The sequence below is a fragment of the Stutzerimonas stutzeri genome (assembly GCF_002890895.1).
GTDB lineage: Bacteria > Pseudomonadota > Gammaproteobacteria > Pseudomonadales > Pseudomonadaceae > Stutzerimonas > Stutzerimonas stutzeri_AB.
The window spans coordinates 1-112,030 of the sequence record NZ_POUL01000010.1 but is presented as its reverse complement, the minus strand read 5'-3'; the positions used below and the strand labels follow the sequence as shown (position 1 = coordinate 112,030).

Annotated in this window: 110 protein-coding genes, 1 tRNA gene and 2 pseudogenes (1 of these 113 cut by a window edge); 63 read left to right on the top strand and 50 right to left on the bottom strand. The window is 59.4% G+C overall.

What is annotated here, in order from left to right; genetic code table 11:
* The 4 genes in view from gyrB to dnaA are tightly spaced (at most 37 nt apart) and all read right to left on the bottom strand, a layout consistent with a single transcriptional unit that may run on beyond the window.
* Nucleotides 1-1,763, bottom strand: partial view of a DNA topoisomerase (ATP-hydrolyzing) subunit B gene (gene gyrB / locus CXK96_RS17240; protein WP_102837663.1) — the 5' portion only. 652 nt of this gene lie to the left of the window's left edge; only the first 1,763 of its 2,415 coding nucleotides appear in the window; the start codon lies at nt 1,761-1,763; its stop codon lies beyond the left edge, outside the window.
* Nucleotides 1,760-2,872: a DNA replication/repair protein RecF gene (gene recF / locus CXK96_RS17235; protein WP_102837662.1), complete on the bottom strand. Its 1,113-nt coding sequence runs from the start codon at nt 2,870-2,872 to the stop codon at nt 1,760-1,762. Before recF ends, gyrB begins: the two co-directional genes overlap by 4 nt.
* A gap of 12 nt (nt 2,873-2,884) precedes the next feature.
* Complete coding sequence (gene dnaN, locus CXK96_RS17230; RefSeq protein WP_102837661.1) at nt 2,885-3,988, bottom strand: DNA polymerase III subunit beta; 1,104 nt, start codon at nt 3,986-3,988, stop codon at nt 2,885-2,887.
* 37 nt (nt 3,989-4,025) lie between these two features.
* Complete coding sequence (gene dnaA, locus CXK96_RS17225; RefSeq protein WP_102837660.1) at nt 4,026-5,486, bottom strand: chromosomal replication initiator protein DnaA; 1,461 nt, start codon at nt 5,484-5,486, stop codon at nt 4,026-4,028.
* 512 nt (nt 5,487-5,998) lie between these two features.
* On the opposite strand from dnaA, the gene rpmH reads away from it, so the two are divergent.
* The 21 genes from rpmH (at nt 5,999) to glmS (ending at nt 26,331) form a co-directional block, all read left to right on the top strand.
* Complete coding sequence (gene rpmH, locus CXK96_RS17220; protein ID WP_019340723.1) at nt 5,999-6,133, top strand: 50S ribosomal protein L34; 135 nt, start codon at nt 5,999-6,001, stop codon at nt 6,131-6,133.
* Nucleotides 6,134-6,150: 17 nt separating this feature from the next.
* Nucleotides 6,151-6,543 (top strand): ribonuclease P protein component, encoded by a 393-nt coding sequence (gene rnpA, locus CXK96_RS17215; protein ID WP_102837659.1) that lies wholly within the window; start codon nt 6,151-6,153, stop codon nt 6,541-6,543.
* Nucleotides 6,536-6,781, top strand: coding sequence for a membrane protein insertion efficiency factor YidD (gene yidD / locus CXK96_RS17210; RefSeq protein ID WP_102837658.1), 246 nt, complete (start codon nt 6,536-6,538; stop codon nt 6,779-6,781). The genes rnpA and yidD overlap by 8 nt, the downstream gene beginning before the upstream one ends.
* A 2-nt stretch (nt 6,782-6,783) precedes the next feature.
* The gene (gene yidC / locus CXK96_RS17205) at nt 6,784-8,457 is read left to right on the top strand and encodes a membrane protein insertase YidC (protein WP_102837657.1); all 1,674 of its coding nucleotides are present in this window, start codon (nt 6,784-6,786) and stop codon (nt 8,455-8,457) included.
* A gap of 68 nt (nt 8,458-8,525) precedes the next feature.
* Complete coding sequence (gene mnmE / locus CXK96_RS17200) at nt 8,526-9,896, top strand: tRNA uridine-5-carboxymethylaminomethyl(34) synthesis GTPase MnmE (RefSeq protein WP_102837656.1); 1,371 nt, start codon at nt 8,526-8,528, stop codon at nt 9,894-9,896.
* A gap of 599 nt (nt 9,897-10,495) precedes the next feature.
* Entirely contained in the window at nt 10,496-12,388 is a 1,893-nt protein-coding gene (gene mnmG, locus CXK96_RS17195) for a tRNA uridine-5-carboxymethylaminomethyl(34) synthesis enzyme MnmG (RefSeq protein ID WP_102837655.1), read from the top strand.
* A 5-nt stretch (nt 12,389-12,393) separates the two neighbouring features.
* Nucleotides 12,394-13,035 carry a 16S rRNA (guanine(527)-N(7))-methyltransferase RsmG gene (rsmG, locus tag CXK96_RS17190; RefSeq protein ID WP_423835194.1) on the top strand — a complete coding sequence of 214 codons (642 nt, stop codon included), beginning with the start codon at nt 12,394-12,396 and terminating at the stop codon, nt 13,033-13,035.
* A gap of 18 nt (nt 13,036-13,053) precedes the next feature.
* Nucleotides 13,054-13,842, top strand: coding sequence for a ParA family protein (locus CXK96_RS17185; RefSeq protein WP_102837653.1), 789 nt, complete (start codon nt 13,054-13,056; stop codon nt 13,840-13,842).
* Between the two features lie 9 nt (nt 13,843-13,851).
* Nucleotides 13,852-14,724, top strand: a complete 873-nt coding sequence (locus tag CXK96_RS17180) for a ParB/RepB/Spo0J family partition protein (RefSeq protein WP_102837652.1) — start codon at nt 13,852-13,854, stop codon at nt 14,722-14,724.
* Nucleotides 14,725-14,857: 133 nt separating this feature from the next.
* Nucleotides 14,858-15,256: a F0F1 ATP synthase subunit I gene (locus tag CXK96_RS17175; RefSeq protein WP_178114610.1), complete on the top strand. Its 399-nt coding sequence runs from the start codon at nt 14,858-14,860 to the stop codon at nt 15,254-15,256.
* A gap of 14 nt (nt 15,257-15,270) precedes the next feature.
* Nucleotides 15,271-16,143 carry a F0F1 ATP synthase subunit A gene (gene atpB, locus CXK96_RS17170; RefSeq protein WP_102837651.1) on the top strand — a complete coding sequence of 291 codons (873 nt, stop codon included), beginning with the start codon at nt 15,271-15,273 and terminating at the stop codon, nt 16,141-16,143.
* A 69-nt stretch (nt 16,144-16,212) separates the two neighbouring features.
* Nucleotides 16,213-16,440: a F0F1 ATP synthase subunit C gene (gene atpE, locus CXK96_RS17165; RefSeq protein ID WP_102837650.1), complete on the top strand. Its 228-nt coding sequence runs from the start codon at nt 16,213-16,215 to the stop codon at nt 16,438-16,440.
* Nucleotides 16,441-16,533: 93 nt separating this feature from the next.
* Entirely contained in the window at nt 16,534-17,004 is a 471-nt protein-coding gene (locus CXK96_RS17160; protein ID WP_102837649.1) for a F0F1 ATP synthase subunit B, read from the top strand.
* 12 nt (nt 17,005-17,016) lie between these two features.
* Nucleotides 17,017-17,553: a F0F1 ATP synthase subunit delta gene (locus tag CXK96_RS17155; RefSeq protein WP_102837648.1), complete on the top strand. Its 537-nt coding sequence runs from the start codon at nt 17,017-17,019 to the stop codon at nt 17,551-17,553.
* Nucleotides 17,554-17,568: 15 nt separating this feature from the next.
* The gene (gene atpA, locus CXK96_RS17150; protein WP_045422988.1) at nt 17,569-19,113 is read left to right on the top strand and encodes a F0F1 ATP synthase subunit alpha; all 1,545 of its coding nucleotides are present in this window, start codon (nt 17,569-17,571) and stop codon (nt 19,111-19,113) included.
* 50 nt (nt 19,114-19,163) lie between these two features.
* Nucleotides 19,164-20,027, top strand: coding sequence for a F0F1 ATP synthase subunit gamma (gene atpG / locus CXK96_RS17145; RefSeq protein WP_102837647.1), 864 nt, complete (start codon nt 19,164-19,166; stop codon nt 20,025-20,027).
* A 30-nt stretch (nt 20,028-20,057) separates the two neighbouring features.
* On the top strand, nt 20,058-21,434 hold the full coding sequence (gene atpD, locus CXK96_RS17140; RefSeq protein WP_102837646.1) for a F0F1 ATP synthase subunit beta: 1,377 nt from the start codon (nt 20,058-20,060) through the stop codon (nt 21,432-21,434).
* 79 nt (nt 21,435-21,513) lie between these two features.
* Entirely contained in the window at nt 21,514-21,942 is a 429-nt protein-coding gene (locus tag CXK96_RS17135) for a F0F1 ATP synthase subunit epsilon (RefSeq protein WP_046163281.1), read from the top strand.
* A 119-nt stretch (nt 21,943-22,061) separates the two neighbouring features.
* On the top strand, nt 22,062-23,426 hold the full coding sequence (gene glmU / locus CXK96_RS17130; RefSeq protein ID WP_102837645.1) for a bifunctional UDP-N-acetylglucosamine diphosphorylase/glucosamine-1-phosphate N-acetyltransferase GlmU: 1,365 nt from the start codon (nt 22,062-22,064) through the stop codon (nt 23,424-23,426).
* A gap of 269 nt (nt 23,427-23,695) precedes the next feature.
* A complete protein-coding gene (locus CXK96_RS17125) occupies nt 23,696-24,478 on the top strand; it encodes a DeoR/GlpR family DNA-binding transcription regulator (protein WP_102837644.1) in 783 nt (260 codons plus the stop codon).
* A 2-nt stretch (nt 24,479-24,480) separates the two neighbouring features.
* Nucleotides 24,481-26,331 carry a glutamine--fructose-6-phosphate transaminase (isomerizing) gene (glmS, locus tag CXK96_RS17120; RefSeq protein WP_102837643.1) on the top strand — a complete coding sequence of 617 codons (1,851 nt, stop codon included), beginning with the start codon at nt 24,481-24,483 and terminating at the stop codon, nt 26,329-26,331.
* A 65-nt stretch (nt 26,332-26,396) separates the two neighbouring features.
* Here the strand turns inward: glmS and CXK96_RS17115 are convergent, their stop codons facing one another.
* From CXK96_RS17115 to CXK96_RS17100, 4 genes are all read right to left on the bottom strand, one after another.
* Entirely contained in the window at nt 26,397-26,939 is a 543-nt protein-coding gene (locus CXK96_RS17115) for a biliverdin-producing heme oxygenase (protein WP_102837642.1), read from the bottom strand.
* On the bottom strand, nt 26,939-29,341 hold the full coding sequence (locus tag CXK96_RS17110) for a response regulator (protein ID WP_102837641.1): 2,403 nt from the start codon (nt 29,339-29,341) through the stop codon (nt 26,939-26,941). Before CXK96_RS17110 ends, CXK96_RS17115 begins: the two co-directional genes overlap by 1 nt.
* Before the next feature lie 67 nt (nt 29,342-29,408).
* Nucleotides 29,409-29,894, bottom strand: a complete 486-nt coding sequence (locus CXK96_RS17105; RefSeq protein ID WP_102837640.1) for a response regulator — start codon at nt 29,892-29,894, stop codon at nt 29,409-29,411.
* Between the two features lie 13 nt (nt 29,895-29,907).
* A complete protein-coding gene (locus CXK96_RS17100; RefSeq protein ID WP_102837639.1) occupies nt 29,908-32,163 on the bottom strand; it encodes an ATP-binding protein in 2,256 nt (751 codons plus the stop codon).
* Between the two features lie 225 nt (nt 32,164-32,388).
* Here CXK96_RS17100 and CXK96_RS17095 point away from each other — a divergent pair, with 225 nt between their 5' ends.
* Complete coding sequence (locus tag CXK96_RS17095) at nt 32,389-32,796, top strand: SMI1/KNR4 family protein (protein ID WP_102837638.1); 408 nt, start codon at nt 32,389-32,391, stop codon at nt 32,794-32,796.
* 76 nt (nt 32,797-32,872) lie between these two features.
* On the top strand, nt 32,873-33,247 hold the full coding sequence (locus tag CXK96_RS17090) for a DUF3301 domain-containing protein (protein WP_102837637.1): 375 nt from the start codon (nt 32,873-32,875) through the stop codon (nt 33,245-33,247).
* Between the two features lie 9 nt (nt 33,248-33,256).
* On the opposite strand, the gene CXK96_RS17085 is transcribed toward CXK96_RS17090, so the two are convergent.
* Complete coding sequence (locus tag CXK96_RS17085; protein WP_102837636.1) at nt 33,257-34,222, bottom strand: CobW family GTP-binding protein; 966 nt, start codon at nt 34,220-34,222, stop codon at nt 33,257-33,259.
* A 90-nt stretch (nt 34,223-34,312) separates the two neighbouring features.
* On the opposite strand from CXK96_RS17085, the gene CXK96_RS17080 reads away from it, so the two are divergent.
* Nucleotides 34,313-34,669 (top strand): NADH:ubiquinone oxidoreductase, encoded by a 357-nt coding sequence (locus tag CXK96_RS17080; protein WP_102837708.1) that lies wholly within the window; start codon nt 34,313-34,315, stop codon nt 34,667-34,669.
* Nucleotides 34,670-34,711: 42 nt separating this feature from the next.
* Here CXK96_RS17080 and CXK96_RS17075 read toward each other — a convergent pair whose 3' ends face one another.
* On the bottom strand, nt 34,712-35,236 hold the full coding sequence (locus tag CXK96_RS17075) for a DUF3617 domain-containing protein (protein ID WP_102837635.1): 525 nt from the start codon (nt 35,234-35,236) through the stop codon (nt 34,712-34,714).
* 146 nt (nt 35,237-35,382) lie between these two features.
* Here CXK96_RS17075 and CXK96_RS17070 point away from each other — a divergent pair, with 146 nt between their 5' ends.
* From CXK96_RS17070 to CXK96_RS17055, 4 genes are all read left to right on the top strand, one after another.
* On the top strand, nt 35,383-35,898 hold the full coding sequence (locus CXK96_RS17070; RefSeq protein ID WP_102837634.1) for a sigma-70 family RNA polymerase sigma factor: 516 nt from the start codon (nt 35,383-35,385) through the stop codon (nt 35,896-35,898).
* Complete coding sequence (locus CXK96_RS17065) at nt 35,899-36,849, top strand: FecR domain-containing protein (RefSeq protein WP_102837633.1); 951 nt, start codon at nt 35,899-35,901, stop codon at nt 36,847-36,849. It abuts the gene before it with no gap.
* Nucleotides 36,850-36,953: 104 nt separating this feature from the next.
* Nucleotides 36,954-39,443, top strand: coding sequence for a TonB-dependent siderophore receptor (locus CXK96_RS17060; RefSeq protein ID WP_102837632.1), 2,490 nt, complete (start codon nt 36,954-36,956; stop codon nt 39,441-39,443).
* A gap of 70 nt (nt 39,444-39,513) precedes the next feature.
* Nucleotides 39,514-40,698 carry a PepSY-associated TM helix domain-containing protein gene (locus CXK96_RS17055; protein ID WP_102837631.1) on the top strand — a complete coding sequence of 395 codons (1,185 nt, stop codon included), beginning with the start codon at nt 39,514-39,516 and terminating at the stop codon, nt 40,696-40,698.
* 103 nt (nt 40,699-40,801) lie between these two features.
* Here CXK96_RS17055 and CXK96_RS17050 read toward each other — a convergent pair whose 3' ends face one another.
* The 3 genes from CXK96_RS17050 to CXK96_RS17040 form a co-directional block, all read right to left on the bottom strand.
* Nucleotides 40,802-41,200 (bottom strand): DUF1850 domain-containing protein, encoded by a 399-nt coding sequence (locus tag CXK96_RS17050; protein ID WP_102837630.1) that lies wholly within the window; start codon nt 41,198-41,200, stop codon nt 40,802-40,804.
* Nucleotides 41,197-43,230 (bottom strand): TRAP transporter permease, encoded by a 2,034-nt coding sequence (locus tag CXK96_RS17045; protein ID WP_102837629.1) that lies wholly within the window; start codon nt 43,228-43,230, stop codon nt 41,197-41,199. Before CXK96_RS17045 ends, CXK96_RS17050 begins: the two co-directional genes overlap by 4 nt.
* A gap of 172 nt (nt 43,231-43,402) precedes the next feature.
* Nucleotides 43,403-44,356 (bottom strand): TAXI family TRAP transporter solute-binding subunit, encoded by a 954-nt coding sequence (locus tag CXK96_RS17040; protein WP_102837628.1) that lies wholly within the window; start codon nt 44,354-44,356, stop codon nt 43,403-43,405.
* Between the two features lie 381 nt (nt 44,357-44,737).
* Between CXK96_RS17040 and CXK96_RS17035 the strand changes: the two genes are divergently transcribed.
* Together CXK96_RS17035 and CXK96_RS17030 are read left to right on the top strand one after the other, a co-directional pair.
* Nucleotides 44,738-45,166: a DNA methylase gene (locus CXK96_RS17035; protein ID WP_102837627.1), complete on the top strand. Its 429-nt coding sequence runs from the start codon at nt 44,738-44,740 to the stop codon at nt 45,164-45,166.
* Nucleotides 45,167-45,243: 77 nt separating this feature from the next.
* A complete protein-coding gene (locus tag CXK96_RS17030; protein WP_102837626.1) occupies nt 45,244-45,486 on the top strand; it encodes a hypothetical protein in 243 nt (80 codons plus the stop codon).
* A 6-nt stretch (nt 45,487-45,492) separates the two neighbouring features.
* Here CXK96_RS17030 and phnN read toward each other — a convergent pair whose 3' ends face one another.
* A complete protein-coding gene (phnN, locus tag CXK96_RS17025) occupies nt 45,493-46,032 on the bottom strand; it encodes a phosphonate metabolism protein/1,5-bisphosphokinase (PRPP-forming) PhnN (protein WP_102837625.1) in 540 nt (179 codons plus the stop codon).
* Between the two features lie 116 nt (nt 46,033-46,148).
* Here phnN and CXK96_RS17020 point away from each other — a divergent pair, with 116 nt between their 5' ends.
* The 3 genes and pseudogenes from CXK96_RS17020 to CXK96_RS17010 all read left to right on the top strand — a co-directional run bounded on the left by CXK96_RS17020 (nt 46,149) and on the right by CXK96_RS17010 (nt 47,472).
* Entirely contained in the window at nt 46,149-46,586 is a 438-nt protein-coding gene (locus tag CXK96_RS17020; protein ID WP_102837624.1) for a YqaA family protein, read from the top strand.
* Between the two features lie 118 nt (nt 46,587-46,704).
* A pseudogene (locus CXK96_RS17015) lies at nt 46,705-46,983 on the top strand (malonate decarboxylase subunit alpha); the annotation flags it as partial.
* 294 nt (nt 46,984-47,277) lie between these two features.
* On the top strand, nt 47,278-47,472 hold the full coding sequence (locus tag CXK96_RS17010; protein WP_102837623.1) for a hypothetical protein: 195 nt from the start codon (nt 47,278-47,280) through the stop codon (nt 47,470-47,472).
* Nucleotides 47,473-47,637: 165 nt separating this feature from the next.
* On the opposite strand, the gene CXK96_RS17005 is transcribed toward CXK96_RS17010, so the two are convergent.
* Nucleotides 47,638-48,006: a PH domain-containing protein gene (locus tag CXK96_RS17005; protein WP_102837622.1), complete on the bottom strand. Its 369-nt coding sequence runs from the start codon at nt 48,004-48,006 to the stop codon at nt 47,638-47,640.
* Nucleotides 48,007-48,206: 200 nt separating this feature from the next.
* Here CXK96_RS17005 and CXK96_RS17000 point away from each other — a divergent pair, with 200 nt between their 5' ends.
* From CXK96_RS17000 to CXK96_RS16970, 6 genes are all read left to right on the top strand, one after another.
* The gene (locus tag CXK96_RS17000; RefSeq protein WP_102837621.1) at nt 48,207-50,264 is read left to right on the top strand and encodes a TonB-dependent siderophore receptor; all 2,058 of its coding nucleotides are present in this window, start codon (nt 48,207-48,209) and stop codon (nt 50,262-50,264) included.
* Between the two features lie 59 nt (nt 50,265-50,323).
* Nucleotides 50,324-51,049 carry a DUF4198 domain-containing protein gene (locus CXK96_RS16995; protein WP_102837620.1) on the top strand — a complete coding sequence of 242 codons (726 nt, stop codon included), beginning with the start codon at nt 50,324-50,326 and terminating at the stop codon, nt 51,047-51,049.
* Nucleotides 51,050-51,530: 481 nt separating this feature from the next.
* Nucleotides 51,531-51,734 (top strand): carbon storage regulator, encoded by a 204-nt coding sequence (locus CXK96_RS16990; RefSeq protein WP_102837619.1) that lies wholly within the window; start codon nt 51,531-51,533, stop codon nt 51,732-51,734.
* 539 nt (nt 51,735-52,273) lie between these two features.
* Nucleotides 52,274-52,750: a hypothetical protein gene (locus CXK96_RS16980; RefSeq protein ID WP_102837617.1), complete on the top strand. Its 477-nt coding sequence runs from the start codon at nt 52,274-52,276 to the stop codon at nt 52,748-52,750.
* A 62-nt stretch (nt 52,751-52,812) separates the two neighbouring features.
* Nucleotides 52,813-53,031 (top strand): hypothetical protein, encoded by a 219-nt coding sequence (locus CXK96_RS21015; RefSeq protein WP_102837616.1) that lies wholly within the window; start codon nt 52,813-52,815, stop codon nt 53,029-53,031.
* A gap of 495 nt (nt 53,032-53,526) precedes the next feature.
* The gene (locus CXK96_RS16970) at nt 53,527-54,489 is read left to right on the top strand and encodes a DUF4760 domain-containing protein (protein WP_180981549.1); all 963 of its coding nucleotides are present in this window, start codon (nt 53,527-53,529) and stop codon (nt 54,487-54,489) included.
* Nucleotides 54,490-54,632: 143 nt separating this feature from the next.
* On the opposite strand, the gene CXK96_RS16965 is transcribed toward CXK96_RS16970, so the two are convergent.
* The 8 genes from CXK96_RS16965 to CXK96_RS16930 form a co-directional block, all read right to left on the bottom strand.
* Nucleotides 54,633-54,896, bottom strand: a complete 264-nt coding sequence (locus CXK96_RS16965) for a hypothetical protein (protein ID WP_102837615.1) — start codon at nt 54,894-54,896, stop codon at nt 54,633-54,635.
* A gap of 232 nt (nt 54,897-55,128) precedes the next feature.
* Entirely contained in the window at nt 55,129-55,272 is a 144-nt protein-coding gene (locus tag CXK96_RS20770) for a hypothetical protein (protein WP_180981552.1), read from the bottom strand.
* A gap of 352 nt (nt 55,273-55,624) precedes the next feature.
* Nucleotides 55,625-55,855, bottom strand: a complete 231-nt coding sequence (locus tag CXK96_RS16955) for a DUF4224 domain-containing protein (protein ID WP_102837614.1) — start codon at nt 55,853-55,855, stop codon at nt 55,625-55,627.
* A gap of 13 nt (nt 55,856-55,868) precedes the next feature.
* Complete coding sequence (locus tag CXK96_RS16950; protein WP_102837613.1) at nt 55,869-56,123, bottom strand: excisionase; 255 nt, start codon at nt 56,121-56,123, stop codon at nt 55,869-55,871.
* A gap of 217 nt (nt 56,124-56,340) precedes the next feature.
* Entirely contained in the window at nt 56,341-56,538 is a 198-nt protein-coding gene (locus CXK96_RS16945) for a hypothetical protein (protein ID WP_102837612.1), read from the bottom strand.
* Between the two features lie 346 nt (nt 56,539-56,884).
* Entirely contained in the window at nt 56,885-57,589 is a 705-nt protein-coding gene (locus CXK96_RS16940; RefSeq protein ID WP_102837611.1) for a hypothetical protein, read from the bottom strand.
* 6 nt (nt 57,590-57,595) lie between these two features.
* Entirely contained in the window at nt 57,596-58,048 is a 453-nt protein-coding gene (locus tag CXK96_RS16935; protein WP_102837610.1) for a hypothetical protein, read from the bottom strand.
* Nucleotides 58,049-58,083: 35 nt separating this feature from the next.
* Nucleotides 58,084-60,426 carry a tape measure protein gene (locus CXK96_RS16930; protein ID WP_256061671.1) on the bottom strand — a complete coding sequence of 781 codons (2,343 nt, stop codon included), beginning with the start codon at nt 60,424-60,426 and terminating at the stop codon, nt 58,084-58,086.
* Here CXK96_RS16930 and CXK96_RS20765 point away from each other — a divergent pair.
* Nucleotides 60,337-60,777: a hypothetical protein gene (locus CXK96_RS20765; RefSeq protein ID WP_180981547.1), complete on the top strand. Its 441-nt coding sequence runs from the start codon at nt 60,337-60,339 to the stop codon at nt 60,775-60,777. The two genes, CXK96_RS16930 and CXK96_RS20765, sit on opposite strands and share 90 nt — an antisense overlap.
* Before the next feature lie 447 nt (nt 60,778-61,224).
* Here the strand turns inward: CXK96_RS20765 and CXK96_RS16925 are convergent, their stop codons facing one another.
* The 17 genes from CXK96_RS16925 to CXK96_RS16845 all read right to left on the bottom strand — a co-directional run bounded on the left by CXK96_RS16925 (nt 61,225) and on the right by CXK96_RS16845 (nt 71,363).
* Nucleotides 61,225-61,548, bottom strand: a complete 324-nt coding sequence (locus CXK96_RS16925; protein ID WP_102837608.1) for a hypothetical protein — start codon at nt 61,546-61,548, stop codon at nt 61,225-61,227.
* A 179-nt stretch (nt 61,549-61,727) separates the two neighbouring features.
* On the bottom strand, nt 61,728-62,585 hold the full coding sequence (locus CXK96_RS16920; protein ID WP_102837607.1) for a hypothetical protein: 858 nt from the start codon (nt 62,583-62,585) through the stop codon (nt 61,728-61,730).
* 221 nt (nt 62,586-62,806) lie between these two features.
* A complete protein-coding gene (locus tag CXK96_RS16910) occupies nt 62,807-62,992 on the bottom strand; it encodes a hypothetical protein (protein ID WP_102837605.1) in 186 nt (61 codons plus the stop codon).
* 489 nt (nt 62,993-63,481) lie between these two features.
* On the bottom strand, nt 63,482-63,766 hold the full coding sequence (locus CXK96_RS16905; RefSeq protein WP_102837604.1) for a hypothetical protein: 285 nt from the start codon (nt 63,764-63,766) through the stop codon (nt 63,482-63,484).
* Complete coding sequence (locus CXK96_RS16900; protein WP_102837603.1) at nt 63,763-64,059, bottom strand: DUF3077 domain-containing protein; 297 nt, start codon at nt 64,057-64,059, stop codon at nt 63,763-63,765. Before CXK96_RS16900 ends, CXK96_RS16905 begins: the two co-directional genes overlap by 4 nt.
* A 119-nt stretch (nt 64,060-64,178) precedes the next feature.
* On the bottom strand, nt 64,179-64,478 hold the full coding sequence (locus CXK96_RS16895; RefSeq protein ID WP_102837602.1) for a hypothetical protein: 300 nt from the start codon (nt 64,476-64,478) through the stop codon (nt 64,179-64,181).
* On the bottom strand, nt 64,478-66,001 hold the full coding sequence (locus CXK96_RS16890; RefSeq protein WP_102837601.1) for a DUF3631 domain-containing protein: 1,524 nt from the start codon (nt 65,999-66,001) through the stop codon (nt 64,478-64,480). Before CXK96_RS16890 ends, CXK96_RS16895 begins: the two co-directional genes overlap by 1 nt.
* The gene (locus tag CXK96_RS16885; protein ID WP_102837600.1) at nt 65,994-66,878 is read right to left on the bottom strand and encodes a toprim domain-containing protein; all 885 of its coding nucleotides are present in this window, start codon (nt 66,876-66,878) and stop codon (nt 65,994-65,996) included. Before CXK96_RS16885 ends, CXK96_RS16890 begins: the two co-directional genes overlap by 8 nt.
* Nucleotides 66,875-67,099 carry a hypothetical protein gene (locus CXK96_RS16880; RefSeq protein ID WP_102837599.1) on the bottom strand — a complete coding sequence of 75 codons (225 nt, stop codon included), beginning with the start codon at nt 67,097-67,099 and terminating at the stop codon, nt 66,875-66,877. Before CXK96_RS16880 ends, CXK96_RS16885 begins: the two co-directional genes overlap by 4 nt.
* A complete protein-coding gene (locus CXK96_RS16875; protein WP_102837598.1) occupies nt 67,092-67,340 on the bottom strand; it encodes a hypothetical protein in 249 nt (82 codons plus the stop codon). The genes CXK96_RS16880 and CXK96_RS16875 overlap by 8 nt, the downstream gene beginning before the upstream one ends.
* Nucleotides 67,341-67,346: 6 nt before the next feature.
* Nucleotides 67,347-67,649 (bottom strand): DUF3077 domain-containing protein, encoded by a 303-nt coding sequence (locus tag CXK96_RS16870; protein ID WP_102837597.1) that lies wholly within the window; start codon nt 67,647-67,649, stop codon nt 67,347-67,349.
* Entirely contained in the window at nt 67,646-67,870 is a 225-nt protein-coding gene (locus tag CXK96_RS16865; RefSeq protein WP_102837596.1) for a hypothetical protein, read from the bottom strand. The genes CXK96_RS16870 and CXK96_RS16865 overlap by 4 nt, the downstream gene beginning before the upstream one ends.
* Nucleotides 67,867-68,034, bottom strand: coding sequence for a hypothetical protein (locus CXK96_RS20760; RefSeq protein ID WP_180981546.1), 168 nt, complete (start codon nt 68,032-68,034; stop codon nt 67,867-67,869). The genes CXK96_RS16865 and CXK96_RS20760 overlap by 4 nt, the downstream gene beginning before the upstream one ends.
* A gap of 281 nt (nt 68,035-68,315) precedes the next feature.
* Entirely contained in the window at nt 68,316-68,600 is a 285-nt protein-coding gene (locus CXK96_RS16860) for a hypothetical protein (RefSeq protein ID WP_180981545.1), read from the bottom strand.
* Nucleotides 68,597-68,869, bottom strand: coding sequence for a helix-turn-helix transcriptional regulator (locus CXK96_RS16855; RefSeq protein ID WP_102837595.1), 273 nt, complete (start codon nt 68,867-68,869; stop codon nt 68,597-68,599). The genes CXK96_RS16860 and CXK96_RS16855 overlap by 4 nt, the downstream gene beginning before the upstream one ends.
* 167 nt (nt 68,870-69,036) lie before the next feature.
* Complete coding sequence (locus CXK96_RS16850) at nt 69,037-70,011, bottom strand: hypothetical protein (protein ID WP_102837594.1); 975 nt, start codon at nt 70,009-70,011, stop codon at nt 69,037-69,039.
* A gap of 125 nt (nt 70,012-70,136) precedes the next feature.
* A complete protein-coding gene (locus tag CXK96_RS16845; protein WP_102837593.1) occupies nt 70,137-71,363 on the bottom strand; it encodes a tyrosine-type recombinase/integrase in 1,227 nt (408 codons plus the stop codon).
* Nucleotides 71,364-72,465: 1,102 nt separating this feature from the next.
* On the opposite strand from CXK96_RS16845, the gene CXK96_RS16840 reads away from it, so the two are divergent.
* From CXK96_RS16840 to CXK96_RS16825, 4 genes are all read left to right on the top strand, one after another.
* Nucleotides 72,466-73,572 (top strand): hypothetical protein, encoded by a 1,107-nt coding sequence (locus CXK96_RS16840; protein ID WP_180981544.1) that lies wholly within the window; start codon nt 72,466-72,468, stop codon nt 73,570-73,572.
* A gap of 677 nt (nt 73,573-74,249) precedes the next feature.
* The gene (locus tag CXK96_RS16835) at nt 74,250-75,020 is read left to right on the top strand and encodes an SDR family oxidoreductase (RefSeq protein WP_102837591.1); all 771 of its coding nucleotides are present in this window, start codon (nt 74,250-74,252) and stop codon (nt 75,018-75,020) included.
* Between the two features lie 441 nt (nt 75,021-75,461).
* Complete coding sequence (locus CXK96_RS16830) at nt 75,462-76,505, top strand: 2-hydroxyacid dehydrogenase (protein ID WP_256061670.1); 1,044 nt, start codon at nt 75,462-75,464, stop codon at nt 76,503-76,505.
* A gap of 109 nt (nt 76,506-76,614) precedes the next feature.
* On the top strand, nt 76,615-77,589 hold the full coding sequence (locus CXK96_RS16825) for a GntR family transcriptional regulator (protein ID WP_102837589.1): 975 nt from the start codon (nt 76,615-76,617) through the stop codon (nt 77,587-77,589).
* 1 nt (nt 77,590) lies between these two features.
* Here CXK96_RS16825 and CXK96_RS16820 read toward each other — a convergent pair whose 3' ends face one another.
* The gene (locus CXK96_RS16820) at nt 77,591-79,126 is read right to left on the bottom strand and encodes a UxaA family hydrolase (protein ID WP_102837588.1); all 1,536 of its coding nucleotides are present in this window, start codon (nt 79,124-79,126) and stop codon (nt 77,591-77,593) included.
* Between the two features lie 297 nt (nt 79,127-79,423).
* Here CXK96_RS16820 and CXK96_RS16815 point away from each other — a divergent pair, with 297 nt between their 5' ends.
* The 6 genes from CXK96_RS16815 to CXK96_RS16790 all read left to right on the top strand — a co-directional run bounded on the left by CXK96_RS16815 (nt 79,424) and on the right by CXK96_RS16790 (nt 85,606).
* Entirely contained in the window at nt 79,424-79,930 is a 507-nt protein-coding gene (locus CXK96_RS16815; protein ID WP_102837587.1) for a TRAP transporter small permease, read from the top strand.
* Nucleotides 79,931-80,013: 83 nt separating this feature from the next.
* Entirely contained in the window at nt 80,014-81,297 is a 1,284-nt protein-coding gene (locus CXK96_RS16810; protein WP_102837586.1) for a TRAP transporter large permease subunit, read from the top strand.
* Nucleotides 81,298-81,393: 96 nt separating this feature from the next.
* Nucleotides 81,394-82,413, top strand: coding sequence for a TRAP transporter substrate-binding protein (locus tag CXK96_RS16805; RefSeq protein WP_102837585.1), 1,020 nt, complete (start codon nt 81,394-81,396; stop codon nt 82,411-82,413).
* Entirely contained in the window at nt 82,350-83,411 is a 1,062-nt protein-coding gene (locus tag CXK96_RS16800) for an NAD(P)-dependent oxidoreductase (protein ID WP_336442444.1), read from the top strand. Before CXK96_RS16805 ends, CXK96_RS16800 begins: the two co-directional genes overlap by 64 nt.
* Nucleotides 83,408-84,256 (top strand): fumarylacetoacetate hydrolase family protein, encoded by an 849-nt coding sequence (locus CXK96_RS16795; RefSeq protein ID WP_102837583.1) that lies wholly within the window; start codon nt 83,408-83,410, stop codon nt 84,254-84,256. Before CXK96_RS16800 ends, CXK96_RS16795 begins: the two co-directional genes overlap by 4 nt.
* Before the next feature lie 108 nt (nt 84,257-84,364).
* Nucleotides 84,365-85,606, top strand: coding sequence for an alpha-hydroxy acid oxidase (locus CXK96_RS16790; RefSeq protein ID WP_102837706.1), 1,242 nt, complete (start codon nt 84,365-84,367; stop codon nt 85,604-85,606).
* A gap of 30 nt (nt 85,607-85,636) precedes the next feature.
* On the opposite strand, the gene CXK96_RS16785 is transcribed toward CXK96_RS16790, so the two are convergent.
* From CXK96_RS16785 to CXK96_RS16765, 5 genes are all read right to left on the bottom strand, one after another.
* Entirely contained in the window at nt 85,637-86,680 is a 1,044-nt protein-coding gene (locus tag CXK96_RS16785) for an Ldh family oxidoreductase (RefSeq protein WP_102837582.1), read from the bottom strand.
* Nucleotides 86,677-88,212 (bottom strand): tripartite tricarboxylate transporter permease, encoded by a 1,536-nt coding sequence (locus tag CXK96_RS16780; protein ID WP_102837581.1) that lies wholly within the window; start codon nt 88,210-88,212, stop codon nt 86,677-86,679. Before CXK96_RS16780 ends, CXK96_RS16785 begins: the two co-directional genes overlap by 4 nt.
* Before the next feature lie 10 nt (nt 88,213-88,222).
* Nucleotides 88,223-88,687: a tripartite tricarboxylate transporter TctB family protein gene (locus CXK96_RS16775; RefSeq protein WP_102837580.1), complete on the bottom strand. Its 465-nt coding sequence runs from the start codon at nt 88,685-88,687 to the stop codon at nt 88,223-88,225.
* Between the two features lie 92 nt (nt 88,688-88,779).
* A complete protein-coding gene (locus tag CXK96_RS16770) occupies nt 88,780-89,775 on the bottom strand; it encodes a tripartite tricarboxylate transporter substrate binding protein (protein ID WP_256061669.1) in 996 nt (331 codons plus the stop codon).
* Between the two features lie 277 nt (nt 89,776-90,052).
* On the bottom strand, nt 90,053-91,000 hold the full coding sequence (locus tag CXK96_RS16765) for a LysR family transcriptional regulator (RefSeq protein WP_102837579.1): 948 nt from the start codon (nt 90,998-91,000) through the stop codon (nt 90,053-90,055).
* A 210-nt stretch (nt 91,001-91,210) separates the two neighbouring features.
* Between CXK96_RS16765 and CXK96_RS16760 the strand changes: the two genes are divergently transcribed.
* Nucleotides 91,211-92,392 (top strand): fumarylacetoacetate hydrolase family protein, encoded by a 1,182-nt coding sequence (locus CXK96_RS16760; RefSeq protein ID WP_102837578.1) that lies wholly within the window; start codon nt 91,211-91,213, stop codon nt 92,390-92,392.
* On the opposite strand, the gene CXK96_RS16755 is transcribed toward CXK96_RS16760, so the two are convergent.
* Nucleotides 92,389-93,330, bottom strand: a complete 942-nt coding sequence (locus CXK96_RS16755; RefSeq protein ID WP_102837577.1) for a LysR family transcriptional regulator — start codon at nt 93,328-93,330, stop codon at nt 92,389-92,391. The two genes, CXK96_RS16760 and CXK96_RS16755, sit on opposite strands and share 4 nt — an antisense overlap.
* A gap of 122 nt (nt 93,331-93,452) precedes the next feature.
* Here CXK96_RS16755 and araD1 point away from each other — a divergent pair, with 122 nt between their 5' ends.
* From araD1 to CXK96_RS16735, 4 genes are all read left to right on the top strand, one after another.
* On the top strand, nt 93,453-94,445 hold the full coding sequence (gene araD1 / locus CXK96_RS16750) for an AraD1 family protein (RefSeq protein ID WP_102837576.1): 993 nt from the start codon (nt 93,453-93,455) through the stop codon (nt 94,443-94,445).
* 131 nt (nt 94,446-94,576) lie between these two features.
* Nucleotides 94,577-96,157, top strand: a complete 1,581-nt coding sequence (locus tag CXK96_RS16745) for an aldehyde dehydrogenase (NADP(+)) (protein WP_102837575.1) — start codon at nt 94,577-94,579, stop codon at nt 96,155-96,157.
* A gap of 344 nt (nt 96,158-96,501) precedes the next feature.
* Entirely contained in the window at nt 96,502-97,641 is a 1,140-nt protein-coding gene (locus tag CXK96_RS16740) for an iron-containing alcohol dehydrogenase (protein WP_102837574.1), read from the top strand.
* Nucleotides 97,642-97,710: 69 nt separating this feature from the next.
* Complete coding sequence (locus CXK96_RS16735; RefSeq protein WP_102837573.1) at nt 97,711-98,499, top strand: SDR family oxidoreductase; 789 nt, start codon at nt 97,711-97,713, stop codon at nt 98,497-98,499.
* Here the strand turns inward: CXK96_RS16735 and CXK96_RS16730 are convergent.
* Nucleotides 98,481-99,464: a LysR family transcriptional regulator gene (locus CXK96_RS16730; RefSeq protein WP_180981543.1), complete on the bottom strand. Its 984-nt coding sequence runs from the start codon at nt 99,462-99,464 to the stop codon at nt 98,481-98,483. The two genes, CXK96_RS16735 and CXK96_RS16730, sit on opposite strands and share 19 nt — an antisense overlap.
* A gap of 153 nt (nt 99,465-99,617) precedes the next feature.
* On the opposite strand from CXK96_RS16730, the gene CXK96_RS16725 reads away from it, so the two are divergent.
* From CXK96_RS16725 to CXK96_RS16710, 4 genes are all read left to right on the top strand, one after another.
* Nucleotides 99,618-100,637, top strand: coding sequence for a TRAP transporter substrate-binding protein (locus CXK96_RS16725; protein ID WP_102837572.1), 1,020 nt, complete (start codon nt 99,618-99,620; stop codon nt 100,635-100,637).
* Nucleotides 100,638-100,715: 78 nt separating this feature from the next.
* Nucleotides 100,716-101,288 (top strand): TRAP transporter small permease subunit, encoded by a 573-nt coding sequence (locus tag CXK96_RS16720; protein ID WP_256061668.1) that lies wholly within the window; start codon nt 100,716-100,718, stop codon nt 101,286-101,288.
* Complete coding sequence (locus CXK96_RS16715) at nt 101,285-102,586, top strand: TRAP transporter large permease (protein WP_102837571.1); 1,302 nt, start codon at nt 101,285-101,287, stop codon at nt 102,584-102,586. The genes CXK96_RS16720 and CXK96_RS16715 overlap by 4 nt, the downstream gene beginning before the upstream one ends.
* Before the next feature lie 62 nt (nt 102,587-102,648).
* Nucleotides 102,649-104,385, top strand: coding sequence for an IlvD/Edd family dehydratase (locus tag CXK96_RS16710; RefSeq protein ID WP_102837570.1), 1,737 nt, complete (start codon nt 102,649-102,651; stop codon nt 104,383-104,385).
* A gap of 640 nt (nt 104,386-105,025) precedes the next feature.
* Here CXK96_RS16710 and CXK96_RS16705 read toward each other — a convergent pair.
* Nucleotides 105,026-105,102: transfer RNA gene (locus CXK96_RS16705), tRNA-Arg, on the bottom strand.
* 330 nt (nt 105,103-105,432) lie between these two features.
* Between CXK96_RS16705 and gabD the strand changes: the two genes are divergently transcribed.
* The 4 genes from gabD (at nt 105,433) to CXK96_RS16685 (ending at nt 111,821) form a co-directional block, all read left to right on the top strand.
* Nucleotides 105,433-106,881 (top strand): NADP-dependent succinate-semialdehyde dehydrogenase, encoded by a 1,449-nt coding sequence (gene gabD / locus CXK96_RS16700; RefSeq protein WP_102837569.1) that lies wholly within the window; start codon nt 105,433-105,435, stop codon nt 106,879-106,881.
* Between the two features lie 439 nt (nt 106,882-107,320).
* On the top strand, nt 107,321-109,426 hold the full coding sequence (locus tag CXK96_RS16695) for a 3-hydroxyacyl-CoA dehydrogenase NAD-binding domain-containing protein (protein ID WP_102837568.1): 2,106 nt from the start codon (nt 107,321-107,323) through the stop codon (nt 109,424-109,426).
* A gap of 43 nt (nt 109,427-109,469) precedes the next feature.
* Nucleotides 109,470-110,666, top strand: a complete 1,197-nt coding sequence (locus tag CXK96_RS16690; protein ID WP_102837567.1) for an acyl-CoA dehydrogenase family protein — start codon at nt 109,470-109,472, stop codon at nt 110,664-110,666.
* A gap of 12 nt (nt 110,667-110,678) precedes the next feature.
* Complete coding sequence (locus tag CXK96_RS16685; RefSeq protein ID WP_102837566.1) at nt 110,679-111,821, top strand: acyl-CoA dehydrogenase family protein; 1,143 nt, start codon at nt 110,679-110,681, stop codon at nt 111,819-111,821.
* Between the two features lie 101 nt (nt 111,822-111,922).
* Here CXK96_RS16685 and CXK96_RS21010 read toward each other — a convergent pair.
* Nucleotides 111,923-112,030, bottom strand: a pseudogene (locus CXK96_RS21010) (IS110 family transposase); the annotation flags it as partial.

The window sequence follows — 112,030 nt, the reverse complement described above, 5'->3', positions numbered from 1 at the left end:
CGGTAGTCGTTGACCAGACGCTCTAGCGCCTCACCGGACAAGCCGGGCGCGTGCTCGTTGACGTGCAGGCTGGCGTCTTCCAGAGCCGACTGGGTCAGGTATTCGTCCATCGCCTCGTCGTCTTTGATGTACTGTTCCTGCTTACCGCGCTTGACCTTGTAGAGCGGCGGCTGCGCGATATAGACGTAACCACGTTCAATCAGCTCGGGCAGCTGGCGGAAGAAGAACGTCAGTAGCAACGTCCGGATGTGAGAACCGTCAACGTCGGCATCGGTCATGATGATGATGTTGTGGTAGCGCAACTTGTCGATGTTGTACTCATCGCGACCGATACCACAGCCGAGCGCGGTGATCAGGGTGCCCACTTCCTGCGATGAAATCATCTTGTCGAAACGAGCTTTCTCGACGTTGAGGATCTTGCCCTTGAGCGGCAGGATGGCCTGGGTCCTGCGGTTGCGGCCCTGCTTGGCAGAACCGCCCGCGGAGTCACCCTCCACGATGTAAAGTTCGGAAAGGGCAGGGTCCTTTTCCTGGCAGTCGGCTAGCTTGCCGGGGAGGCCCGCGATGTCCAAGGCACCCTTGCGTCGAGTCATCTCGCGCGCTTTGCGTGCTGCTTCACGTGCTCGCGCAGCATCGATCATCTTGCCAACTACGGCCTTCGCCTCGTTGGGATGCTCGAGTAGAAAATCTCCGAAGTGCTTACCCATCTCCTGTTCTACGGCGGTCTTTACTTCGGACGAAACCAGCTTGTCCTTGGTCTGCGAGCTGAACTTCGGGTCCGGCACCTTGACCGAAATGATCGCGGTCAATCCTTCGCGCGCATCGTCACCTGTCGTAGCAACCTTGTGCTTCTTGGCCAAACCTTCCTGTTCAATGTAATTGTTCAGGTTGCGCGTTAACGCCGATCTAAAGCCGGCCAGATGCGTTCCACCGTCGCGCTGAGGGATGTTATTGGTGAAGCACAGTAGGTTTTCATTGAAGCTGTCATTCCACTGCAGCGCTACTTCGACACCGACACCATCGTCACGCTGTACATTGAAGTGAAACACTTCATTGACCGGCGTCTTGTTGGTATTGAGATAGGCCACGAAGGCACTGAGCCCACCTTCGTACTTGAACAACTCTTCCTTGGCGTTGCGCTCGTCGCGCAGGATGATTCCGACACCGGAATTCAGGAATGACAGCTCACGCAGCCGTTTGGCGAGAATATCCCAGCTGAAGTGAATATTCTGAAAGGTTTCAGCCGAGGGCTTGAAGTGGATTTCAGTCCCCGAATCTTCGGTTTCTCCGACTGCGGCGAGCGGGGCTTGCGGTACACCGTGGCGGTAGGTTTGTTCCCAAACCTTACCTTCCCGGCGAATTGTCAGGATGAGCTCCTCGGACAGGGCGTTCACTACCGAAACACCCACACCGTGAAGGCCGCCGGAAACTTTGTAGGAGTTGTCGTCGAACTTACCGCCTGCGTGCAGAACAGTCATGATGACCTCCGCTGCAGACACGCCTTCTTCGTGAATGTCTACCGGAATGCCACGACCATTATCGCGAACGCTGATCGATTCATCGACATGGATAGTGATCGAAATATCGCTGCAGTGACCTGCCAAAGCCTCATCGATCGAGTTGTCGACGACTTCAAAGACCATATGGTGCAGACCAGTTCCATCGTCCGTGTCGCCGATATACATGCCGGGGCGCTTACGTACGGCATCAAGGCCCTTGAGCACCTTAATACTGGACGAATCGTACGTGTGGTTTTCGCTCATGCCTTCACTCCCGAGGGGCCGTGGTCCTGGGCTATCGCTCCATGTTCCACGTGAAACATTGAGACTGGCGTGTCGCAACGCCAGCCTTCTCGCAATATGTTCGAATCAACACAGGTGATAAATACCTGGCAATTCAACTGTTCAAGCAACCTGCACAACGCAAGCCGGTGCTGATCGTCCAGTTCGGACGGTAGGTCGTCGACCAGGTAGATACACTGGCCGCGCTTGGCTTCGCTTACCAGATGACCTTGAGCAATCCGCAACGCGCACACCACCAGCTTCTGCTGGCCGCGGGATAGGGTCTCCGCGGCATTGTGGTTAGCAATTCGCAATCGAAGGTCAGCCCGCTGGGGACCCGCCTGAGTGTGTCCCATGAGCCTGTCTCGCTCGATTGAAGCCGCAAGCACTTCACTCAGAGAACGTCCTTTGTCCCAGCCACGGTAGTAGCTGAGCTGAAAACCCTCGAGGTCCAAAAGCGCCGCCAGAGTGGCCTCGAAAATCGGCTTCAGCGCCTGAATATAAGCCCGTCTGTATCCATCGATTTCATCGCTCGCGGCGCTTAATTCGCGGCTCCAGGCCACCTGAGAAGCGGGGTCAAGTGTACCATGTCGCAGCCACGAGTTACGTTGCCTCAGAGCCTGCTGGAGACGCTGCCAGGCCTGAATAAAGCGGGGTTCCACGTGAAACACGCCCCAATCTAAAAACTGGCGACGGAGCTTGGGGGCACCCTCAAGCAAGCGGAAACTGTCCGGATTGATCAGCTGCAACGGTAAGGCTTCAGCCAATTCCGCTGCGCTTCGAACGGTCTGCCCATTAATCCGGATGCGCGCTTCACCGCTGCGATCTCGGGAGATTCCCAGGGCGCTCGACTGACCATCAGCCATTTCGACCTGTCCAAAAACCGTGCAGCTGGAATGCTCATGACTAATGACAGGTGTTAGACGTGTACTGCGGAAAGAACGGGCCATTCCAAGAAGATGAATCGCCTCGAGGAGACTGGTTTTCCCGCTACCGTTATCACCGTAGAGAATATTGACACGAGGGGAGGGGTTTAGCGTCACCGGCTGCAGATTGCGAATGCCGGTGACGGAGATGCGGCTAAGTGACATCCAATGAATGGGTTACAGGCGCATCGGCATAACAACGTAGGCCGAGTCGTCGTTGTCGTACTCCTGAACCAGAGCACTGCTGTTCGCATCGGAAAGAATCAACCGGACCTGATCAGTCGTCATGACACTAAGCACATCGAGCAGATAGCTGACGTTGAAACCGATTTCCAAAGCCCCACCGGTATAGTCCACTGCGACTTCTTCTTCAGCTTCTTCCTGCTCGGGGTTGTTCGCCTGTATTTTCAACAGACCAGATTCCAGCTGCAGCCGGATACCACGGTATTTCTCGTTGGAAAGAATGGCCGTACGGCTGAACGCTTCGCGCAGGGTCTGGCGTTCACCCACCACCAACTTGTCACCGCCGCGGGGGAGCACACGCTCATAGTCAGGGAATTTCCCATCAACAAGCTTGGAGGTAAAAGTAAATTCACCTGTGGTAGCCCGAATGTGATGTTGGCCCAGGACGATACTGACATCACCGTCCTGATCTGTAAGAAGCCTGGCCAACTCGAGGATGCCCTTACGCGGAACGATCACTTGATGTCGGTCGGGCTGTTCGATGCCAGCTTGCATGGAGCACATGGCCAAACGATGTCCGTCAGTTGCGACCGCGCGCAGCATTCCACTTGAAACCTCGATCAGCATACCGTTCAGGTAGTAACGCACATCCTGCTGTGCCATGGCGAAGCTGCTGCGCTCGATTAGACGGCGCATCTTGCCTTGGTTAACGCTGAAGTTCAGCGAGCCAGGCCCTTCCTCTACAGTGGGAAAATCATTGGCTGGCAAGGTTGAAAGCGAAAAGCGGCTGCGCCCGGATTTAATAACAATCTTCTGATCATCCAGCCGGATATCGATAAGCGCATCAGGCTGCAAGCTTTTGCAGATATCCATCAGTTTGCGCGCGGGCACCGTGATCTCGCCTGGCTCGGATGCATCCTCCAAGGCGACACGACCAACCAACTCGACTTCAAGATCAGTGCCGGTAAGCGAAAGCTGATGGTCCTGGACCACCAGCAAGACGTTCGACAACACCGGCAGGGTCTGTCGACGCTCGACGACGCCGGCCACCAGCTGCAGAGGTTTCAACAAGGCTTCGCGCTGAATAGTGAAATGCATGGTCTGGTCCCTTGCCTATTAAATGGCCGCAGTCTGTTCAGGTTGTCAAAGTGCGCAGCAAATTCTTGTAATCTTCGCGAATATCCGCATCCAATTCACGAAGTTCGGCAATCTTACGACAAGCGTGTAGCACCGTCGTGTGATCGCGCCCACCGAAGGCGTCGCCGATTTCCGGCAAGCTGTGATTGGTGAGCTCTTTGGACAATGCCATCGCGACCTGCCGAGGCCTCGCGACCGAACGCGAGCGTCGTTTCGAGAGGAGATCCGATATCTTGATCTTGTAGTATTCAGCGACGGTGCGCTGAATGTTATCAACACTTACCAGCTTGTCTTGCAGTGCAAGCAGGTCTTTCAACGACTCGCGAATCAGCTCGATGGTAATGTCACGCCCCATGAAATGAGCATGGGCGATTACACGTTTCAATGCTCCTTCCAGTTCGCGAACATTCGAACGAATGCGCTGCGCAATGAAAAACGCAGCATCATGTGGAAGCTCGACGTTGGCCTGATCAGCCTTCTTCATCAGGATCGCCACACGGGTCTCAAGCTCCGGCGGCTCGACGGCCACAGTCAGCCCCCAGCCGAAGCGGGACTTCAAGCGCTCTTCGAGCCCGTCAATTTCTTTCGGGTAACGGTCACTGGTGAGGATCACCTGCTGGCCACCTTCAAGCAAGGCGTTGAACGTGTGGAAAAACTCTTCCTGCGACCGTTCTTTCTTGGCGAAGAACTGGATGTCGTCAATCAACAACGCATCCACCGATCGATAGAAGCGCTTGAACTCATTGATCGCGTTGAGCTGCAGAGCCTTGACCATATCCGCAACGAACCGCTCGGAATGCAGATAGACCACCTTGGCGTTAGGGTTCTTCTTCAGCAGATGATTGCCAACCGCGTGCATCAAGTGCGTCTTGCCAAGTCCTACGCCGCCATACAGAAACAACGGGTTGTAGCCATGCTTGGGATTGTCGGCCACCTGCCAGGCAGCTGCCCGTGCCAGTTGGTTGGACTTACCTTCAACAAAATTCTCAAAGGTGAACGTGCGGTTGAGATAACTGGTGTGCTTGAGCCCACCCTCGACCTGAACGTTGCGTTCCGCGGGCCGCGAAGGTGCGCTAGGCGCAGGCACTGCCATTGGTTCGGCAGATGGGGTCGGCTCGTTGAACGATGCAGGCGGCGGCGCAGCGGCGGCAGGTGCGCCAACCTGCGCCTGAGAACGAGGAACGGAGCCGACAGCTGGTCGTGAAGAAGCCACTCGCCGGCTGCCTATCAGCAGAGAGAGTGAAGGCACGGCTCCAGTGGCACGTTCCGACAGCAGCTCCATCAAGCGCGAAAGATACTTCTCGTTAACCCAATCGAGCACAAACCGGTTCGGGGCATAGACCCGCAACTCATCTCCATCAGCTTCAATCTGAAGCGGACGAATCCAAGTGTTGAATTGCTGGGCCGGCAGCTCATCTCTCAAGAGGTCAATACACTGCTGCCAAAGTTCCACCGACACGGACTCTCCTAGACGCTGCAACGCTCAAAACGGAGCTTATTGTAGCCCTGAGCCCATCAGTTATCCACAGTCCAAGGGCAGTTATATAGGAAGCAGACGATCAACCATGCTTGGTGATCATTGAAACCAGCCTCCTAAGGTTTGTTGATAACCATGCTCCAGCCCATTGGAAAAGCCTGTGTACAGCTAGCGGTGGTTCGGGCCTGTGTATAAGTTCTGCTTCCATCCACAGGAAACGCAGTGGCTTTGCACTGCAAACGCACCGTTTCCACAGAAGGTTTAAGAGCGCTGTACGCCTTGCGCTGCGTGGGCTACAGGCACCTGTCCACAGAAAATGGCTCCCCCATCTATAAGCACTGCATTAAGAAGAGCTTTATCTTCTTTCTCTATCTATTAATTTCTGAATGAATGGCGCTGGTTGGAAATTGACCTCACCGCGCGGCTTCTCTACAATCGCCGGTCTCTTAAAAGGGGGCCATTCCGGCCCGCAACGAATCACCAGGTAACGCATCATGAAACGCACTTTCCAACCCAGCACCCTCAAGCGCGCTCGCACCCACGGTTTTCGTGCCCGTATGGCCACCAAAAACGGTCGTGCCGTCCTGTCGCGTCGTCGCGCCAAAGGTCGTAAGCGTCTGGCAGTCTGAAGACGTCGGAACAGGTAGTGAGTCGAGACTTCGGTCGGGAAAAGCGTCTGCTGACCCCGAGCCAGTTCAAGGCTGTCTTCGACTCCCCCGACGGTAAGTTACCGGGCAGGAATGTCCTGCTACTGGTGCGCGAAAATCAGTTGCCACACCCGCGAATCGGATTGGTAATTGGCAAGAAGAGCGTCAAGCTCTCGGTAGAGCGCAATCGCATCAAGCGGCAACTGCGTGAAACCTTTCGTCTCCACCAGATGGAGTTGACGGGGTGGGACATCGTGGTCATCGCACGCAAGGGCCTCGCGGAACTGGATAATCCAGAACTGGCAAAGCAGTTTGCCAAACTCTGGCGACGCTTGGCTCGTACGCCGGCGCCGGATACCAAGCAGGTCCAGAGCAACGCCGCTGATGCGTAAGCTCGCACTCGTCCCCATCAAATTCTACCGGTACGCCATCAGTCCGATGATGGCCAGCCACTGTCGCTTCTACCCAAGTTGCTCCTGCTACGCACAAGAGGCCATTGAAACTCATGGCTTGCTGCGCGGTGGCTGGCTGAGCCTATGCAGGCTTGGCCGTTGCCATCCATGGAATCCGGGCGGCTATGATCCCGTGCCTTCCAACACCCCCTCCAATTCATCTTCGATGACCGAGTAACCATGGATATCAAACGCTCGATCCTGCTTGTCGCCCTGGCAGTCGTTGCTTACCTGATGGTTTTGCAGTGGAACCAGGACTACGGTCAGACCGCTATCCCTGACGAAACACGCCAGGAGCAGTCTTCGGCTGCGCAGCTTCCCGCTGTCCCGACCAACAGTGATGTGAATGCGCAGGGGGATATCCCTGCCGTAAGTACTGAACCGTCGGCCAACGCGGTAGCCGACGGTCAGGCCAGTTCTGAATTGATCCACGTACGCACTGACGTACTGGACGTCGCGATCGATCCCCGCGGTGGCGACATTGTCGACCTGCGCTTGCCAGAGTTTCCTCGTCGGCAAGATCGTCCAGACGTGCCGTTCCAGTTGTTCGAACGTAGCGGCGAGAGGACCTATGAAGCCCAGAGCGGCTTGATTGGGGACGGTCCGGACAAAGCAACTGGTCGTCCGCTATACAGCAGCGAGCAACAGCAATACCAATTGGGTGAGAATCAGGACCAGCTGGTCGTTGATCTGCAATACAGCGAAGACGGCGTCAACTACACCAAGCGCTTTACCTTCAAACGAGGCGACTACGATCTTGGCGTGCGCTATCTGATCGACAACCAAAGCGATCAAGCGTGGACCGGTCATATGTTCGGTCAGCTGAAACGTGATGACAGCAAGGATCCGTCCTCGAGTACCGCAACTGGCACAGCAACCTACCTGGGCGCGGCGCTCTGGACCAAAGACGAGCCCTACACCAAGGTTTCCATGGGGGACATGGACGACAAGAGTCTGAAGAAGACCGTCGAAGGTGGCTGGATAGCATGGTTGCAGCACTACTTTGTGACCGCGTGGATTCCAGCGCCTGACCAGACCAATCTGGTACAGACACGCAAGGACAGCCAGGGCAACTACATCATCGGTTTCACCGGTCCCGCTGTTTCGGTTGCACCGGGCAGTCAGGGTGAGACCTACGCTACCCTGTATGCCGGTCCGAAAAGTCAGGACCAGCTGGAAGAGCTGTCACCCGGCCTCCGTCTGACCGTTGATTACGGCATTCTCTGGTTCATCGCCCAGCCGATATTCTGGCTACTTCAGAATATCCATGCACTGCTGGGTAATTGGGGCTGGTCGATCATCGCGCTGACTATCGTGATCAAATTGGCGTTCTTCCCGCTCTCGGCTGCAAGTTACAGGTCGATGGCCCGCATGCGTGCGGTTTCGCCGAAAATGCAGGCGCTCAAAGAGCAGTTCGGCGACGACCGCCAGAAGATGTCTCAGGCGATGATGGAGCTGTACAAGAAAGAGAAGATCAATCCACTCGGAGGCTGTCTGCCGATCCTGGTGCAGATGCCCGTCTTCCTCGCGTTGTACTGGGTTCTGCTGGAGAGCGTCGAAATGCGCCAGGCGCCCTGGATGTTCTGGATCACAGACCTGTCGATCAAAGACCCTTTCTTCATTCTGCCGATCATCATGGGCCTGACCATGTTTATTCAGCAGCAATTGAACCCTACGCCACCGGACCCTATGCAAGCCAAGGTGATGAAGCTGCTGCCAATTATCTTTACCTTCTTCTTCCTCTGGTTCCCGGCAGGCCTGGTGCTGTACTGGGTCGTTAACAACTGCTTGTCGATCGCGCAGCAGTGGTACATTACCCGCAAGATCACCGGACAGACTGCCAGCGCAACCTGATCCGTCGAAGTGAACAGAACGCTCCTTAATTGGGGCGTTTTGCATTATCGATACCTGGGAGAGTTTTGATGAGCCAAGATCGCGAAACCATCGCTGCCGTCGCCACTGCACCGGGTCGTGGTGGGATCGGCGTAGTGCGCGTTTCCGGCCCGCGAGCCAAAGCCGTCGCGATCACGCTTAGCGGTCGCGAGCCGGTTCCAAGACATGCCCACTACGGCCCCTTCCATGCCGATGATGGTGAAGTGATCGATGAGGGATTGATGCTGTTCTTCCCCGGCCCCCACTCGTTTACCGGCGAAGATGTTCTGGAACTTCAAGGTCATGGCGGCCCCGTCGTGATGGACATGTTGTTGCAGCGTTGCATAGAGCTCGGCATCCGGCCTGCTCGCCCCGGTGAGTTCAGCGAGCGAGCGTTCCTCAACGACAAGCTGGACCTGGCCCAGGCAGAGGCGATCGCGGACCTTATCGAAGCGAGCTCGGCGCAAGCAGCGCGCAATGCCGTACGCTCCCTTCAGGGTGATTTCTCCCGGCGCGTGCATCACTTGACCGAAAGCCTGGTGCAGCTGCGCATCTACGTCGAAGCGGCGATCGATTTTCCGGAGGAGGAAATCGATTTCCTCGCCGACGGCCGAGTGCTCGGGTTGCTGGAGCAGCTTCGCGCAGAGTTATCCACAGTCCTCCGTGAGGCAGGGCAGGGCGCATTGCTGCGTGAGGGCATGAACGTGGTCATTGCAGGCCGACCCAACGCCGGCAAATCGAGCCTGCTCAATGCTCTGGCAGGGCGTGAGGCGGCAATCGTGACCGACATTGCCGGGACCACGAGAGATCTGCTCAAGGAGCATATCCAGATTGATGGAATGCCCTTGCACATCGTCGATACAGCCGGGCTGCGTGATACGAAGGACCAGGTGGAACGAATCGGCGTGGATCGGGCCATCAAAGCCATAGAGGACGCCGACCGTGTATTGCTGGTGGTCGATGCGAGTGCGGCGTCTGTTGCTGATGATGATGATGTCCTGTGGCCGGGTCTGCTGCTGACCAGACCAGACCCAGCGAAGACCACGGTGATTCGCAATAAGGCCGACATTACGGGTGACGCCGTCAGTATCTCAGTCGCCCCAGATGGACATACCACGCTCAGCCTGTCGGCCCGTTCAGGTGAGGGGCTTGAATTGCTCCGAGGGCATCTCAAGCACTGTATGGGCTATGACCAAACAGCGGAGAGCGCATTTAGCGCAAGACGCAGGCACCTGGACGCGCTGCGCAAGGCTGCCGAGCACCTTGACCATGGTCATGCTCAGTTAACGCTGGCAGGCGCAGGTGAGCTCCTGGCTGAAGACCTTCGTCAAGCACAGCAGGCACTTGGCGAGATCACCGGGGCATTCAGTTCCGACGATCTGCTTGGCCGAATCTTCTCCAGCTTCTGCATCGGCAAATAGTCGGTCTCTAGCCACGCTGTGGCGTTCAAACCTTTCCTGAACGCTATCCGTTCCTGAGGGGGCGACCTCCCACAGCCACCCCAGCATTCCAGTTCGACATCAGCCCTTCAGTTGGAGGGCCTGTCCACCTGCTCGCCTAAATTATCCTCCATGCCTGCCATTTTGTTGTTTTCAGCGCAGCGTGCCCGGCAGTTTTGCATAAAGAGAGGACGCTTAAGCTCTGTGGAAAACCCTGCCTAAGCTCGGTCAATAAGCAGTGCGCAAAGCGACTTCTGCAAGCGGCTGTGGATAAGGTCTTATTCCATACACAGGGTGTTAACCGGGCTTCCACCGCTTGTACGGCTCCTGAACACAGCGTTTCTTCCGGCTGCAACCAGCGTTAAATAAGCGTTTCAGCGTTCTATCCACAGATATGCGCTGCGTATTTATAAACATAAAAATAAGCTTTAAATCATTTCTCTTTTTTATCTATTAAGGCCTTCTCTTGAGCCAGAGCGCTGCAGCTGATCATTTTTTGTTCAGAGGCCTTCTTTCGCGCTCTCCTAGTGCCTATACTGGCGAGCTTCCTGAGACTCAACCAAACAGGCACGAGGTGCGTGGTGGATTTCCCTTCCCGTTTTGACGTCATCGTTATCGGCGGCGGCCATGCCGGTACCGAAGCTGCCCTCGCAGCCGCTCGAATCGGCGTAAAAACACTCTTGCTGACCCACAATGTCGAAACGCTGGGACAGATGAGCTGCAATCCAGCCATTGGTGGCATCGGCAAGAGTCATTTGGTGAAGGAAATCGATGCTCTCGGTGGCGTCATGGCAACTGCAACCGACCTGAGCGGCATTCAATTCCGGGTGCTCAACAGCCGCAAAGGGCCAGCCGTACGGGCGACGCGCGCTCAGGCTGATAGGGTGTTGTACAAGGCTGCTGTCCGTGAAGGGTTGGAAAACCAGCCGAACCTGTGGATATTTCAACAGGCAGCCGACGACCTGATTGTTGAGTCCGATCAGGTCAAGGGTGTCGTTACCCAGATGGGACTGCGCTTCCTAGCTGAATCGGTTGTCCTCACAACCGGCACCTTCCTTGGTGGACTTATCCACATTGGTTTGCAGAATTACTCTGGTGGTAGGGCCGGCGATCCCCCATCGATAGCGTTGGCCAAACGTTTACGCGAGCTACCCCTGCGGGTTGGCCGTCTGAAGACCGGAACGCCTCCTCGAATCGATGGCCGCAGCGTCGATTTTTCAGTAATGACCGAGCAACCAGGCGATACGCCGATTCCTCCCATGTCGTTTCTGGGTGAGGCAGCGCAGCATCCGCGGCAGGTGAGTTGCTGGATCACGCACACCAACGCCCGCACTCACGAAATCATCGCCGCCAACCTTGATCGATCACCGATGTATTCTGGCCTTATCGAGGGTGTCGGCCCGCGCTACTGCCCGTCGATTGAGGACAAGATTCATCGTTTTGCCGACAAGGACAGCCATCAGGTCTTTATCGAGCCGGAAGGCCTGACGACCCATGAGCTCTACCCAAACGGTATATCGACGTCGTTGCCTTTTGACGTGCAGTTGCAGATCGTTCAAAGCATTCGTGGCATGGAGCAGGCGCACATCGTGCGGCCCGGCTACGCCATCGAATACGACTATTTCGATCCACGTGATTTGAAATACAGCCTGGAAACCAAAGTGATTGGTGGGCTGTTTTTCGCCGGGCAGATCAACGGCACTACCGGTTACGAAGAGGCGGGAGCCCAGGGGCTACTCGCTGGTGCCAACGCTGCGCTGCGCGCCAAAGGGTTGGACAGCTGGTGTCCTCGTCGGGACGAAGCGTATCTCGGCGTGCTGGTCGATGACCTGATCACGCTCGGGACGCAGGAGCCGTATCGGATGTTCACCTCGCGCGCCGAATATCGGCTGATTCTGCGTGAGGACAACGCTGATTTGCGATTGACCGAAAAAGGCCGCGAGTTGGGCTTGGTCGACCACGTGCGTTGGGCTGCATTCGAACGCAAGCGCGAGAGTATCGTGCAGGAAGAACAACGGTTGAAGGGCACCTGGGTTCGCCCGGGAACCGAGCAGGGCGATGCGATTGCCGAGCGATTCGGGACCCCGCTTACCCATGAGTACAACCTGCTGAACCTCTTGGCGCGGCCGGAAATCGATTATCGGGGCCTCATGCAGCTCACCGGCGGCGGATCCGAAGATCCTCAAGTCGCCGAACAGGTTGAGATCAAGACCAAGTACGCCGGCTACATCGACCGCCAGCAGGAGGAGATTCTCCGCTTACGGGCCAGCGAATCCATCGCGCTGCCAGCTGAGCTGGATTACTCAGGTATTTCCGGACTTTCCAAAGAGATCCAGCACAAGCTTTCGCAGGCACGGCCTGAAACCCTTGGGCAAGCCTCTCGGATTCCTGGCGTCACGCCGGCAGCGGTGTCGCTACTCATGATTCATCTGAAAAAGCGCAGCGCTGGGCAAAAGCTGGAGCAGAGCGCTTGATGGCTATGGAACTGGTTGATCATGCCGATGAGCTCAGACTAGGGGCGTTTCAGCTGGGGCTCGACCTGAGCAGCGCTCAGCAACAGCAGCTAATGGCTTATCTGGCACTGCTGAACAAGTGGAACAAAGCTTACAACCTCACCGCAGTGCGCGACCCGGCCGAGATGGTCTCTCGCCACCTGCTCGACAGCCTGAGCGCTGTGCCGCACGCCGAACAGGGCGGCGCCCGCTGGCTCGATGTCGGAAGTGGGGGCGGTATGCCTGGAATTCCTCTGGCGATCATGTTTCCCGAGCGCAACTTCACCCTGCTTGACTCCAACGGCAAGAAGACCCGCTTTCTCACCCAGGTGAAGCTGGAGTTGAAACTCGCCAATGTCGATGTTGTCCACAGCCGCGTCGAGCAGTTCAGACCGCCGCAGCCGTTCACTGATATCACCTCGCGGGCGTTCAGCTCCCTAGAGGATTTTGCCAACTGGACTCGCCATCTCGGCGATAAAGATTCCCGCTGGCTCGCCATGAAAGGCGTGCAACCGGACAATGAGCTGCAGGCGCTTCCGACGGACTTCCAGCTGCAGAGCTGTGTAGTACTCAAGGTTCCAGGTTGCCAAGGGCAACGCCATCTGCTGATACTGCGGCGCACTTCATGACCCGGACAGACGCTGACCATGGCTAAAGTATTTGCCATCGCCAATCAGAAAGGCGGTGTCGCCAAGACCACCACTTGCATCAACCTGGCGGCTTCGCTCGTTGCAACGCGTCGTCGCGTGCTGCTGATCGATCTTGATCCACAAGGCAACGCCACCACCGGCAGCGGTGTGGATAAGTTGGCGTTGGAATTTTCGATTTACGACGTGCTGATTGGTGAGTGCAGCTTGGTCGATGCCATGCAGTTCTCAGAGCACGGCGGTTATCAGCTGTTACCAGCCAACCGCGACCTGACGGCTGCTGAAGTTGCCTTGCTGAATCTCCCGGCCAAAGAGAACCGCTTGCGCGAAGCGCTGGCCCCGGTGCGCGAGAATTACGACTACATCCTCATCGATTGCCCACCCTCGCTCTCGATGCTGACGATCAACGCGCTGACGGCCGCCGATGGCGTGATCATTCCCATGCAATGCGAGTACTACGCGCTCGAAGGCCTGTCAGATCTGGTCAATTCGATTCAACGTATTGGTCAGGCGCTGAACCCATCGTTGAAGATCGAGGGTTTGCTCCGCACCATGTATGACCCGCGCAGCAGCCTGACCAACGATGTCACTGAGCAGCTGAAAGCGCACTTCGGTGAGAAGCTCTATGACACCGTGATTCCACGCAATGTACGCCTGGCAGAAGCCCCCAGCCATGGCATGCCGGCGCTGGTCTATGACAAGCAATCCAAGGGCGCCTTGGCTTACCTGGCTCTGGCGGGCGAGTTGTCGCGCCGTCAGCGTCGAGCCGCCCGCAGCGCAACCGCATAAGGAAACTTCATGGCGACCAAAAAACGAGGCCTAGGACGGGGGCTGGATGCCCTGCTCGGCGGCGCCAATGTGGCGGCCATACAAGAGGATGCTGCTCAAGCTGATGTGCATGAGCTGCAACAGTTGCCGCTCGACGTTATCCAGCGGGGCAAGTATCAGCCTCGCCGCGACATCGACCCGGTCACCCTCGACGAACTGGCGAACTCGATCCGTACCCAGGGTGTGATGCAACCCATCGTGGTTCGCTCGATTGGCTCTGGCCGCTACGAAATTATCGCTGGAGAACGGCGCTGGCGTGCGAGTCAGCAGGCTGGCCTGGACAAAATACCTGCCATGGTTCGGGAAGTCTCCGACGAAGCAGCCATCGCCATGGCACTGATCGAGAACATTCAGCGCGAGGACCTCAGCCCTATCGAGGAAGCCGTTGCGCTTCAGCGACTGCAGCAGGAGTTCCAGCTGACACAGCAGCAGGTCGCGGACGCGGTGGGTAAATCCCGTGTGACCATTAGCAACCTGCTGCGTCTGATTGCACTGCCGGAGGAGATCAAGACGCTTCTCTCGCATGGCGATCTGGAAATGGGCCATGCCCGGGCTTTGCTTGGACTGCCTGCCGATCAGCAGGTTGAAGGCGCGCGGCATGTTGTCGCACGCGGTCTGACCGTACGCCAGACCGAAGCGCTGGTAAGGCAATGGCTGAGCAAGCCGGAAAGCACCAAAACCGAGCCAAAAAGCGATCCCGATATCGTCCGTCTTGAACAGCGCCTGGCTGAACGTCTGGGCTCACCGGTGCAAATCAAGCACGGTGAGAAGGGCAAAGGGCAGCTGGTAATCCGTTACAGTTCGCTGGATGAGTTGCAGGGCGTACTTGCGCACATTCGCTGATACAAAGTTTATGTAGTGCCGGTCAGAAAGTGCTACCTGAAGGTTGAACGCAGGATGGGCTGCTCCTATACTCGCGGCGCTTTTTTGACCGCGGTCGAGCTGAACAGCTAACGATCTTTTCGATGGATGCACGGTGAATATACGCAACAAGACACCTCTCCATCGGTTGCCTGTAGTACGTGTGTTAGCCGTACAGGCGTTCGTTGCGTTAGGCGCAGGCGTAGCATGCGGTTTGTTTTTTGGTATGGTTGCCGGCTATTCGGGATTGTTGGGTGGCCTGATTGCATTAGTGGCCAACCTGTACTTTGCGTTTAAGGCGTTTCGCTATTTTGGCGCGCGCTCGACCACAGCCATTGTTCAGTCCCTGTGGGCTGGAGAAATGGGTAAGCAGATTCTGGCAGCAGCGCTGTTTGCGCTGGTGTTTGTAGGAGTGAAACCGCTGCAACCGGGGGCGTTGTTCGTCGGTTACCTGATGGTTCTGGGCGCCGGAGCGAGCGCCCTCCTGCTGATGAAAAATAATCCGAAGCATTGAGCACTGAGGCGTTTATGGCGAGTACCCCGGCGGAATACATCCAGCATCACCTGCAGAATCTGACCTACGGAAAACTGCCGGAAGGTTACGTACGCGCAGACGGCTCGGTCGTCGACCAGGCTACCTGGACCATTGCTCATTCGGGCGTGGAAGCGCGTGACATGGGCTTCATGGCCGTCCATCTCGATACACTCGGATGGTCGCTGTTCATGGGACTCATCTTCGTGCTGGTGTTTCGCATGGCGGCCAAGGGCGCTACTGCGGGTACCCCAGGCCGTTTGCAGAACTTCGTCGAGATGTGCGTCGAGTTTGTCGAAGGCGTGGTGAAAGACACCTTCCATGGTCGCAACGCGCTGATCGCGCCGCTGGCCCTGACGATTTTCGTTTGGGTGTTCCTGATGAACAGCCTGAAATGGATTCCGGTCGACTACATTCCAGGTCTAGCGAGCATGTTGGGCCTGCCATACTTCAAGATCGTACCGACTGCGGACCCGAACGGAACCTTCGGTCTGTCGCTTGGCGTGTTCATTCTGATTCTGTTCTACAGCTTCAAGGTCAAGGGCTTCGGTGGCTTTACCAAAGAACTGGCTTTCACGCCGTTCAATCACTGGTCGCTTGTGCCGTTCAACCTGTTCCTCGAAATCCTCGGTCTGCTGACCAAGCCGTTGAGCCTGGCTCTACGACTGTTCGGCAACATGTATGCCGGTGAGGTGGTATTCATCCTCATCGCGCTGCTGCCGTTCTACGTGCAGTGGACCCTGAATGTACCCTGGGCGATCTTCCATATCCTGGTGATCCCGCTGCAGGCGTTCATCTTCATGGTTCTGACCGTGGTGTATCTGAGCTCTGCGCATGAAGACCACAGTCATGCCGAACTCACGCCGTAACAGTTAAAACCGGTTCAACACGTTTCGTTTTACCAAGAAAACCTTAACCCTTAGCTTCAGGAGCTTTACATGGAACTCGTCTACATCGCCGCCTCTCTCATGATCGGTCTGGGTGCCCTGGGCACTGGCATTGGCTTCGCTCTGCTGGGCGGTAAGCTGCTGGAATCCACTGCTCGCCAACCCGAGCTGGCTCCTCAGCTGCAAACCAAGACCTTCCTGATGGCTGGTCTGCTCGACGCCGTACCGATGATCGGTGTTGGTATCGCGATGTACCTCATCTTCGTTGTCGCTGCTTAAGACTTTTCCGGTTCCTGATGGGGTTCGCATGGCGAGCCCCGTTGCCGTGGAATTGACAACCGCGTCGAACGAGATAGCACGAGGTATATCGCTGTGAACATTAACTTGACGCTGTTCGGTCAAACGTTCGCCTTCGCTATTTTCGTCTGGTTTTGCATGAAGTACGTATGGCCGCCGATCACCAAGGCCATGCAAGAACGCCAGAAGAAAATCGCCGAAGGACTGGACGCCGCAGGCCGTGCGCAGCAAGACCTAAAGTTGGCTCAGGAAAAGGTTTCCAACACTCTCCGTGAGACCAAAGGGCAAGCTGCCCAGATTCTTGAGCAAGCCAATAAGCAAGCCAACGCCATCGTTGAGGATGCCAAGCAACAGGCGCGCGCCGAAGGCGAGCGACTGGTAGCCGGCGCCCGCGCCGAGATCGAGCAGGAAGTGAATCGTGCCAAGGAGCAACTGCGTAACCAGGTAGCCGTGTTGGCTGTCATGGGTGCGGAGAAGATTCTGGAGTCCCAGGTGGACGCCAAGGCACACAACGATCTGGTCGAAAAACTGGCCTCCCAACTCTAAGCGAGGCAAGCGATGATCAATACCCAGACGCTTGCTCGGCCCTATGCAAAGGCCGCTTTCGAGTTTGCCAGCGCGGCTGGCCGGATTGATGCCTGGTCGGGCATGTTGAGCCTGGCTGCGGTCGCTGTTGACGTTCCCCAAGTTACCGAACTGCTTAAGAACCCGCGTCTGACCAGCGAAAGCAAGGTCCAGACATTGGTTCAGCTGTTCGGTAGCGACATCGATGAAGCATTCCGAAACTTCGTCTCCACTTTGGGCGATAACGATCGTCTGGATGTGTTGCCGACTATTCGGGAGCTGTTCGAGGAACTCAAGGCTGAGGCCGAAAAGACACTCGACGTTGAAGTGCAGACGGCCTTCGAGCTGACCTCTGTGCAACTCCAAACTTTGGCTGCCGCCTTGTCGAAGCGGCTAGATCGTACCGTCAACCCCCAGCAGGTCGTGAACCCTGCGCTGATCGGCGGCGTTGTTATCCGCGCCGGCGATGTGGTTGTCGACGGTTCGGTCCGCGGCAAACTGAGCCAGTTGGCCGAATCGTTGAAATCCTGATTTGAGGGTCGTGGCATGCAGCAACTGAATCCTTCCGAGATTAGTGAAATCATAAAGCAGCGCATCGGCAGCTCCGATGTGTCTGCTCAAGCGCGCAATGAGGGTACCGTCGTCAGCGTTTCCGACGGTATCGTGCGCATTTACGGCCTGGCCGACGTGATGTACGGGGAGATGATCGAATTCCCCGGTGGCGTCTTCGGCATGGCCCTGAACCTGGAGCAGGACTCTGTAGGTGCCGTTGTATTGGGCGCGTACCAGAGCCTGACCGAAGGCATGAGTGCCAAGTGCACCGGTCGCGTACTGGAAGTTCCGGTTGGTCCGGAACTGCTGGGTCGCGTCGTTGACGCTCTGGGCAACCCCGTTGACGGCAAGGGCCCAGTCAATGCTCAGGCAACTGACGCTGTCGAGAAAGTCGCACCGGGCGTGATCTGGCGTAAGTCGGTCGACCAGCCGGTTCAAACCGGCTACAAGTCGGTCGATGCGATGATCCCGGTCGGTCGTGGTCAGCGCGAGCTGATCATCGGCGACCGTCAGATCGGTAAAACCGCTCTGGCCATCGACGCGATCATCAACCAGCGCAACAGCGGCATCAAGTGCGTCTACGTGGCCATCGGTCAGAAGCAGTCGACCATCGCTAACGTGGTGCGCAAGCTGGAACAGCACGGTGCACTGGCCAACACCATCATCGTTGCCGCTTCGGCTTCCGAATCCGCTGCGCTGCAGTTCCTGGCACCTTACGCTGGCTGCACCATGGGCGAATACTTCCGTGATCGCGGCGAAGACGCACTGATCGTTTATGACGATCTGTCCAAGCAGGCTGTCGCCTATCGTCAGATCTCCCTGCTGCTGCGCCGTCCGCCAGGACGCGAAGCCTATCCAGGTGACGTTTTCTATCTCCACAGCCGTCTGCTGGAGCGTGCATCGCGCGTTTCCGAAGAGTACGTCGAGAAGTTCACCAATGGTGCCGTGACTGGCAAGACCGGTTCCTTGACCGCTCTGCCTATCATCGAAACCCAGGCTGGTGACGTATCTGCGTTCGTTCCGACCAACGTGATTTCGATCACCGACGGCCAGATCTTCCTTGAGTCGTCGATGTTCAACGCCGGTATCCGTCCGGCCGTTAACGCCGGTATCTCGGTATCCCGCGTCGGTGGCGCCGCTCAGACCAAGATCATCAAGAAGCTTTCCGGTGGCATTCGTACCGCACTGGCTCAGTACCGTGAACTGGCGGCCTTCGCCCAGTTTGCCTCTGACCTGGACGAAGCGACCCGCAAGCAGCTGGAGCATGGTCAGCGTGTCACCGAGCTGATGAAGCAAAAGCAGTACGCGCCGATGTCCATTGCCGACATGGCGGTGTCCCTGTACGCAGCCGAGCGCGGCTTCCTGCAGGACATCGAAGTAGCCAAGGTTGGTGCCTTCGAGCAGGCGTTGATTGCCTATTTCCATCATGAGCATGCTGCTCTGCTGGACAAGATCAACGTGAAGGGCGACTTCAACGACGAAATCGACGCAGGCATCAAAGCCGGTATCGAGTCGTTCAAGGCCACCCAATCCTGGTAAGCCGCAGCGGGAGCCGCGAGGCTCCCGCTTGCTAACCCGATAGGTGTCAAATGGCAGGCGCAAAAGAGATTCGCAGCAAGATTGCGAGCATCAAAAGCACGCAGAAGATCACCAGCGCCATGGAAAAGGTGGCGGTCAGCAAGATGCGCAAGGCACAGATGCGCATGGCTGCCAGCCGTCCCTATGCGGAGCGGATCCAGCAAGTTATTGGTCACCTGGCCAATACCAACCCTGAATACCGTCATCCGTTCATGGTTGAGCGCCCGGTCAAGCGTGTCGGCTACATCGTCGTGTCGTCCGATCGTGGCCTGTGCGGCGGCTTGAACACAAACCTGTTCAAGGCGCTGATCAAGAACATGAAGGAATGGCACGACAGTAAAGTCGAAGCTGACCTGTGCGTGATCGGTAACAAGGGTGCGAGCTTCTTCCGCAGCTTTGGCGGCAATGTGGTCGCGGCAGTCAACGGACTTGGCGAGGAGCCGTCGATCAATGATCTGATCGGCAGCGTCAAAGTCATGTTGGATGCTTTCGATCAAGGCCGTCTGGACCGTCTCTACCTGGTGTCGAACAAGTTCATCAACACCATGACGCAGAAGCCGACCGTAGCTCAGTTGCTGCCGTTGGCCGCGAGCGACGATCAGACCGCGCCGAAAGGTAAGTGGGACTATCTGTACGAACCCGACGCTCGCCTGTTGCTGGACGCGCTGCTGGTTCGCTATGTCGAATCCCAGGTCTACCAGGCCGTGGTCGAAAACGGCGCCGCCGAACAGGCAGCCCGGATGATCGCCATGAAGAACGCAACCGACAACGCCGGTGAGCTGATCAGCGACCTGCAACTGGTCTACAACAAGGCCCGTCAGGCTGCGATCACGCAAGAAATTTCGGAAATCGTCGGCGGCGCTGCCGCGGTTTAAGAACGGTTCAAATATTCAGAGGAACCAAACATGAGTAGCGGACGTATCGTTCAAATCATCGGCGCCGTTATCGACGTGGAATTTCCGCGCGATCTGGTACCGAACATCTATGACGCGCTGAAAGTGACCGGCGCCGAAACGACCCTGGAAGTTCAGCAGCAGCTGGGCGACGGCATTGTCCGTACCATCGCCATGGGTTCGACCGAAGGCCTCAAGCGTGGCCTGGACGTCAGCAACACTGGCGCAGCCATCTCCGTACCGGTGGGCACTGCCACACTGGGCCGGATCATGGACGTGCTGGGCAACCCCATCGACGAAGCCGGTCCGATCGGTGAAGAAGAGCGCTGGGGTATCCATCGCGCGGCGCCGAGCTATGCCGAGCAGGCTGGCGGCAACGAGTTGCTGGAGACTGGCATCAAGGTTATCGACCTGGTTTGCCCGTTCGCCAAAGGCGGTAAGGTCGGTCTGTTCGGTGGTGCCGGTGTGGGCAAGACCGTAAACATGATGGAACTGATCCGTAACATCGCGATGGAGCACAGCGGTTATTCCGTGTTCGCCGGTGTGGGTGAGCGTACTCGTGAAGGTAACGACTTCTATCACGAGATGAAGGACTCCAACGTTCTCGACAAGGTTGCACTGGTCTACGGCCAGATGAACGAGCCACCAGGAAACCGTCTGCGCGTGGCACTGACCGGCCTGACCATGGCCGAGAAGTTCCGTGACGAAGGCAAGGACGTTCTGCTGTTCGTCGACAACATCTACCGTTACACCCTGGCCGGTACCGAAGTGTCCGCCCTGCTGGGTCGTATGCCGTCCGCGGTGGGTTACCAGCCGACACTGGCCGAGGAGATGGGCGTTCTGCAAGAGCGCATCACCTCCACCAAGAGCGGTTCGATCACCTCCGTTCAGGCCGTTTACGTACCTGCGGATGACTTGACCGACCCGTCCCCGGCGACCACCTTCGCCCACTTGGACGCCACCGTGGTTCTGTCGCGTGACATCGCTTCCCTGGGTATCTACCCGGCGGTCGATCCGCTCGACTCCACGTCGCGCCAGCTGGATGCCAACGTGATTGGCCAGGAGCACTACGACACCGCTCGCGGCGTTCAGTACGTGCTGCAGCGCTACAAGGAGCTGAAGGACATCATCGCGATTCTCGGTATGGACGAACTGTCCGAAGCCGACAAGCAGCTGGTATCCCGTGCTCGTAAGATCCAGCGCTTCCTGTCCCAGCCGTTCTTCGTTGCCGAAGTCTTCACCGGTTCGCCAGGCAAGTACGTTTCGCTGAAAGAAACCATCCGTGGCTTCGCCGGCATCCTCAACGGTGACTACGATCACCTGCCGGAGCAGGCGTTCTACATGGTTGGCGGTATCGACGAAGCCATCGAGAAAGCCAAGAAACTGTAACTGGCGCGCCCGCTTGCGGGCGCCAATAAGCTCTGCTGGCGGCGAAGTTTCCAGCAGAGCTCATTACCGAGGCATAAGTATGGCTATGACAGTCCACTGTGACATCGTCAGCGCGGAAGAAGAGCTGTTCTCGGGGCTGGTAGAGATGGTCATCGCCCATGGTCACCTGGGTGACCTGGGTATTCTGCCGGGCCACGCTCCCTTGCTGACTGATCTCAAGCCCGGTCCGGTGCGTGTGATCAAGCAGGGCGGCGAAGAAGACATCTTCTACATTTCTGGCGGCTTCATTGAAGTACAGCCGAACATGGTGAAGGTGCTTGCCGATACTGCTACTCGCGCCAAGGATCTGGACGAAGCGGCGGCGAAAGCTGCAGTTACAGCCGCTGAAAAAGCGTTGCACGAGAAGGGTGCCGAGTTTGACTACGGCTCCGCTGCTGCGCGTCTCGCCGAGGCTGCAGCCCAGCTGCGGACGATCGAGGCGATGCGCAAGAAGTACGGTCGCGGTTGATCCGCTAACGGCTTCATCGCGAACGAGTAAAAGGGTAGCCTTGGCTACCCTTTTTCTTTTTCTGCCACTTGGAAATAACCACCGCGTCGGCCTGCGGCTACGTTTGTTCAGGATCTGCCATGTCTCTCGATATCGTCATTCTCGCGGCTGGTCAGGGTACGCGCATGCGCTCGGCCCTACCGAAAGTTCTCCATCCCGTAGCGGGTCGTTCCATGCTTGGGCATGTCATCGATACCGCTCGCGCACTCGCGCCAAAGGCCATCCACGTGGTCATCGGCCACGGCGCCGAGCAGGTTCGCGAACAGCTGGCTGCGGATGATCTTAATTTTGTGGTGCAGGCCGAGCAACTGGGGACAGGGCATGCAGTGGCCCAAGCGCTCCCGGCACTTTCGGCCGAACGTGTGCTGATCCTTTATGGTGATGTGCCGCTGATCGAGGCGGCGACGCTGGAACGTCTCCTGCAGCAGGTCACCCCACAACAGCTCGCACTTCTCACTGTGAACCTGGCCGATCCCAGCGGCTATGGACGGATCGTTCGCGACGGGCAAGGGGTGGTGCGGGCGATCGTCGAACACAAGGATGCATCTGCGGCTCAAAGGCTCATCACTGAAGGCAATACCGGTATCTTGGCCGTGCCGGGTGAAAGGCTTGCCGACTGGCTGGGCCGGCTATCGAACAGCAACGCCCAAGGCGAGTACTACCTGACCGATGTGATCGCCATGGCGGTCGCCGATGGGCTGGTGGTCGCCACCGAGCAGCCGCTGCATGCAATGGAAGTTCAGGGCGCCAATGACCGCATTCAACTGGCTGAGCTTGAGCGACATTATCAGCAGCGTGCCGCTCGCCATTTAATGGCACAGGGCGTGACGTTGAGAGATCCGGCGCGTTTTGATCTGCGCGGCGAAGTTACTGCCGGTCGCGATGTGCTGATTGATGTAAACGTGATTCTCGAAGGCAAGGTCGTGATCGAGGACGGTGTGGAGATCGGCCCGAATTGCGTGATCCGCAACAGCACGCTACGCCGCGGTTCGGTGGTCAAGGCCAACAGTCATCTCGAAGGCGCGGAATTGGGTGAAGGCGCTGATTGCGGGCCATTTGCCCGTTTGCGCCCCGGCGCGGTATTAGGCGCCAAAGCGCATGTTGGCAATTTCGTCGAGGTGAAGAACGCCAGCTTGGGCGAGGGCGCCAAGGCCGGGCACCTGGCCTATCTGGGCGATGCGGATATAGGTGCACGGACCAACATCGGGGCCGGCACCATCACCTGCAATTACGATGGTGCAAACAAGTTCCGCACGGTCATGGGCGAGGACGTCTTCATTGGCTCCAACAGCTCGTTGGTAGCTCCGGTGACCCTGGGCGATGGCGCAACCACCGGCGCGGGCTCGGTGATCACCGCTGACGTCCCGGCTGAAACTCTGGCCCTGGGACGAGCGCGACAAGCAGTGATCACAGGCTGGCTGCGGCCTCAGAAAGGCCAGAAGTAGCAGCGAGTGCGTTCATCGTTGGGTTGCAGGTCTGGCTCTTCTTTACCAATGACGTCAGACCGTCGCGCTGGTGAGTTGCTCAATCACGACCCGGTGCCGCGATTGGGATCGAAAGGTCAAGCGGCACTGTTAAGCCAGGCGCTAGACAGCTGACCAATCAGCCCTTACGGCCTGATGTGCTATTTACGCGTTGAAGCGTCTCCGCAGTTGACCGTTGCGCAAATATAGGTTTTGATTCGCCAGTTTTTCTTTCGAATCGAAACTTAAGCATGTCGAAACGCAACACTCCGCAACGCCGTCACGCGATACTAGCCTTGCTCAACGAGCAGAGCGAGGTCAGCGTCGACGAGCTGTCCAGGCGTTTCGAGACCTCTGAGGTGACCATCCGTAAGGACCTCGCCGCGCTGGAGAAAAACGGTCTACTGTTGCGTCGCTACGGCGGTGCGGTGCTCTTGCCGCAGGAGCTGATTGGTGACAGTGCGCAGCCGGTATCGCTTTGCAAGCAAGCCATCGCCCGAGCCGCTGTGGCATGCATTCGTGAACATGCGCGAATCATCATCGACAGCGGCACCACTACGGCAGCCATGATCCCGCAACTGGGCCACAAGCATGGTCTGTTGGTCATGACCAATTCGCTGAGTGTGGCCAATGCGTTGCGCGAGCTGGAACACGAGCCAACACTGTTGATGACTGGCGGTACCTGGGATCCACATTCCGAGTCGTTCCAGGGACAGGTGGCCGAACAGGTGCTGCGTTCTTATGACTTCGACCAGCTGTTCATTGGTGCAGACGGTATCGATCTGCAGCGTGGCACCACCACTTTCAACGAGTTGCTCGGCTTGTCGCGGGTCATGGCCGAAGTCGCACGCGAAGTTATCGTGCTGGCCGAGTCCGACAAGATCGGCCGGCGCATACCCAATCTAGAGTTGCCCTGGGGCGACATCCATAACCTTATCACGGACGACCGCCTCACCCCCGAGGCGCGTTCAAGCATTCAGGCCCGCGGTATCAAGTTGATCTGCGCGGCCGTCGAAACCCATCAGGAGTCCTGACCATGTGTGGCATCGTTGGCGCCGTCGCTGAACGTAACATCACCGCAATCTTGCTCGAAGGGCTCAAGCGCCTGGAGTACCGTGGCTACGACAGCGCCGGTGTCGCCGTGCTGGATGCCAGCGGAAGCCTGCATCGTCTGCGCCGTTCCGGCAAGGTCGCCGAGCTGGAGCAGGCGCAACAGGACGAGCAACTTACCGGTCGCCTGGGCATTGCGCACACCCGCTGGGCCACTCACGGAGCACCTTGCGAGCGCAACGCTCATCCACATTTTTCGGGTGATGACCTGGCCGTGGTGCACAACGGCATCATCGAAAACCACGAAGCGCTGCGCCAGCAGCTGAGAGGGATGGGCTACGTTTTCGTGTCCGATACCGACACCGAAGTCATTGTTCATCTGTTGCATCACAAGCTCGGTGAGGTTGGCGACCTGACCGTCGCGCTCAAGGAGGCCGTCAAAGAGCTGCACGGCGCCTATGGTCTGGCGGTGGTCAGCGCGAAACAGCCAGATCGCTTGCTTGCCGCCCGCAGCGGTAGCCCGCTGGTGATCGGCCTGGGCCTGGGTGAGAACTTCCTCGCCTCCGATCAGCTGGCACTGCGTCAGGTCACTGACCGCTTCATGTACCTAGAAGAAGGTGACATTGCCGAGATCCGCCGCGACAGCGTGCAGATCTGGAATGTCGATGGCCAGCCTGTCGAGCGCGAAAGCGTGCAATACCATGAGGGTGCCGAAGCTGCGGACAAGGGCGAGTATCGCCATTTCATGCTCAAGGAAATTCATGAGCAGCCCAAGGTCGTGCAACGTACCCTCGAAGGTCGTCTTGGCGACCAGCAGGTACTGGTGCAGGCGTTCGGCCCGCAGGCGGCTGAGCTGTTCGCCAAGGTGCGTAACGTGCAGATCGTCGCCTGCGGCACCAGCTACCATGCCGGAATGGTCGCTCGTTACTGGCTCGAAGAGCTGGCCGGCATTCCCTGTCAGGTAGAAGTGGCCAGCGAGTTTCGCTACCGCAAGGTGGTGGTGCAGCCGGATACGCTGTTCGTCACCATTTCCCAGTCTGGCGAAACGGCCGATTCTCTGGCCGCGCTGCGCAACGCCAAGGCGCGGACGGAAGGGGAAGGTCGTTATCTTGCCAGCCTGGCTATCTGCAACGTCGGCATCAGCTCCCTGGTGCGCGAATCCGATTTGACCCTACTGACGCAGGCCGGCCCTGAAATCGGGGTGGCTTCGACCAAGGCCTTCACCACGCAACTGGTCGGCCTGTTGCTGCTGACCCTGTCACTGGGACAGGTACGCGGCACCCTGGCGCCAGCACTGGAAGCGGAGCTGATCGACGAACTACGTCGTCTGCCTACACGCCTTGGCGAAGCGCTGGCCATGGACACCACGGTGGAAAAGATTTCCGAACATTTCGCTGAGAAGCACCACACATTGTTCCTCGGCCGTGGCGCGCAATACCCGGTGGCCATGGAAGGGGCGCTGAAGCTAAAGGAAATTTCCTACATTCACGCCGAGGCTTATCCGGCCGGTGAGCTCAAGCATGGTCCGTTGGCGCTGGTCGACGCTGACATGCCGGTGGTCACCGTGGCGCCCAACAACGAATTGCTGGAAAAGCTCAAATCCAACCTGCAGGAAGTACGCGCGCGCGGCGGCGAGCTGATCGTCTTTGCTGATCGTGAAGCGGGCATCGAGAACGGGGAGGGCACCTTTATCGTCAGCATGCCGCACATCCACGATGTACTGGCGCCGATCCTCTACACGATTCCCCTGCAGCTGCTTTCCTATTACGTTGCGGTGCTGCGCGGTACCGACGTGGACCAGCCACGTAACCTGGCTAAATCAGTAACCGTCGAGTAGGCCGTCCGATCTTCCTAAGCGCGTGTGTTGAGCACAGCAAAAAAGCCCGTCAGGGCTTTTTTGCTTTATGGCCTGTTCGACCGGGCTGCGCTCAGAAAACGGTCGAATGTGGCATTCGCTCCGGTAAGCACCTCGGACCAGTCACACGCCGAGCCCTGCTGTTCGAGCTTCTGCAGAAAACTCGGCCATAGTGGCGTCGAGCTGCCGTGGTTCAGATAGCGTAGCGGGGCAGACGGGTAGGCTTCGGCAACGCGCCGCGACAGCACACGACCACCCAGGCGCGAGCCCTCGATCACATAAGCCGCGCCCCAGCTCCAACCGAATGAGGGTGCCATGCCCGGCGGCGTCAACGGCGGCTCTGCGCAGCCCAGGGCCTGGAGGTCTGCGAGCAATGCGTGGCGTCTGCTACGCAGGGGCCAGTCATCAAGCATCGATTCGATACCGGCCCGCTCCAGCTCGATTTCCAGCGGAATGAGCACCTGTGCATGGGCCTGTAGAAAAGCGCGGTAGCCTTCGGGCTGATCCAGTCGATAGGCCGAAAAAGCCGTGTCGACGTGTTGGTGTTGCGGCGCGGTGGCTGCGCGCAGCTGATTTCGCAAGCTGTCCATCACGCCGGGTTGCTTTCCTTCAGCACCATACTCAGCTTTCGCACCAACTGTTCCTCGCGAAACGGCTTCTGAATGATGGTCGCACTGCCCATTCCCAGTTCCCCAAGCTCGGCGTAGCCGGTAATGAACACTACGGGCAACGTGGGGTAGCGAGACGAGATAGCCCGAGCGAGCTCACCTCCGTTCATGCCCGGCATGGCGAAATCGGCAAGTACCAGATCCACCACCGCGCCCTGTTCGAGCATATCCAAGGCCATACGACCACCGTCGGCCTGAACCACTGCGTAACCCAGATTGCTCAGCATTTGTGCGGTCACTTCGCGCACGGCGGGGTCGTCGTCCACCAGCAGTACCTTGTGCGAGGCCTCGTCGATGGGCATGTCCTGCTCATGGTCCGCGACGCCGAGACTGCGTTCTGGGGCGGTCACCCGAGGCAGGTAGACCATCACAGTGGTGCCTGCACCCAGCTTGGTCTCGATGCGCGCCCCGCCACCGGATTGCTTGGCAAAGCCGAACACCTGGGCCAAGCCGAGCCCAGAACCCTTGCCGACTTCCTTGGTGGTGAAGAAGGGTTCGAAGGCTTTCTGCAGCACCTCGTCTGTCATGCCGGAGCCGGTGTCCTTGACCGACAGCACCACGTATTCACCCGGCCCAGGTTCTTCAGCGCGTTCTGCCGGGGCGCTAATCACCGCGTTGTCGGTACGCAGGGTCAGGCAACCACCGGAGCCCATCGCATCTCGCGCGTTGATGGCGAGATTGAGGATGATCATCTCGATTTGCGTAGGGTCGACCAGCGCGTGCCAGAGCCCGGCACGGGTATCGGTTTCGATGGTGACGGAGCCGCCCAAGGTGCTGTGCAACAGACTCAACAGGCCGACCAGCGTGTCGTTGAGATCAACGGCTTTAGGGGCAAGTTGCTGGCGGCGAGCAAACGCAAGCAGCTGACTGGTCAAGGTTGCACCGCGCTCGCCGGATTCCTGAATGTACTGCAGGCGGCTGAGTGATTTGGCCAGTGGTGCGCCGCGTTCCAGGTCATTCTTGAGAAAGCTGGCGCTGGTGAGGATCACCGTCAACAGGTTGTTGAAGTCATGCGCGACACCAGCCGTAAGCTGGCCGACGGCCTCGAGCCGTTGCATCTGTTGCAGCGTGGCTTCGATGCGCTCGCGTTCGGTGATCTGCTCGGTGAGCTCGCGGTTGGCGGCGGCGAGCTTGTCTACCGCCGCTATTTCGCTGGTGATGTCACGCGCCGCCGCATACATCATTCCGGCCTCGGGTACGGCAGTCCAGGACAGCCAGCGGTAGCTGCCGTCACGATGCTGCATGCGGTTGACGAAGCGATCGGTGACGTTACCGCAGCGAATGCGTTCGGTCTCCGCTTGGGTCGCGATGAGATCATCGGCGTGGACCAGTGACCATAACGGTGTGTTGATCAGTTCTTCACGCGGCCAGCCAAGCGCTTCTTCCCAGGCGGGGTTGAGTGCAACCACGGTGGTGTCGAAACGCATCACAGCGAGCAAATCCCGTGACAGTTCCCAGGTCCGGTCTCGTTCTCGGGTACGTTCTTCTACGCGTTCACCCAGGGTCACATTCATGCGCTTGAGCGCTTCGGTCGCCAGTCGCTGCTCGGTAACGTCCATCACCACACCGATGAAACGCTTGCACAGGCCTTCATCGAAAAACGCCTGGCCACGGGTTTCAAACCAGCGAACCTGACCGCTTTCGAGCATGATCCGGTAGTCGGTGGTGTACTCCTTGTCGCCCTTGTCGATGCTGATCGCTTCCCAGACGTGTTCGCGCATGCGCTGCAGGTCTTCTGGGTGGCACAGCGACTCGAAGACATGGATATCCACAGGCGCACGGTCGGCCAAGCCGAACATGGCGCGGCAGCGACGGTCGAGAACCAGCCTGCCGTGCTGTGGGTCGTAGTCCCACATCCCGAGCCTCGCAGCGTCGATAGCCAAACGCGCCCGGACCTCCACTTCGCGCAGCGCTTCCTCTGCGCGCAACCGGCCGCGCCGCTCCTGCACCTCGCTCAATGCCCGCTCGACGGCTTTCGGAAGGAAACCTAAGTTTTGCTTGAGCACATAGTCCACGGCGCCGGAGCGCATCATGTTTACCGCATGCTCCTCACCAAAGACGCCGGAGAGAAAGATGAACGGCGTTTCGGGTGCGAGCTGCCTGGCGTCCTGCAGGGCCAGGCTGCCGGAATAACCGGGAAGAATGAAGTCGGACAGAATCAGATCGAAGCTTCGACGTTGCAGGGCTTCGGCAACACCTGCCTGGTCGAAGACCACTTCGCTATCGAGGCTGTAGCCGCTTCTTTCGAGCGTGACGAGCGCGAGTTCAGCGTCGTGCGGGCTGTCTTCAACAAACAGGACGCTGATAGGTGTTGTCGCCGGCATAACCATCCTGTCGCGGATACCGCACTACATGAAAGGAGTTCTGCTTTGGAGCCTTAAGCATGAGCGGTTAGCTCGGCTCCTCACTGTTCTTGCGATCCCGAAGGGGGCGCTGCAACCGCAGCGATCCAGGTGGCGGCTCATTCAGCACGGCCCAGAAAATCCCCAGATCGGAGATGGCGGCGACGAAATCTCGAAATTCGACCGGCTTGACCACGTAAGCGTTCACTCCGAGCTCGTATGCTCGGACCAGGTCGGGCTCTTCACGGGACGAGGTGAGCATTACCACAGGAATGCTGCGCAATTCTGGGGTGTCCCGAACGGTCTTCAGCACTTCCAGGCCGTCGACCTTTGGCAGCTTCAGGTCCAGCAGGAGCACGGCTGGATTGCCGTCGGCGCGGTCGGCGTGGTCGCCGCGGCGGTGCAGGTAATCCAGGGCCTCGGCGCCGTCGCGCATGACAATAACGTCATTGGCCAGCTGGCTGCGCTCGAGCGCCACCAACGTCAGCTCGAGATCGTGTGGATTGTCCTCGACCAGCAAAATCGGTTTGAGCATTTAGAGTCCCGTACTAAATGGGTGACGCATAGGTAAGTCTGGGGAGTGAAAAGAAGAAGGTTGCACCCTGGTTGACCTCGCCGTTGGCCCAGACCTGACCATCGTGGCGTTCGATGATCCGGCGCACGCTGGCCAGACCAATCCCGGTGCCTTCGAATTCTTCCATGCGATGCAGCCGCTGGAAGACGCCGAACAATTTGTTGGCGTACTGCATGTTGAAGCCCACGCCGTTATCGCGGACGTAGACGATGATTTCCTCGGTGCGCTGTTCGGCACCGATCTCAATAGTGGCGTGCTCGCGTTTGCGGCTGTATTTGATCGCGTTCGAGATCAGATTGCGCAACGCCATGTGGATGAAAGCAGCGTCGGCGACCACGATCGGCATAGGATGGACCTGCCATTCTATTTCGCGACCTTCACAGTCGGGTGCCATTTCCTGACGAATGGATTCAACCAGCGCGGAAAGATTCACATCGGACAAGCGCAACGCGGCGCGACCCATCTGGGAAAAGCTCAACAGATTGTCGACCAGGGTTCCGGCAAAGCGGGCCGCGTCGCCGATGTTGTCGAGAAAGCGCAGGCCGCGTTCGCTGAGCTTGCTGCCCTCGAGCTCTCCGAGCAGCTCGGCATACCCCGCAATGTGCCGCAACGGCGCACGCAGGTCGTGTGAAACGCTGTAAGAGAAGGACTCCAGCTCCTTGTTGCTTTCGCGCAGTTCGCCGGCCAGCTGGGCCATCTCTTCGGCCTTGCGCAGGACGATACCGAGCACTGCTGTGCGCAACTCCAGTGCGCCCTCCAGCTCAACCTGCTGCCAAGGCGTCGCATAGCCGCGTACCGTCTCTTGCCAGCTTTCAAAGCTGTGGCGTGGCGAGAGGCTGCCCTGGCTGTTGATGCGCTTCTCTGGCTGGCCGGCCCAGTTGACTGTCTTGATCTGTTCGCGTCGAAACCAGATCAAGTAATGCGGGTGCAGGCGGGAAATGGAGATCGCCAGCAAACCGGCACAGTGCTCGGCCAATTCAGGTATCGAGGGTACGTCGCGGCTGACGCAGTCGGTGCTGAACACCAGTTGCTCGCGTTGCTTCGACAGCCACTGGGTCAAGCGGACAAGCAAGGCGCCTGGCGGCGTCTCGCCAATCGGTTCGGAATGCTCGCCGGAGACAATGGCGCTGCCGACCGCACCGGCGAATTCCAGTACCACCTGTGGCAAACACTTGAAGCCTTCAATGACGCTGTCGCGGTCAGCCATGGACGACAGCATCTCGACGATCTGCCGTCGCAGTTCGAGTTTGCGCTGCGCCAGGGTCGCAGCTTCCTTGGCTTCGATTTGCAGCGACATGATGCGCCCCAGCAGCTCGCAGGCTGTACGGGTCTGGTAGTTGACCTGGCGAGGCTGGGCGTCGTGGCAGGAAATAAGTCCCCAGAGGCGCCCCTGGATGACGATGGAAATCGACATCGACGCCAGAGTGCCCATGTTGCGCATGTATTGCAGATGAACAGGCGACACGCTGCGCAGCGAGGCGAAGCTCAAGTCCAGCGGCTCTCCGTCAGGTGTGAGCGTGGGCACGACCGGAGAGGGTTGGTAATTGGCGTCCTGGATTACGCGGATCAGGTTGTTGCAGTAGAGCTGACGCGCTTGCGGCGGGATATCCGAGGCGGGAAAACACAGCCCCAGATAACGCGGATAGCCTTCGTCAGCCTGCTCTGCCAATACATGGCCATTGCCCTGGGCATCGAATCGATAGGCTTTGACCCTCCCGAAGCCGGTGATGCGCTTGACCTCGTGAACAGCCAGCTGACAGATGTACTGAAGGTCTTGCGCCTCCTGCAGCTGCACGACGAAGGTGCGCATCAGAGGATATAGCTTGTCGTATGCCGCGCCTGGGCTGCCGGCCGATTCGAACTCGACGATCAGCTTGCCCTTGTAACGGTGCGCCATCAGGGCTAGCGGCGGATGGTTGCTGCGGCCTGGCAGGTTGAAATTGATGTCCCGCAGGTGAAAAGGGTTGTGATCATCGTCGGCCAATGAAGCCAACCCTTCAGCAAAACCGCATTCACCAATGAGTTCGGTCAGCGGCTGTCCCAGCAGCGCCTGCACATCAACGCCGAGCCATTCACGCACGTTTTCGCTGGCCTGGGTAATGGTCAGCTGGGGCTCGCTGAGTACCAGCAGAAAGCCATGAGGCTGAATGCTGCCGGGGATATGGATCGGCTCGTCACCGCACTGGGCGATCGCCTTGGCGAGCGTATCTAGATCTTCAATGGATGCCACAATTTCTCCTGTTCACCCCGTTACGGGCTGATGGCGACGAGCAGGCACCAATTGCGGTTGCTACCTAATGTCTGAGACTGCAAGGCGGACCGTTCATTACCCGCGAAACCCTAGCGGCGCGCCAATTTTTTCCAAACGGCAAATACTTTAGCGCGACTGGTACTGGCTAGCCAATGCGTGGGCTTGTATAAACGCGCATTCTCAAGACCGTCGAAGGGGGCCGTCATGGAAGAAGTAATCGAGCAGCTGCGAGAGCTAAACGAACCGGTGCCGGTACCACTGGAGCTGCCAGACGATGACCGGTTGGTCGAGGTTGAAGAGGAGTTGCTGATCAATCTGCCGTTCGGCCTGCGCGAGTTTCTGCTGACGGTCAGCGACGTAGTCTATGGACGTCTGGAACCGGTCACCGCGGCTGATCCGCAAGCGCACACCTATCTGCCCGAAGTGGCCGCGAACGCGTGGGACGCTGGCGTGGAGCGCGACCTGCTGCCCATCTGCCAGGACGGACCTGATTTCTACGTGGTGGATCTTGAAGGCGAGGTCATGTTGTTCGACGGCAGCGAGCATGAGATGACTGACGAAAGCTGGGAATCGGTCTGGCATTGGGTACGCGACGTTTGGCTGGAGAGCTGATGCGCCGGGTCACCGTTGCGCCGCGCGCAGGGCATGATGCCTATCGCTGCTTGTGGGGTTGCCGGCAGTGTCACCTATGGTGACCCTCGGCAATCTGTTTATCGTCCTGGTGCTGCTCAGCATTGGCGCCTGGCTGTGGCATTCCTATGGAATACGTGAGCGGGCGCTGAGGGCGGTGCGGCAGCACTGCAAGAAGATGGATGTGGAACTGCTCGACGGCAACGTAGCCTTTCGCCGACTCGGGTTGATCCGTGATACGCGTGGCCAGCGCCGCTTCGCGCGGGTCTACGGCTTCGAGTTCACCGTGACCGGGGAGCAGCGGCACCAGGGCAGCATCGTGATGTTTGGCGCCCGTTCGGGCCCGATCGAAATGGAAGCCCATCCGTTTCCTGCTCGTCAGGATTCTGGCCAGGTGATTCAGATGGACGCCTGGCGCCGCCGCGACGATTGAGCTGCTAGGTCATAGTCGACAGGCGACCAGCGCGTCGTTCAGGTGCTGTTCATCCTGAGGCTCGGCGAAGATCAATTCGAGGCGGGAATCCTTGCGCCATTCGCTGGGCCCGAATGCCAAGGTCTGGCCATTCAGCGCGTTGAGTGACTGCCAGCCCTGCGGACCCAGCATGACCAGCTTCGCGCGGCGCCAGTCCATCGATTCCAACCAGCCCTTGACGCGCTCCAGATCGAAGCGCTGACTCGGGTGCCAGCGCCAGCCGATGCTCCAGCCATCTGCGCTACCCTGGCTCTGGCACAGTGGTTGACGCGGGTCCAGCCAGACATGGCCAAGGCTTGCCGCTGAAGAGGGCAGCGATGAGGGGGCCGTTTCAACATGACCTGCGTGCTGGTCGATGCCGGGCAACTCCCTGAGCGGCAGCTGTCCATGTTGCGTCCAGCGGACCGGTATAGGCGGCAGCAGCGTTTTAATTGAATGCCGTTCGGTTTGGCTCAGGCCTTCGCTCTTGTTTATCACCAACAGACCACAGTGGTTCAGTGACTGCCGCTGGCTCTCCGGAAGCGGTTCGCCCTGTAGCAGCCCCGGCCCGTCGATGACCGCCACGCAGGGCTGCACAGCAAGCACGCCGTGCCAAGGTGCGCGAGTGAGTTGATCAAGCAACTCGGCAGGATGACCCAGGCCGGAGGGTTCGATGAACAGCCGGTCCGGCTTAGCCTTGCGCAACAATCGGCTCAGGCCCACCTGGAAGGGCACACCATTTACGCAACACAGGCAGCCGCCGGCGACTTCCGTCAGGCTTACGCCTGAGTCGTCGGTGCTCAGTAGCGCAGCATCGAGCCCGATCTGGCCGAATTCATTGATTAGCACCGCCCAGCGCTCGCTGGCAGGGCGTTGCGCCAGCAGCGCACGTATCAGGCTGGTTTTGCCCGCGCCGAGTGAGCCGCTGATGAGGTGTGTCGGGATATTGGAAAGCATGGCGTTATGGTGCGCATTCTGCCGATCGGAGGAAAGCGGTTTTCAGACCTGCGTGCTAGAGTCGCCGCGTTCGATCGGGAGGGACTGGTGATGCGTTCGCTGTATGTGCTGCTGTTGATGGTCGGGCTTTGCGCCGAGGCGCTTGCAGAAGGCTGCATCGTTCATAGTCAGGATGATCGGATCGAAGTGAAGATCTGCCAGGAAAATCGCAGCATTCCCGGCGAGCTCTTTCGCAGCGGATTCTGCCAGCCAGCCCTCAAGGACCAAGAGGTCAAAGTGACCTTTGTTGAGCAGTGTCCGACTGGCGCCTTCGGCATTTGCCGCAACGCCCAGGTTTCGAACATGCCGTATCGCCAGGACATCCACTACTACGGCGTCGCCAGCGATGCCCGTTACCTGCAGCCTGCATGCGAACAGAACAGTGCGGGTGATTGGGTCACGGAATAATCGCAAGTCTTGCTTCGCGTTCCACGTGAAACGTTTCGCTGGTTAGCGCTGAGGCTTCAATGCGCCGCAGTCCTCGCCAATCCACTGGCCGCGTGACTGCATTTGACTGGTGCCCTGTTGTTCGCCCGTGGTGTAGGTCGTCTCGATGGTGCTTGCCACTTCCCGCTCGCTGATCACCTTCGTCTCGCCCCGACCCTTTGCGTCCGGGCACTCGAAACGGAATCGCCACAGGCTTTCCGTTTGTTCAAGGACCTCTTGCTTGCAACCGGGCTCGTCCTGAAAGGGCAGCTTGCGTGACTTGACCTGTGCTTCGCTCAGACAGATGCGGACGCCCCCGGAACCCAGCTCGACACCCTGTTCGGCAAGCATGCTCTCCATCATTTTGCGCTGCTCGGGAGGCAGCTGGTTCATCTGCGCCAACATCTCGGACATGCCAGGCATCTGCATGCCGTCGACGACCAGTTTCTCACTGGTGAACTCCCATAGGCCGGGGAGTAGCTGCGCTGCTTGGACGGGGAGGGCTGCGGCAAGCAGCGCAGCCAGGCTGAGCCGGGCGAAGTGGGTCATGAGGTTCTCCTGCAATCAGTTGTTGAACAGCCTAGTCCAGCCGCCGGAAAGTCCCCAGCAAAAAGATCAGAGGCAAGACAACCTCATGGTCTTTTGTTGATGAGAAGCGTTAGCATTACCGTCTTGACGATGAAAGGCGGCGAGACATGGCAGCAGAGGGGGTGGTCCGGCAACAACTGGTGCATCGACTTTACGTCGACCACCAGGGCTGGCTGAACGGTTGGTTACGGCGACAGCTTGGTTGCAGCCAGAGGGCAGCCGACCTTGCCCAGGACACCTTCGTGCGGGTGCTAAGCAAGGACCAGGGGCTGGATGCGATACGTGAGCCGCGTGCGTACTTGCACATCATTGCCCGTGGCCTGTTGATCAACCATTGGCGTCGGCGGCAGATCGAGCAGGCTTACCTGGAAGCGATTGCGCTGCAACCGGAGGCGGTGGCTCCTTCGCCGGAATCTCAGGTGCTGGTGGTCGAAACACTGATGCAGGTCGACGCCATGCTCGCTCGACTGCCGGAAAACGTGCGGCATGCGTTTGTCCTGTCACAACTGCAGGGCCTGACCTACGCCGCCATCGGGTTGGAACTGGGCGTGTCCGAACGGATGGTCAAAAAGTACATGGCGCAGGCCATGCTGCACTGCCTTACCCTGATCGAGGACGACTGAGTGAAGCTGGACTATCAGGTGCTGCAGGCCGCTGCACAGTGGTTCGCCGTGCTGCAGTCGGACAGCGTCAGCGATGACGACCGTGAGGCCTGGCGACGCTGGCTAAACGATCCCGAGCACGCGCGCGCGTGGCAGCGCGTCGAACAGATCAGTGGACGCTTCGAGCCGCTCGCCCGCGATCCGTTTGGTGCCAGGGCGAGCAGTTTGATGCAGCGCCGTCAGCCGACGCGGCGACAGGCACTGAAAGCCCTGTCCGTTATTTTTGGGGGTGGTGTTCTGGCCTTGGCGGGCGGCGCCATGCCTTGGCGCAGCTGGACGGCCGACCAACGCACGGCCGTGGGTGAGGTGCGCGATTGGCGATTGCCTGACGGCTCGCACCTGTGGCTTAACACCGACAGCGCGGTCGACGTCGCGCTCGATGATCAGGTGCGCCAGCTGTCGCTCTACCGTGGCGAGCTGTTGGTGCAGGCAAGCAATGAACAGCGTCCGTTGTTGCTGCGGACCGCCGAAGGCAGCTTGAAAACCCATGAGGCCGCACGTTTTTCGGTCCTGCAGCGCGACGGTCGCACGCAGCTCAGTGTGTTCGACGGCGCTGTTGAGGTCCGACCTGCCAATGGTCGAGCGCGTACGGCACTGCAGGGCCAGCAAATCAGCTTCGACCAGCGCTACGCCGAAGCCGAACGTCCGGTACAAATGGGGCGCCAGGCCTGGGTTCGTGGCGTGCTGGTGGCAGACAACCTGCGGTTGGATGAATTCCTGGCCGAACTGAGCCGATACCGCCAGGGCTATCTCGGTTGTGATCCCCGCATCGCTGGCCTTCGCGTGGTGGGCGCCTATCCACTGGCCGATACCGAGCGTGTCCTGGACGTTCTGGCGAGCACACTGTCGGTGCGCGTCAATCGGCCCCTGCCGTGGTGGGTCAGTCTCGAGCCGGTGCAATCCGAAGCCTGAAAAGCACCCGATGAAAATAATTTGAGTTGGCGGTTCCCTTTTGGGACGAGTCGCTGGGCATAACCGCAACGATCACGAATTTGCCCCCGCAAAAAGGATGAATCATGCGCTCCACTGCCTTGCCCGTTCGCCTTCCACGTCCGCTTTCCCAGGCCATTCGTGCCGCCATGATCTGCCTGCCATTGGCCACCGTTGCCGTCGCGCCGGCGGCGCTGGCGCAATCGGTACAGCAGCAGACTGAACGCAGCTATGACATTCCGCCCGGTTCACTTTCCTCCGCCCTGAGCCGCTTCGCGGGAGAGGCCGGCGTGATGCTGTCGGTCGATGGCCGTCTGGTCGACAATCGCCAGTCGAGCGGCCTGCACGGTCAATATGGCGTTGAAGAAGGCTTCGACACTTTGCTGGACGGCAGCGGTCTGCAGGCCGTGCGTGACGAACGTGGTGCCTATTCGCTGGTGCCCGCGCCGTCTCGCGGACAGGCCCAAGCCGTCGAGCTGAAGCCGATGGTGGTGGAAGGCTTCGCGCTGGGCAATGCGCTGGGCGAGATGGAAGGCTACAACGCCACACACAGCAGCGTGGCGACCAAGACGAGCATGCCGTTGGCCGAGACCTCGCAAACCGTTTCCGTGGTCACTCGCCAGCAGATCGAAGACCAGGGCTCACGCTCCATTGCCCAAGCCGTACGCTATACGCCGGGCCTGATGAGCACTCCCTATGGTGCCACTACCCGTTACGACTACGTCGCCATGCGCGGTATCACTGACGGGTCGGTGGATAACCTCTACCTCGATGGCCAGAAGCTGCTGGGCGATAGCGGCACCTACAGCAGCCTGCAGGTCGATCCCTATTTCATCGAGCGTATCGACATCCTCAAAGGCCCATCCTCGGTGCTCTACGGCCGCAGCCTGCCCGGTGGCCTGGTGGCGATGACCAGCAAGAAGCCGCAATACGAGGCGAGTCGGCAGATAAGGCTGTCCTACGGCAGCGAGGACAACAAGCAGGCCCCGTTCGACTTCACCGGCCCGCTGGATGACGAGCGCATCGCCTATCGTCTGGTCGGCGTCGCGAAGGATGCCGACAACCAGGTCGATGGCATTGAAGAGAAGCGCTACGCCGTCATGCCTTCGCTGAGCATCGACTTCACCGAGGACACCCGGCTGACGCTCCAGGCCATGCTCCAGCATGACCCCGAAAGCGGCTATCACGGCGGCCTGCCAGCTGACGGCACCGTAACCTCGCACAACGGCCAGCGCATCTCACGCAGCTTCTTCGAAGGCGATGAGGATTACGAAAAGTTCGAGCGCGACCAGCAGATGATTGGCTATCAGCTGGAACACCGTTTCAACGAAACGGTGTCGGCGCGGCAGAACTTTCAGTATCTCGATTCGACGGTCGAGTCCGGCCAGGTCTACCAGTACGGCTACGCCACGCAGGACGAGCTGGTGCGCTATTACACCGGCGCGGATGAGGCGTTGCATGCCTGGACCATCGACAACCAGCTTCAATTTCTCTTCGATACCGGTGCGCTCAGCCACACGCTGGTGACCGGCCTCGATTATCAACGGCGCAAGGCGAAGGTCGACTATGACGCGGCGTACGGCCTTTCGGTGATCAACCCCTACACCGGCAGCGTTGGTGCGGCTAACCCGACGTTCTACCACCAGTACGACGAAACGCGGGAGCTGGAGCAGACCGGCCTGTACGTGCAGGACCTTATCAGTCTTGGCAACTGGCGGTTCTCGCTGGGCGCACGCCAGGACTGGGTGGACGTCTCGTTCGATCACACCCAGGACGCGTCGAACGGTGATCAGACCGATGCTGCCACGCTGGAGCAGTTCACCGGTCGCGTCGGCGTGCTCTACGCCTTCGACAATGGCCTGTCGCCTTATGCCAGTTACTCCGAATCGTTCAACCCCAACGCCACCGCAGCCTACAACGCCAACGGCAGTGGCGGCTTCGACATCACGCTGCTCGACCCGACCGAGGGTGAACAGTACGAGCTGGGCCTGAAATACCAGCCGCTGGGCACCGACGATCTGTACACCATCTCCTACTTCGACCTGAAACAGTCGAATCTGGCGAACAAGGATTCCAACGAGAACTTCTATCGCGCCGTCGGCGAACTCACCTCCAAAGGCGTGGAAGTGGAGGCGCGCTTGCGTCCGCGAGACAACCTCAACGTGATCGCCAGCTACACCTACATGGATGTGGAGTACTCCAAGGACTTCACCGGCGCTGCTGGGGTCAACAACCGCGGCAATACGCCTAATGCGGTGGCCCGCAACATGGCGTCGCTGTGGACCGACTACACATTCGAGCAAGGCCTGATCGCCGGCTTGCAGGTCGGCGGCGGCGTGCGCTACTTCGGCAAGAGCTGGGCGGATGCGGAGAATACGCTACGTATCCCGTCCTACACGCTGTACGACGCCATGCTCGGTTACGACTTGTCGCGTGTCGGGCTGGACGGTTTGAGCGCACAGCTGAACCTGAACAACCTGACCGACGAAAAATACGTCGCCGCCTGCAACAGCCTCAGCCAGTGCTATTACGGCGAAGCGCGAAATGTCATGGCCACGTTGACCTACGACTTCTAAGCACCCTGCGAAAGCCGCTGGCCTGTGATGGGCCGGCGGCTTTGTGCGTTCTGCAAGACGGACACCGACCATGCGTTCGATCCTCGTACTGCTGCACCGCTACATTGGACTGGCGACGGCGCTGTTTCTGTTTCTCGCCGGTATCACTGGCAATGTGTTGGCCTTCCATCATGAGCTGGATGAATGGCTGAATCCCGAGTTCTATCACACCGCCAGCGAAGGTCCGGTGCTGGCGCCGGGGGCGCTGGTCGACCGGGTAGAGCAGGCCAATCCGCGCATGCAAGTCTGGTACATGAAGTTTCCGGACGAGCCGGGGCATGCCGCGCTGATGGCGTTGGTACCGCGCAATGATCCTGCAACCGGCAAGCCTTATGAAGAACAGCCGGTGGTGCATTACCTCGATGCGGTGACGGGCGATCTGGTTGGCACACGCTATTGGGGCGAGTGTTGTTTTTCGCGCAAGAACTTCGTGCCCTTCATGCTGGAGTTTCACTACAACCTGACGCTGCCGGGCAATTGGGGCCTCTGGCTGATGGGCGTCGTCGCAATCCTCTGGACCCTCGACTGTGTCGTCTCGCTGCTGCTGACCTTTCCGCGTGGGCGGCCGTTCTTTGGCAAGTGGAGAACCGCCTGGAAGATCAAGCGCCAGCGGCTCAACCACGACGTGCATCGCGCCGGCGGGCTGTGGCTTTGGTTGCTGCTCACCCCGGTCGCCATCAGCAGCATCGCCATGAACCTGCCTGAGCAGGTCTTCAAACCGGTGGTGTCGTTGGTATCAACGGTGGAGCCGAGCGTCTACGCGGCGCGCGGAAAGCTGCCAAAGGACGAGTTGGGTGTGACGCAGTACGACTTCCATCGGGCCTATGACTTCGCCATGCAGCACGCCGCCGACCTGGGTCTGAGCGAACCCATCGGTGAGCTGTATTACAGCTTCGAGTACAACTTCTACGGTGCCGGATTCGGTGACCACGACAGCAACCAGGGCAATGCCTGGCTGTTTTTTCACGGCAGCGACGGCACGCAATTGCTGGGACAGGAGATACCGGGGCAGGGCACCTTGGGTGAGCAGTTCCACATGCTGCAACCCGCGATACACGGCGGCCGGATCCTGGGTATGCCTGGGCGCATTCTGATCGCGGTATTAGGGTTGGCAATTGCCGTGCTGTCGGTGACTGGCGTGGTGATCTGGTGGCGCAAGTTGCGCGCCAGACAGCTTGCAGCAAGCAAGCGCAGAGCGACGTTGCAGGCCACCTGATAACCGCCGTAGGCGATGAGCCAACGTAGGGTGGATCACGCTTCACCGATCCACCAGGCGGTGTGTGCAACCTACATGACCGCGAGGCCATGCAGGCCGTACGTTAGGAGCCCACCACCTGCGCGGCGCAGCTCCAGAGTTCCAGCGCGGGCTGGGCCGCTTTTGGCGGGCCCAGCCATTCGCTCAAGGCGTGGCAACGCTGGTCGAAACACAATTGGTAATCCCCTGCTTCGGGGGTTCGCCCCACTCGCAGCGGTTGCAACGGCGGCATCTGGCGCTGGTAGTGCCAGGCCCCGTCACGCAGTTCGGCGCCATCCGGGATTTCCATCCCGGCGCCTGAACCCTTGACCCGCGCTTCGCCGAGCAGCAGCCCGTCCTGCGTCACGCGGTAATCCTCTTCCCAGCGGATCTTCTCGATGGTGTGGTTCCAGGCCAAGGTGAAGTCGGCGATGGGTACCTCCGCCCACACCACCCCGGCCAGCCCCAGACAGAGTCCGATCACGCCAGTACCGGCCCGGCACGACGGGCACGCACGATGTGCTGTGCAAGCAACAGAAGGCCAATACCGAAGCCGATTTCATCGGTGATCGGCATGGCCATGATCAGCGTCGCGCCAGCGGCGAAACCAAGCACACGCTCCCACCAGGCCAGCGGGCGCTGCAGGTAACCAATCGTGGCGACGCCCCAGAGTCCAATCGCGAAAGCGGCCTTGAGAACCATGTAAGCGGTCATCCACAGGCTGTCGCCTTGCATCATCAGCGAGGGGTTGTAGACCGCCATGAACGGCACCACGAAGCCGGCGATGGCGATGCGCACTGCCCACATGCTGATCTTCAGTCCGGTTTCCTTGGCGATCGGTGCCGCCGCGAAGCAGGCCAGCGCCACCGGCGGCGTGAGGTCGGCGAGGATGCCGAAATAGAACACGAACATGTGCGAGACGAGCAGCGGGACCCCGAGGTCCAGCAGCGCCGGTGCGGCGATCGAGCTGGTGATGATGTAGTTGGGGATAGTCGGAATGCCCATGCCCAACACCAGGCAGGTCAGCATCGTCAGGATCAGCGAGAGGAACAGATTGTTCTCACCGACCGCGAGGATATAGCCGGCAAAGGTCGAGGCCACACCGGTCAACGACACCACACCGATGATCACGCCGACCAGGGCGCAGGCAATGCCCACCGGTACCGCATGGCGTGCGCCTTCGACCAGCGCGTGCAGGCAGACCACCAGGGTGTCGCGTCCGCCTTTGATGAACCAGCAGATCACCACCAGCACCGCGATGACCGCGAAGATGACCCCGATACCGAGTTGGAAGAATCCGGCACAGAGCACGCCCAGTGCGATCCAGAAGGCAATGCGCAGGCCGAATGACGAGACTTTGAGGATGATTGCCGAGCCAAGGATGACGATCGCTGTCAGCGCCAGGCCGACCATTCCGGAGAACAGCGGCGTGCGTCCGGAAAACAGCAGATAGACCAGTACACCCAGCGGAATCAGCAGGTACCAGCGCTGCTTGACCGCGGCCATTGCGCTGGGGCACTCCTCTTTCGGCAGGCCTTTGAGGTTAGCGCGCTTGGCTTCGAGGTGAACCATCCAGAACACCGAGCCGAAGTACAGCAGGGCCGGAATCAGCGCGGCCTTGGCGACTTCGATGAAGGGCACGTTGATGGTTTCAGCCATGATGAACGCCACGGCGCCCATCACTGGCGGCATCATCTGGCTGCCCATCGAGGATGTCGCTTCGACACCGCCCGCAAAAGCGGCCTTGTAGCCGAAGCGTTTCATCAGGGGGATGGTGAATTGGCCGGTGGTCACCACGTTGGCGACGCCGGAACCGGTGATGGTGCCCATCAATGCCGAAGACACCACCGAGACCTTGGCCGGACCGCCCAGCTTGTGGCCGAACAGGCCCATGGCGAAGTCGGTGAACAGCTTGATCATCCCGGCCTGCTCAAGAAAGGCGCCGAAGAGGATGAACAGAAAGATGTAGGTTGCCGAGACGTAGGTCGGCGTGCCGTACAGGCCTTCGGTGCCAAAGGCGAGCTGGTTGACCATCTGGTCGATGCCGTAGCCACGGTGCGCGAGATCCCCGGGCAGATACTGACCGAGTAGCCCATAGGCGAGGAATATGGCGCAGATGATCGGCAAGGCGATGCCCATGACCCGGCGAGCGGCTTCGAACACCAGCGCGATCAGCAGGACGCCGACAGCGAAGTCCAGGGTGGTGAGGTCACCGGAGCGCTGGATCAGGTCGGCTTCGAAATACCACTGATAGAACGCCGTGCCCATGCCGGCCAGGGCCAGCACCCAGGCCAGCGGCTGCCAGGGGCGACCATTGCCCCCGGCGGGAAAATACAGAAAAACGACCATCAGCAGAAAGCCGACATGCCCCGCTCGCAGTACCTGGCTCGATACCGGGTGAAACGCCGCCATGACAATCTGGTAGATGGAAAACAGCAGGGCCACATAAAACAAAGCTTTTGGCCAATCGGCTGCGCTACCTGCCAGGCCTTCCTCTTGTTGTAGTTCGCTCATGAATTGCCTCGAGCCGATAAAGCGTGGTCGCGTAGAGCCGCTAACAAAACCTGCCGTGATTTCACGCTGGTTTTACTAGCGCCTCTTCAGATTCGGATTGGGCGAGCCGCAAGCGTCAGGACCGACGCCTGCGGTTCAGGTTGGGCAGCGCACGGGCTGCCCAGGGGCGTGATCAGAGTACGCCGGCTTCCTTGTAGTAACGCTCGGCACCCGGATGCAGCGGGATCGGCAGCGCCTTGGTCGCGTTTTCCAGCTTGATGTCCTTGGCAGCGGAGTGCGCGTTGCCCAGCTGATCAAGGTTCTCGAACAGCAGTTTGGTCATCTGATAGGCAATATCGTCCGGCACGTCCGAATGGGTCACGAGGATGTTGGTGATGGCCACGGTCGGCACATCGGCTTCCTGGCCGTCATAGGTGCCTGCCGGGATCTTGGCTGCCTGGTAGGCATCGTTGCCAATCTTGGCGACCACATCCTGCGGAATTTCCACGTAGTTCAGCGGCATGGTCGAAGCCAGGTCGCGAATCGCAGCCATGCCCAGGCCGGCCGACTGCAGGGTGGCATCCAACTGGCGGTTCTTGATCAGCTCGACCGATTCTGCAAACGGAAGGTATTCGACCTTGCCCATGTCTTCGTAGCTCAGGCCGGCAGCCTTGAGGATGGCGCGGGCGTTCAGTTCGGTGCCGGACTTCGGCGCGCCGACGGATAGCGACTTGCCCTTCAGGTCGGCCAGCGTCTTGATGCCGGATTCCTTGCTGGCAACGATCTGGATGTAGTTCGGGTAGCTGCCGCCGATGGCGCGCAGTTTCTTCAGGGGCGCCTTGAAGCCGGCGTCCTCGACGCCATTCCAGCCGTCAGCCACGGAATCGCCGAGAGCAAAGCCCAGCTCGCCACGGCCGGCTTGCAGCAGATTAAGGTTTTCGACCGAAGCCTTGGTTGCCTGCACGGAGGTTTTCGCGCCGTCGATGCCTTTGCTGTACAGCTGGGAGATGCCCACCCCGATCGGGTAGTACACACCGCTGGTGCCGCCCGTGAGGATGTTGATGAAGGTCGGGGCAGCGACTGCGGCGGTGCTGGCTGTGAAGGCCGCTGCGGCAGCGAGCAGGCTGAAGCGTTTGGTCAATCTCATGGTGTCTCTCCGTTTCGTTGTTATTGGTCTTGCAGAACTGACGATAGACGATCAGCTACAGCGCCAGGGCTGCATGCAAAGACAAGAAAAGGGAGACGGCGTCGGACGTGCTTTCACGGAGGAGAGCAGAAGCGCTGTGCGGCTTTTCTTGTCATTGGTCGTCGCATCGGGCAGTTCAGACGTAGCACGAGCTGTGCCACAAGCGCTGAAGGCTCTGTTCCAGCCCATCCGAGCCGGCAACAAACCACCATTGGCAAGAAGTCGCTCATGATTGGAGGGTCTGTCGGCGGATTCTTGCCTATCGCTGCACATGCCAGCAGCGAACCCTAGCGCCTGAGGGGCGTCGCAAAGAGATGAATTCACCGCGAACGAGACAGGGCAATGGCCAGCGAAATCAGTGCTAAGCAACTCGGGATCGATATCAGTCAGGGCGAAGGTGAACTGTTCAAGTGGTTCATCGCCAGCTTCCTGTTCGGCAAGCGCATCCAGCAGGACATCGCGGCGGATACCTATCGGGTGATCGTCGAGAAGCACCAGCGTGACACCCCGCGCAAACTCTGCAACTGCAGCTGGCAGGAGTTGGTGAACATGCTCGGCGAGGGTCGCTACGTGCGCTATGACGAGTCGACTGCCGAGCGACTGCTCAAGCTCTGCAACAAGCTCAACAGCGAATACGGCGGCAAGCTCGGCAACATGCGCGAGCAAAGCAAGGACCGCAAGGACCTGGAGAAGCGGCTGGGCGAGTTCGAAGGGATCGGGCCGAAAACCATAGAAATCTTCATGCGCGAGGCGGAAAAGGTCTGGTATTGAGGCGTGCCGACAGGCCGCGCTTGCGCTGCGGGCCGATCCGGCTAAAGTGGCGCCAGCCCTCCAACGAAGCCCAATCCATGCGCGCCTTTCTCATTGCGTTCAGCCTGTTGCTGCCCGTGCTGGCTTCAGCCGCTCCGGCCCCTTATTACCAATGGCAGAGCAAGGCCGATGGCACGGTCATCTGTCGCCAGACCTCGCCGGGTCATGGCTGGGAGCTGCTCAACGGCCAGCCTTTCCGCGACCTCAACTGCAGCATGCCGGCCGGTCGTAGAGATCGGCCCAACGCAGTGCCGGGCTTCTATCCGCAACCGGGCCGATGAAGGCGTTTAGCGGTCGATGATGCGCAGCAGCTTGTCGACCGTCTCTTGAAGATCGCCTGAATTGTCCAGCAGGAAGAGTTCGTCCAGCGAATCCTCGAAACGCGCATTACGCGCCAGCCGCGCCTCGATCTGCTCCGGTATCTCGCGGTTGCGCTTGAGCAGGCGCTGGCGCAGTACCTCCGGGCGCACGCTGAGCAACACCGCCAGCAGGTCCGGATAACGCTGGCGCGCCTGCTCCAGATAGCCACGCGATCCGTTGACCAGCACATCCTCACCGGCGGCCAGCCACTGGTCGATCTGGATTGGGATGCCATAGGCCAGCTCGTTGGCGCGCCAGCTCATGGCGAAGGCACCGGCACGTTCCAGGCGGTCAAACTCGTCATGAGTGACGGCCTCGGCGGATTCACCCACGGCCTCGGCCGAGCGGGTAATGACCCGCCGTGCGACTCGAACGCCGCGCTCGGCCAGGGCCTCGCGTGCCGCATCGAGCACGCTGTCCTTGCCCGAGCCGGAGGGACCAATGAGGTAGATCAACCTGCCTTCCATCAAAATCCTCGGTAACCTTGCATCTGTGAAGCCGACGCTGCAGCCTGCCAGATTTTCGCCGAGCCTTCTCGTTTCTCGCCGCCCGCGATACCTAAACCCTAGATCCCGTAACTCATATGTTTGACCTGACTGCCTACCTTGGCCTGTTTGGCGCTGCCTTCGCCGCGGCCACGCTGGTACCTGCTCAGTCCGAGGCGGTATTGGTCGGGCTGCTGCTGCATGGCGGCTATTCAGCAACGGGACTGCTGCTGGTGGCCACGCTGGGCAACGTGTTGGGCTCCTTGGTCAACTGGCTGCTCGGCCGCTCCATCGAACGCCTGCGCCACAAGCGCTGGTTTCCGGTCAGCGAGCAGCAGCTGAAGCGTGCCCAGCGGCAATATCACCGCTTCGGCCGCTGGTCGCTGCTGCTGAGCTGGGTGCCGATCATCGGCGACCCGCTGACAGTCGTCGCCGGTACGCTGCGGGAGCCGCTGTGGAGCTTCCTGTTGCTGGTAACGCTGGCCAAGGGCGGCCGCTACCTGCTGCTCGCCAGCGTGACCCTCGGTTGGTTCTGAGCGCCGCCATGCCGAATCGTTAACCTCAGCGTAACGAAACGCCTCCGTGCTTGATTGATGACCTTCCGGTCACACTCCTACTGTGCGCTCCACAAAGCGGAAAACCTGTGGAGTCAGCATGACAACAACAATCTCCCCACCGCCGCAGTGGTCGCGTCGCCGAGCCGAAAAAGCTCGCCGTGTCGATCAGGTGCGCAGCCTCGCCGACGGCGTGGTGCTGCCGGGCGAGCGGATCGTCGAGGCCCTGGAACTGCTGATCGCCCCCGGTGATCGTGTGGTGCTCGAAGGCAACAACCAGAAGCAGGCGGACTTCCTTTCCCGCTCGTTGGCCAAGGCCGACCCCGGGAAGCTGCATGACCTGCACATGATCATGCCAAGCGTCAGCCGCGCCGAGCACCGAAGACACCCCGGCACTGGTCGAGCCTACGGCGATGTGATCGATGATTTCGACCCATTCTGTGACCTGCAACACAGAAGCGTGAACTTGCACATCGCAAGGGTACAGTTGGCTGATCGTGCATCTTGCAACAGTGACCGTTAAGTCGAATAACAATAAGTCATTGATTCAAAAGATAAAAAAGTCTTTCAGGTGTTGGCACGCAGGATGCTCCAAGTCCGTATCGCCAACAGGCGTAGCGCAACAATTCGAACGCATGGCTGAGTGGGCGCACCAGCCTAGGATATGGAAAGCATGGATAACAGACTGAACGGCAAAACCGAGATATGGGCCGATGGCTATTCATTCATGGAAATGAGCGAGACGTTGTTGGTCGCGTTAGGTATCCGCGCCGAAGAAGCTAAACCTCCCGAGCCAAGTTCGCGCCGTGCCGACTTGGCGTCGTCAACGGCTAAAGAAGTCTGCCCTGATGTGGGGATCGAACGGTAGCGACGCCCGTTTCGTTCCTGCGGGATTCAAGCTGCTCGCTACCCTATGCTAGCGAGCGGGGGCTGCTGTTGGTTCGTTACCCTATGCACAAGCACAACGAGTCGAACAGTGCACCGCGAAGCTGCGGTAAGAGCGCTGCGGTGCCGTCTGCGTTTACTTCATAGTTCAGAGCACGTGTTTGGAAATGTACTTCGAGATTTCAACGATCGAAGTCCTGCCGGTGAACTCGAACCTGACCTTCCCCAGTGACGAGAAATACACCTCTAGCTCCGAGTCGAGATCGAAGGTCCCCGACGTCTCCACCGAATAGGCGACGATGTTGTTGTAGGGCAGGGACGTGAAATCCTTCTTGCTGCCGGTGATGCCCTGCACGTTGACCGCGATGATTCGCTTGTCCGTAAACACCACGCCGTCGCGCATGGACTTGTAGGAATCGATCACCTGTTCGTCGTCCAGTAGCAACGAGCGGACCCGCTCTGCGTATTCATCGTTCTGCTTCAGCTTGAAGAAACCCTTGTTATCGAAATCGATCATCGCTGCGTTCCTCACATGGATCGTTGTCGCTGCATGCTGCACTAGCTGAACGCGGCTTGCCAGAGCGCCTGCGGCCTTGACAGTTGCAGACAGCTTCCGATCAAATGTTACGGTATAACATTTGATCGGAAGCGGGCATGAACAGCAGTAGCGTTGCAGCAAGAATTTTGGGACTGGCCGCCGCGGCAGGTTTAGGAAGCATGTCAGCCTTGGCACAGGAGACGGACAGCGCGGTTCTCGAAGAAGTGGTCGTCACGGCCGATCGTGAACAGGTCGAAGCAGAGGGCTACCGGACTCGGCGGTCAGCGAGCGCCACCAAGACGGATACGCCGCTGGAGGAGGTTCCGCAGGCGGTCAGCGTCATCCCCGCCACGGTGCTCGAAGATCTGGACAGTCCGCGAATCGAAAAGGCGCTGGACTATGCGGGCGGCGTGGCGCGGCAGAATGACTTCGGCGGCCTGACCATGTACGAATACAGCATTCGCGGTCTGACCACCTCGGAGTTCTACAAGGACGGCTTCAGCGTCAACCGTGGCTACATGAACCCGCAGGACCCCTCCAACGTCGAGCGCATCGACGTGCTCAAGGGGCCGGCGTCCAGTCTGTATGGTCGTGGTGACCCGGGCGGCACCATCAACATAGTCAGCAAGCGCCCGCAGAACGACAGCTTCGCCCGGCTGGACCTGAGCGCGGGCCGCTGGGATCGCTATCGCAGCAGCCTGGACGTCAACACGCCGCTGGATGAAGAGGGCACGATGCTCTATCGCATGAATCTCGCGGTGGAGGACAACAAGAGCTTTCGTGATTATCGCTCCAGCGAGCGGCAGTTCTTCGCGCCCGCCTTCAGCTGGGAGCTGACGCCGCAGACGCGCCTGCTGGTGCAGGCGGAGGTCATCCGTAGCAGCCAGGTATTCGACCGCGGCGTGGTCGCACCTAACGATCATCTGGGGAGCGTCTCCCGCTCCGACTTTTTCGGTGAGCCAGATGATGGCGACATCGACAACAACAACGAAAGCCTGCAGGCCGAGATCGAGCATGATCTGAACGCCAGCTGGACCGTCCGCCTGGCCAGTCACTACAAACAGGGCCGCCTGAGTGGTGGTGCCACCGAGGCGAGTTTTTTCGAAGACGACGCGCGCACCCTTAACCGTGAGTACCGCTACCGCGATTACAAGTGGCAGGACAGCATTACCCAGCTGGAGCTGCGCGGCCTGGTCTATACCGGCGACATCGAGCACAACCTGCTGATCGGTACAGAATACGAGCGCTTTGCCAAGACTGAAGAAGTGCTGCGCACCCGACCTATTTCGCAGATCGACATCTACCAGCCTGTGTATGGGCAGCCGCGGCCGCCATTCAGCATTGGCCCAGGCGGGCGCAGCACCGATCGCCACGAGTTGATCCATTCCAGATCGCTGAATCTGCAGGATCAGATGCGTTTCAGCGAAAAACTCTTCGGCGTCATCGGCGCGCGCTACGACCATTACGAGCAACGGCTGGATAACGAAGTCGCCGGCACCCGTGCCGAGCAAACTCATGAAAAGGTCACGCCGCGCCTTGGGGCGCTGTATCAGCTGACACCGGAAGTCGGCGTGTTCGCCAATGCCTCGCAGTCGTTCAAGCCCAATAGTGGCGCTGATGCGTCAGGCACGGCATTCGACCCGGAAGAAGGCGTTGGCTACGAAGCGGGCTTCAAATTCGACCTGCTCGACAGCCGTCTGGGCATGACCATCGCTGCCTTTCACCTCACCAAGGAAAACGTCCTCACCGCCGACCCGGTCGACTCCGCGTACCAGATCGCCGCTGGCGAAGTGCGCAGCCGCGGAGTCGACCTGCAGCTGACGGGACAGTTGACCGACGAAATTCGTGTGATCGGCGCCTACGCCTATGTCGATGCTGAGGTCACGGAAGACAACACCCTGACGCGCGGCAGTCGCTTGCTCAACGTGCCCGAGCACAGCGGCAGTCTGCTCGGTGTGTATGAGTTCCTCGACGGCGAGCTACGCGGTTTGGAACTGGGCGGCGGGGTCAATTACGTGGGCGAGCGCTCCGGCAACGTAGCGGACAGCGGCTTCGAATTGCCGGGTTACACTTCAGTTGACCTGCTGGCACGCTACAAGGCCACCCAAGACCTTACCCTTGGCGTGAACCTGAATAATGCGTTCGATCGCACCTACTACGAGCGCTCCTACAGCAATGTTTGGGTCATGCCGGGTGAACCGCGCAACCTCAGCCTGAGCCTGTCGCTAAATCTTTAATCACGACCCGGCTCGCTCCCCCGAGTCGGCGTCACAAGGCCCACCCTTAAGGAAAAACAATGAACAAGCAACACGCCAAAATCGCCGCTGCACTATTGGCCGCTATGCTGGCCGGACAAGTATCGGCTCACGGCATCTGGACCGCGGAGCGGCGCGGGAACATTGAAGTGATCTACGGTGATGGTGCTGAAGACAACGCCTATGACCCCAAGAAAATCTCCGGTGCCTGGGCAAGCGACCAGCAAGGTAAAAATGTTTCGGTCACGATCGAAAAGCTCGAAGACCATGCGCGCCTCAAGCCGCAGAAGTCGCCCGCCGTGCTCAGTGTCGCCCTGGACAACGGCTACTGGACCCAGGCCCCTGACAAGCAGTGGGTCAATGTCGGTGAAACCCAGGTGCCCGACGCACTGGATTCCGGCCGCTACTACAAGTACACCCTGGCAGTGCTGGAGGAGGGCGCAAAGCTGCCTCCGCTGGATGAGCTGAAGTTGGTCATCGTGCCCCAACAGGACCCGTTGACGGTTGAAGCCGGCGAGGAATTGGAAGTCCAGGTCCTGGTTGATGGCAAACCGGCGTCCAACGTTGAACTCGTCGCCGACTTCGTGAACGCCCCCGACGAGGTCGCGACGAAAACCGACGCCGAGGGCAAGGCAAAGATCACCGTGCGCAACCGCGGCCTCAACGTCATTGCAGCGTCTACCACCGTTCCGAGCGATGATCCGGATGCGCGCGTACGTGGCATGTTCTCCTCGCTGAGTTTCGTCAGCGAGAAGCACGAGCACTGATTGAATCGATACCACAGCAAAACAAGCTTGATCGAAACGTAACCACCAAGCGTTTCTTGGTGGTTCACGACGCGGCCAGCGCTCGAGTGCTCAGCGGTAGACCGGCTAGTCAGAAAAGCAATCATCGTTGAGTTTCTTGCGCTACAGGTCATACGGAGTCCACATGGGGTCCGTTGGCTCATGCTGATCAGGTCGCGGCGTAGCGCAGATAGCGGTCTTAGAGACAGCCCTGAAACAAAAAAGCCCCGGATGGAACATCCGGGGCTTTTTTGCTTTAAAGATGGCGCCCAGGCGAGCTTATAACTCGACACATAAATCTTTGAATATCAACAGGTTTTAAATAGCGGTATTTGTCTGGCATACACGTAGGCATACATCGTACCGCTTGCTGTCCATGCATTAGCCATCAGGTGACGCCTGTCCGAGACTGAGTCCGACTGATAGCATCGGCCGCCTCATTACCCGTAGCAAGGAAGCAACCATGGGCTACCTAGTCCTCACTCGCAAGGAAGGCGAAAAGATCACGCTGCGCGTTCAGCCAGGCACAAACGCTGAAGAGCTTCTTGAGCAGTTGCTGCTGGATGGCATCACCATCAATGTAATCGAGACGGGCGCTCGAGTCCGTATCGGCATTGAGGCGCCGCTTGATCTGCAGATATTGCGGAGCGAGTTGGAAGAACGATGATGGCCATCCGTAGGGGCCGCGAACAATTTGCCGCGCCGCCCCCGCCTAGGTGCCCTCATGCTTGAGCTCCTAGCGAATCCGCCCTGGTGGGTCCTCCTTATCCTATCAATTGTGTTGCCTAAGCTTTCGGACGAGATCTGGCGGCGCCTTCCAAGATGGATGGACCATGCGAAGGGTGCGTTACGGCGTAGGCTTCGAGCTTGGCGCCTAAAGCAGCTTTTGGCTATCAAGAGCCGGCGCTTTGACAGCGTGGAGATCAACCGTGTCGTCGTACGTAGCTACGCCTACCTCGTGCTATTCGTTTCCTGCGCTGTTACCTATGGGCTAGGGCTGGTGCTCATCCCAGAGGCGATGCGGCGAACGGATGGTGGCGTTATGTTCTGGGGTGTCGCCACCGGCTTACCAATGATTGCATTCGAGCTTGCCTGGCTCAGAACGTCAAACAAGGTCGATGACCTTCTTAAGCACCGAAAGAAGATCAAGCCCCATGGGCGGAGGCTTTGCTAGACAAGCAAATTTGCAGTCTGCGAGGAGTGACGATGGACGACCAGCCACTAATTGACCTCGATTTGTTTCTGAGACTATTCAACAGTGGCTGGATCATTGACGGCCGTGCTGGCGGACTGATCAGGGGGCGACTGCACGAGGAGGGACACATTTTGATGATCACGCCCACCGGTACCCTTGGTGGTTACTCGGTTTGTGGCCTTGCAGAAGGCGGTGAATTCATCATGAGCACCAAGGCCACCGCGGTGCATCTCGAGAGGCTCGAGCAGATAAATGCTGATCGTGGCTCGAGCGTCCAGTTGGCGGATATGAGCATGGTGACTCGTGTTTTAGATACGCGAGCCGAACCGCACGACAAGTTTTTAATCGTTGAGCATCAATACATCATCAACCGCGTTTCGACAGACCAGCATCTCAACGAGCTGCAGACGCTCAACGACCAGTTTCCGTCGTACTCAGGTCGCGTCTTGAGCGACGAAGAAATACAGCATTTGTTAGCCAACAACTGATATCCAGGGTAATCCTCCTGTTTGCCCCTGGCTGCCAAGCTATACCCCTTACGGAGATACCTATGACAATCCGAAGCCTCGCAAAAAATCTCCCAGCTGACCCTGATAACGCTGGCTGGGTCCTCGGTTGGGGTGTTGTTAGACGAGATACATGGCACTTCGTGGATATCTACGCGACTGAGGAAGTAGCCCAAGCAGAGGCTCAAAGTCGCGGCCCCGCCTATTCAGTGGCGTACGGCTCGCATCGCCTTGGTAGCGATGACTTCGTGAGCGGGATGTAACTCCCGGCTCGTGTTGAGCGAGATCGCTCGACCGCTCAGAACAGAGAAGCCACGCGAGTGTGGGACTCGGATTTTCGCAGCGGCGCCACCTTCCAGCAGCAACAAATGTGAACGCTGCGGCAGAGATCGAAGCCGTTTGTCTTTCCGATGATGTAGGTCTTCGCAGCGCGTGAAGCGTGTGGCATAGTGCGCGTCCTTACAGGACAAGTAGGCCCGAGTGGTTTTATGTTCTTGTTGACGGCGGGCGTTTGGAAGCATATTTGTATGCACAGAAGCTCCCGTAAGGTGAAGGAACAGACTAGCTAGCCGAGTGTCAGATTTTTTGAGATCCCACCCCTCACCTAGGGTGGGCCAAACCCCAGGCGTGGGGAGTGGTTGTCTAAACTTTAGATAGGGAGTGGATCAAAAATGATGAACGTCGGATTTGGTGAAGGCTAAGCCTCACAAAAAGGCCCTTTTTAGGGCCTTTTTTAATGGCTTTGACAGGGGAAGTTTATGAACAACTTTAAGATCGGTGCAGCATTCACTGCCCTGGTTATCGGGATCTTGATCCGGAGCTTATTCACAGGCTCTGAGGCTTCTCTGCCTTTCGACATTCAATTTCTCGACGGATTCATCGCGTTAGCAGGCGCTTCGCTGGCGGTGCTTGCCGCCTTTAGCTTTATCGTGCGCAAATATCCAGACACTGCCGAGATGCTCCCCCTATTTAGCTGGATAGTTTGGATTGTCATTGTCTCCAGCTATCTGGTGCTTCGCTATCAAGAGTCCTACCAGACCTCGCTGTCCATATTAGTGACGGGGGTCTTCGTCGGGATGGGGTGGTGGATACAGTCCATTACCACGGCAGCTAATGCCCGAAGAACCCACACGCTCAACATCATCATGTCGTCAAGGACTAGTACCGAGTACCAAGGGCAGCTGAGCAATTCGAGGAAATTCTATAGGACTCGCTCCGTGCCGCAGGAACTGGCAGAGTGGCGTGTGAACCCTGATAAAGACGAGTATCGCAACGCGGATATTCCTAAAGACATCGTTGATGCGTTAGACGGCTCGGTCTATGTCCTGAACTATTTCGAATTTCTGGCGCAGGGCATCAAATTCCGAGACCTTGACGCATGCCTTCTGCGTGAGTGTTTCAGCGTTATTCTAGGGGGCCTAGAGCGCAGACACTTCCATATGATTATCGAAGCTCAAAAGTTGGACCCCAAACTCTTTGAAGGGGTGGTGCGGCTAACTAAAGAATGGAATGGTGAGTCCACAGTAGAGAAATACCGCGGCAATCCAGCCAGCGCTCAGCTCGGAACACCATACCCGGACCGCGATGAGCTGCATAGAATGCTCACCGGAAGCTCGCCGAAGAACGGACCGCATACCTCCTCATTGCATGCGGTTCCGAGTGATACGGCTACGGGATCAGTACATTCTGCGCCGCTAAATGAGCAGAGCCCCGCTAGTTGACTCACCTGGCGGATACCGACCTACCAGAAGTAACAAAGCGGGGGCATAGGGGTGCGAAAGGGGTCAAGAGTCCGCATAGGCCCCTGGCCCAAGCCTATAAGCCATACATGACTGAGCTCGCCGCGAGTTTGCCAGTCGAGAGCCTACTCGATACATGACTTTGCTTTTACGAATGCGCTGCGAATCCCGTAGAGCGCAATTTCGAATTCAAGACTGCCCTTTTCCAAATGTCGTAACACGTCTACGTTATCTGCCAGCTCAGAAAGCCCGGCCTTGAATTCACTGCAACTCATGGACGCCATCTCTTCTCTGATTGAATCTTTTTCTTCTATAAGCTCTGCTGGTACCAGCGCAGCCGCGGTGCTTGAAAGAATTGACAGACAAATCACGAGACAATGCTTTTTCATAACAATTCCTTCCTGAGTGTCGTTTCTCGGCCAATGCCGTTGGATCAATGCACAACGCCTATTTGCTTATGGTGTTCAGCCTAGGCCACGCGCTAGATGTCTCCAGTAGTCTTGCCGCAGTGAATATTATTCCAGCTTTCGAACATCGCCCGTATTGGGGCGATCATATGACGGACTCATCGCCCAGTACCGGTACCCGATTGATTATGTAGAGCCGCTCGGCCCCTACCCTTCAGCGGCGTTCCCTGAGGCGATTATGCGGCACGTTGTAGCGGCCGATCGGCTCTGGGTCGATCCCGCTATGCAGCGGCAAGTCGACCTGCAGCGCGTCGAGGTATTCAACTGCATGCCTGTACTGCGTGATGCGTCCGCACATAACTACTCCGCGATCTGCTTTGGGCAGTTGACCGCAGACGCGCGACGTCATTCAGGTTTGGTGCGCTATTCAGGTATGGCCGTAAGCGGCTCGACTCGTTTTGAAAAGGAATCGATCGAATCTCCGAGCTTCTCCGATGAGAGAACTGGCCGGAGCTTTGGCGTGCGTCCAGTGGATTGACTAAAGCAGGACGAAACGAAGCAATATCTTGCTGCGCTGACTGAAGCGCTTACATGTGATCCTGGCTCACTTGTAGCAACCAGCTGCGCACGAGTGTAACGATGTGGTTGAAGGGCGGCATCGAAGATCACCGTTGGTGCTCTGCGCTTGTTAAGTCGGATTCTCCGCATCGTTAGTTCTTGCCTCGCTGCTTGTCCACCAAGCGCAGCTGGGGCTCTCGCCTAGGCGGCTGACTAGTGCCCAACCCCAACCCCAGCCGCTGCTCGACTGCTAGGCGTCGAACTTTCACTTTCCCGTCGCCACCATTTAGAAATGGCAGACCCGCCTGTTCAAACCACCGGGCTTGAACATATGGCTTTTGATAGCCGGTCAGCTGCTCGATTTCTTTGCTGGATAGGAACAAGCTAGTTGCTCGGTTATGTCAGCGGGGGCGGGCTCATTACCTTGCCTTTTGATTGCGGCTTAGTCACAACCTGTAGCTCTGGCCGTGGTGCTGGGCCTGATTCAACCCAGGCGTGATACCCCTCGACGCTGATCAGCGGTTTGTTATCCGGAGCGCGGATCCAAACCTGACCTTCGAGCCAGGTTCCGTTGGAACACTTAGTTCTGATTGCGTGCTCGGTGTAGCCGCTCTCAGCAGCAAACTGCTTGATGGTCTTGTACTTGACCATGAGATAGCGCTCCCGTTGAGGCTGTATTTCGCTAGCGGAAAGGCGGTCGGATCTACTAAGAGGGCGTCGCTCAGCCCCGATCACGAGCAATAGACGTGTTGGGCATGATGTCCGGAATTGACGGGATGGGGCAACTCGTCAATTAGTTAGTAAATGACGATATGCCTACCTGCCCCAACGCTATTGACGAGTTGGGCCTGATACCTGTTGATTGCCTTCAGAGGCCAAGCTGGCGAACGATGGCGGCGGGGTCGGTACCACGCTGCAGTGCGCGCCGGGCGTCACGTTTCATAGTGTCGATGCATTCGTTCTCGAACTTCTCTGCCATTCGACACGCCTTCTTCACGATCAATACAGCGAGCTCTCTCGGAAACGGGACAGTTTCTTGCTCTGGGCGCCCGTAGGTGATCGACATCAGTTCTCTCCGTTAGTGATTTTTCGGACTTGCTCCGCTCGGGCTCAGCCATACCCAGGGGGTGGCCTTGGGTCCTCCTGAGGGGGTGGGGTGGTGCGGGGTAATTGGGGCCCGGCCCTTCGCTTCATACGAACTTTTCCCAGAGAGGCCGTTTCCGGTTCCGGTTGGTGTGTTAGACCGCGCCCTAGCTGCGTATACGGCCCGTATGGCGCGGAAACGCATCGGGCTTGGCCCCGCAGAACTAAACAACAACCAACCTTTCAGAAAGGCTCATGAATAGCGAAAGGTCGGGCCTCAATTACCCCGCGAGGGGTAGGGGGTGGCCAGAAGGACCCGCGGCATCCCATCAACGTGTCTGGGCAAATCGTTTCACCATTGCCTCAAGCGCCTTATCGAACTCAGCAGGCAGGTGCTGCTCGACATATCGTTCGGCAACCTGATGGAAGGGCAGCCGCCTCGAGTAGGTTGGCTTATCAACGAACGCGAGGAGTACAGACATTCCGCCTTTACCAGGCGAGGTGCGCTGACCAATACCGATGGGCTTCTTGTCTCGGTACATCACGAAGTACCGCTTCGACTTCTTTCTAACTCCAGCTAGCGCCTTGGTAACGTCGCCTCGCTTGATGTTGCCGTACTGGTCGAGCTGTGCCCCTTTGCCTGGCACAACGTAATTCCCGATAGGCAGCAGCCCATCCTTTCGCAACTGGCGCTCGCTACCCTTGTCACGCCGAGGCCCGCCGAAGATCTGAGGCTGTAACCAAACAGAAGGGGGCTGCGTGCTTGTTCGCCTGCTGCCGGGCCCTCCTGCGGTCTCTCGGAGCCATACCCGTGCCTCGAGTTTCTCCTTGGTCGCCGCGTGGTACTCGAACGCCCTCAGCGTGTATGGGGTGGGCCTGTCGAAGATGTTGTTCATCTCGGCGGAGAGAGCCTGTCTCAGGCCTACCGCTGTCTTGGTCAACGCCGCGGCGGCAGCGTATGGCATCGCCTTCTGCTCGATGTCCTTCAGCTCCTGAAGCTGCTTAGAGAGGCCTTTGGCGCTGACCTTGATCATAGACTGCTACTCCTCGTTAGCGCCGCTATGGCTCAGCACGCCGATGGTGAAGCCAATAACCGAGGTCAACCGTCCGCGCCAAAGCATCCCGCGATTGCCTGGAACAACGGTGCCGGCGTTGACCAGGCGGGCATCTTTCAGATGGATGAACGATGCGAAGCGTTCAGGACCATCGTGCTCGATCGATGACGGCCGTGGATAAACGTCTGCCTTCCATTGCTCCACCACCTCGGAATAGGTGCCCTGCATATCGCTCGGCCAATTCTTGGTCAGTTCCAGCTTGAACAGATCAAGGTATTCAGCGCCGTGGATGGTGACGCCCGTGACGAGACCGGCCGCAGTGGTCAGCGTGACTGGAACGGAAATACCGGTGTTGGTTAGATCGACAACGTGCTGAAGCAACCAATCGCTGTCGGCTTCTGGTTTGTAGGATTCAATTCCGCTTGATTCATTGTTCATGAATATTCCTGCTGGTTAGCTGATTTATTTAGCAATTAGCGATGAGTGCGGCCGAACTTCTTCGCAGCCGTTCTGATCTCGCTAATCTGATTGCGCTCGGCATACATGGAAAAGCTGTTTCCGCCGCCCATATCGAACTCCACACGGCCTAGATCGGGCATGTTTGGGCCGGCTGTGGCGGCGCGCTCAAGCTGGTCGCCTATGCCGGGAAACCGCGGTGTGAGGGCGCTACTACTGACAAGGCCGCCTTCCGCGTAGCCCCGCATTCCCGATTGCATCTTGGCGAGCGTTGCCCGGAAACCGTTTCGGCGGATCATCTCGAGGAAAGGCAATGCGCCTGGCTCGCGGACAACCTCCTGCGGCTGGACGTGCTCGCCAGCGTGAACGATGCCGGCCGGCTTGTACTTCCCGCCCGGGCCAGTCCAGCCACCAGCCGCGAATCCTTCTTGCGATGGGAATTGCGAGTAGCTGTTGCCGTTTTGGTAGATCGTTGGCGACCCAGTGGCCACCGGAGTAACTGGAATGACTAACTGCTGCTGAAGCGCTTGAGCAAGCGAGCTAATTTGCTGCTGCGCCGCCGATACCGCGGCGGGATCCACCTGCGGCGTGATCGCCGGGGCTAATGGAGCGGGGCCGGTACCGCCTTCGCTGCCCGGTTTGGCTGCGGTCGTGATGATCGAGATTGGCTTGCCGGCTAGGTTGCTCAGGTCGATGATCTGCTGACGCACCGCCTCAAGCGCAGCGTCGTCCATCTTCACGGTGATGGTCGTCTTGGAGAGGCTGTCGAGCAGGGCCTTGAGATCGACGCCTTTCTTTTTGACGTCGTCGAGTGCCTGCTTGGCCTTGTCCACATTGATCTTGTCAGCGGCGTCTTCGATGCCCTGGAGTGAGCGGATGAAGCCCTCGAAGCCGAACGTGTTTTCCCCGGCATCTGCCAAGTCCTGAAGCATTTTCAGCGCGGCCTGCGCGTACTGCTTCGCCCCCTCAACGTCACCACTGGTCAGCGCCTGGCTGGCCTTTACCTTCAGATCCTGGGCGGCCCCATACGACGCGGTACCGCCGCCGCTCAAACCGGCAAGCGCCTCGGTATAGCGCTGCTGGGTTTCGAGCTGGGCCTGCTTGGCTTTCTCTAGATCCTGAGTCGCTTTGCGCTCAAGTGCGACCTGTTTGTTCAGGTACGCCTCAGCATTTTTCAACGCCTCGCCCTGCTTGCTCTTCAGGTCGCCGACATACTTGGTGAAGTGGCGGAATCGGTATTCGTCGGCTGCTATCTGTTCCTCGGCAGCGGCCTTCTGCTGGTCGGCTGCCTGCTGGGCGCCTTTCTGCATTTGCCGATATGCCTCAAGGGTCATGCCCGCAATCTTGGCGTTCATCGCCTCGATCTTCCCCTCGAGCTCCTTTACCCAATCGTCGAGCTGCTTGGTGTCCATGAAGAACGTGGCTGTCGGACGGCCGATAAAGTCGCCGCCATCCCGGGCCGCTTTGACGCCCGCGAGTGTCTTCTTCAGCTTTTCCAGTTCATCAATGTGTCCCGCTGCGCCTGCTGCTGCGAACGAAAGTTCCTTGGCAAAGGCGGTGAACTCGCGCGCGGCGGTGATAGTGTAACCGGCTAGGGTGGCCATCCCGGCTGCGAGATCATTCAACGCTTGGACGGTTGCCGGATCGGTCAGCAGCTCGCGCAGCTTCGTAATAGCTGTGACAAGGCCGGAACTGTCGCCCTCGCCAAAGGCTTTGACCAGGTCATTCCGAAGCCTAGCCATTGCGTTACCTACCGTGTCCGGCAATTTCTCGGCTGCCTTGGTCAGGTCTGGCAGCGCCTGGACGGTCAGGTCGGTGATCACTTCAGCGGTGAGTTGACCTTCGGACGCCATAGCTCGCAGCGCCCCGGTGGGTACGCCTAGACCCTGCGCCAAGGCTCGCATTAGCGGAGGGGCAGCCTCGGCGATCGCATTAAACTCTTCGCCGCGCAGAACTCCAGAACCCATTGCCTGAGAAAACTGTTGAAGCACAGAGGATGATTCGGCGGTCGTGGCGCCATTGATTTTCAGTGCCTTGCTGAGCGCATCTACCACCTTCGTGGCGTCGCCTTTTCGTCCGATTTCATCCAGCGCGGGGGCTAGCCGTGCATAGACTCTAACGACATCATCGACGGGGGCCGCCGTGTTCTGAGCGATCGTGAATAGCTCTTGTTGAGCTCGGTTGAACTCCTCCTGACTGTTGGTCGCCAGCCTCAACTGAGCATCCATCTGCTTTGCGGTATCGGTGATCTGCGCATACCCGCGCAATGCTTGGGCGGAGCTATAAGCCGCACCGACACCGGCTGCAACAGATCCAGCGCCGATCCGGCCGCCACCTATCTTCTGCTGCTCGCCGGCCATTCCACGCAGGGCTACGCGAGACTCATTGATCCGCTGAGTGAGGTTGCGCTGTGCGACCTCCAGTTCCTTGGCGGTCAGGCTCCCCGACTTGCGCAGAAGCTCGTACTGCCCGCGGAGGCGATCGATCTGTGCGCCGGCCGCGCGGTACTGAGTGACGCCGAGCGAGCTTTTCGCCTGCTCGATGTTCGCCAGCCTCTGCTGACGAGTGACCTCAGAAAGCGCATTGGCTCGCTCACGAATGCCCCTCACTGCGACATCATTCCGGCCAGCCGTCATGCCTTTGGCCATCTCTGCTTCGAGGCGCTTCTGCTCGGCTGCGAGATTGCGGGTATCCACGCCGGCAGCACGTAGCTCCGCCCGTTGTTCCCGGACTTTTGCCTTCTGCCTTTCGAACTCAGTGGATGCCCGGGCAAGGGCGCGCTCTGCCTTGTTCATCTCGGCAGCCAAACCCTTTACCGGCGCGCCGGAGGCGGCCTCCATCGCCTTCGCCAACTGCTCAACGCTGCGCTTCGCAGCGTAGAACTCAGCCGATGCGGCTTTGGCATTTTCCTGGGTTTTCTTGAGCGCATCGACCTGCCGGAGCGGCTTTTCGACCGCTTTGACCATCTCTGCATATTCCTTCCGGAACCCGGCAACCTCTTTCTTTGCCGCGTTCAGGTCGGTCGAAAACTTGAGCTCAACGTTTGCCATTCAAGGCTCCAGTACTAGCCATTGCCGAAAGGAAAAATGACCAAGGGTAATAAGGGGTCAGGGTGTGCCCCAGTTGCACCATGGCGGCGATACAGCGATCCAGTTCTTTCAGCCTTGTGCTTCCAGAGGAGCCCAGCCCAGACGCCCCCGGAACCCGAAAAAATCAGGGTTCAGCTCCTTGCAGAGCGCGATCACCTGGCGCACTTGGGAAGGCCGCAGCGCGTTGATCTGGTCGGTCGTTATCGAGCTCATGCGGCAAATGTCTGCCACCGAGCACTCTTCAAAAAAGCCCTCATCAACCAGATCGCGCGGTGCTGGGTCAGGCTTCTGCATATCTGCGAGCCAAGTTCGAACCTGGAGCACGGTTAGCTCACGGACGATGACGGAGAGGTCGCCGATCATGAGCTCTTTGGAATTAGTGGTATGGGTCATTTCAAATACTCCGATGGGCTGCGAGCGCTTCGCAGCGAAGGGGAATGAAAAGGCACTGCGGGTATCGGCCCGTTTGCGCCTAGTGCCGGCCACCGCCTCGGAAACTCCAAATGGAAAAAGGCGTGCCGGTTGTCGGGGTTACTACGCCACTGGCCGACTGGGCGCCTTGCAGGTACTACTCAGGGGCGCAGCGCATCGACATCAATTGCGCTGCTGGAATCTCGAACTTTTCGGCCAGTAATGGGCGCACCGCCGTCTTTAGCAGTAACGGGAATGTGCAGATCATCCATCGCCCGGGAGCTGCGGCTTACAGCCCAGTCCACGGCGACGATCTGAGCGGCCAGCTCCGCCATCTCGCTTGCCATTGCATCCCACCGTGTGCCGAGCTTGTGGCGTACGGCTAGCAGTCGGCGCTCGCGAGCGCTCTCAAAGCGCTGCCGCTCAACGGCACGCTTCTGGTCGATGGCGTCGACCTGGTTTTGCAGCGCTTGGAGCACGACGCTCTGGCGGGCGGTTTTGCGCTGGATCTGCTCAAGCGCTTCGGAAAGACGATTCAGCGTCTCCAGGGCGGCGGCCTCTTCAGTCTCGCTGCCTCGTGCCATTGCTGTTGCGTAGGCCTCTGCGGCTTGGTTCTCGCTTTGCTGAGCTGTGGCTAGCTCTGCCTCGGTCGCGGATCGCAACTTGGTCAGCTTGGCGCTCGCCTTTTCATAGTCGGCATCGAGCACAGCCAGGGCTTTGCCTGCAGCGTCCATCTCTTTCTTGGCTGCCTTAATGTCTGTGTCAGCACTATCTCGCGCAGCCTTCCAGTTCAGCAGGTTGTCGCGCTGTGCAATCGCTCGCCCGAGTCGCTCGATTTCGCCTTCGGTGGCGCGGAGCTCATCGTGCATCCCGCTGATAGGTCGCTTACTGGCGGCGGTGCTGTCGTTCGTTGCGGCTTCGATATCGCTTCGCAGGGAGTCAGCGAGCGCGTGCGCTTCGGCAAGCTGATCCTCAAAGGTTCGCTCTTGGGGCTCGCTGAGTAGTTTCAGTCCGAACATGGTGTGTCTCCTTGGTCAGGCGTCTTCGATCGAGACGGCGCTGCGATTGAGGGAAAACGCTTCGACGAGCTGCTCGGCGCGGCCCATGGCTTCTTCCGGGGTGTCGCCCTGGAGCACTGCCAAAGTCCGGCCTTCGTGCTTGAGGCGAGCGTGAAATTTAGGAGGGAGGCCTCGGTGGCAGCGATACGGCCGCTGGGCTCGATCCACAGTGTTGAGCTTCGTCATTGCTTGGCCGGCAGCAGATCGAAGCTATTTAGGTAAGCCAGATCGACGACGTGCATATCTGCGCCAGGCCCGGAGACTCGAATTCGCCCGGAAGGAAGCGTTTCGATCCGGAGACCCTTGGCGTCGATCAGCCGCTGCATATCGGCACGATGCTTCGCCAGCTGCTGCTTGTGCGTTGTCATGCAAAGAATTCCCGGCAACTTACGAACGGCTTGTTTTCAGCCAGTGCGATGAGGAGGGCGCTAGCTGGGATGCTGCCCTTGTCTGCCGCATCGCGAATACGCGACCAAGCGGCCACCAACTCGGTTTGGTTCGGGCGTTGCTGACGGCCTCTCGCTCTCTCTACAGTGCTCATCTGGCACCTCACGTAAATAAAGATTACATGTAGCTAATAAGGGCATATTAGACCTAATCTGGCTTTATGCAAGCCTTTTGCTGTATGGGCATCCAGTAGTTTGGCTGGCGCGAGTTGCACCGTTCGCTTAGCTGAACTGGTTGAGGGTCACGACAGGATCTGCCGATGGCAGGCGCGCCGGTCTTCGCGAAGGGAAGCAGGTGAGGGGCGGCGATATGGCCGAAGGGTGTCGCGGAGATCTAGGATCTCTATGGCGGAGTGCTTCACCAATAAAGAAAAACCCCGCACGGAGGCGGGGTCTGGTAAGTGGCTGCGATCAGCGGGCTGTCTGCCCTATCATCAATCGGAGCCGATCGAGGCTCTGGGCGTGAGCAGACGCGAGCTCTGCCTCGGAGGTCAAATCGGAATCCAGGCAGCAGGTATGCGCAACAATCGCGGCGCCGGGGAATGCTGCAGCGATCTTGTCGGCCGCGTCCTCCATCTGCTCAGCCGTAGGGAATGGGCCCATTTTCCCGAACGGCATGATCTGTACCTTATCGTTGTCCAGCGTGTAGTACCGGAAGAACCCGTGAACCTTTTCCCACGTAGATATGCTGTTCATTGCGCCGCCTCCGCGCCGTCTCTCACGGCATCGACGATGGCCTTGGCCGACTCTAGAGCATGGTGGATCAGGTAAGCCCGGCTCCCTTCCAGCGGGTGACCATCGCCGGCCTCTAGTATCGGCTCGATAATCATCGACAGCAGGTTGGATGCCTGCTCGAGCGCCATCGCAAGTGGCACGCCAGGGCGGACGGCGAGAAGGTCTTTCGGCCCGACTCCATCTCCTCGGCCTTCATAGGCCAGAAAGGTAACTACAGTGGTGCGCGAGTCGATCTGTTTTGCTACTGCGTTCATGGTGTTACTCCTTGAGCTGCGGACCGATCGGGCCGTCTCCCTCCCTAGGGCGACCGGATGTCCGCAAGATGTGCATGGGTTGTCGTATTGGTGTCGGTTGTCTTGAGGCGCTTCGTCGGCTAGCGCACCTCCACGTCAGGCCAGCATCCCCGGCCACTGGCATCAACCAGGGCTTCGGCACGGGTAACCGGACGATCAAAAATCATTTGGCGGGGGCCATGGCCGGTAATAACTGCAGTCCAACAGGTGCGGCGTGCCTCGCCGTCATTCGCTGCGATCTCAGCCATGAGCTCGAGGCGGTGCAGCTTGATGTAGTGACGCTGCTCCTTGGTCAGCTTGCTGGACGGCGAGACCACTAGCCTGTTGCCTCTTACCTTGGCGTCGAATCCGTGGTCTTTGAGATAGTCGATGGCAGCCATCAGAAAAGCTCCTCGTCGTCACCGGCAGTACCTTCCAGCGGTACCGCCTCTCTATCCGCGACAGCGCGACAACCCGCGTCATCCGTGGCTTTCAGCGTTTTTTTATCCGCGACAGAGCCGCCCCGTGTCGCGGATGTAATATCGCTACAACCCGCGTCATTGCTGGGGTGTCGCGTTGTCGCGGATGCAAGGGAGGGTATGGCGGAGAGGTAACGGTCCCAGGCCTCTAGGAAGTCGCTTCGCTCGTAGCCTTTTTTATTGATTGCCCCGATCCGAATGTCCTTCGACTTGATCCCGAACTCGCCAAGCTTTGTCGAAAGCTGACGGGGGCTCATCGGCTTGCCGCGGTTCCAGGTCACCCATGGCGCTTCCTCGTCTTCCACGAGGGCCTCCAGCAGGGCAGCGCTGAAAACCTTCGCTGCATGCTTGGCATCGAACACGGTCTTGATGTCGGTGAGCAGCTCGACGCCGACGCTTGGTGAATCGTCCTCGACGTCGTGCAGGTTTCTCGCTGCCTGCCGAGCGATGGTTGGCCATTCCCCGGCGGCCGCCTCAGCGATGGCGAGCAAGGGTTCCCAGCAGTCATTGGCGCGGTCGTTGAGTCCCTTGATGGTCTCCGGTCGTGACCTTCCGATCTGTTCGGCGTTGTCCTGAGCGAACCGCATCATCCGGGCTCGAAGGTTGGCCCACAGGCCAGGGTCCGAATGACGCAAGACTTCTACCTGCTCACCTGGGAGGCGTCGGCGTAGCCGCAATGGGATGCTGCGGTCGGCCAGCGTGTCGGCGATCTTGCCGATTCCGCATAGGGCTTTGGCACCCCAAACACGAAACGGCGTGGGCATGTGGTCATCGCCAACGCAGCGAATGACCACGGCGCTGTCACGTGTGAAGCCGGCGTTTAGGATGCCTCGCGCCTCTTCGTTGTCCCGCAGGAACGCATCCACTTCATCGATAAGCAGCGTCGGTGACCAAAGCTCAATAGAGCGGAAGAGCGCGGCCGATGCGATGTTCGATACCTGCAGCTTCCGGTTCACGAGGTTGCCCAGTGTGGTGAGCATGATCGATTTACCGCACCGCTTTTCCGGGGCGGTGATGTTGGCGATCGGTGCGACCTGTACCGAGTCGATCAACCATGTGAACGTGGCCCACAGAGCTGCGGCTTGGATCGTTGCGGGGTCGGCGATCACGTGCCGCTTGATCGCGTGGCTGATCTCGTCGAGCAGCTCGGCACCATCGACTGGCGATGACCAAGGGGTAACCTCTGGGAAGATCCCTCCGCCAACCGAGGCCTTGTCCTCGTCGTCCTGAGCCGTGAGCCGGTCGAAGTCCACCATGGATAGGGCCTTGGTTTCCTTTACCTGATTGCGCAGGCGTGCCCACGCTGATGGATCCTTTGCGCGGACGCGCTTCAGCTCAGCGAGCACGGTAGGTTCGTAAAGCGCGCCGGCATCTTTAGTCAGCCGCTTGATTGCCTCATCGATGGGCTTCTTAGTATTTAAGGCAACGACATTTCCGTCATTCATGGGCGGCGCTCCATCTCTGCAGATCATTGAAATCCGTGAGTTCGATCGGTGCGCCTTCTGGCCACTCTGGGAAAGCAACGTCGGCGCCGATAGCGATGGCCGCAGCGGTTGCTGCCGTCCGGCCGGGGTTGCCTTCGGTCTGCCGGTCGTCGTCACCCGCAATCACGATCTGGAGGGCGGAGCCGTGCCTGGCGCGAAGTGCTTGAGCGACTGGCTTTAGGTTGCCCGCGTTCATTGCACAGGCGACCGCAGCGCCTGTTTGCCCGTGGATGGTGGCGCCTGTAGCCCAGCCCTCGCACACGTACAGGGGCAGCCCCGGCCCAAGCGCACCGATAGGCGAGTAGGCGCCCCTGACGCGACCGCCAGAAAGGAACCGCTTGGTCCCGTCCGCGCTGATCCGCTGCAGATTGCACAGCGCGCCATCGACATAGAGAGGAACAAGCAGGACATCACCCAATTGGCGCAGGCGGTAAGCACCTACGTGCTTGGCCGCAAGGTAGGGATGGTCTTCACATGCCGGCCGCGCATCACTCCAAAGCCGGGACGCATAGTTAGCTGCGGCCGCTTGGCGGCGCGCCTGATCAGCTTCCCGCTGGCTCTTGGCGTGCTCGATACGCTGGCGAATCAGATCCGCCTCAAGGTAATCAGCCGGCTTGCGGCTACTCCAGTTGTGCCAGGTGCCGGTGTCCTTCCAGCTACCGAACGCACCGGATGCGATGCCATCAAGAAACAACACGTACCAGCCGTTCAGCGCCCCCGGCTTATCGCCTGGCACTTTGAATCGGTGGATTGATCCATCTGGTTCAGGTAGCCAGTCGAGCGGGCCGAACGTGGCCTGCAGGGCGTCCCGAAATTGAGTCTCAGGGGCTGCGTTCATGCGACCCCCTTCGGCGGCGTGTGCCGATCGGCGAGGCGCTGGAGTTGGTTGGTTAAGCGTTCAAGCTCGGAGAAGTGCCGGCAGTGGTCTCCTTCTTTAATGCAGAGCTCGAGAAAGCCGATCAGGGTTTCGACCAGCAGGACATAGCTTGCCTGGTCAATATGAGCTTGCTCTGTGCCTTGGCGCTTGGGACGAGTAAGCGGAACGATGCGATCAGTCATGGCGCGCCTCCATAACTTCCAGCATGTGGATAGCTGCGACAGCCACCATTTCAGCCAGGTGCTGCCAATCGGTGTGAGCTTTGGGCCATTCCGGGGCGGTACCCCTGATCTCGAAGAGGCGCCGATAAGCTTCGCCAGCGGCGTGAAGCAGTTCTAGTTGCGAGCCGGTGAATGTCAGGGTTATGCCTTTTTCCAGGCAAGCCGATCCCGTCAGCGCACAGGCGCCGTTTTGAATTTTCATGTTGGGTTACTCCTTGGCGGGCTGTTCGCCGGCTTGGGGTTGCATGGCGTCCATCAGCGAATCAACCACGGCCTTGGCAGACTCGAGGGAGTGCTTTACCAGCCATGCGGCGTTGCCTTCTAGCGGCCGCTCGCCCATCGCGGCGGCATAGATGCTGTCTTCGATTGTGCTCAGCAGATCGGACGCGCTTTGCAGGGCGTCGGCAATGTCCACGCCGGGCGTCACAGTGAAAAGAGACTGCCTTTTCTCGACCCACCCGGAGCTGTGGAACTGAAAGCCTTCGGCGGTCTTGATAGCCTGATTGCTCATTGTTCGCTCTCCATTTCGGCAGCTTCAAATAGCTCTAAGCCAGCGGCCTGAACGTAGCCGGCCAAGGCGCATACCGCATGGGCCAGTCCGCTCATGTCGGCATCGCTAAGCAAGTGCTCGGAGCCATCAGCGCCAAGCAAATTGCCGAGGGTTTCCAGTCCATAAGCTGCGCTTTGCAGCCGGTTGCCGAGCTCGGTAGCAAGGCTGTTTAACGCCATCATTGCGCCACCTCCATAGCCGCCAGTTGGCGAGCACGAGCCATCGCTGCGTTGTATCGACGAAGGCGAACGGACAGAGACGAATTAGCGCGCAGGGCGGCGAAGGCGCGGGCCTTCCAAGCTGCAGCGTGAGATTTGGACGGATTGATGCTGAGGGTGGTGCGCATGGGTGGAGCTCCTACTTTGCGATCGGAGCCGCCACCGTCCTTCCTACGGGATTGGGTGGCAGCTGTGTGCGGGGTAGGAATATCGGGATAGTAGGCACCCGACCAGGCCGAAGCCTGCCCACACACAGCCGCCATAACACAGAACTGCGGACGAAAAAAAACGCCGGCAGTGGTGATCTGGGCGCTGTTGCGCCTACTAATTCTCGGGTTCCTACGCCCGGTCGCTGAATTTGCAGCGACCGTCGAACGATACATCCAGCGGCGAGGGGTGGCAAGCGTCTTCATTGCAGTCCCTCCGGCGCGTCATGCATCTGCAGGCGTGAGGCATCAATCGCGGCCACCAATGTGGCGCGGTCCATCCCTTTCGCTTGCAGCACCGTCGATAAGCTCATGAACGAACACAGCGCCACCACTTCGCTCTGCGCTCCGCTGGTGCGCGCGTAGCCGACGATCAGAGGTAGCAACTGATCGAGGATGAATTGTTCATGGTCTTGAAACTGGGGCTGGCTATAATCGGCTGGCATGTTTTGCAGGCCGCTATCCTTCGCCGGGGCGGCCTTTTTCATGCTGCTTCTCCCCGAAGTGCGATCCGCTGTCTCACCCATGCTTGCACCTCAGCCAGCACCCAGCCGACAGGGGCGCCACGTGCCTTGCTGTTGCTCAGCGGTACGGGCTTTGGAAATGCTGGGTCATCTTTCAAGCGCTTGTAGATGGTTGGTCGCGCAAGGCCGGTAATGGCCGCCAGCTCCGGCATGCGAATGATGGTGGCGGAGGGGTCGAACTGTAGAAGGCTGGCAGCGTTGCTGGCGGCCTTGATCGGTTGGATGTTGTCCATATCTGTATCCCGTTATTGGTGAAGACGGGAAAAGATTGGCGTTGGGGTTATCCACTGAACAGGACCCCCCCTTACAGAAAACGGGGGGTGGGGTTTGAAGCGTTAACGTGAACTCAAGCCCGTAAAGCCAAGCAGCTCAAGTACCCAAACGGGGGGCCCTGTTCATCTTAAGTCTTTGAGACAAGCCCCCCTTTTTTTCGGCAGGCGGGGGTGCAAACCGTTTTTAAAGCTTGCTTCACGTTGAGGCTGGGCGGGGTGCCGTGTCGTTTTTTCCACCAATCTTCTGTTTGTGGGCCGACCCCGCGGCCAGTCGCTTTGGTAGGGTCTATCTGGCCGTTACTAGTCGCCTCGCACCAGAACATGACTGCTTCCCGCCCTACCGGCGGGGATAGCGGATTTGTAGGGTTCATAAACGCCACTAGGCCAGCGACGTTATCAATCTGAGCGTTTAGATACTCAACGTCCTGCTGAAGATCTGCCAGCCCGCGACGTAGATCGCTTTTGACATCGCTGGCTTCCTCGAGCTGCTGCCTCAAAATTCGGTTCTCCGCTTCTTTGGAAACGAGCAGGGCTTGTAATTCGAGCACCTTTGCTTCGGTTGCCTGACGCGCAATCGCTTCCTTACCGGCGGCCTCTTGCGCCCTTCGCTGATCGTTTTTGAAAGCGAGAAGGGAGTGGAGATGATCCAGCCCGTCAGCTGTCATCTGAGGCGGTTGTTCGATCGGCTCTGGAACTGAAGCGTTCTGCCGATATGCGAGCGATACAACTTCGTTAACGACCGGGGCCTGAACTAGCTCTATCAGGCCCAATGATTCCCGCGCTCTGCTGGCTTGCCGGCCAAGCCATTCGACGTTCACTCGAACATGCTGGGACTCCATAGTGAACCGCGACGTCTCGAACAGAACCGGTACATATCTGCCGGTAGCAGCATCTAGATAGCTGGAAAGATCCCCATAGGTGATTGGCAAGTCGGCTTCCGGCCTACTTGGATCAATAACCCTAATAGTTTCCGGATTGAAGACGCAGTCAGGGTCAATAATGGAAACCATCTGCTTGGCTAGCTGCGAGAGCAGAGCCGGGTTTTCCGCTTTGAGGGCTCTGCAGGCCCACTCTAGAGATGTGTACTGCGTATGTTTTTCCATGCCACCCCGGGCCACCCAAAAGGTTGCCAGCCGGCGGGTGGGTAACCCGATTTTCGTCCCGTCGGACTATGCTGGCAAACTGGCTACTGACTATTTAACCAGTAGTCAGTCTATCTCTGTCTCGATCAGTCTTCCAACCTTGCCACCGCACTATTGATTGCTAGGGAATCTAGATGATCGGCATACCACTGCATCATCGTGCGGCGCTGCTCGACATATATCGCTTTGTTGTAAACCCCAGCGACGCCGTCTTCTACGTGCGATAGCTGGGCCTCTACGTGTTCTTTCGGGAAACCGTTTTCACGGAGCGTCGTGGATGCAATGTGGCGGAAGCCGTGGCCGGTCTGCTGACCGGCATAGCCCATGCGCCGTAGGGCCATGTTGAACGCCATATTGCTTCGCGGCTTGGTGCGGTCATTGCGTCCAGGGAATAGCAGCGGATAAGCACCAGTGAGCTGGTGCAGCTGATTCAGCGCCTCGAGCGCCTGGCTAGAGAGCGGAACGGTATGCGGGCGACGCTTCTTCATTCGATCAGCTGGAATCATCCATAAGCCGGCCTTACGGTCGAACTCTTCCCACCGAGCTTCGCGGAGCTCACTTGGACGCACGCCGGTCAGCATTAGCAGGCGCAGGCCGAGGCGCAGATCATGGGCATGAGGGTAGGCGTTGATGGCCCGCAAGAGGGTGGGCAGCTCATTAGCCGTGACGTGCGCATAGTTCTCTGCCGGCTTGGATTGAAGAAAGCGGCTCAGCCCTTCCAGCGGGTTATGCACGGCGCGACCAGTGACGCGGGCGAGGTCGTAAATCTCTTTGCAGGATCGGCGCACCCGGCTCATCTGTTCAATGATGCCCAGCCGTTCCATACCTTGGAGAAACTCCATCCATTCGATCGGCAGGATGCTGGCATACAAGCGCTGGCCGAATACCGGGAAGACGTGGAGCTCCAGCGCGCCAATGTTCCGGGTCGCTGTGCTGCCTGCCCAGCCCGGGCGGCGGATCTCGATCCACTCGCGCGCTAAGGCCTCGAACGTGCTGTTGGCAGCTTCGAGGGCGGACGCTTTTCGAGCATGTTTTGCGGTTAGTGGATTGACCCCATCGGCCGCATCGGCACGCAGCTCGGCAGCTTTCAGCCTGGCGCCAGCACCACTTACCTCTGGATAGCTGCCAAGTCCAAGCCACGACCATTTCCCGTCCGGCTTCTTGTAGCGCAGCTCCCAGGACTTGCCACCGTTGGGCTTGACCCGGAAGTACAGCCCTTGGCCATCGTGCTCCCTGTAAGCCGCTGCATCTGGCTCCAGGCCTGCTAGGGTCGTATCCGCCATCGGGCGGCGCTTGATCTCGCTGCGCTTCATGCTTGTATGCCGCTGGTTCGAATTTTTCGCCAGCATACAAGCAGGCATACACGAAGGGAAGGTATAGGGGTAAACGGGGATATGCAGCCAGATACAAGAAAGCCCGCACGGGGCGGGCTTCTTGGGGTGTTTCGTAGACTGTTAAAGACAGGTCGAAACAGCTATATGGCGCACCAGGCGGGATTCGAACCCACGACCCCTGCCTTCGGAGGGCAATGCGGTACAGAAATCTTGATTGGCAGCAGACGCTCGAAAATGCTTCTAAGTGGCGTCCTGACAGGCTTTAACCTTATCTCGCTGCCTGCAGTTTATAGCTCTTAGCGGTATCTAAGAGTGGTTATTTATGGCACAAAAAACGAAATGGGGCCCAGCGCTTTTTTGACACACCTAGCCAGCCCCTAGCTCGTCCTGCCGCCTTCTCACCGAACCTGAATTCGACTAGCGGCTGGCGGCCTACGGGCAGCGACTTAGCCAGCACGGTCACAGGTCGCAGTGGACACTAGTACGATCAGTAAGGTCTGCCGCTTTGGGCGTCCCTTGCGTCCACACAAACCCGTTTTGTTGCCCTCGGCTGTTGCTGTTACATATAGATAACCCAGGAGTGCGCAGGCCCAAAATTAGCGATGTTTTTCTGGAGGAAGACTCTATCCTCACAGGGCAAGGCCGTCCAAGATGCGTTGAGATTAGTGTGGCAGCTAGTTCACTCGTCCTTGGCGTTTATCTCGGCAGATCTTGCCAAACGACTCTAATGACAAGGATCGGCAGGCTAGGCCTGTTGCAGTCCTCCACCACGGGTCTCATTTAGCGCTGATCTGCGTGATGAAGCCAATGGCCATGCCGGCAGTAGACGCCGGCGCTACGCCATATGTGCCTTGAAGCCTTCTTTCAGATTCGGTTGCATAATCGATTCGTTCCGTCGGTGGGGTGAAGATAAAGCGTAAGGGCAGGCCGCATGACGTCGATCCCACAATGCGCGCAGCTCCGACGGGTTTTGGTGCTCAACGAGGGGCTTAGTAGTTAAAAACCAATCGTTCAGCCCATGCTAATACCTGCCCAGATGTCAAAGAATCCGAGGCCTCACCCACTAAGGTTTCAGATGCCCATGTTTGCACGATCTCTTCTTGCCGCCGCCATCTCCCTTGTCATGCTTTCCAGCGCGCAAGCGGCTAATAGCACGGCTGATGTCGAACAGCTTGGCAACAACAACGAGGCGACAGTCACTCAAGCGGCAGGCGGAGATTTAAAGGCTGCATCCATTAAGCAGGACGGGGATAGCAACTTCGCCGTGGCCTACCAAGAAGGCTCGGAGCACATGCTTCAGGGCACCCAGGTAGGCAGCTCTAACGTGTCCTTCGCCAGTCAGGAGGGATTCGGATCTACGGCGACGATGTCGCAGGACGGCGTTGGCAACCGCCAGAACGTGCTGCAGCAATCCGTTGAAGGAGGCATGTTCACTGAAGTCACTCAGGTTGGTAACGACAATGATGCGTACGTTGTACAAATCGAAGGTGAGTACAACGGCGCCCAAGTCCTCCAGACGGGCAATCTCAACAAGCTCGACGTCGAGCAGACCGCACGGTTTAACAGCCTAAGTGCCAGTCAAACTGGATCTGAAAACACCGCGCTCGTAAACCAGTCCGGCGGAGGAACTGGCGTCACCAGCCAGTCCGGTTACGCAAATACAATCGATCTGAATCAGTCGGCTCTGATGAACGGGGCTTACACAGCAGTTGACCAGTCGGGTGAATCCAACGAAGCCAAGGTCTACCAGGAAGATGGCGGCCGTTATCCAGGCGGCAGCGTGATCCTCAGCCAGGATGGAACTGGCAACATGGCCGACGTTGAGGCTATCGGTGGTTGGGCGAACATTGAATTCAGTCAAACCGGCGAGGGTAACGAGTTGACCTCCTACCAGTCAGGTCGCGCTAATAACATAAAAGGCTATTCAAACGGTGAATTCAATCAAGTCAACATCATGCAGGACGGTGACGGCAGTACATTGGATATCGCCCAAAATGGTTCGGAAAACGTGATATCGGCGACTCAAAATGGCAGCGCTATATATGGTGATAGCGCCAGTATTGCTCAGACCGGTACCGCCAACGTTGCAACGCTGACCCAGGGCACTTATGGAGAGGGATTTGGTGGCAACACCGCTAGTATTTCTCAAAATGGCCTAGGCAACAGCGCAACGGTTACGCAGCGCTAAGACCAGAAATATAAAAAGCCCGCTTTCGCAGGCTTTTTTCGCGGCTATTGATCACCCAAAGAATGGCCTGAACGGACTGCCATGCTGGTAAACCAGAGGTTCGAGTTCAGAGCCCACGTCAGCATGGCGCCCAGGTATGAGCTTTCTCCGTCCAGGAATGGTGCGATCTCGACATGGCCTGCTTGAATTGCTCCGCGCAGCTTTAGGGGATGGCTAGTTGATCAAGGTAGCAATCGTTGGCTGGTTGTACGCCGTTTCATCATGCTGACGTAGTTGGGGCGGCACGTCCGCCTCATAAGCCGATTGCTCTTGGGAGATCCTAATTCGATACGCCGCCCGCGCAGGACTTTTCCGAACGTCAATGCGACTGCCACGGACACTTCGCATAGGGGAAATCCGTGGCCCCTTACGGAGCCCCCATTTGATGCTCAGACTTCTAGAGGGCGCTCATGCTTTAGCAACTATGGGAATCGAATCGCCCACTCGCTAATTATTGATAGTCGGATGGTAGACGTTGGCTACCATACGGTGGATCGCCCGTCTGGGGCTTTGGGCAGATGACGGGAGATTGATTCGAACCTTTATGCCCGTTTCCCGTCAGTGGAGGGTTTAGACCTCCTATGGGGGGACGGCAAGCGCAATATAGCGGCGAACACGAATATCAGGGGGAGCAAATAATGAAGCATGCCGGACCTAAGATTGCGCTTGTGACCGGTGCCGGCAGCGGTATCGGCAAGGCTGCCGCCATCGCTCTTGCTGGCGGTCGCTACACGGTTATTCTGGCTGGTCGACGTCTTGATCGGTTGCAGAATGTTCAGGCTGAGATTCAGACGCGTTTCGGCTCTGATTCTCAGTCTTATCCTGTAGCAGCAGATGTAAGTAATCCCGACGATGTCGCCCAGCTTTTTGACCTGATTGGGCAGCAATATGGTCGCCTGGATTTGTTGTTCAACAATGCAGGGCGCGGCAATCCGCCCGGTTCGTTTCTAGAATGGTCGGCACAACAGTGGAATGAGGTAGTCGGGACCAACCTCAACGGTATGTTTTTCTGCCTCCAGCACGCGTTCAGGTTGATGAGCAGGCAATCCCCGCGAGGAGGACGCATCATCAATAACGGATCGCTCTCGGCGTACTCTCCGCGTCCCAACTCGGTCGCCTACACGGCGACGAAGCACGCCGTTACTGGGTTGACCAAAGCGGCCTGTTTGGAAGGTCGTCAACACGATATTGCTGTAGGCCAAATCGATATCGGAAACGCGATGAGCGAACTGGCCGAACCCATGGCAAACGGAACCCTACAGGCGAACGGTGAGATCACTCCCGAGCCGCTAATCGACGTGGAACTCGTTGGACGGGCGGTGTTGCAGATGGCGAACCTTCCACTCGAAGCAAATGTGTTGTTCCAGACCCTCATGGCTACGAAAATGCCGTTCGTGGGGCGAGGCTGACCAGGACAAGCGAGAGCAACCCGAGCGCTGCCGCTTTTGGCGCGAAGCCAAATGTCACCTAAGCTGGCAGGCAGCAGCGCGCCGAGCTCATCGATGAGAAAACAGCACGCGTTCAGCTGGAGGGCTTGGCGGATTGCCAGGAGAACGCCAGCGTCACCGCAACGAATCACATCTGGCTCTGTAACTGTCAAGCTCGTACTCATAATCCTCGTTTCTACGCTCAGGAACCGAAGGAAGTGTTGAAGTTGCGGCAGAACTCAGCTGTCCGCTACTGGCGTGGCAGCTGGTCGCGGAGTAGGCTGGGTGACATCATTATCGAAACCTGTAGCGATGTATCACCAATCTTGACGATGCCATTGGTAGCGGGGCAGCACTCTGCTAAAACTAGGCCCTCTCTTGAAGGCGAAGGTTAGCGCTCCCGTTGTTAACTCGGTTAGCGCGATGCGGCTGTCACCATTCAGCGTACAGGCCGACTCTGTAGATTCAGTTTTGCTGAAGCGCGTCGAATCTGCTCATAACCCAATGAATAATGAGGATGACATGCGACCCGATATATTGATGTTGGCCCCGTTATTAGACGAATTCGAAGCTATCTTGGCATCAACCTGTAACTTGTCGCGGGCATACACGGTCGATGAGCAGTTGGCTCTCTTGGACGATCGCCCAGAACGATTTAAGGTGGTTGTTACCAATGGTGGCCACGGGGTTGATCTTCAAGTACTGGCCCGTTTGCCGGAGTTGAGACTTATTGCCGTAAATGGTGTCGGCCTGGATCAGATTGATCTGGAAGAAACTCGGCGCCGAGAAATTCAGGTAGTCACCACGCCGGATGTGCTCACCGATGCTGTCGCAGATCTTGCAGTTGGATTGACCCTTGCGGTATTGAGGCAAATCGTCGTTGGAGACCGCTTCGTTCGTTCTGGTGAATGGGAGCGACGACCTTTCCAGTATTTAGGAACAAGTATGCGCGGTCAACGCGTCGGCATATTGGGCCTGGGAAGGATTGGTTCGGCAATTGCCCAACGCTTGATTCCATTTGGCACACATCTGGCCTATCACAACCGCCAGCCTATCGAAGGATGTGATATTCCGTATTGCGATTCGCTAGAACAACTTGCATTACAAAGCGATATTTTGATCATCGCTGCCGCTGGGGGAGCTCAGTCGCGGCACCTTGTCGGGCGCCAGGTGCTCCAGGCACTCGGTGAAACCGGCGTAGTCGTCAACGTCGCGCGCGGTAGTGTGGTTGATCAAGCAGTCCTGACAAATATGCTGATTGAAGGTAGGTTGGCTGGCGCAGGACTGGACGTCTTCGAGGAGGAACCTAAGATCCCAGCGGCATTGCTGGACTTGGACAACGTCGTCGTACAGCCACATGTGGGGAGTGCAACGATTCAAACCCGCCGGGCTATGGCTCGGATCGTGGTCAATGCAGTTCTAGATTTTTCCGGAGTGTCCGCAAGCACTCCGGCTGTTCAGGATTGACGTTAGAAATCACCTGGCTGGCGTTGGCAATGTCTGAAGATCGGTATGACCTGTCCGAAAACGTCATCGCAACCGTTAAACTTCGGGGGGTTGATAGGCTCCGGAATCGATGAAAAAACATTTAAATGATCAGCTCTACGAAATCATCGCAGTTGGCATCCGCGATCGACGCTTGCCGGAAGGAACCTTATTGCTAGAGGGTCATTTGGCGGAGCTGTTTCATGTCAGCCGCTCTCCAGTACGTCAAGCCCTCGCACGTCTATGTGATGAGCAGTTAATTTGCACATTCCATGGGCGAGGCTATCTGGTGGGCTCGGCACCAGGCGAGATTATCCGACACAAGTTCGATGCGAGCCTATTTGGAACAGTATCGAAAACGAGCCGGCCGAAAAAGACTGAATCTTGGCGAAGCGTATACAACGATATTGAGCGCGAGCTACTCCATCATTCACTGTTTGGTTCGCACCGCATCAACGAACTTGAGCTGTCGCGCTATTACAAGATCAGCCGTACGGTTTCCAATCAGGTCCTGACTAGGCTGCATTTGCTTGGTTTGGTGGAAAAGGACGAGCGTTCTCGCTGGCAATTGCTCGAATGGGATGAGCGGCGCCTGGAAGAGCTCTACGAGGTGCGTCGCCGTCTGGAACCCTACGTCCTCCTGCGCGCGGCTGAGCACATTCCGGCAGAGAAGGTCCGGCTGTTCATCGAGCGGTTGCAGCAGGCTGTTGTGCAATATCCGGATATGGAAAGCCGACAGTTCGACGACCTGGAGAGCGATTTGCACATCCGTACGCTGGGATACTGCCCAAACCGCGAGATGTTGCAAATGCTCCGGCGAACCCACTCGCTGCTGCTGTCCGGCAAGCACATTCTGTTGGACAAGAGCTGGTTTCCGGAGGAGGAACCGTTCTTTCAGGAGCATCTGGAGATATTCGGCCACATTGATCGCAAGGATGCGAAGTCGGCGGCGCAAAGCATGGAAGACCATCTGCTGATCGCCGAACGCAAAGTAGGCCAACGTCTGGCCTACTTCAAAAGCCATAGCAGCGTGGCTGATCTGCCTTATCTGGACCGGCAGAGCTGAATCACGTCACTGCACCGACCGGCCAGGGCACAAACTCGTTGTCCCCGTAGTTGTAGGTCTCGCTTTTCGACAGCGAGCCCGAGGCAATATCGATCAGGACTTCGAAGATCTTTTCACCGGCCTCGGCGACGCTCAGCTCGCCTTCGACGATCCCGCCGCAATTAATGTCCATGTCCTCTTCCATCCGCTGGTACATCTCGGTGTTGGTAGCCAATTTGATGCATGGCGCCGGCTTGAAGCCCGATACCGAGCCCCGACCGGTGGTGAAGCAGATCATGTTGGCGCCCGAGGCGATCTGCCCGGTTACCGAGACGGGGTCGTAGCCGGGGCTGTCCATCAGCACGAACCCCTTCTCGGTAATCGGCTCGGCATACTCGTAAACGGCGTTTAGCGACGTCGAGCCGCCCTTGGCGGCGGCACCCAGCGACTTCTCCAGAATGGTCGTCAGCCCGCCGGCCTTGTTACCCGGCGACGGATTGTTGTTCAGCTCGGCGTTGTTGATGCGCGTGTAGTTTTCCCACCACTGCAACCGGCCAAGAAGCTGCCGGGCCACGTCATGGCTGATTGCGCGGCGGATCAACAGATGTTCTGCGCCGTAGATTTCAGGCGTTTCACTGAGGATTGCCGTGCCGCCGTTTTGCACCAGCAGATCGGCGGCATAGCCGAGCGCCGGGTTGGCGGTGATGCCCGAGTAGCCGTCGGAGCCGCCGCACTGCAGGCCCAGCATCAGGTGCTCGACGCTTTCTTCGGTCCGCTCCAGCCGGCCCAGGGCCGTGATCATCGCATCGACCTGTTCGATCGCCTTTTCCACGCTGCGCCGCGTGCCGCCGGCGTTCTGGATGTTGAACACGCGGAAATTATCGGTCTCCACCAGGTTGTAACGCTTCATCAGCGATGAAATCTGGTTGGTTTCGCAGCCCAGCCCAATGATCAGCACGCCCGCCAGGTTCGGGTTACTGGCGTAGCCCCAGAGGGTTCGCTCGAGAAATTTGAAACCTTCGGATTCGGTATTGATGGCGCAGCCGCTGCCATGGGTCAGCGCAACGACGCCGTCGATGTTCAGTGCCCTGAGCCGATCCGAGCCGTTGAAATGCGCGGCCACCGCACGCGAAACGGTTGCTGAACAGTTCACGGTCGAAAGGATGCCGATGTAGTTGCGCGTTCCAACCCGGCCATCCGGGCGCCGGTACCCCATGAATCGGCGGCGTTGTTCAGGCGGCAGCACCGGGGTGCGCTCGATGGCAGGCGGCAGCTCGCCGTTCGCATGGCTGGTGGGCATCACCACATTGTGGGTGTGCACGTGCGAGCCGGCGGCGATGGGCTGGCTGGCGACACCAATGACCTGACCGTATTTCAGGACGCTTTCACCTTCGGCGATATCACGCCGGGCAATCTTGTGGCCGCTGGGAATGGCGTCGCGGGCGGTTAAGCCAAGCTCCGCAACGGCGGTGTTCTGAGCGATCGGCTTACGCGCGACCGCCACCGAATCCTGTTCGCCGAGGACGATCACGGACTGGCTGCTGGTAATGAGCTGCATGGCGGAATCTCGTTCTTGTAGTGAAGAGGCGTCATCGATACTGACAAAAACGAACATTGCGCGCAATGTTTGCCAGTGCTAAGGTCGATCGAAATCGCGCTGCCCGACAGCCGGCTAGAACAAGAAATCGAGGTGACCCAATGTGCTTTCAGCCCGCATTGCTCTGCAGATTCCCGCATCGTTCCCCAGCCCTTCGTTCGCCTCGTCTGGTTCTGGTTGCGAGTTGTACCGCACGCTTCATGACGCATGCGGTATGCGCGCCAGAGCCCACCGTCGCGAAGCTGTTCGGGGGTTGCGATGAGTAAGTTAGTCGAGGGGTATTTCGCGCTGCTGAAGCTGCTGGCTGTGATCTGTCTGGTGGTGATGGTGGTACTGGTATTCGGCAATGTGGTGCTGCGCTACGGCTTCAACGGCGGGATCACCGTCTCTGAAGAGCTATCGCGTTGGGCATTCGTCTGGATGACCTTTCTTGGCGCCATCGTGCTGCTGCGCGAGCGCGGGCATATGGGCGTCGACATCCTGCTCAAGAAGCTTCCGGAGACAGGCGAGCGGATCAGCTTGATCATCTCGCAACTCCTGATGCTGGCCTGCTCGCTGCTGTTCTTCTGGGGCAGCTGGCAGCAGATGCAGATCAACCTGAGTTTCCCGTCGCCGGTCACGGGCTTGTCCATGGGCTGGTTCTACGGAGTGGGCGTCCTGTTCGGTCTGTCCGCTGCCGTCATTCACCTCTACGAGATCATTCGGCTGGCTCGGGGCAAGGCAATCCACCTTTCTGACGCGAGCAAATTGGAAGCCCATCTCTAGCGCGTCTTCCTCTGTCTCAGTCCGTTGCCCGCCCGGATTCGGTGGCGGTTGATCCCTCAAAACAACAAGAACGGAGTGTTTCAATGGCCATCATCGCCATCTTCGTATGCTCGCTGCTGGGCGCCATGGCTATCGGCGTGCCCATCGCCTACTCGCTGATCATCTGCGGCATCTCGATGATGTATTACCTGGATCTGTTCGATGCCCAGATCATCGCGCAGAACCTGATCAACGGGGCCGACAGCTTCCCGCTCATGGCGGTGCCGTTCTTTATGCTCGCGGGCGAACTGATGAACGCCGGCGGCCTGTCGAAACGAATCGTCAACATGGCGGTAGCGCTGGTCGGGCACATCAAGGGCGGCCTCGGCTATGTAACGATCCTCGCCGCCTGCCTGTTGGCGAGTCTCTCTGGCTCGGCCGCTGCGGATGCCGCCGCGCTGGCCGCATTGCTGGTGCCGATGATGGTCAAGGCCGGGCACGATAAAGGCACATCGGTTGGTCTGGTGGCGTCCGCCGGGATCATTGCACCGGTCATTCCGCCGTCTATCGGGCTGATCCTGTTCGGTGTCGCGGGCAACGTTTCCATCACCAAGCTGTTTCTCGCCGGCATCGTTCCGGGCCTGCTGATGGGCGGGTTCCTTTGCGTCGCCTGGTACCTGGTTTCCCGGCGCGAAACCATCAAAACCACCCATCAAGCGTCTGGCCGCCACGTGCTGAAAACGCTTTATGAAGGCATCTGGGCGCTGCTGCTGCCGCTGATCATCCTTATCGGTTTGAAATTCGGCGTGTTCACGCCAACCGAAGCAGGCGTTGTCGCGGCGGTATACGCGCTGTGCATCTCGCTGTTCGTCTATCGCGAACTGAAGATCCGCGATCTGTACAGGGTGTTGGTATCGGCCGTTTCCACTACTGCGATGGTCATGTTTCTCGTTGCTGCTGCAATGGTTGCGGCTTGGGTCATCACCGTGGCGGATTTGCCTAGCGAAATCATCGCCTTGCTCGAGCCGCTGATGGACAGCCCTCGGCTGCTGATGCTGCTCATTGTGGTGATCGTCGTGGTCATCGGAATGGCCATGGACATGTCGCCGATTATTTTGATTCTCGCCCCGGTGATGCTGCCTGTAGCGGTCGCCGCGGGAATCGATCCGGTGTACTTCGGCGTGATCTTTGTCATGACCTGCGCCATCGGCTTGATCACCCCGCCGGTGGGGCTGGTGCTCAACGTAGTGGCGGGCGTCTCTAAGGTCGATTTCGTTGCCACCGTTCGAGGCACGCTGCCTTTTCTGTTTGCCGAACTGCTGGTCGTAGCGCTGCTGCTGATCTTCCCGCAGATCTTGACCGTTCCGGCTGCGTGGCTGGCCTCCTGAATTCCCATACCGTGCGGAGCTCAGGCTGCGCCGGATGGATTAATGCGGCATGACGTCATGCCGGTGAAGCTGCACCTATAAACAGAAGGAAACGTCATGAAAATAATTCCAAAAGCCCTGACAGCTCTGCTGTGCTCAAGCCTGCTGCTTTCCGCTACGGCGAGCCACGCCGATGAAATCAACCGGCACACGTTCAAAATCGCGTTTGTACAGGCCAAGAATCACCCTCATGGCTTGGGTGCCGTGAAGTTTGCCGACCTGGTCAAGGAGAAAAGCGACGGTAAGATGAAGGTAATGGTGTTCGCCAGCGGCACCCTTGGCGGCGATACCCAAGTGATTTCATCGCTTCAGGGCGGCACCGTCGACATGACCCTGGTCACGCCGGGCCTGCTGACCGGCATCGAGAAAGGCTTTGGCGCCTACGGCATGCCCTTCCTTTTCCAGGATGCGAAGGAAGTAGACGCCGTGCTGGACGGTCCGGTTGGCCAGCAGCTTCTGGAGCGCCTGCCGCCGCACGGCATCATCGGTCTGGGGTACTGGGACCATGGATTCCGCCATGCCACGAACAACAAGCATCCCATCAACAAGCTGGAAGACTTCCAGGGTCTGAAACTGCGAGTGCAGCAGATTCCAACCGCCATCGAAACCTTCAATCGGCTGGGCGCCAACCCCGTTCCATTGTCGTTCACCGAACTCTACACGGCGATGGAAACCGGCACCGTGGACGGCCAGGAAAATCCGCTCGCGGCGATCGAGACGTCCAAGTTCTATGAAGTGCAGAAGTACCTGTCCTTGACCGGCCATTTCTACGATCCGCTGGTCGCGATCTTCAGCAAGAAAACCTGGGATGAGCTCACCGAAACAGAACGCAAGATCATCAAGGAGGCCGCAACGGAAGCCCAGGCGTACGAGCGCAAGGTTTCCCGCGAGATGGACGTAACCTCCCGCGCGGCGTTGGAAAAGGCGGGCATGCAGATCAACGACGTGGCGCCGGAGGAGATTCAGCGTATGCGCGAGCACCTGCAGCCGGTCACCGACAAGTTCACCGAGGAATACGGTGCCGAGCTGGTGGGCCAGTTCATGGAAGAAATCAACAAGGTACGCAACGTCCAATAAGCCCTGGTATCGACGGCCGGCGCCAATCCAAGGCGCTGGTCCTGGGTACATGGGCTGCTGCATCTGGAGGACTGTTCCGCATGAATGATTTGAACGTAGGTTTCATCGGGCTCGGTTTGATGGGCCATGCGATGGCCTCGAACATCCTGAACAAGGGCTTCGGCCTGACCGTCATGGCGCATCGACGTCGTGAGCCGGTCGATGATCTGGTAGGCCGCGGCGCCGCGGAAGTGTCCAACGCCGCTGCGCTGGCGCAACGCGTAGATGTGGTGCTGCTGTGCCTTCCCGGCTCGAATGAAGTAAGTCAGACGCTGACCGGTGAGCAGGGCCTGCTAGCGGGACTGCGAGCCGGCCAGATCGTGGTCGATTGCAGCACCGGCGATCCGGCGCGCACCGCCGAGATAGCGCGGCTGGTCGAGGAGCGAGGTGCGCATTACCTGGACACTCCGGTCAACCGGACACCCAAAGAAGCCGCTGAAGGCCGCCTCAACGTACTGGCCGGTGGCGATGCGGGCGTGCTGGAAAAGACCCGGCCGATCCTGCAGTGCTTCTCGGAAACGATTCATCACCTGGGTGCGGTGGGTTCTGGCCACAAGGCCAAGGTCATCCATAACTTCATCGCCCAGGGTAACGCGACGGTTCTCGCCGAAGCCTTCTGTACGGCGGCGAAGAACGGGCTGGATCTGGCCGCCTTCGCGGATATATGCAGCCTCAGTGGCGGGCACAGTCGGACCTTCGAACGGATCATTCCGTTTGTGCTGAATGGAGACGACTCGGGGCAGCGGTTTGCACTGAGCAATTGCGTAAAAGACATGCGCTACTACACCGATCTGGCCAAGTCGACGCCGTCGACCGGCATCGTCGCAGAATCGGTCTACCAGACATTTCAGCTCGCCAAGAGCCTGGGCCACGGCGACAAATACGTGCCGCATCTGTTTGATGTTCTGGGCGAGATCAACGGCGTCAGCGTACGCGCCGAACAGGAGGGCAAGGCATGAAACTGTTGCGATATGGGGCGGTGGGTCAGGAGAAACCGGGGCTGCTTGGAGCCGATGGCGTTATTCGCGACCTGTCCGCGGTGGTCAGCGACATCACCGGGGAGGTATTGTCTGCCGAGCGTCTGGCGCAACTGGCTGCGCTCGATGAAGGCGCGCTGCCCTGCGTCGAGGCAGAGGTGCGCATCGGCTCGCCGGTCGCCAATATTGGCAAGATCGTCTGTGTCGGCCTGAACTATGCGGACCACGCCAAGGAGTCCGGTTTGCCGGTACCCAGCGAACCCGTCCTGTTCATGAAAGCCACCAGCGCGATTAGCGGGCCCAACGATACGGTGATCATCCCGCGCGGTTCGGAAAAGACCGATTGGGAAGTCGAGCTGGGCATCGTCATTGGCCGCAAGGCGCAGTATGTCGAGCGCGATGAGGCCCTCGACTATGTGGCTGGTTATTGCATCGTCAACGACGTGTCCGAGCGCGCCTTCCAGACTGAGCGTGGCGGTCAATGGGACAAGGGCAAAGGCTGCGATACCTTCGCGCCGATCGGCCCGTGGCTGGTGACCGCGGATGAAGTTGGCGATCTGCGCAACCTGGACCTGCGGCTGGAAGTCAGTGGCGAGCTGCGCCAGCAGGGCAACACCCGGACGATGATCTTCGGTGTCGATGAAATCGTCAGCTACATCAGCCAGTTCATGACGCTCCATCCGGGGGATGTGATCAGCACGGGCACGCCGCCCGGCGTGGGTGCAGGCATGAACCCGCCGATTTTCCTCAAGCCCGGCGACCGGATGACCCTGAGCATTTCCGGGCTGGGTGAACAGCGGCAGGACGTTCGGGCCTGGCAAGCCTGACGGGACTACGACGGCTGAAGGCTTGCTGACTCAGGCCGCCTTGAGCCGATATTCAAGCGTTACGGCGGGAGCGGTCCAGCGCTCGCCGCTTTGATGACAGGTCACACCATGAAAAGACGACTTCATGCGGGTCGCGATTATCGGCGCGCGCAAAACATCGAAGAACTGCGTGAAATCGCACGGCGGCGACTACCGAATTTCTCGTTCGAGTACGTTGAAGGCGGCGCCGACGACGAGTTCACGCTGCGCCGCAATCGCGGCATTTTCGAGAGCATTACGCTGCAGCCGCGTACCTTGCGGGACGTGGGCACACGCGATCTGCGGCGTTCTTTTTTTGATCGGCCGTCCGCGCTGCCATTCATGATAGGCCCCACGGGCTTCAACGGGCTTTTGACCGACCAGGGCGATCTACGCCTCGCCGAGGCCGCCGCCAGGGCAGGTATTCCTTTTGTCCTGAGCAATGCCTCTACCACGTCCATCGAGGACATCGCCAAGGTCGAGGGCATTCGGGCCTGGATGCAGATCTATCTGTATCGAACCCGTGAGCACGTCGCCAGGCTGGTCAAGCGCGTCGAGGCGCTGGGCCTTGAGGCCATCATGGTGACGACCGACAGCGCCATCTTCGGCAACCGCGAATGGGACAGGCGTAACTATGTTCGTCCGCTCAAGCTCGACCTGCGCAATCAGCTCGACGTGCTGTGTCATCCGGAATGGATCTGGGATGTGCTGGTGCCAAATGGGGTGCCGCGCTTCAAGAATCTTGGTGATCTGCTGCCGCCCGGCCGGGACACTGTGAAGGGTGCCGCCAGCGCGCTAGCGGCGGAGCTCGATCCGACGCTCAGTTGGCGAGATATCGCCTGGCTGCGTGATATCTGGAAAGGCAAGCTGATCGTAAAAGGCATGATCCACCCGGAGGATGCGAAGCTTGCCTTGCAATATGGCGTTGATGGCGTCGTGCTCTCCAATCATGGCGGGCGGCAGCTCGACGGCTCGGTATCGGCTGTGGAAACGCTGCCGGACGTCGCGCAGTTGGCCAAAGGCAAATTGAGCATCTTTCTCGACGGAGGCTTTCGTCGCGGCAGTGACATCGTGAAAGCGCTGCTGTTGGGCGCCGATGGCGTGTTGTTAGGCCGGGCAGGGTTATATGGCCTCGGGGCCGGCAAAGGTCCCGGAGCGACGCATGCCATCGAAATCCTGCGTACCGAAGTAGATCGAACCCTAGGCTTGCTCGGTTGCAGCAACCTGGACGAACTGGGCCCGAACCTAATTCATGATCCTAAGTGGCAAGCCGCAGCGCAGGCTGTGCTTAGCGCACAAACGGCCGCAGCGGATATCACGCGCCGCGCTTAGGCGCAGCGTGTCGTTCGCTGCGGGCAGTGATTAGATCGGGCACTCCAGCCCGCCGTCTCGAGCGGCCGTGCGGACCGAATCCAAGACGTCCTGCGGCAGCGGTATACCGTCTTCGAGATACTGCCTGCGCTTTGCAATCCCGGCATGCCCGGGCATGCGCACCGGCTTGCCCGCCTCGCGCGGACGGCTGTCCAGGCAACGCTGGACGAAATGATCCATCTCTGCCCTGAAGGCGTCCAGACCGCCGAAAAACGCCGGGTCCAGTGTCAGCACGCACACCGCCGCGCCCCACTGGCTGACGCCGTCACGACGCCCGAACCCACCCAGGCCAGCCGTTAACGCTTCGATCATGACGCCAAGGCCAAAGCCCTTGTGACCGAACTCCAGACCACCCAGCGGCAGGATGCTGCCCGGCGGGTCGGTGAAGAACGCGGAGGGATCGCGGGTCAGGCTGCCGTCATTGGCTTGGATGACGGGATGGTCGAGCTGGCCACCGGCGTGGCGCGTCTTGTTGACCAGCCCGTTGGTGATGGTCGACATACTGACGTCGATCAGGATCGGGTCGCCGCCGGTGGGAATGCCGATGGCGAGCGGATTCGGCGTGTACACCGGATCGAGCCCGCCATAGGGCGCAACGGAAGCCACCGCGGGGTCGGACGTCAGGATGATCGGCACCAGCCCCTGATCGGTGGCGGCCTGGAGATAAGCCGCGAGGCAGGCGATGTGATGCGAACGTCGAATGTTCGCGACGCCGACCCCAAGCGTCCTGGCCGCCTTGATCGTGAAGTCCAGCGCCTGGCTGACAGCGTAGGGGCCCAGCAGGTAGTTGGCATCGTAGAGAACCGCGGCCGGCGACTGTTGGACGACCTGAAAATGGGCCACATCGACTTTGGCATGGCCGGATCGGATGTCCTTGAGGTAGCCCTGCGCAAGTTTCACGCCATGGGTGTGGTGCCCGAGCAGATCACCTTCGATCAGCACTTTTGCGACGGTGGACGCTACGTCTTCCGACGCGCCTTCCTGTCGAAACAGCTGGTTGATGAGCTGTTCCAGCGTGCTCGCATTGACCTTCATCGAACTTCTCCTTGAGATGCGTTAGGGGCTGTCATCTGGCCGGTACGCCTGGCCCACAGCCTGGAGAACACCGGGAAGAGGGCAATGATCAGGACCAACCCGCCAAGCACGGCGCTGATAGGCCGCTCGACGAACGCAAGTGCGCTGCCGTTGGACTTGAGCATGGAGGTCATGAAGTTGTTCTCCAGTACGCCGCCCAGCACCAACCCCAGAATTGCCGGTGCGACGGGGAAATCCGCGCTGCTGATGAAGTAAACCGCTATGCCGCACAGCAGCATGATCCAGATGTCGGTGACTGAGTTATTGATGGCGAAGGCGCCGACGATGCAGAAGCAGAGGATGATGGGCATCAGCAAACGTGCCGGCGTGATGGCAAAAATGTGCGCGCTGCGAATCGCCAGGTAACCGACGGGAATCAGGATCAGGTTTGCCATGAAGAAGGCACTGAACAGGCCGTACACCATCTCGCCGTTGTTCATGAAGATAGTCGGGCCGGGATTCATGCCTTTCATATACAGAACGCCGATTACGATGGCGGTAATCGAGTCGCCAGGGATGCCAAATACCAAGGCGGGCACCCAGGCTCCGCAAACGGCCGCATTGTTCGCACTGCTGGCGTCGACGATCCCTTCCATGTGGCCGGTGCCGAATTTTTCCGGCTCCTTCGAGCGCTTCTTGCTGATGGCGTAAGTGATCCAGGCGGCGATATCCGCACCCGCACCGGGCAGCGCACCAATCAGAGCGCCGACGGAACTGCCCCTGATCAGATTGCGCCAGTAGCGCTTGAGGTAGTGCGGTACCAGACCGAATACCGTGCCGGTCTGCTTGACGGCTGGCTCCCGGGTTTCATCGGCTGCTTGGCGAGGGCTGGCGAACAGCTTCATCACTTCGTTGAGTGCGAAGAAACCGATCATCACCGGGATGAAGTTGATGCCCGCAAACAGGTCCGGCACATCGAAGGTAAAGCGTGGCGTGCCGCTGATCATGTCCAGCCCGACGGTAGAAAGCAGCAGGCCCACCATCAGGGAGAGAAAGGCTTTGACCACCGAGCCTTGCGAAACGAACACGGCGCTGCTCAGCCCAAGGACAGCCAGCCAGAAATATTCGAACGAACTGAAGTTGAGGGCGAATTCGGCGAGTTTCGGCGCGATCATCACCAGCACGACAGTGCCGGCAAGCCCACCGGTAACCGAGCACACCAGATTGACGCCCAGGCATTCGCGGGCGCGCCCTTTACGACCGAGCGCGGCGGAGTCGCCGACGTAGGCTGCTGACGAAGGTGTGCCTGGAATGTTGAGGTAGGCGCCCGGAATGTCCCCGGCAAATATCGCCATGGCCGCCGTCGTGATAATCGCGGCGATAGCGGCAATGGGGTCCATGGAGAATGTGATCGGAACCAGCAGCGCGACGGCCATGGTGGCCGAGAGGCCGGGAATCGCGCCGACGAACACACCAAACAGGGCGGCAAGCAGCACGACGATGATCGTTTTGAAATTGAGGACCAGTAACAGGCCGTCGACGAATTCTTGCATGTCCGTACTCCTAGAGGCCTAGCATCCCTTGTGGCAGCGGTACCGAAAGTAGATTGGTGAAGGCGTACGTGATGACGAGTGCCGATACCGCAGAGATGATCAGCGCCGGCAACAAGCGAACGCCCCGCAGGCAGAACAGGACGAACATGATCAAAGCCATGCTCAGCAGCGCGCCAAGCGTGTCGCTGACATAGATATAGGCGACGACTGCGACACACGGCACGAAAGACAACAGCCAGCTGAAGCCCAATCGCGGAAGCAGACTTGCCGCACCGTTTGCAGAGGCGTCTCTGCGCATCTGGCGGGTGGCACCGAGCGAAAGCAACAGGCCGCCGATGGCCATGCCGGATCCGATCAGGGTGGGGAACAGGCCCGCGCCGTAGTTAAGGCCGCCGACGTTTGGAAACGCCTGGGACGCAACAATCACAGCGACGCCCAGCGCCAGGAAAATCAGGCCAAGAGAAAGATCTTTCATCATTCTGTCCTTCGCGCTCTATGAGGAGCGCAAACGCGACGTACCGGGAAAAACCGGCGCTGGCGCGCCGGTTTGCATGCGCTGATGCCGGATTATTTCTTCAAGCCGATCCCGTCGATGATGCCGCCCATGTACTCATCGTTCTCGGCGAGGAATTTCTTGAAATCCTCGGCGTTGCGCCACTCCACGCCGAAGCCCTGCTTCTTCATGAAGTCCTGGTAGAGGTCGCTCTTGTAAGCGGCTTCCAGCGCTTTTTCCAGTTTTGCGACGACGGCCGGATCCATGCCTTTCGGCCCGGCAATACCGCGCCACTCACCCAGCGTGTAGTCGCTGCCGGTTGCTTCCTTGAGGGTCGGAATGTTCGGGAAGCTGGAATTGCGTTCGGGAGAGACGACCGCCAGCCCCTTGGCTTTGCCTGCCTCGATCATGGCGCGCGCTTCAGGCACCGACGACGGCACGATTTCCAGACCACCTGCCGCCAGTTCGACCATCGCGGGCGCAGCGCCCTGGCTCGGGATCCACGTCACTTGGTCCGGCGCAATGTTCTGGTCCATCAGCAAGCCGGCAAAAGCGACATGCCAGATACCTCCGAGGCCCGTACCAGACGCCTTGAACGTACCCTTGGGCTTCTCCTTGATGGCGGCGAGCAGTTCGTTAACGCTGTTGTACGGCGCGTCCGCGCTGATCTGCACGCCCGGGTAGTCGTAGTTGGTCATGCCGATAGGGGTGAAATCCTCTCGGTTGATCTTGGTCAGCCCCTGCCAGTGCATCATGTTCAGCTCACCCGTGATAAAGCCTAGGGTGTAGCCATCCGGTTTAGCCGTGGCCATCACGGTATGGCCGACGACTCCGCTACCGCCGGTACGGTTGACGACGTTGATTGTGGTACCGAGCTCTTCTTCCAGCGCAGCGGCGATGCCGCGTGCAGCCGCATCGCTGCCGCCACCGGCTGCCCAAGGCACGATGAGCTGGATAGGCTTGTCGGGGTATTCAGCGAATGCCATCAGTGGCGTAGCCAGCAAGGCGGAGAGCAGGAGGGTTTTGAGGGGGCGAAATGGACGCTGCGCGCTGTGCTTGATGTCGGTCATGTGCTCTACCTATGAATTATTGTTGGACATGCGGCGTTCGGAGAATGCCGTGGTGGATCAGAACCGGGCTGCTCTGGCGCGTTTTGTGGGTACGGACGCCACAAGAGCTGCCTCGAAGCTAAATACCCGGGCTGGTTTCTGTCTAGTGACGCCTGCTCATCGCAATATAACGACAGGTTATCGGACCTTGGCCTTATGTCGTTGCTGGACGCGGCCGGATGCGGGGGCAAGCGCGGCGAGCCCCATCAGGTCGATCCAGCAGTTCGCGCGGCTTTCCTTACCGCGCAGGGAGTAGACTGCCGGCAAGCAAGATGCTGACAAGCTCCTGAGCCGCGGCGGACAATATCGCCTGCCGGTGGGTGAGGATTCCGTAGCACAACGGTTGCATCTCGAGCGGCGTCGACAACACCGACAACGCGCCTTGTTCAATCTGTCGCTGGGCAATCGCCTCTGGCAGCAGCGCGAGGGTTTGGCTGTTGCTGAGCAGGTGCAGCGTGGTCTGTACCGATGTGGTTTCAACCGTGTTGCTTGGCTGGGCGATGTCGAATTGGCTGAGCGCGTTGTCCAGCATCTGGCGCATGGGTGTGTCCGGCGGGTAGAGCACCCAGGGCCATTGCGTCAGTTCTCCTGGCGGAATCTCGCTTCTCGCGCTCAGTGGGTGGTTGCGATTGGCAACGAGCCAGAAGGGCTCCTGCGCTAGAGCCTGGAAATTCAAGCGCTCACGCTGACGGGTCTCGGTGTAGCGTGCTATGACCACGTCCAGCTTCTTGTCCTCGAGCATATGCAGGAGGTGGTCGCTGGTACCTTCGATCAGCTCGACAGCCAGCAGTGGCCGCCGGCGTTTGAGTTCGGCTAATGCCGTCGGCAGGGTCTGAGCCGTGGCGGCAAAGATTGCACCAATCCTGACGGTGCCATGACCACCCTTACGCATGACGTCCAGCTCATGGCCGAAGCGCTGCGCATCGTTGAGCGTGCGCTCGGCGTACTGAATCACCACCTGCCCGAGGTCGCTGGGAGACAGCTTGCGCGTCTGGCGCTCGAACAATGCAAAGCCGAACAGGTTCTCGATGTCCCGCAGCATCTTGCTGACAGCCGGCTGGCTAAGGCCCATCTGCTCGGCCGCGGCATGCATGTTTCCCGTACGCGCCAACGTGGTGATGAGCGACAGGTGGCGGAACTTCAGCCAGTTTTTAAGGGACGGCAGGTTGCTGTAGTCGCTGCTCATGGCCGGATACTCGTTGTGCAGGTGATAACGGGTTCGTATCGAGCCCTGAGAAAAAGTCATTAGAAGCCGGGTGCCGGGCTTGCGTAAGTTGCGCTGCCAGTGCCGTCGGGTTTGCGTGGCGATACTACTGTAACCGGCCAATTCCCGGTTTAGGCTTGTCGCCGTGCAGCCCGGCCGATCGCATCATCCTGCAGAGGGAAAACAACAATCATGTACAACCCGCTTTTGCTCACCATGGACAACACCCTGCCCGCCGACGGGCTGCAGGGCACTCTTGTTGGTCGCTGCTGGTTGCCAGGCAGCATCGCCGGCCCGGCGCCGATTCTGCTGCGTGCGGATGGCGTGTACGACCTGTCGCCGTTGGCCTCAACCCTGAGCGGCCTCTTCGAAATGCCTGATCTGCTGCGACAGGTGCGCCAGGTGAACGCGCCACGTATCTCGAGTGTCGAGGCGCTCTTGGCGAACAGTGGCAGCGACCGCGACCCGACGAAGCCCTACCTGCTGGCGCCGGCTGACCTCCAGGTCATCAAGGCGGCCGGTGTCACCTTTGCCGCCAGCATGATCGAGCGGGTTATCGAGGAGCAGGCGGCTGGAGACCCGGCTAAGGCTGACGCAATCCGTGCCAAGGTGCGGCAGACGCTGGGCGAAGATTTCGCTCGTATCAAGCCAGGTTCTGATGCGGCGCTTCGACTCAAGGAACTGCTGATCGAGCAGGGCCTGTGGTCGCAATACCTTGAGGTGGGCATTGGCCCCGATGCCGAGATTTTTACCAAGGCGCCAGTGCTGGCAGCTGTGGGCAGCGGGATGCAGGTCGGCATTCATCCAAAGTCGGAATGGAATAACCCGGAGCCGGAAGTTGTACTGGCGGTCAACAGCCGTGGTGAGGTGATCGGCGCGACGCTCGGCAACGACGTTAACCTGCGCGACTTCGAGGGGCGTAGCGCCTTGCTGTTGAGCAAGGCCAAGGACAACAACGGGTCGTGCGCCATCGGCCCGTTCATTCGTCTGTTCGACAACAGTTTCGGGATCGACGATGTGCGCGCTTGCGTGGTCGATCTGCGTGTCGAAGGCGAGGATGGATACGTGTTGCAGGGGAGCAGTTCGATGAACCAGATCAGCCGGGATCCGCTGGATCTGGTCGGGCAGGCGCTTAACCGCAACCATCAGTATCCCGACGGATTTTTGCTGTTTCTCGGCACGCTGTTCGCACCAACCGAGGATCGGGATGCACCGGGCGCAGGCTTTACTCACAAGCTGGGCGACCGCGTGACCATTCGCAGCGCGCAGTTGGGCGGCCTGCACAACCAGGTCAACCATAGCGATGAGGTGACACCCTGGGCGTTCGGTCTGCTCGCCCTGTTCAAGAATCTCGCTGCGAGAGGCTTGGTCTAGTCTGCGGCGACAACCATGCTATTGCTCTGGAATTCGTCGAGCAGCAGGCGCGCGGCGGATGACAGTCGGCTGCCGTGACGGGCGACAACCCCGTACGGCTCGCTGCGCGAATGCAAGTCCAGCGGCAGGCGGCGGATCATGCCGAAGCCTTCGCTGAACTTCGCCACGGCGAGCGGCATGACGGCTACCAGCTCGGGGTCTTCTTGAATCAGGCTCAGCATAGTGAAGGTTGATGCTGTTTCAACCGGGTAGCGGGGAAACCCCAACCCGGCATGGCTGAACTCGCGCTCCAGCACCAGACGCATCGGCATGTTGGCGGGGTAGACGACCCAGCGATAGCCGATCAGCTCGACCAGCGATAACGAGGTGGCGTTACCCAGAGGATGTTGCGGGTGTGCCACCACTGCGAGCGGTTCGTCATGTAGCGTCAGGCAGTCATAGGCGTCCGGACGGTGACTGACGCTGCTGCGGCAGATCGCCAGGTCAAGGCGGCCCTGATCGACCAAGCCCAGTAATCGGGCGCTGGTGTCCTCGACGATCTCCACCGAAAGCTCGGGCTGTTTACGACGCAGCCGGCCCAAGGCACCCATCAGTAAAGGCACGGCTCCCATGATGACGCCAATTGAGAGCCGCCCTCCCTGACCCTGGATAATGCCGAGCATCTCTTCGCGTAGATGGGCCAGATCGCTGTGGATCAGCCGTGAGTAGCGAATAACGCAACGGCCCAGGTCATTGGGTGTCAGGCCCTGGCTCGTCCGGGTGAAAAGCTCGGCGCCAAACGTCGCCTCGATCTCACGCAATGCTTTTGTCGCGCCGGGTTGGCTGATCGCGACTTGCTCCGCCGCGCGATGCAGGGATCCCTGCTCGTCAAGGGCGATGAGCAGCCGCAGTTGCTTGAGGCGCAGGCGAGACACGATTGAGGGGAGGGCGGCGATCATGGTGATGACTCGAGGTTATTGCTCAATCAGAAGCTTTCATTAGGCATCAACCTTTCCAATTTTTAAAGTGACCGCAAGCCAGATGCCCGCCACCGAGGCGGAATGTCGAAGAGGAGCGCGTCATGCGATTGATTCAATTTGAAAACGAGCAGGGCCTGCGTCAGGTCGGCGTGGTCGATGGTGGCCAGATCGAAGTCTTGCGCGGCGTACGGAGCACGCGAGAACTAGCGCTTTCCGCAATTCGCAATCAATGCTCCCTGGCTGCTGAAATCGACATGCATGCGCGTGATAGCGGCCCGGCTTACCGCGAACTGCTCGATGCCGGTCGCGTGCTGGCTCCGCTGGACCACGAAGACCCTACCCATTGCCTGGTCAGCGGCACCGGGCTGACCCACCTTGGCAGCGCGTCGACTCGAGACAAAATGCACCAGCAGGCGGAAGTGGAGGAAAAGGTCACCGACACCATGCAGATGTTCCGCTGGGGCATGCAGGGTGGTCGTCCGGAGTCGGGGGCGGCTGGGGTCCAGCCCGAGTGGTTCTACAAGGGTGACGGCAGTATCGTCGTGCGGCCGGGCGAGGACTTTCCTGTCCCTGATTTCGCGGAGGATTTCGGTGAGGAGCCCGAACTCACTGGGCTTTATGTGATCGGCGAAGACGGCAAGCCGTACCGGGTCGGGTTTGCGCTGGGCAACGAGTTTTCCGACCATGTGACCGAGCGCAAGAACTACCTGTACCTGGCGCACTCGAAGCTGCGGTATTGCTCGTTCGGGCCTGAGCTGCGCGTGGGTGAGTTGCCAGGACACCTTGCCGGGATCAGCCGTATTCGCCGTAAGGGCGAGGTCCTCTGGGAAAAAGAGTTTCTGTCGGGCGAGGAAAATATGTGCCATAGCCTGGAGAACCTCGAGTACCACCATTTCAAATACGTACAGTTTCTGCGCCCCGGCGATGTACATGTGCATTTCTTCGGCACCGCAACGTTATCCTTTGCGGACGGTATCAAGGCCCAACCGGGCGATCAGTTCGAAGTCAGCCTCGACGAATTCGGCGAACCGCTGCGCAACGGAATCAGCGTGAAGCAACCCGCTATTCGTCCCGGTGATGTGAAGGCGCTCTGAATCGAGCTTGGTTGTACTCATATCGCGATCGTCGGCTCGCCGCGCTCCAGGCGTGACGGGCCTTGTCTTTTCGGGCCGCGGCCCGTCCTTCGCGCCATGCGAAGGTTTGAACTCTCAAACTAGGAGTTTCAATGCCCACCATTCTTGGCCACAACTTCATTGCCGGCAGCCGTAGTGCGGCAGGCACCACCACTCATCAGAGCTTCGATGCTACGACGGGTGAAGCCCTGCCATTCAAGTTCATCCAGGCCACTGCACAGGAAGTAGATGCGGCAGCAGAAGCAGCGGCCTGTGCTTATCCGCTGTACCGCGCCCTGCCGGCCAGCAAACGCGCTGAGTTCCTTGATGCAATCGCTGATGAACTCGACGGACTGGGTGACGATTTCGTCGCGTTGACCTGTCAGGAAACCGCTCTGCCGGCGGGCCGCATCCAGGGAGAGCGCGGTCGTACCAGCGGACAGATGCGCCTTTTCGCCAAAGTGCTGCGTCGCGGCGATTTCCACGGAGCTCGCATCGATCGCGCCATGCCTGATCGCAAGCCGCTGCCGCGCCCCGATCTGCGCCAGTGCCGCATGGGTCTTGGCCCGGTCGCCGTATTCGGCGCGAGCAATTTCCCGCTGGCGTTCTCCACGGCCGGTGGCGATACCGCCGCGGCGCTGGCAGCCGGCTGCCCGGTAGTTTTCAAGGCGCACAGTGGACATATGGCCACGGCTGAACAGGTAGCCGATGCAATCATCCGCGCGGCCGAAAAGACCGGCATGCCCAAAGGCGTGTTCAACATGATCTACGGCTCCGGCGTCGGCGAAGCGCTGGTCAAGCATCCGGCTATCCAGGCTGTCGGCTTCACCGGCTCGCTGCGTGGCGGTCGCGCGCTCTGCGACATGGCCGCAGCGCGCCCGCAACCGATCCCGGTATTTGCCGAAATGTCCAGCATCAACCCAGTGCTGGTTTTGCCCGAGGCATTGAAAAGTCGTGGTGAAACCATCGCCAACGAGCTGACGGCCTCGGTAGTCATGGGTTGCGGCCAGTTCTGCACCAACCCAGGTATGGTCATCGGCATCCGTTCGCCCGAGTTCAGCGCATTCCTCGAGCGCCTCTCCGGCTTCATGGCCGAGCAGCCTGCGCAAACCATGCTCAACGCCGGCACGCTGAAAAGCTACCGCAAGGGGTTGGAGCATTTGCAGGCGCATCCCGGCATTACCCAGCTTGCCGGTCAGGCGCAGCAGGGTAATCAGGCCCAGCCGCAACTGTTCAAGGCAGACGTTAGCCTTCTGATCGAAGGCGATGAGCTCCTGCAGGAAGAGGTGTTCGGTCCTACCACGGTCGTTGTGGAAGTAGCCGACAAGGCTGAGCTGATTCGTGCGCTGCATGGTCTGCGCGGACAGCTGACGGCTACCTTGATCGGCGATGAAGACGACTTCGCCGCGTTCAGCGATCTGGTTGCCGTGCTGGAGCAGAAGGCTGGTCGGTTGCTGCTCAACGGCTATCCGACAGGCGTCGAGGTCTGCGACTCCATGGTCCACGGCGGCCCATACCCAGCGACGTCGGATGCGCGCGGCACGTCGGTTGGTACCTTGGCCATCGACCGCTTCCTGCGGCCGGTGTGCTACCAGAACTTTCCCGATGCACTGTTGCCCGAGGCGCTGAAGAACGCCAATCCGCTGGGTATCGACCGTCTGGTCGACGGCCAGACCACAGACGCTGCGCTGTAAGACGAGACCTCATTGCTGACGTGGTGCGCCCTCAGGCACCCGTCAGCCGACCACGAGGGATGCCGTTCAGGTGTCTCTTTTAGCCCGCCTTTCGGCGGGTTTTTTTTGCCTGGTGCCGGCGGGCGCGGCCAACGCTAGAGACCCCGCCTACCGCATCGCCGGACATTGGCTGCGCGTTATATCTGCCGGTTATCAGTGGATCAAGGGCTCTCATTAGTCAGCCGGGCTCCGTTGACTTAGGGTCGAGCGCATCCACTGCAAACGTGGAGCTACGGACGGACAAAACGAGCTGGCTTCGCCCAGCACACAAAAACCATTACCCGACCCGACAGAGGTGCGCCGCCATGGCACTCATCAACTACATCACGCAGGTTCAGTTCGCCTTCGGCGCGATAGAACTGGTGCAACAGGAATGCGAGCGGATCGGCATACGCCGTCCGCTGGTGGTCACGGACGCCGGCGTGCGTGCCACCGGCATCGTGGATCGGGTGATCGCCAAGCTGGCCGATCCCGCCGCCTTAGAGGTTTACGATCAGACACCACCCAACCCCAACGAAGCGGCCGTGCGCCAGGCGGCGGAGCTGTATCGCGCCGGTGGCTTCGATGGGATTATCGCGGTAGGTGGTGGTTCGTCCATCGATCTGGCGAAGGGCGTCGCGATTTGCGGCACCCATGAAGGGCCATTGAAGCAGTTTGCAGTGATCGAGGGCGGCGCCGCCCGCATCACGGCCGCGACCGCGCCGGTCATTGCCATTCCCACCACGGCCGGAACCGGCAGCGAAGTAGGCCGCGGTGCAATCCTGATCCTCGATGACGGCCGCAAGGTCGGCGTGTTGTCGCCACACCTGATTCCGAAATCTGCTATTTGCGACCCGGAATTGACGCTTGGTCTGCCGCCATTGATGACGGCTGCGACGGGGATGGACGCGATTGCGCATTGCCTGGAAACCTTCATGTCACCTGCCTTCAATCCGCCGGCCGATGGCATTGCGCTGGACGGCTTGCGGCGGGGTTGGTTGCATATCGAACGGGCTACCCGAGAGCCTGGCGATCGGGAGGCGCGGATCAATATGATGAGCGCTTCCATGCAGGGCGCCATGGCATTCCAAAAAGGGCTGGGTTGCGTGCATAGCCTCAGTCACTCCCTCGGCGGCCTGAATCCGCGTCTGCATCACGGCACGCTCAACGCGATCTTCATGCCGGCGGTTATCGAGTTCAACGCCGGCAGCGAGTCGATGCGCGCCGACGACAAGCTCAATCGAATTGCGCAGGCCATGCAACTGAACAGCCCAGCGCAGATCATTCCCGCATTGAAGGCCATGACCGAGCGGCTTGGCTTGCCCACCGGGCTGGCTCAGTTGGAAGTGACCGCCGACCTTTATCCGCGGATCGTCACGGGTGCGCTGGCTGACCATAGCCACAAGACCAACCCGCGCGGGGCCAGCCAAAACGACTACCTCTGGATGCTTGAGCGTTCGATGTAAGCTGGGTGGCGCTTGGGCCGACGCGGTCGTGGAGCAGCCCGCCAAACTGCATATATCGAGGAGAAAACGATGGATCTTGGCATTTCAGGACGTTGGGCACTGGTGTGCGCGGCCAGCAAGGGGTTGGGCCGTGGTTGCGCCGCAGCGTTGGTTGGAGAGGGCGTGAATGTGGTGCTTAATGCGCGCAGGCGCGACGCACTGGAATCTACGGCCAGCGAATTGCGCGCATTGAACCCTGCAGTAGAGGTGCGCACCGTGGCGGGCGACATAACGCGTGCTGATGTGCAGCACGCGGCATTGGCGGCGTGCCCACAGGTCGACATTCTGATCAATAACGCGGGCGGCCCGCCGCCTGGCGATTTCCGCAACTGGAATCGGGACGACTGGCTCGCAGCCATCGACGCCAACATGCTCACGCCGATTGAGCTGATCAAAGCCTGCGTCGACGACATGGCCGCCCGTGGTTTCGGCCGCATCGTCAACATCACCTCCGGCGCGGTAAAGGCACCGATCGATATCCTCGGACTGTCCAACGGCGCGCGTAGCGGGCTGACGGGGTTCGTTGCCGGCCTGGCGCGGCAGCCACAACTGGCCGGCAATAACGTAACCATCAACAATTTGCTGCCCGGAGCATTCTCAACCGAGCGCCTACAGAAGACACTCGATGCCGGCGCGAAGGCCAGTGGCAGGTCGCTGGACGACGTCGCCGACGCGCGTCGGCAGGGAATTCCCGCGCGCCGCTTTGGCAGCGCAGACGAATTCGGTGCGTTCTGTGCGTTCATTTGCAGCGCGCACGCGGGTTACCTCACTGGACAGAACCTTTTGCTCGATGGTGGTGCCTATCCGGGCGCGTTCTGATACGCGACAGGAGCGGGGATGATCTGCCGCGCGACGTCGCGTAAAAGCTCCAGCACGTTGTGCGCGGCCGGTGAGAGCAACCGCTGATCCTTGGTGATAATGCCAAATGCCATCAGACCCTGATTCAGGTCGATGTCGATGCTGCTGTCGACTTCGATCTCGACGAGCATGCCGTAACGCGCGTAGTGCGCCAGCACATCGCGCGGCAGTACGGTCAGCATGTCGTTCTTTTCCACCAGTGTCGTGACCATCAGCAGGTTTTCTGCGTTGACCACTTTGGTCGGCGGTCGCATGCCGACGCGCTGGAATAGCGCGTCGAACTCCTGCCGCAGGACGCTCCCGGTCGGCGGCAGCACCCAGTCCGCTGCGTTCATCTGCGCACGAGACAACGCGCCGTTGACGAGGCCTGTACGACCGCAGATACGCAGCGGCTCCTTTGCAAGGGGTTCGAAGTGCAGATCGTGCTGCTGGCTGTTGGCGAAAAAGCGCGCAACGAGAAAATCCAGTTCCCCATCGTCGAGGATCGCCATCAGGTCACGGCTCGACCCGGTACGGATGGTCATTTCCAGATTCGGAAAGCGTCGCTTGGCGCGGCTCACCACTTCGGGCAGCAAGTCGGCACAGGGCGTGAGGATCGTACCGATGCGCACGTGGCCCTGCTGCCCTTGGCGGAGGGCATCCACTTCACTGTAGGCATTGTCCAGAGTGCTTTGCAGGCGTCTGGCCTGTCGGATCATGGTTTCGCCATAGATCGTCGGGACAACGCCTCGTGCGTGTCGGTCGAACAGCGCGACACCGAGGCCGTCTTCCAGCTCTTTCAACAGTTTGGAAATGGCGGGCTGGGAGATACCCAGGCCTTCGGCCGCACGGTTGAGGTTGCCAGTGTCGCCCAGCGCGACCAGCAGCGGGATATGGCGATTTTTCAGGCGGGCGCGAACGAACCAGTTGCTGTTGATCGGCTTCATTGAGGTATATCCGTTTTATTATCGGAGCGGACTTATTTTGTATTTGTTGATGATGGCTGCGCTGTTTATTCTTTTCAACAGCGGGCCAGGCCGTGTGCGAAGCGCTTGAGCCGCGAACTGATAATGCCTAACAAAAATAATGGAGTGGCAGCTATGCAATCAAAGTGTCAGCGTGTCGGATTCAGCCTTGCGGCGGCCCTGGTTCTTGCTTCGAGCAACGCGTTTGCCAAGCAGGAATGGAAATTCCAGATCAACGTCAATGCCGGCGACGACGAATACCGCATCGCGCAGGAGTGGGCCAAGAGCGTCGGTGAAAAGACCAACGGCGAAATCACGGTCGAGGTGCTCCCGACCGGCACCATCGTTGGCAACAACGAGACATTGGATGCCGTGGGTGCAGGCATCATTCAGGGCCACATTACCGATCCTGGTTACTTCTCTGGAAAGAACCCGGCCTTCGCGGTGTACGGGAACATGGTCGGCGCCTGGAACGGCCCAGCGCCGTTCCTCGACTACATGCGCAACGCGGGCGGGGAGGCGGGCTACAACCGTCTGGTCGAGCCGTACAACGTCCATCTCATCCGTGCCGGCGCTGTCGGCGCCGAATCGCTGATCAGCAAGCGCAAGATCGAGACCCTCGATGACTTCAAAGGGCTGAAGGTGCGCGCGCCGGAAGGCATGGTTTCGAACATCTTCAAGCTCGTCGGTGCGGCACCCGTGAATCTGCCGACTTCCGAGGTGTATACCGGTCTGGAAAAAGGCGTGATCGACGCGGCCGATTACACGGTGTTCTCCACCAACTACCAGCAGGGCTATCACAAGTACGCGCCGTTCGCTGTATACCCCGGCTTTCATTCGATGCCAATGAAGGACATTTCGGTAAACAAGGCGCTATGGGACGACCTGTCGCCCGAACAGCAGAAAATTCTCGAAGACTCCGTCGATGCCTTCACCGAGCAGTTGGTCAGCGATCTGCAGAAAAAAGATGAAGAGCAGGTGGCGCTGGCCAAGCAGAAGGGCGACGTGACTCTGACGTCGCTTTCCGACGAGGAGCTGAAGAAGTTCCGCCAGTCCGCTCGCGAAGAGTGGGCGCGTTGGCGTGAGCGCAGCCCTCAGGCCAAGGAGGCGGTGGATTCGATCCAGGCCTACTTGCAGGACAAGGGCATGCTCTGAGCTGCCCCACGGCGGCCACTTAATCAACGATGAACACCGACTTTCCGGCTGCGGCCGGAAGGTGCGAGGAGTCTCGCTGTGAAAAAAAATCAATCTTCGTCCGACGATCATCTGGATGCCTGCGCTCCCGAACCGGGCCACGGTTGGCTCGACCGCGGCATTCAGCGCGGCGGCCAAGTTATTGCCTGGCTGACCTTCATTGCCATGCTGGTCAGTGTGTACGAAGTGATCATGCGTTACGGCTTTAACGCACCTACCGAGTGGGCGCACGAAACCACGACCTTCCTGGTCGCCGCCATCTTTGCACTGGGCGGCCCCTACGCATTGGCCACTAACCGGCACATTCAGATTCGCATCCTGCTCGACCGTCTCTCGCCGCGGAAGCGCAGTTGGCTCGAGCTGTTGAACCTGGTGCTGGGCGTCCTGTTCTGCCTGGCGATCGGCTATGCCGCCTGGGTGCTGGCTTACAACGCGACTCACGCGCCCGACGGCAGCTGGCGCCTGGAAACCTCGGGGTCGTCCTGGAATCAGCCGCTTCCGGCATTCACCAAGATCGTTATATTGGTCTCCATCGCGATGATGTGCGTGCAGCAGGTGGTGCGGATTGCGACTCACCGGCGTGCGCGTCTTGATACGGATGCCACGAAATGAGTATCGAGATCGCAACCTACCTGATGATTTTCGCGATCTTCGCTTTGCTGGTGCTGGGCCTACCGCTGGCCTTCGTCACTGGCCTGGTCGCCGCTGGTTTCACCTTTGGCTGGTTCGGTCCGGTGGCCGTGCCCCTGGTGGCCAGCCGCATGTTCGGCTTCATCACCGAATATTCGCTGGTGGCGGTGCCAATGTTCGTCTTCATGGCGGGTCTGCTGGACCGATCGGGACTGGCGCGGGACCTGTTCAACTCCATGCGCTTCTTCGCCGGACGGCTGCCGGGCGGGGTCGCGGTACAGACCATAGTCGTGGCGTTCTTTCTCGCCGCTATCTCCGGAATCATCGGTGGCGAAATCGTCCTGCTTGGTGTGCTGGCGTTGCCGCAGATGCTGCGCCTGGGCTACGACAAGCGTATTGCCATCGGCGTGGTCTGTGCCGGTGGGTCGCTGGGCACCATGGTGCCGCCCTCGATCGTGCTGATCATCTACGGCCTGATCGCCAGTGTCTCCATCGCTGATCTGTTCAAGGCAGCCATTGTTCCCGCAGCGCTGCTGATGGGCAGCTACATGCTCTACGTAGTGGTGATGTGCATGCGTTATCCGCACATGGGCGGCGCACATCAGGAGAAGGACGCCAGCGTGCCGCGACTGAAGCTCGGCGAAGCGTTCAAGGGCATGTTCTTTCCGATCGCCATTGCCGGCCTGGTACTCGGCAGCATCTACGGTGGTATCGCGTCGGTCACCGAGGCGGCTGCCATGGGCGCGCTGGGCGTGCTGCTGGCGGTCCTGGTGCGCGGTGAGTTCAGCGTCAAGCTGCTTCAGGAAAGCCTGACCCAGACGCTGGAAACCTGCGGGATGATTGTCTGGATCGGGATCGGCGCTGCCTGTCTGGTTGGCGTATACAACCTCATGGGCGGCAACCGTTTCGTCTCGGCGGCGATTACCGGTCTGGACGTCGCGCCCTTCGTCATCGTGCTGGTGATGATGCTGATCTTCCTGCTGCTGGGCATGTTCCTCGACTGGATCGGCATCGCCATGCTCTGCCTGCCGATTTTCGTGCCCATCGTCGTCGAGCTTGGCTACGACCCGGTGTGGTTCGGCATTCTTTTCGCGGTGAGCATGCAGGTGTCCTACATCTCACCCCCGTTCGGCCCTGCTGCCTTCTACCTCAAGAGTGTGGCGCCACCCGATATCACGCTGACCGACATCTTCCGCTCGATGGTGCCCTTCATCGTCATCCAGATCGCGGTACTCGGCCTGTTGCTGTACTTCCCGGCCATTTCGACCTGGCTGCTGTAACCCTACCCGAACGTTAACCTGGCGGGCCCGGTGGGCTGGCCGACGAAAACAGGTGTATCTCAATGACTGACAAACGCCCCCTGCGCTCCGCTCAATGGTTCGGCACCACCGACAAGAACGGTTTCATGTACCGCAGCTGGATGAAGAACCAGGGCATCCCAGATCACGAGTTCCAGGGGAAGCCGATCATCGGCATCTGCAACACATGGTCGGAGCTGACGCCTTGCAACGCGCATTTTCGCAAGATCGCCGAGCACGTAAAAAAAGGTGTGCTGGAGGCGGGCGGTTACCCGGTCGAATTTCCGGTCTTCTCCAATGGTGAATCGAACCTGCGCCCGACCGCCATGCTGACGCGCAACCTGGCCAGCATGGATGTGGAAGAGTCGATCCGTGGCAACCCTATTGATGCGGTGGTGCTGCTCACCGGCTGCGACAAAACCACCCCGGCACTGCTGATGGGCGCGGCCAGCTGTGACGTGCCGGCCATCGTTGTCACGGGCGGGCCGATGCTCAACGGTAAACACAAAGGCCGTGATATCGGCGCGGGCACTATCGTCTGGCAGATGCACGAGCAGTACAAGGCCGGGCAGATCGACCTCAATGAATTCCTCTCTGCCGAAGCTGGGATGTCGCGTTCGGCAGGTACCTGCAACACCATGGGGACCGCCTCGACCATGGCCTGCATGGCCGAAGCGCTGGGTACTTCATTGCCGCACAACGCGGCGATCCCGGCGGTGGACTCGCGCCGTTACGTACTGGCGCACCTGTCCGGCATGCGCATCGTCGAGATGGTCGAGCAAGACCTGCGGTTGTCCAAAGTACTGACCAAGCAGGCATTCGAAAACGCCATCCGGGTCAATGCCGCGATTGGCGGCTCGACCAATGCGGTGATTCACCTCAAGGCGATCGCCGGGCGGATTGGGGTCGAACTCGAACTGGATGACTGGACGCGTATTGGCCGGGGCATGCCGACCATTGTCGACCTGCAGCCGTCGGGGCGCTTCCTTATGGAGGAGTTCTACTACGCGGGCGGATTGCCTGCGGTGATCCGTCGTCTGGGGGAGAACCAACTGCTGCCGAATCCCGATGCGTTGACAGTCAACGGTAAGTCGCTGTGGGATAACTGCGCCCAGGCACCGATTTACGGAGAGGACGAGGTCATCCGCGCGCTGGACAACCCACTGCGCGAAGACGGTGGCATCTGCGTATTGCGTGGCAACCTGGCACCCAGCGGCGCGGTGCTGAAACCATCGGCAGCAACGCCGGCGCTGATGAAGCATCGTGGCCGCGCGGTGGTGTTCGAAGACTTCGATGACTACAAGGCACGCATTGCCGACCCTGATCTGGACGTCGACGAAACCTGTGTGCTGGTCATGAAGAACTGTGGCCCCAAGGGTTATCCGGGAATGGCGGAAGTCGGCAACATGGGCCTGCCGCCCAAGGTGCTGGCCAAGGGAATCACCGACATGGTGCGGATCTCCGATGCCCGTATGAGCGGCACGGCTTACGGCACGGTGGTGCTGCATGTTGCGCCGGAAGCCGCCGCGGGGGGACCGTTGGCGGTAGTGCGTAACGGGGATTTCATCGAGCTGGACTGTTATGCGGGGCGGCTGCATCTGGACATCCCGGACGCCGAGCTGCAGGAGCGCCTGGGGGCCTGGCAAGCCCCGCAGGGTCTGCTGTGGGATGGTGGCTACCGGCGGCTGTTCGTCGAGCATGTTCTCCAGGCGGATGAAGGCTGCGACTTCGATTTTCTGGTCGGTTGCCGTGGCTCCAAAGTGCCGCGTCATTCACATTGATTTGCGGCGCCCTCTGGCGAAGATTTCGAACCTCGGTTGCGAGTCAGATATCCGAGCTCGCGCTTACGCCGGGCTATTAACGAACTGGTCGCCCTAAACGTTCACCAGCGACGGATTTTGGGCCGATAGCTGCCGGTTGTGAGCTGTCTCTTTCGGGCTAGCAGCAGAACGTCGGCGAAAAGATACATCGGAAGGTTAGCGACAAATCAGACTTGGGGCTGAGGCTCTGAGTTGCTGCCATTCAATCAGCTCAGGATCACGACTTCAGAACCTGGCCGAAACCCCAATTCCCGGTGCACGGTTGCTCGTGGTGGAAAATGAGCAATGCATTCACTTGCTGTCCGAAACCACGCTGTTCCCAGGCGACCAGGTCTCTCGGCAGTATGATGGCTGCGTCGGGTCCGGAGGTTTTTCCATGCTCACTTCCAAATCTCGGAGCCGACAAAATTTTCAGCACTGGCGTTAGCACAGGCTGAATAACGTCTTGCGCGTTACCGCTCATAAAAGCCATTGATGCCCTCCTGATAAGGGCAGTGGTCAAAATGGTGTCGCTACATTCCGAGTGCCAATTTGGATGGACACATGTTGGACACATGAAAAACAGAAGGGCCTAGGTTTGCACCTAAGCCCTTGTTTGATATGGCGCACCAGGCGGGATTCGAACCCACGACCCCTGCCTTCGGAGGGCAGTACTCTATCCAGCTGAGCTACTGGTGCGTTGCGGGGCGCAATCATACGCATCTCGTCTGCGGTCGTCCATGGCGCTTCGGCAGCTGCTCAGCGCGCGGCGCTATTGTTCTGATAGCCGATCGCGGCGTCATCAGGTCTGGTTATGGTGCGTTAATTTTTCCGAACAGGCTGTTGCCCGAGGCAGGCCAGCAGGCCTAGCATGCGTTCGATATCTCAAACGCTTCAGCTCACGGCAGGAACCCTGGGGCTGTCCCTTGCTCTGACTTACTCGAGCAGTTCCACTGCCAACCGCCTTTCCAATCGGCCAGATGGCCTCGGTCCAATACCCGGCACCCTGCCGGCTCTCAGGAGACTGCCATGCAACTCAAAGACACCAAGCTGTTCCGCCAGCAGGCTTATATCGACGGCGCCTGGCAGGACGCGGACAGCGGCCAGACCATCAAGGTCAACAACCCGGCCAGCAACGAGATCCTGGGCAGCGTGCCGAAAATGGGCGCTGCGGAAACCCGTCGCGCCATCGAAGCCGCCGAGCGTGCACTGCCAGCCTGGCGTGATCTGACCGCCAAGGAGCGCTCGCAAAAGCTACGCCGCTGGTTCGAGCTGATGATGGAGAACCAGGACGATCTGGGTAGGCTGATGACGCTGGAGCAGGGCAAGCCGCTGGCCGAGTCCAAGGGCGAGATCGCCTATGCCGCTTCCTTTATCGAATGGTTCGCCGAAGAAGCCAAGCGAGTCTATGGCGACACCATCCCGGGCCATCAGAAAGACAAGCGCATCATCGTCATCAAGCAGCCGATTGGCGTCACGGCGGCCATTACCCCGTGGAACTTCCCGGCGGCGATGATCACCCGCAAGGCCGGCCCAGCGCTGGCTGCGGGTTGCACCATGGTGCTCAAGCCGGCGAGCCAGACGCCTTTTTCCGCGCTGGCGCTGGCTGAGCTGGCGGAGCGTGCGGGTATCCCGAAAGGTGTGTTCAGCGTCGTCACCGGTTCGGCGGGTGACATCGGCAACGAGCTGACCGCAAACCCGACGGTGCGCAAGCTCAGCTTCACCGGCTCGACCGAAGTTGGCGCGAAGCTGATGGAGCAGTGCGCCGCAGGCATCAAGAAGGTGTCGCTGGAGCTGGGCGGCAACGCGCCGTTCCTGGTATTCGATGACGCGGACCTCGACGAGGCCGTCAAAGGCGCCATGCAGTCCAAGTACCGCAACGCCGGCCAGACCTGCGTCTGCGTCAACCGCATCTATGTACAGAACGGCGTGTACGACGAGTTCGCAAAGAAATTCCAGGCTGCGGTCGAAAAACTGAAGGTTGGCAACGGACTCGACGAAGGCACCGACATCGGCCCGCTGATCGACGACCGCGCCGCGGCCAAGGTCAGAGAGCACATCGAGGACGCCGTCGCCAATGGTGCACAGGTACTCACCGGCGGTAAGGCGCACCAGATGGGCGGCAGCTATTTCGAGCCCACGCTGATGGTCAACGTGCCGCACAACGCCAAGGTGGCGAAAGAGGAAACCTTCGGGCCGCTGGCGCCGTTGTTCCGTTTCGAAGACGAGGCCGAGGGTATCGCCCTGGCCAACGACACCGAGTTTGGGCTGGCGGCCTATTTCTACGCCCGCGATCTGGGTCGGGTGTTCCGTGTGGCCGAAGCCATCGAGTCAGGGATGATCGGCATCAACACCGGAATGATCTCGACCGAAGTGGCACCCTTCGGCGGCGTGAAGTCGTCCGGTCTGGGCCGTGAGGGGTCGAAATACGGCATGGATGACTATCTGGAAATCAAATACCTCTGCCTGGGGCTGTAAGGCCTCAGTTCAGCCGCCTGGGGGGGATGGTATTCACCCCCTGGGGTTTGCGGTTGCTGCGGCTGATTACTGGGCCGTTACCTCTTATGCCCTGCCGGAACCGAGTGCCCAGCAGCCCGGAGCGGCCGGTCGTCAGGAAGTACCGAGTGCATCGCGCAAGCGACTCGTCGCGGCGACGCTCATTTACCGCTCTCTGTTCTCTGCCGCCCCAGTGGTGAGCCGCTCCCACCTCCCATCCCATCTCGTTGCATTTTCTCCAATGGGCGTCGCCCCAGATCTCACTTATGTTTCGAGCGCTGTCGCGGTTATGGCGGTTGCCAGTCGAAGCGATTATTGCCAGTCTCTCGACATGCGGAAATGACTCGACTATTCTGCTGTGCGAAACATGATTCCGTGAAATAACAATTCCAATCATTCATTTCACAAGCGGAGGCCAGCCATGACGGATGCCGTACGGCTCGAAACTCAGGGCGAGATCGCTCTGATCACGGTCAACAACCCACCGGTCAATGCGCTCGGGCATGCCGTGCGCGAAGGCTTGCTGCAGGCCTTTCAGAACGCCGAGGCGGACACGCAAGTGCGCGCCGTGGTGCTGGTCTGCGACGGTAATACCTTTATTGCCGGGGCCGACATCAAGGAGTTTGGCAAGCCGCCGCAGGCGCCGAGCCTGCCGGAAGTGATCGAGGTCATCGAAGGCTGCAGCAAGCCGAGCGTCGCCGTTATCCATGGCACCGCGCTGGGTGGTGGGTTGGAAGTCGCGTTGGGCTGTCATTACCGCATCGCCCGCAAGGACGCCAAGGTCGGTCTGCCGGAAGTGAAGCTGGGCCTCTTGCCCGGTGCAGGCGGAACACAGCGACTGCCACGTCTGGCAGGTGTCGAGAAGGCGCTGGACATGATCGTCAGCGGCGCGCCCATCGGCGCAGCCGAGGCCGTCGAGCACAACATCGTTGATGAGCTGTTCGACGACGAAATGACCAAGGCGGGTATCAGCTTTGCGCGCCGTCTGCTCAATGCCGACCGCGGGCCGCGTCGCAGCGGCGAGCAAACCTTCGGTCTGGAAGGCGCCGACAACGAGGCGCTGATCCGTGCCAAGCACGCCGAGGTCGCCAAGCGCATGCCCGGGCTGTTCTCGCCGCTGCGTTGCATCGCTGCTGTCGAGGCAGCGACCCAGCTGCCACTGGCCGAAGGCCTCAAGCGCGAGCGGGAGCTCTTTGTCGAATGCCTGAATTCGCCACAGCGTGGTGCGCTCATCCATTCCTTCTTTGCCGAGCGCCAGGCCGGCAAGATCAACGATCTGCCAGCCGATGTGAAACCGCGTGCGATCAACACCGCCGCGGTGATCGGCGGCGGCACCATGGGCGTTGGTATTGCCCTGTGCTTCGCCAACGCCGGGGTGCCGGTGAAGCTGCTGGAGATCAACGAAGACGCGCTGCAGCGCGGTCTGCAGCGCGCCCGTGACACTTACGCGGCCAGCGTCAAGCGCGGCAGCCTCACCGAGGAAGCGATGGAAAAGCGCCTCAAGCTGGTCGAAGGCGTCACCGAATACGCGGCCTTGGCAGACGTCGACGTGGTGGTCGAGGCGGTATTCGAGGAGATGGGCGTCAAGCAGCAGGTGTTCGAACAGCTGGATGCGGTGTGCAAGCCCGGTGCGATTCTCGCTTCGAACACGTCATCACTGGACCTGAACGCCGTCGCCGCCTTCACCAAACGTCCGGAAGATGTGGTCGGCCTGCACTTCTTCAGCCCGGCCAACGTCATGCGCCTGCTGGAAGTGGTGCGCGGCGAGAAGACCAGCCATGAGGTGCTCGCCACTTCAATGGCCATCGGCAAGAAGCTGAAAAAGGTCTCGGTGGTGGTCGGTGTCTGCGACGGTTTCGTCGGCAACCGCATGGTCTTCCAGTACGGCCGCGAGGCGGAATTCCTGCTGGAAGAGGGCGCCACGCCAGGGCAGGTCGATGGCGCGCTGCGTAACTTCGGCATGGCCATGGGGCCGTTCGCCATGCGTGATCTGTCCGGCCTCGACATCGGCCAGGCGATTCGCAAGCGCCAGCGCGCGACACTGCCGGCGCACTTGGATTTCCCCGCCGTTTCCGACAAGCTCTGCGCTGCCGGCATGCTCGGGCAGAAGACCGGTTCCGGCTATTACCGCTACGAGCCGGGCAACCGCACGCCGCTGGAGAATCCCAAGCTGGCGCCTATGCTCGAAGCAGCTTCGCGGGAAAAGGGCATCGAGCGCCGCGAGCTGGATGAGCAATACATCATCGAGCGAACCATTTATGCGCTGGTCAACGAGGGCGCGAAGATCCTCGAAGAAGGCATCGCGCAGCGCTCCAGCGACATCGACATTATCTACCTGAACGGCTACGGCTTCCCGGCCTTCCGTGGTGGCCCGATGTTCTATGCCGACAGCGTCGGCCTGGACAAGGTGCTGGCACGGGTCAAGGAACTGCACGCACGTTGTGGCGACTGGTGGAAGCCAGCGCCGCTGCTGGAAAAACTGGCCGCCGAAGGCCGCACCTTCACCGAATGGCAGGCTGGGCAATGAACGCCGCCCGCCTGCAATCCGAACGCACCATGAGGACCTTCCCATGAACGTGAATTACACGGCCGAAGAGCTCGCCTTCCGCGATGAAGTGCGCGCCTTCCTGACAAACGAGCTGCCGGCGGACATCGCCGCCAAGGTCAAGCTCGGCAAGCATATGTCCAAAGAAGACCACGAGCGCTGGCAGCAGATTCTGGTCAAGCGCGGCTGGTACGCGCCGGGCTGGCCCGTTGAGCTGGGCGGCACCACCTGGGGCCCGGTCGAGAAGCATATCTTCGACGAGGAGTGCGCTCAGTTCGGCGCGCCGCGCACCGTGCCCTTCGGCGTCAACATGGTCGCGCCGGTGATCATCAAGTTCGGCAGCCAGCAGCAGAAGGATCATTACCTGCCACGCATCCTGTCCGGTGAAGACTGGTGGTGCCAGGGCTACTCCGAACCGGGCGCCGGCTCCGACCTGGCGAGCTTGAAGACCCGTGCCGTGCGTGACGGCGACCATTACGTGGTCAATGGCCAGAAGACCTGGACCACCCTCGGCCAGCACGCCAACATGATCTTCTGCCTGGTGCGCACCGATCCTGAAGCCCAGCAGCAGCGCGGCATCAGCTTCCTGTTGATCGACATGAGCACGCCGGGCATCAGCGTGCGGCCGATCATCACCCTCGACGGCGATCACGAGGTCAACGAAGTCTTCTTCGACAACGTCCGCGTGCCGGTGGAAAACCTCGTCGGCGAGGAAAACCAGGGCTGGACCTGCGCCAAGTACCTGCTGACCCACGAGCGCACCGGCCTGGCCGGCATCGGCGCCTCAAAGGCAGCACTGGCACACCTCAAACGCATCGCCATGAAGGAAGTCTGCGACGGCAAGCCGATGCTCGATGATCCGCTATTTCGCGCCCAGGTCGCGGAAGTGGAGATGCAGCTGATGGCCATCGAAATGAGCACCCTGCGCATCCTCGCCGCAGCGAAGGAGGGTGGCGTGCCCGGCGCGGAATCTTCGATCCTCAAGGTCAAAGGCACCGAGATCCGCCAGGCCATCACCAGCCTGCTGCGCAAGGTTATCGGGCCTTACGCGCTGCCATTCCTCGAGGAAGAGCTGCAGCTGGACTACGACGGCGAACTGCTACACGCCGACTACAGCGCATCGCTGGCCGGCGACTACTTCAACATGCGCAAGCTGTCGATCTTTGGCGGCTCCAACGAAATCCAGAAGAACATCGTCTCGAAGATGATTCTCGAGCTGTAAGGGGGCACCGCAATGGACTTCAAACTGACTGAAGAGCAGCAAATGCTGCAAGACACCGCGGCGCGCCTGGTGCGCGACGCTTATCCGTTCGAGCAGCGCGAGAAATTCAGCGAGTCGGAACTGGGCTTCTCCGCCGAGTTCTGGGCGCAGCTGGGCGAGCTGGGCCTGACTGCCGTGCCGTTTGCCGAGGAGATCGGCGGCTTTGGCGGCGGCGGCGTGGAAACCATGCTGGTGATGACCGAACTGGGTCGCGGCCTGACCTTGGAGCCCTACCTGCAATCGGTGATCTTCGGTGGCGGACTGCTCACCCATTTGGGCAGTGACGCGCAGAAGGAGGAGCTGCTGCCGCAGGTGGCGGCCGGATCACTGCAGTTGGCGGTGGCGCTCGACGAGCCGCAGAGCCACTACAACCTCAACGACGTGCAGACCAAGGCCGAGTCGGCCGACGGCGGTTATCGCCTGTCCGGGCGCAAGGCCGTGGTCATCGGCGGCCACAGCGCCGGTAAGATCATCGTCTCAGCGCGCACGGCAGGCGATAGCCGTGACGAGGCCGGCATCAGCCTGTTCCTGGTTGATCCGACTGCTCAGGGCGTCAGCCGTCGCGTGTACCCGACCATCGACGGGCGCAAGGGCTGCGAGCTGTTCCTCGACAACGTGCAGGTCGGCGCCGACGCGCTGCTCGGCGAAGTCGGCAACGCTCTTTCAGCGCTGCGCTACCAGCAGGGCCGCGCCATCGCCGCGCAGTGTGCCGACGCGCTGGGCAGCATGGACGAGGCCTGCAAGCTGACCCTCGACTACCTGAAGACGCGCAAGCAGTTCGGTGTGCCGATCGGCAAGTTCCAGGTGCTGCAGCACCGCATGGTCGACATGCAGACCGAGCTGGAACAGGCCACCAGCATGGCGATCCTCGCCGCGACCTTTGCCGATGGTGAAGACAACGACGACCGCCGCCGCATCATCGCCGCCGCCAAATACATCTGCGCCCGCGCCGCACGCAAGGTGGCCGAAGAGGCGATCCAGCTGCACGGCGGCATCGGCATGACCTGGGAATACAACCTCGCCCACCACGCCAAGCGCCTGGTGATGATCGCCCACCAGTTCGGTGACGATGACCATCATCTGAAGGCTTACGCCAAGCTGATGCAGGTGGCGTAATCGGCTGACCGCGTGACAGCAGAACCCGCTCTCAAGAGCGGGTTTTTTTGTCAGAGCAAACGTTGGTAAGGAACGGCACCCGGTAGATACCGTCTTCCCCATTACCGAGCAAGGGCCAGTTGAGGGTCGAAACGCTGGCCCGATTTAAGTACCCCATAGGCGATGTGCAGCAGCTTGCGCATCGCTGCACAGACGATTTGTTTTCCGGA

Bases quoted from the DNA above. Each gene is read 5' to 3' on its own strand.
- CXK96_RS17125 (WP_102837644.1), top strand. From the start codon at position 23,696: ATGTCGAAACGCAACACTCCGCAACGCCGTCACGCGATACTAGCCTTG.
- gabD (WP_102837569.1), top strand. From the start codon at position 105,433: ATGCAACTCAAAGACACCAAGCTGTTCCGCCAGCAGGCTTATATCGAC.
- rsmG (WP_423835194.1), top strand. From the start codon at position 12,394: ATGGAACTGGTTGATCATGCCGATGAGCTCAGACTAGGGGCGTTTCAG.
- CXK96_RS17110 (WP_102837641.1), bottom strand. From the start codon at position 29,341: ATGCCGGCGACAACACCTATCAGCGTCCTGTTTGTTGAAGACAGCCCG.
- CXK96_RS17085 (WP_102837636.1), bottom strand. From the start codon at position 34,222: ATGCTTTCCAATATCCCGACACACCTCATCAGCGGCTCACTCGGCGCG.
- atpE (WP_102837650.1), top strand. From the start codon at position 16,213: ATGGAACTCGTCTACATCGCCGCCTCTCTCATGATCGGTCTGGGTGCC.
- CXK96_RS16805 (WP_102837585.1), top strand. From the start codon at position 81,394: ATGAAAATAATTCCAAAAGCCCTGACAGCTCTGCTGTGCTCAAGCCTG.
- CXK96_RS17155 (WP_102837648.1), top strand. From the start codon at position 17,017: ATGATCAATACCCAGACGCTTGCTCGGCCCTATGCAAAGGCCGCTTTC.
- CXK96_RS17180 (WP_102837652.1), top strand. From the start codon at position 13,852: ATGGCGACCAAAAAACGAGGCCTAGGACGGGGGCTGGATGCCCTGCTC.
- CXK96_RS17055 (WP_102837631.1), top strand. From the start codon at position 39,514: ATGCGTTCGATCCTCGTACTGCTGCACCGCTACATTGGACTGGCGACG.
- CXK96_RS17005 (WP_102837622.1), bottom strand. From the start codon at position 48,006: ATGATCGATTTCGATAACAAGGGTTTCTTCAAGCTGAAGCAGAACGAT.
- CXK96_RS20760 (WP_180981546.1), bottom strand. From the start codon at position 68,034: ATGCGCACCACCCTCAGCATCAATCCGTCCAAATCTCACGCTGCAGCT.
- CXK96_RS16685 (WP_102837566.1), top strand. From the start codon at position 110,679: ATGGACTTCAAACTGACTGAAGAGCAGCAAATGCTGCAAGACACCGCG.
- CXK96_RS16840 (WP_180981544.1), top strand. From the start codon at position 72,466: ATGTTTGCACGATCTCTTCTTGCCGCCGCCATCTCCCTTGTCATGCTT.
- CXK96_RS17045 (WP_102837629.1), bottom strand. From the start codon at position 43,230: ATGAGCGAACTACAACAAGAGGAAGGCCTGGCAGGTAGCGCAGCCGAT.
- phnN (WP_102837625.1), bottom strand. From the start codon at position 46,032: ATGGAAGGCAGGTTGATCTACCTCATTGGTCCCTCCGGCTCGGGCAAG.
- CXK96_RS16765 (WP_102837579.1), bottom strand. From the start codon at position 91,000: ATGAGCAGCGACTACAGCAACCTGCCGTCCCTTAAAAACTGGCTGAAG.
- CXK96_RS16790 (WP_102837706.1), top strand. From the start codon at position 84,365: ATGAAAAGACGACTTCATGCGGGTCGCGATTATCGGCGCGCGCAAAAC.
- CXK96_RS16865 (WP_102837596.1), bottom strand. From the start codon at position 67,870: ATGATGGCGTTAAACAGCCTTGCTACCGAGCTCGGCAACCGGCTGCAA.
- glmU (WP_102837645.1), top strand. From the start codon at position 22,062: ATGTCTCTCGATATCGTCATTCTCGCGGCTGGTCAGGGTACGCGCATG.
- CXK96_RS16890 (WP_102837601.1), bottom strand. From the start codon at position 66,001: ATGAATGACGGAAATGTCGTTGCCTTAAATACTAAGAAGCCCATCGAT.
- CXK96_RS16730 (WP_180981543.1), bottom strand. From the start codon at position 99,464: ATGAAGCCGATCAACAGCAACTGGTTCGTTCGCGCCCGCCTGAAAAAT.
- CXK96_RS16725 (WP_102837572.1), top strand. From the start codon at position 99,618: ATGCAATCAAAGTGTCAGCGTGTCGGATTCAGCCTTGCGGCGGCCCTG.
- CXK96_RS17070 (WP_102837634.1), top strand. From the start codon at position 35,383: ATGGCAGCAGAGGGGGTGGTCCGGCAACAACTGGTGCATCGACTTTAC.
- CXK96_RS16690 (WP_102837567.1), top strand. From the start codon at position 109,470: ATGAACGTGAATTACACGGCCGAAGAGCTCGCCTTCCGCGATGAAGTG.
- CXK96_RS16755 (WP_102837577.1), bottom strand. From the start codon at position 93,330: ATGATCGCCGCCCTCCCCTCAATCGTGTCTCGCCTGCGCCTCAAGCAA.
- CXK96_RS16810 (WP_102837586.1), top strand. From the start codon at position 80,014: ATGGCCATCATCGCCATCTTCGTATGCTCGCTGCTGGGCGCCATGGCT.
- CXK96_RS16935 (WP_102837610.1), bottom strand. From the start codon at position 58,048: ATGAACAATGAATCAAGCGGAATTGAATCCTACAAACCAGAAGCCGAC.
- atpA (WP_045422988.1), top strand. From the start codon at position 17,569: ATGCAGCAACTGAATCCTTCCGAGATTAGTGAAATCATAAAGCAGCGC.
- CXK96_RS16835 (WP_102837591.1), top strand. From the start codon at position 74,250: ATGAAGCATGCCGGACCTAAGATTGCGCTTGTGACCGGTGCCGGCAGC.
- CXK96_RS16850 (WP_102837594.1), bottom strand. From the start codon at position 70,011: ATGGAAAAACATACGCAGTACACATCTCTAGAGTGGGCCTGCAGAGCC.
- rpmH (WP_019340723.1), top strand. From the start codon at position 5,999: ATGAAACGCACTTTCCAACCCAGCACCCTCAAGCGCGCTCGCACCCAC.
- CXK96_RS16930 (WP_256061671.1), bottom strand. From the start codon at position 60,426: ATGGCCGGCGAGCAGCAGAAGATAGGTGGCGGCCGGATCGGCGCTGGA.
- CXK96_RS17010 (WP_102837623.1), top strand. From the start codon at position 47,278: ATGGATAACAGACTGAACGGCAAAACCGAGATATGGGCCGATGGCTAT.
- CXK96_RS17090 (WP_102837637.1), top strand. From the start codon at position 32,873: ATGGTGACCCTCGGCAATCTGTTTATCGTCCTGGTGCTGCTCAGCATT.
- CXK96_RS17030 (WP_102837626.1), top strand. From the start codon at position 45,244: ATGCGCGCCTTTCTCATTGCGTTCAGCCTGTTGCTGCCCGTGCTGGCT.
- CXK96_RS16845 (WP_102837593.1), bottom strand. From the start codon at position 71,363: ATGAAGCGCAGCGAGATCAAGCGCCGCCCGATGGCGGATACGACCCTA.
- yidD (WP_102837658.1), top strand. From the start codon at position 6,536: ATGCGTAAGCTCGCACTCGTCCCCATCAAATTCTACCGGTACGCCATC.
- CXK96_RS16740 (WP_102837574.1), top strand. From the start codon at position 96,502: ATGGCACTCATCAACTACATCACGCAGGTTCAGTTCGCCTTCGGCGCG.
- CXK96_RS16715 (WP_102837571.1), top strand. From the start codon at position 101,285: ATGAGTATCGAGATCGCAACCTACCTGATGATTTTCGCGATCTTCGCT.
- CXK96_RS16945 (WP_102837612.1), bottom strand. From the start codon at position 56,538: ATGTCGATCACCTACGGGCGCCCAGAGCAAGAAACTGTCCCGTTTCCG.
- CXK96_RS17115 (WP_102837642.1), bottom strand. From the start codon at position 26,939: ATGGACAGCTTGCGAAATCAGCTGCGCGCAGCCACCGCGCCGCAACAC.
- CXK96_RS16785 (WP_102837582.1), bottom strand. From the start codon at position 86,680: ATGAAGGTCAATGCGAGCACGCTGGAACAGCTCATCAACCAGCTGTTT.
- CXK96_RS16880 (WP_102837599.1), bottom strand. From the start codon at position 67,099: ATGACTGATCGCATCGTTCCGCTTACTCGTCCCAAGCGCCAAGGCACA.
- CXK96_RS17040 (WP_102837628.1), bottom strand. From the start codon at position 44,356: ATGAGATTGACCAAACGCTTCAGCCTGCTCGCTGCCGCAGCGGCCTTC.
- CXK96_RS17135 (WP_046163281.1), top strand. From the start codon at position 21,514: ATGGCTATGACAGTCCACTGTGACATCGTCAGCGCGGAAGAAGAGCTG.
- araD1 (WP_102837576.1), top strand. From the start codon at position 93,453: ATGCGATTGATTCAATTTGAAAACGAGCAGGGCCTGCGTCAGGTCGGC.
- CXK96_RS17020 (WP_102837624.1), top strand. From the start codon at position 46,149: ATGTTTGACCTGACTGCCTACCTTGGCCTGTTTGGCGCTGCCTTCGCC.
- CXK96_RS17060 (WP_102837632.1), top strand. From the start codon at position 36,954: ATGCGCTCCACTGCCTTGCCCGTTCGCCTTCCACGTCCGCTTTCCCAG.
- CXK96_RS16860 (WP_180981545.1), bottom strand. From the start codon at position 68,600: ATGAAAAAGGCCGCCCCGGCGAAGGATAGCGGCCTGCAAAACATGCCA.
- CXK96_RS16995 (WP_102837620.1), top strand. From the start codon at position 50,324: ATGAACAAGCAACACGCCAAAATCGCCGCTGCACTATTGGCCGCTATG.
- CXK96_RS17080 (WP_102837708.1), top strand. From the start codon at position 34,313: ATGCGTTCGCTGTATGTGCTGCTGTTGATGGTCGGGCTTTGCGCCGAG.
- mnmE (WP_102837656.1), top strand. From the start codon at position 8,526: ATGAGCCAAGATCGCGAAACCATCGCTGCCGTCGCCACTGCACCGGGT.
- CXK96_RS17095 (WP_102837638.1), top strand. From the start codon at position 32,389: ATGGAAGAAGTAATCGAGCAGCTGCGAGAGCTAAACGAACCGGTGCCG.
- atpG (WP_102837647.1), top strand. From the start codon at position 19,164: ATGGCAGGCGCAAAAGAGATTCGCAGCAAGATTGCGAGCATCAAAAGC.
- CXK96_RS16970 (WP_180981549.1), top strand. From the start codon at position 53,527: ATGAACAACTTTAAGATCGGTGCAGCATTCACTGCCCTGGTTATCGGG.
- CXK96_RS16780 (WP_102837581.1), bottom strand. From the start codon at position 88,212: ATGCAAGAATTCGTCGACGGCCTGTTACTGGTCCTCAATTTCAAAACG.
- recF (WP_102837662.1), bottom strand. From the start codon at position 2,872: ATGTCACTTAGCCGCATCTCCGTCACCGGCATTCGCAATCTGCAGCCG.
- CXK96_RS16940 (WP_102837611.1), bottom strand. From the start codon at position 57,589: ATGATCAAGGTCAGCGCCAAAGGCCTCTCTAAGCAGCTTCAGGAGCTG.
- CXK96_RS21015 (WP_102837616.1), top strand. From the start codon at position 52,813: ATGACAATCCGAAGCCTCGCAAAAAATCTCCCAGCTGACCCTGATAAC.
- CXK96_RS16820 (WP_102837588.1), bottom strand. From the start codon at position 79,126: ATGCAGCTCATTACCAGCAGCCAGTCCGTGATCGTCCTCGGCGAACAG.
- CXK96_RS16895 (WP_102837602.1), bottom strand. From the start codon at position 64,478: ATGGCTGCCATCGACTATCTCAAAGACCACGGATTCGACGCCAAGGTA.
- CXK96_RS20770 (WP_180981552.1), bottom strand. From the start codon at position 55,272: ATGTGCGGACGCATCACGCAGTACAGGCATGCAGTTGAATACCTCGAC.
- CXK96_RS16875 (WP_102837598.1), bottom strand. From the start codon at position 67,340: ATGAAAATTCAAAACGGCGCCTGTGCGCTGACGGGATCGGCTTGCCTG.
- CXK96_RS17185 (WP_102837653.1), top strand. From the start codon at position 13,054: ATGGCTAAAGTATTTGCCATCGCCAATCAGAAAGGCGGTGTCGCCAAG.
- CXK96_RS16920 (WP_102837607.1), bottom strand. From the start codon at position 62,585: ATGTTCGGACTGAAACTACTCAGCGAGCCCCAAGAGCGAACCTTTGAG.
- CXK96_RS16925 (WP_102837608.1), bottom strand. From the start codon at position 61,548: ATGACCCATACCACTAATTCCAAAGAGCTCATGATCGGCGACCTCTCC.
- CXK96_RS17000 (WP_102837621.1), top strand. From the start codon at position 48,207: ATGTCAGCCTTGGCACAGGAGACGGACAGCGCGGTTCTCGAAGAAGTG.
- CXK96_RS16745 (WP_102837575.1), top strand. From the start codon at position 94,577: ATGCCCACCATTCTTGGCCACAACTTCATTGCCGGCAGCCGTAGTGCG.
- CXK96_RS16775 (WP_102837580.1), bottom strand. From the start codon at position 88,687: ATGAAAGATCTTTCTCTTGGCCTGATTTTCCTGGCGCTGGGCGTCGCT.
- CXK96_RS17075 (WP_102837635.1), bottom strand. From the start codon at position 35,236: ATGACCCACTTCGCCCGGCTCAGCCTGGCTGCGCTGCTTGCCGCAGCC.
- CXK96_RS16830 (WP_256061670.1), top strand. From the start codon at position 75,462: ATGCGGCTGTCACCATTCAGCGTACAGGCCGACTCTGTAGATTCAGTT.
- CXK96_RS16900 (WP_102837603.1), bottom strand. From the start codon at position 64,059: ATGAACGCAGTAGCAAAACAGATCGACTCGCGCACCACTGTAGTTACC.
- CXK96_RS16950 (WP_102837613.1), bottom strand. From the start codon at position 56,123: ATGGTCAAGTACAAGACCATCAAGCAGTTTGCTGCTGAGAGCGGCTAC.
- dnaN (WP_102837661.1), bottom strand. From the start codon at position 3,988: ATGCATTTCACTATTCAGCGCGAAGCCTTGTTGAAACCTCTGCAGCTG.
- yidC (WP_102837657.1), top strand. From the start codon at position 6,784: ATGGATATCAAACGCTCGATCCTGCTTGTCGCCCTGGCAGTCGTTGCT.
- atpD (WP_102837646.1), top strand. From the start codon at position 20,058: ATGAGTAGCGGACGTATCGTTCAAATCATCGGCGCCGTTATCGACGTG.
- CXK96_RS16735 (WP_102837573.1), top strand. From the start codon at position 97,711: ATGGATCTTGGCATTTCAGGACGTTGGGCACTGGTGTGCGCGGCCAGC.
- CXK96_RS16760 (WP_102837578.1), top strand. From the start codon at position 91,211: ATGTACAACCCGCTTTTGCTCACCATGGACAACACCCTGCCCGCCGAC.
- CXK96_RS16990 (WP_102837619.1), top strand. From the start codon at position 51,531: ATGGGCTACCTAGTCCTCACTCGCAAGGAAGGCGAAAAGATCACGCTG.
- CXK96_RS16870 (WP_102837597.1), bottom strand. From the start codon at position 67,649: ATGAGCAATCAGGCTATCAAGACCGCCGAAGGCTTTCAGTTCCACAGC.
- glmS (WP_102837643.1), top strand. From the start codon at position 24,481: ATGTGTGGCATCGTTGGCGCCGTCGCTGAACGTAACATCACCGCAATC.
- CXK96_RS16980 (WP_102837617.1), top strand. From the start codon at position 52,274: ATGGACGACCAGCCACTAATTGACCTCGATTTGTTTCTGAGACTATTC.
- CXK96_RS16825 (WP_102837589.1), top strand. From the start codon at position 76,615: ATGAAAAAACATTTAAATGATCAGCTCTACGAAATCATCGCAGTTGGC.
- CXK96_RS16795 (WP_102837583.1), top strand. From the start codon at position 83,408: ATGAAACTGTTGCGATATGGGGCGGTGGGTCAGGAGAAACCGGGGCTG.
- CXK96_RS17105 (WP_102837640.1), bottom strand. From the start codon at position 29,894: ATGCTCAAACCGATTTTGCTGGTCGAGGACAATCCACACGATCTCGAG.
- atpB (WP_102837651.1), top strand. From the start codon at position 15,271: ATGGCGAGTACCCCGGCGGAATACATCCAGCATCACCTGCAGAATCTG.
- CXK96_RS16815 (WP_102837587.1), top strand. From the start codon at position 79,424: ATGAGTAAGTTAGTCGAGGGGTATTTCGCGCTGCTGAAGCTGCTGGCT.
- CXK96_RS16855 (WP_102837595.1), bottom strand. From the start codon at position 68,869: ATGGACAACATCCAACCGATCAAGGCCGCCAGCAACGCTGCCAGCCTT.
- CXK96_RS16695 (WP_102837568.1), top strand. From the start codon at position 107,321: ATGACGGATGCCGTACGGCTCGAAACTCAGGGCGAGATCGCTCTGATC.
- CXK96_RS16885 (WP_102837600.1), bottom strand. From the start codon at position 66,878: ATGAACGCAGCCCCTGAGACTCAATTTCGGGACGCCCTGCAGGCCACG.
- CXK96_RS16965 (WP_102837615.1), bottom strand. From the start codon at position 54,896: ATGAAAAAGCATTGTCTCGTGATTTGTCTGTCAATTCTTTCAAGCACC.
- CXK96_RS16905 (WP_102837604.1), bottom strand. From the start codon at position 63,766: ATGAACAGCATATCTACGTGGGAAAAGGTTCACGGGTTCTTCCGGTAC.
- CXK96_RS17035 (WP_102837627.1), top strand. From the start codon at position 44,738: ATGGCCAGCGAAATCAGTGCTAAGCAACTCGGGATCGATATCAGTCAG.
- CXK96_RS16710 (WP_102837570.1), top strand. From the start codon at position 102,649: ATGACTGACAAACGCCCCCTGCGCTCCGCTCAATGGTTCGGCACCACC.
- CXK96_RS16770 (WP_256061669.1), bottom strand. From the start codon at position 89,775: ATGACCGACATCAAGCACAGCGCGCAGCGTCCATTTCGCCCCCTCAAA.
- CXK96_RS16910 (WP_102837605.1), bottom strand. From the start codon at position 62,992: ATGACAACGCACAAGCAGCAGCTGGCGAAGCATCGTGCCGATATGCAG.